General features: G+C 47.1%; 108 protein-coding genes, 1 tRNA gene, 3 rRNA genes and 2 riboswitches (1 of these 114 running past the window's edge). Of the genes, 96 read left to right on the forward strand and 16 right to left on the reverse strand.

The features are described from left to right. Nucleotides 1–172 precede the first annotated feature (172 nt). On the forward strand, nt 173–613 hold the full coding sequence (locus tag MHI14_RS27070; protein WP_289390800.1) for a hypothetical protein: 441 nt from the start codon (nt 173–175) through the stop codon (nt 611–613). A 642-nt stretch (nt 614–1,255) separates the two neighbouring features. On the opposite strand, the gene MHI14_RS27075 is transcribed toward MHI14_RS27070, so the two are convergent. Next, on the reverse strand, nt 1,256–1,780 hold the full coding sequence (locus tag MHI14_RS27075; RefSeq protein WP_036606136.1) for a hypothetical protein: 525 nt from the start codon (nt 1,778–1,780) through the stop codon (nt 1,256–1,258). A 208-nt stretch (nt 1,781–1,988) separates the two neighbouring features. On the opposite strand from MHI14_RS27075, the gene MHI14_RS27080 reads away from it, so the two are divergent. From MHI14_RS27080 to rsmI, 13 genes are all read left to right on the forward strand, one after another. Continuing rightward, nucleotides 1,989–2,225 (forward strand): hypothetical protein, encoded by a 237-nt coding sequence (locus MHI14_RS27080; protein WP_091039087.1) that lies wholly within the window; start codon nt 1,989–1,991, stop codon nt 2,223–2,225. A gap of 55 nt (nt 2,226–2,280) precedes the next feature. Further along, on the forward strand, nt 2,281–2,466 hold the full coding sequence (locus MHI14_RS27085) for a sigma factor G inhibitor Gin (RefSeq protein WP_017691396.1): 186 nt from the start codon (nt 2,281–2,283) through the stop codon (nt 2,464–2,466). 257 nt (nt 2,467–2,723) lie between these two features. Then, on the forward strand, nt 2,724–4,550 hold the full coding sequence (locus MHI14_RS27090) for an aminotransferase class I/II-fold pyridoxal phosphate-dependent enzyme (RefSeq protein WP_341131769.1): 1,827 nt from the start codon (nt 2,724–2,726) through the stop codon (nt 4,548–4,550). A 586-nt stretch (nt 4,551–5,136) separates the two neighbouring features. Continuing rightward, on the forward strand, nt 5,137–5,487 hold the full coding sequence (locus MHI14_RS27095) for a CidA/LrgA family protein (RefSeq protein ID WP_249913807.1): 351 nt from the start codon (nt 5,137–5,139) through the stop codon (nt 5,485–5,487). Continuing rightward, nucleotides 5,457–6,149, forward strand: coding sequence for an LrgB family protein (locus MHI14_RS27100; protein WP_051449580.1), 693 nt, complete (start codon nt 5,457–5,459; stop codon nt 6,147–6,149). The genes MHI14_RS27095 and MHI14_RS27100 overlap by 31 nt, the downstream gene beginning before the upstream one ends. Nucleotides 6,150–6,365: 216 nt before the next feature. Beyond that, complete coding sequence (gene tmk, locus MHI14_RS27105) at nt 6,366–7,013, forward strand: dTMP kinase (RefSeq protein WP_017691392.1); 648 nt, start codon at nt 6,366–6,368, stop codon at nt 7,011–7,013. A gap of 61 nt (nt 7,014–7,074) precedes the next feature. Then, complete coding sequence (locus tag MHI14_RS27110) at nt 7,075–7,404, forward strand: cyclic-di-AMP receptor (protein ID WP_017691391.1); 330 nt, start codon at nt 7,075–7,077, stop codon at nt 7,402–7,404. 342 nt (nt 7,405–7,746) lie between these two features. Then, the gene (locus tag MHI14_RS27115) at nt 7,747–8,190 is read left to right on the forward strand and encodes a YaaR family protein (protein WP_017691389.1); all 444 of its coding nucleotides are present in this window, start codon (nt 7,747–7,749) and stop codon (nt 8,188–8,190) included. A gap of 9 nt (nt 8,191–8,199) precedes the next feature. Next, on the forward strand, nt 8,200–9,171 hold the full coding sequence (holB, locus tag MHI14_RS27120; protein ID WP_076216771.1) for a DNA polymerase III subunit delta': 972 nt from the start codon (nt 8,200–8,202) through the stop codon (nt 9,169–9,171). Between the two features lie 117 nt (nt 9,172–9,288). Next, nucleotides 9,289–10,089, forward strand: coding sequence for a PSP1 domain-containing protein (locus MHI14_RS27125; protein ID WP_053778939.1), 801 nt, complete (start codon nt 9,289–9,291; stop codon nt 10,087–10,089). A gap of 28 nt (nt 10,090–10,117) precedes the next feature. Beyond that, on the forward strand, nt 10,118–10,486 hold the full coding sequence (gene yabA, locus MHI14_RS27130) for a DNA replication initiation control protein YabA (RefSeq protein WP_017691386.1): 369 nt from the start codon (nt 10,118–10,120) through the stop codon (nt 10,484–10,486). 95 nt (nt 10,487–10,581) lie between these two features. Then, nucleotides 10,582–11,361: a tRNA1(Val) (adenine(37)-N6)-methyltransferase gene (locus MHI14_RS27135; RefSeq protein ID WP_091039093.1), complete on the forward strand. Its 780-nt coding sequence runs from the start codon at nt 10,582–10,584 to the stop codon at nt 11,359–11,361. Next, nucleotides 11,362–12,249: a 16S rRNA (cytidine(1402)-2'-O)-methyltransferase gene (gene rsmI, locus MHI14_RS27140; protein WP_091039095.1), complete on the forward strand. Its 888-nt coding sequence runs from the start codon at nt 11,362–11,364 to the stop codon at nt 12,247–12,249. It abuts the gene before it with no gap. 281 nt (nt 12,250–12,530) lie between these two features. Here the strand turns inward: rsmI and MHI14_RS27145 are convergent, their stop codons facing one another. Beyond that, on the reverse strand, nt 12,531–12,785 hold the full coding sequence (locus MHI14_RS27145) for an AbrB/MazE/SpoVT family DNA-binding domain-containing protein (RefSeq protein WP_024633700.1): 255 nt from the start codon (nt 12,783–12,785) through the stop codon (nt 12,531–12,533). 317 nt (nt 12,786–13,102) lie between these two features. Between MHI14_RS27145 and MHI14_RS27150 the strand changes: the two genes are divergently transcribed. From MHI14_RS27150 to MHI14_RS27215, 14 genes are all read left to right on the forward strand, one after another. Beyond that, complete coding sequence (locus MHI14_RS27150) at nt 13,103–14,380, forward strand: HD domain-containing protein (protein ID WP_091039097.1); 1,278 nt, start codon at nt 13,103–13,105, stop codon at nt 14,378–14,380. Nucleotides 14,381–14,712: 332 nt separating this feature from the next. Further along, nucleotides 14,713–15,483, forward strand: a complete 771-nt coding sequence (locus MHI14_RS27155; RefSeq protein ID WP_179087975.1) for a TatD family hydrolase — start codon at nt 14,713–14,715, stop codon at nt 15,481–15,483. A gap of 241 nt (nt 15,484–15,724) precedes the next feature. After that, a riboswitch (cyclic di-AMP (ydaO/yuaA leader) is annotated at nt 15,725–15,978 on the forward strand. A 273-nt stretch (nt 15,979–16,251) separates the two neighbouring features. Beyond that, complete coding sequence (locus MHI14_RS27160; protein ID WP_091039099.1) at nt 16,252–17,436, forward strand: 3D domain-containing protein; 1,185 nt, start codon at nt 16,252–16,254, stop codon at nt 17,434–17,436. Between the two features lie 155 nt (nt 17,437–17,591). After that, on the forward strand, nt 17,592–18,137 hold the full coding sequence (gene rnmV / locus MHI14_RS27165) for a ribonuclease M5 (RefSeq protein ID WP_017691379.1): 546 nt from the start codon (nt 17,592–17,594) through the stop codon (nt 18,135–18,137). A 4-nt stretch (nt 18,138–18,141) separates the two neighbouring features. Beyond that, nucleotides 18,142–19,044 (forward strand): 16S rRNA (adenine(1518)-N(6)/adenine(1519)-N(6))-dimethyltransferase RsmA, encoded by a 903-nt coding sequence (rsmA, locus tag MHI14_RS27170; RefSeq protein ID WP_341131770.1) that lies wholly within the window; start codon nt 18,142–18,144, stop codon nt 19,042–19,044. A gap of 59 nt (nt 19,045–19,103) precedes the next feature. Beyond that, complete coding sequence (gene yabG / locus MHI14_RS27175; RefSeq protein WP_017691377.1) at nt 19,104–20,000, forward strand: sporulation peptidase YabG; 897 nt, start codon at nt 19,104–19,106, stop codon at nt 19,998–20,000. A 153-nt stretch (nt 20,001–20,153) separates the two neighbouring features. After that, a complete protein-coding gene (gene veg, locus MHI14_RS27180) occupies nt 20,154–20,429 on the forward strand; it encodes a biofilm formation stimulator Veg (protein ID WP_017691376.1) in 276 nt (91 codons plus the stop codon). 260 nt (nt 20,430–20,689) lie between these two features. Continuing rightward, nucleotides 20,690–20,866: a small, acid-soluble spore protein, alpha/beta type gene (locus MHI14_RS27185; protein WP_017691375.1), complete on the forward strand. Its 177-nt coding sequence runs from the start codon at nt 20,690–20,692 to the stop codon at nt 20,864–20,866. Nucleotides 20,867–21,015: 149 nt separating this feature from the next. Beyond that, nucleotides 21,016–21,870 carry a 4-(cytidine 5'-diphospho)-2-C-methyl-D-erythritol kinase gene (gene ispE, locus MHI14_RS27190; protein ID WP_133387510.1) on the forward strand — a complete coding sequence of 285 codons (855 nt, stop codon included), beginning with the start codon at nt 21,016–21,018 and terminating at the stop codon, nt 21,868–21,870. 97 nt (nt 21,871–21,967) lie between these two features. Continuing rightward, nucleotides 21,968–22,795 (forward strand): pur operon repressor, encoded by an 828-nt coding sequence (purR, locus tag MHI14_RS27195; protein WP_017691373.1) that lies wholly within the window; start codon nt 21,968–21,970, stop codon nt 22,793–22,795. 188 nt (nt 22,796–22,983) lie between these two features. Next, nucleotides 22,984–23,268, forward strand: a complete 285-nt coding sequence (gene spoVG, locus MHI14_RS27200; RefSeq protein ID WP_017691372.1) for a septation regulator SpoVG — start codon at nt 22,984–22,986, stop codon at nt 23,266–23,268. An 83-nt stretch (nt 23,269–23,351) separates the two neighbouring features. After that, a complete protein-coding gene (locus MHI14_RS27205) occupies nt 23,352–23,546 on the forward strand; it encodes a hypothetical protein (RefSeq protein WP_133387509.1) in 195 nt (64 codons plus the stop codon). A 77-nt stretch (nt 23,547–23,623) separates the two neighbouring features. Continuing rightward, nucleotides 23,624–25,015, forward strand: a complete 1,392-nt coding sequence (glmU, locus tag MHI14_RS27210; protein WP_445670385.1) for a bifunctional UDP-N-acetylglucosamine diphosphorylase/glucosamine-1-phosphate N-acetyltransferase GlmU — start codon at nt 23,624–23,626, stop codon at nt 25,013–25,015. A gap of 101 nt (nt 25,016–25,116) precedes the next feature. After that, nucleotides 25,117–26,070, forward strand: coding sequence for a ribose-phosphate diphosphokinase (locus MHI14_RS27215; RefSeq protein ID WP_017691370.1), 954 nt, complete (start codon nt 25,117–25,119; stop codon nt 26,068–26,070). A gap of 300 nt (nt 26,071–26,370) precedes the next feature. On the opposite strand, the gene MHI14_RS27220 is transcribed toward MHI14_RS27215, so the two are convergent. Then, the gene (locus tag MHI14_RS27220; protein ID WP_024633712.1) at nt 26,371–26,571 is read right to left on the reverse strand and encodes a hypothetical protein; all 201 of its coding nucleotides are present in this window, start codon (nt 26,569–26,571) and stop codon (nt 26,371–26,373) included. Nucleotides 26,572–26,710: 139 nt separating this feature from the next. Between MHI14_RS27220 and pth the strand changes: the two genes are divergently transcribed. The 37 genes from pth to MHI14_RS27405 all read left to right on the forward strand — a co-directional run bounded on the left by pth (nt 26,711) and on the right by MHI14_RS27405 (nt 67,041). After that, a complete protein-coding gene (gene pth / locus MHI14_RS27225; protein WP_341131772.1) occupies nt 26,711–27,271 on the forward strand; it encodes an aminoacyl-tRNA hydrolase in 561 nt (186 codons plus the stop codon). A gap of 98 nt (nt 27,272–27,369) precedes the next feature. Beyond that, nucleotides 27,370–27,600, forward strand: a complete 231-nt coding sequence (locus MHI14_RS27230) for an anti-sigma-F factor Fin family protein (protein ID WP_017691368.1) — start codon at nt 27,370–27,372, stop codon at nt 27,598–27,600. Nucleotides 27,601–27,872: 272 nt separating this feature from the next. Beyond that, complete coding sequence (mfd, locus tag MHI14_RS27235; protein WP_091039106.1) at nt 27,873–31,400, forward strand: transcription-repair coupling factor; 3,528 nt, start codon at nt 27,873–27,875, stop codon at nt 31,398–31,400. Next, entirely contained in the window at nt 31,384–32,532 is a 1,149-nt protein-coding gene (locus MHI14_RS27240; RefSeq protein WP_091039108.1) for a peptidylprolyl isomerase, read from the forward strand. Before mfd ends, MHI14_RS27240 begins: the two co-directional genes overlap by 17 nt. 330 nt (nt 32,533–32,862) lie before the next feature. Beyond that, nucleotides 32,863–33,405, forward strand: coding sequence for a stage V sporulation protein T (gene spoVT / locus MHI14_RS27245; RefSeq protein ID WP_036606123.1), 543 nt, complete (start codon nt 32,863–32,865; stop codon nt 33,403–33,405). A gap of 166 nt (nt 33,406–33,571) precedes the next feature. Beyond that, a complete protein-coding gene (locus tag MHI14_RS27250; RefSeq protein WP_341131773.1) occupies nt 33,572–35,329 on the forward strand; it encodes a putative polysaccharide biosynthesis protein in 1,758 nt (585 codons plus the stop codon). Between the two features lie 150 nt (nt 35,330–35,479). Continuing rightward, entirely contained in the window at nt 35,480–36,973 is a 1,494-nt protein-coding gene (mazG, locus tag MHI14_RS27255) for a nucleoside triphosphate pyrophosphohydrolase (protein WP_341131774.1), read from the forward strand. A gap of 309 nt (nt 36,974–37,282) precedes the next feature. Beyond that, nucleotides 37,283–37,555, forward strand: coding sequence for an HU family DNA-binding protein (locus tag MHI14_RS27260; RefSeq protein WP_017691362.1), 273 nt, complete (start codon nt 37,283–37,285; stop codon nt 37,553–37,555). Beyond that, entirely contained in the window at nt 37,555–37,833 is a 279-nt protein-coding gene (locus MHI14_RS27265; protein ID WP_017691361.1) for an RNA-binding S4 domain-containing protein, read from the forward strand. The genes MHI14_RS27260 and MHI14_RS27265 overlap by 1 nt, the downstream gene beginning before the upstream one ends. Before the next feature lie 173 nt (nt 37,834–38,006). Further along, a complete protein-coding gene (yabP, locus tag MHI14_RS27270; RefSeq protein WP_036606119.1) occupies nt 38,007–38,291 on the forward strand; it encodes a sporulation protein YabP in 285 nt (94 codons plus the stop codon). Next, a complete protein-coding gene (gene yabQ, locus MHI14_RS27275) occupies nt 38,288–38,857 on the forward strand; it encodes a spore cortex biosynthesis protein YabQ (RefSeq protein WP_341131775.1) in 570 nt (189 codons plus the stop codon). Before yabP ends, yabQ begins: the two co-directional genes overlap by 4 nt. Before the next feature lie 11 nt (nt 38,858–38,868). After that, nucleotides 38,869–39,204, forward strand: coding sequence for an FtsB family cell division protein (locus MHI14_RS27280; protein ID WP_017691358.1), 336 nt, complete (start codon nt 38,869–38,871; stop codon nt 39,202–39,204). Between the two features lie 198 nt (nt 39,205–39,402). Continuing rightward, nucleotides 39,403–39,933: a S1 domain-containing RNA-binding protein gene (locus tag MHI14_RS27285; protein WP_017691357.1), complete on the forward strand. Its 531-nt coding sequence runs from the start codon at nt 39,403–39,405 to the stop codon at nt 39,931–39,933. A 473-nt stretch (nt 39,934–40,406) separates the two neighbouring features. Beyond that, nucleotides 40,407–42,914, forward strand: coding sequence for a stage II sporulation protein E (gene spoIIE, locus MHI14_RS27290; protein ID WP_289390810.1), 2,508 nt, complete (start codon nt 40,407–40,409; stop codon nt 42,912–42,914). Nucleotides 42,915–42,999: 85 nt separating this feature from the next. Beyond that, nucleotides 43,000–43,752 (forward strand): VWA domain-containing protein, encoded by a 753-nt coding sequence (locus MHI14_RS27295; RefSeq protein ID WP_091018321.1) that lies wholly within the window; start codon nt 43,000–43,002, stop codon nt 43,750–43,752. Further along, nucleotides 43,736–44,683: a serine/threonine protein kinase gene (locus MHI14_RS27300; RefSeq protein WP_091018319.1), complete on the forward strand. Its 948-nt coding sequence runs from the start codon at nt 43,736–43,738 to the stop codon at nt 44,681–44,683. The genes MHI14_RS27295 and MHI14_RS27300 overlap by 17 nt, the downstream gene beginning before the upstream one ends. A 44-nt stretch (nt 44,684–44,727) precedes the next feature. Beyond that, a complete protein-coding gene (tilS, locus tag MHI14_RS27305; protein ID WP_091039118.1) occupies nt 44,728–46,167 on the forward strand; it encodes a tRNA lysidine(34) synthetase TilS in 1,440 nt (479 codons plus the stop codon). A gap of 52 nt (nt 46,168–46,219) precedes the next feature. Further along, the gene (gene hpt, locus MHI14_RS27310) at nt 46,220–46,759 is read left to right on the forward strand and encodes a hypoxanthine phosphoribosyltransferase (protein WP_017691352.1); all 540 of its coding nucleotides are present in this window, start codon (nt 46,220–46,222) and stop codon (nt 46,757–46,759) included. Nucleotides 46,760–46,859: 100 nt separating this feature from the next. Next, nucleotides 46,860–48,905, forward strand: a complete 2,046-nt coding sequence (ftsH, locus tag MHI14_RS27315; RefSeq protein WP_091039119.1) for an ATP-dependent zinc metalloprotease FtsH — start codon at nt 46,860–46,862, stop codon at nt 48,903–48,905. Between the two features lie 299 nt (nt 48,906–49,204). Beyond that, a complete protein-coding gene (gene nadA, locus MHI14_RS27320) occupies nt 49,205–50,143 on the forward strand; it encodes a quinolinate synthase NadA (protein ID WP_091039121.1) in 939 nt (312 codons plus the stop codon). Between the two features lie 35 nt (nt 50,144–50,178). Next, complete coding sequence (gene nadB, locus MHI14_RS27325) at nt 50,179–51,813, forward strand: L-aspartate oxidase (protein ID WP_341132032.1); 1,635 nt, start codon at nt 50,179–50,181, stop codon at nt 51,811–51,813. Next, the gene (gene nadC / locus MHI14_RS27330; RefSeq protein ID WP_091039124.1) at nt 51,810–52,676 is read left to right on the forward strand and encodes a carboxylating nicotinate-nucleotide diphosphorylase; all 867 of its coding nucleotides are present in this window, start codon (nt 51,810–51,812) and stop codon (nt 52,674–52,676) included. The genes nadB and nadC overlap by 4 nt, the downstream gene beginning before the upstream one ends. A 6-nt stretch (nt 52,677–52,682) precedes the next feature. After that, nucleotides 52,683–53,453 (forward strand): type III pantothenate kinase, encoded by a 771-nt coding sequence (locus MHI14_RS27335; protein WP_026081372.1) that lies wholly within the window; start codon nt 52,683–52,685, stop codon nt 53,451–53,453. Nucleotides 53,454–53,526: 73 nt separating this feature from the next. Further along, nucleotides 53,527–54,447, forward strand: coding sequence for an Hsp33 family molecular chaperone HslO (gene hslO / locus MHI14_RS27340; RefSeq protein ID WP_091039125.1), 921 nt, complete (start codon nt 53,527–53,529; stop codon nt 54,445–54,447). A 23-nt stretch (nt 54,448–54,470) separates the two neighbouring features. Continuing rightward, nucleotides 54,471–55,421: a peptidyl-prolyl cis-trans isomerase gene (locus MHI14_RS27345; RefSeq protein WP_133387505.1), complete on the forward strand. Its 951-nt coding sequence runs from the start codon at nt 54,471–54,473 to the stop codon at nt 55,419–55,421. Nucleotides 55,422–55,765: 344 nt separating this feature from the next. Continuing rightward, on the forward strand, nt 55,766–56,704 hold the full coding sequence (gene cysK / locus MHI14_RS27350; protein ID WP_036668448.1) for a cysteine synthase A: 939 nt from the start codon (nt 55,766–55,768) through the stop codon (nt 56,702–56,704). A gap of 140 nt (nt 56,705–56,844) precedes the next feature. Further along, entirely contained in the window at nt 56,845–58,458 is a 1,614-nt protein-coding gene (locus MHI14_RS27355) for an anthranilate synthase component I family protein (RefSeq protein ID WP_341131776.1), read from the forward strand. Between the two features lie 55 nt (nt 58,459–58,513). Next, nucleotides 58,514–59,089: an aminodeoxychorismate/anthranilate synthase component II gene (gene pabA, locus MHI14_RS27360; RefSeq protein WP_124118817.1), complete on the forward strand. Its 576-nt coding sequence runs from the start codon at nt 58,514–58,516 to the stop codon at nt 59,087–59,089. A gap of 1 nt (nt 59,090) precedes the next feature. Continuing rightward, entirely contained in the window at nt 59,091–59,975 is an 885-nt protein-coding gene (locus tag MHI14_RS27365; protein WP_341131777.1) for an aminotransferase class IV, read from the forward strand. After that, complete coding sequence (gene folP, locus MHI14_RS27370; protein WP_341131778.1) at nt 59,972–60,835, forward strand: dihydropteroate synthase; 864 nt, start codon at nt 59,972–59,974, stop codon at nt 60,833–60,835. The genes MHI14_RS27365 and folP overlap by 4 nt, the downstream gene beginning before the upstream one ends. 118 nt (nt 60,836–60,953) lie before the next feature. Next, nucleotides 60,954–61,316 carry a dihydroneopterin aldolase gene (gene folB, locus MHI14_RS27375; protein WP_062838071.1) on the forward strand — a complete coding sequence of 121 codons (363 nt, stop codon included), beginning with the start codon at nt 60,954–60,956 and terminating at the stop codon, nt 61,314–61,316. 9 nt (nt 61,317–61,325) lie between these two features. Continuing rightward, nucleotides 61,326–61,874: a 2-amino-4-hydroxy-6-hydroxymethyldihydropteridine diphosphokinase gene (folK, locus tag MHI14_RS27380; RefSeq protein WP_091039135.1), complete on the forward strand. Its 549-nt coding sequence runs from the start codon at nt 61,326–61,328 to the stop codon at nt 61,872–61,874. Continuing rightward, nucleotides 61,835–62,029 carry a helix-turn-helix domain-containing protein gene (locus MHI14_RS27385; RefSeq protein ID WP_036668438.1) on the forward strand — a complete coding sequence of 65 codons (195 nt, stop codon included), beginning with the start codon at nt 61,835–61,837 and terminating at the stop codon, nt 62,027–62,029. The genes folK and MHI14_RS27385 overlap by 40 nt, the downstream gene beginning before the upstream one ends. Nucleotides 62,030–62,125: 96 nt before the next feature. Beyond that, a complete protein-coding gene (gene dusB / locus MHI14_RS27390) occupies nt 62,126–63,145 on the forward strand; it encodes a tRNA dihydrouridine synthase DusB (protein ID WP_091039137.1) in 1,020 nt (339 codons plus the stop codon). Between the two features lie 246 nt (nt 63,146–63,391). Beyond that, a complete protein-coding gene (greA, locus tag MHI14_RS27395; RefSeq protein WP_076216743.1) occupies nt 63,392–63,871 on the forward strand; it encodes a transcription elongation factor GreA in 480 nt (159 codons plus the stop codon). A gap of 116 nt (nt 63,872–63,987) precedes the next feature. Further along, nucleotides 63,988–65,499: a lysine--tRNA ligase gene (gene lysS / locus MHI14_RS27400; RefSeq protein WP_047844500.1), complete on the forward strand. Its 1,512-nt coding sequence runs from the start codon at nt 63,988–63,990 to the stop codon at nt 65,497–65,499. A gap of 204 nt (nt 65,500–65,703) precedes the next feature. Further along, complete coding sequence (locus tag MHI14_RS27405; protein ID WP_091039139.1) at nt 65,704–67,041, forward strand: TrkH family potassium uptake protein; 1,338 nt, start codon at nt 65,704–65,706, stop codon at nt 67,039–67,041. A gap of 85 nt (nt 67,042–67,126) precedes the next feature. Here MHI14_RS27405 and MHI14_RS27410 read toward each other — a convergent pair whose 3' ends face one another. Then, on the reverse strand, nt 67,127–67,717 hold the full coding sequence (locus MHI14_RS27410; protein ID WP_341131779.1) for a TetR/AcrR family transcriptional regulator: 591 nt from the start codon (nt 67,715–67,717) through the stop codon (nt 67,127–67,129). 87 nt (nt 67,718–67,804) lie between these two features. Here MHI14_RS27410 and MHI14_RS27415 point away from each other — a divergent pair, with 87 nt between their 5' ends. From MHI14_RS27415 to MHI14_RS27475, 13 genes are all read left to right on the forward strand, one after another. Continuing rightward, the gene (locus MHI14_RS27415; RefSeq protein WP_091039144.1) at nt 67,805–68,356 is read left to right on the forward strand and encodes a hypothetical protein; all 552 of its coding nucleotides are present in this window, start codon (nt 67,805–67,807) and stop codon (nt 68,354–68,356) included. Nucleotides 68,357–68,794: 438 nt separating this feature from the next. Continuing rightward, a 16S ribosomal RNA gene (locus MHI14_RS27420) occupies nt 68,795–70,347 on the forward strand. Between the two features lie 308 nt (nt 70,348–70,655). Continuing rightward, nucleotides 70,656–73,584 (forward strand): 23S ribosomal RNA (locus MHI14_RS27425). A gap of 77 nt (nt 73,585–73,661) precedes the next feature. After that, nucleotides 73,662–73,778 (forward strand): 5S ribosomal RNA (rrf, locus tag MHI14_RS27430). The 16S, 23S and 5S rRNA genes sit together here, the layout of an rRNA operon. 372 nt (nt 73,779–74,150) lie before the next feature. Beyond that, nucleotides 74,151–75,608, forward strand: a complete 1,458-nt coding sequence (gene guaB, locus MHI14_RS27435) for an IMP dehydrogenase (protein WP_017691330.1) — start codon at nt 74,151–74,153, stop codon at nt 75,606–75,608. Between the two features lie 387 nt (nt 75,609–75,995). Next, on the forward strand, nt 75,996–77,414 hold the full coding sequence (locus MHI14_RS27440) for a D-alanyl-D-alanine carboxypeptidase family protein (RefSeq protein ID WP_445670380.1): 1,419 nt from the start codon (nt 75,996–75,998) through the stop codon (nt 77,412–77,414). A gap of 218 nt (nt 77,415–77,632) precedes the next feature. Further along, entirely contained in the window at nt 77,633–78,223 is a 591-nt protein-coding gene (pdxT, locus tag MHI14_RS27445; protein WP_091039250.1) for a pyridoxal 5'-phosphate synthase glutaminase subunit PdxT, read from the forward strand. Nucleotides 78,224–78,497: 274 nt separating this feature from the next. Then, nucleotides 78,498–79,781 carry a serine--tRNA ligase gene (serS, locus tag MHI14_RS27450; protein WP_341131781.1) on the forward strand — a complete coding sequence of 428 codons (1,284 nt, stop codon included), beginning with the start codon at nt 78,498–78,500 and terminating at the stop codon, nt 79,779–79,781. Nucleotides 79,782–79,975: 194 nt separating this feature from the next. Next, a tRNA-Ser gene (locus MHI14_RS27455) sits at nt 79,976–80,064 on the forward strand. Nucleotides 80,065–80,259: 195 nt separating this feature from the next. After that, complete coding sequence (locus tag MHI14_RS27460) at nt 80,260–80,601, forward strand: hypothetical protein (protein ID WP_341131782.1); 342 nt, start codon at nt 80,260–80,262, stop codon at nt 80,599–80,601. A 25-nt stretch (nt 80,602–80,626) separates the two neighbouring features. Continuing rightward, nucleotides 80,627–80,803: a hypothetical protein gene (locus MHI14_RS27465; RefSeq protein WP_017691325.1), complete on the forward strand. Its 177-nt coding sequence runs from the start codon at nt 80,627–80,629 to the stop codon at nt 80,801–80,803. 21 nt (nt 80,804–80,824) lie between these two features. After that, complete coding sequence (locus MHI14_RS27470) at nt 80,825–80,977, forward strand: small acid-soluble spore protein P (RefSeq protein WP_036607296.1); 153 nt, start codon at nt 80,825–80,827, stop codon at nt 80,975–80,977. 234 nt (nt 80,978–81,211) lie between these two features. Further along, entirely contained in the window at nt 81,212–82,306 is a 1,095-nt protein-coding gene (locus MHI14_RS27475; RefSeq protein ID WP_133387537.1) for a hypothetical protein, read from the forward strand. Between the two features lie 264 nt (nt 82,307–82,570). On the opposite strand, the gene MHI14_RS27480 is transcribed toward MHI14_RS27475, so the two are convergent. Further along, nucleotides 82,571–83,140, reverse strand: coding sequence for a GNAT family N-acetyltransferase (locus MHI14_RS27480; protein ID WP_133387536.1), 570 nt, complete (start codon nt 83,138–83,140; stop codon nt 82,571–82,573). Between the two features lie 43 nt (nt 83,141–83,183). After that, the gene (gene tadA / locus MHI14_RS27485) at nt 83,184–83,690 is read right to left on the reverse strand and encodes a tRNA adenosine(34) deaminase TadA (protein ID WP_339311614.1); all 507 of its coding nucleotides are present in this window, start codon (nt 83,688–83,690) and stop codon (nt 83,184–83,186) included. A gap of 332 nt (nt 83,691–84,022) precedes the next feature. Here tadA and MHI14_RS27490 point away from each other — a divergent pair, with 332 nt between their 5' ends. Both MHI14_RS27490 and rluF read left to right on the forward strand, forming a co-directional pair. Then, nucleotides 84,023–86,362, forward strand: coding sequence for an ATP-binding protein (locus tag MHI14_RS27490; protein WP_091039255.1), 2,340 nt, complete (start codon nt 84,023–84,025; stop codon nt 86,360–86,362). 18 nt (nt 86,363–86,380) lie between these two features. Beyond that, on the forward strand, nt 86,381–87,082 hold the full coding sequence (gene rluF / locus MHI14_RS27495) for a 23S rRNA pseudouridine(2604) synthase RluF (RefSeq protein ID WP_091039225.1): 702 nt from the start codon (nt 86,381–86,383) through the stop codon (nt 87,080–87,082). A gap of 213 nt (nt 87,083–87,295) precedes the next feature. Here the strand turns inward: rluF and motB are convergent, their stop codons facing one another. Both motB and motA read right to left on the reverse strand, forming a co-directional pair. Continuing rightward, nucleotides 87,296–88,114, reverse strand: coding sequence for a flagellar motor protein MotB (gene motB / locus MHI14_RS27500; protein WP_249913818.1), 819 nt, complete (start codon nt 88,112–88,114; stop codon nt 87,296–87,298). Next, nucleotides 88,101–88,901 (reverse strand): flagellar motor stator protein MotA, encoded by an 801-nt coding sequence (motA, locus tag MHI14_RS27505; protein WP_017691317.1) that lies wholly within the window; start codon nt 88,899–88,901, stop codon nt 88,101–88,103. Before motA ends, motB begins: the two co-directional genes overlap by 14 nt. A gap of 233 nt (nt 88,902–89,134) precedes the next feature. On the opposite strand from motA, the gene MHI14_RS27510 reads away from it, so the two are divergent. The 3 genes from MHI14_RS27510 (at nt 89,135) to rbsK (ending at nt 91,001) form a co-directional block, all read left to right on the forward strand. Then, nucleotides 89,135–89,428, forward strand: a complete 294-nt coding sequence (locus MHI14_RS27510; protein ID WP_074092938.1) for a hypothetical protein — start codon at nt 89,135–89,137, stop codon at nt 89,426–89,428. 248 nt (nt 89,429–89,676) lie between these two features. After that, nucleotides 89,677–89,973 carry a 4a-hydroxytetrahydrobiopterin dehydratase gene (locus tag MHI14_RS27515; RefSeq protein WP_062838136.1) on the forward strand — a complete coding sequence of 99 codons (297 nt, stop codon included), beginning with the start codon at nt 89,677–89,679 and terminating at the stop codon, nt 89,971–89,973. 44 nt (nt 89,974–90,017) lie between these two features. After that, entirely contained in the window at nt 90,018–91,001 is a 984-nt protein-coding gene (rbsK, locus tag MHI14_RS27520; RefSeq protein WP_341131783.1) for a ribokinase, read from the forward strand. 74 nt (nt 91,002–91,075) lie between these two features. Here rbsK and MHI14_RS27525 read toward each other — a convergent pair whose 3' ends face one another. From MHI14_RS27525 to MHI14_RS27545, 5 genes are all read right to left on the reverse strand, one after another. Next, entirely contained in the window at nt 91,076–91,432 is a 357-nt protein-coding gene (locus tag MHI14_RS27525; RefSeq protein ID WP_036607288.1) for a c-type cytochrome, read from the reverse strand. Between the two features lie 150 nt (nt 91,433–91,582). Further along, nucleotides 91,583–92,077 (reverse strand): GNAT family N-acetyltransferase, encoded by a 495-nt coding sequence (locus MHI14_RS27530; RefSeq protein ID WP_091039216.1) that lies wholly within the window; start codon nt 92,075–92,077, stop codon nt 91,583–91,585. Between the two features lie 355 nt (nt 92,078–92,432). After that, nucleotides 92,433–92,903, reverse strand: a complete 471-nt coding sequence (locus MHI14_RS27535; protein WP_091039214.1) for a C40 family peptidase — start codon at nt 92,901–92,903, stop codon at nt 92,433–92,435. Nucleotides 92,904–92,906: 3 nt separating this feature from the next. Beyond that, a riboswitch (cyclic di-AMP (ydaO/yuaA leader) is annotated at nt 92,907–93,044 on the reverse strand. Between the two features lie 245 nt (nt 93,045–93,289). Continuing rightward, nucleotides 93,290–94,141, reverse strand: coding sequence for a hypothetical protein (locus MHI14_RS27540; RefSeq protein ID WP_249913820.1), 852 nt, complete (start codon nt 94,139–94,141; stop codon nt 93,290–93,292). 10 nt (nt 94,142–94,151) lie between these two features. Continuing rightward, nucleotides 94,152–96,143 (reverse strand): M1 family metallopeptidase, encoded by a 1,992-nt coding sequence (locus MHI14_RS27545; RefSeq protein ID WP_341131784.1) that lies wholly within the window; start codon nt 96,141–96,143, stop codon nt 94,152–94,154. A gap of 101 nt (nt 96,144–96,244) precedes the next feature. Between MHI14_RS27545 and MHI14_RS27550 the strand changes: the two genes are divergently transcribed. Further along, nucleotides 96,245–96,748 carry a YwhD family protein gene (locus tag MHI14_RS27550; RefSeq protein WP_091039209.1) on the forward strand — a complete coding sequence of 168 codons (504 nt, stop codon included), beginning with the start codon at nt 96,245–96,247 and terminating at the stop codon, nt 96,746–96,748. 198 nt (nt 96,749–96,946) lie between these two features. Here the strand turns inward: MHI14_RS27550 and MHI14_RS27555 are convergent, their stop codons facing one another. Beyond that, nucleotides 96,947–99,025, reverse strand: coding sequence for a transglycosylase domain-containing protein (locus tag MHI14_RS27555; protein ID WP_341131785.1), 2,079 nt, complete (start codon nt 99,023–99,025; stop codon nt 96,947–96,949). 412 nt (nt 99,026–99,437) lie between these two features. Here MHI14_RS27555 and speE point away from each other — a divergent pair, with 412 nt between their 5' ends. Both speE and speB read left to right on the forward strand, forming a co-directional pair. Further along, nucleotides 99,438–100,265 (forward strand): polyamine aminopropyltransferase, encoded by an 828-nt coding sequence (speE, locus tag MHI14_RS27560; RefSeq protein ID WP_341131786.1) that lies wholly within the window; start codon nt 99,438–99,440, stop codon nt 100,263–100,265. Between the two features lie 15 nt (nt 100,266–100,280). Continuing rightward, nucleotides 100,281–101,150 carry an agmatinase gene (speB, locus tag MHI14_RS27565; protein WP_341131787.1) on the forward strand — a complete coding sequence of 290 codons (870 nt, stop codon included), beginning with the start codon at nt 100,281–100,283 and terminating at the stop codon, nt 101,148–101,150. A gap of 429 nt (nt 101,151–101,579) precedes the next feature. Here the strand turns inward: speB and MHI14_RS27570 are convergent, their stop codons facing one another. Beyond that, nucleotides 101,580–101,711 (reverse strand): hypothetical protein, encoded by a 132-nt coding sequence (locus tag MHI14_RS27570; protein ID WP_256332466.1) that lies wholly within the window; start codon nt 101,709–101,711, stop codon nt 101,580–101,582. Nucleotides 101,712–102,339: 628 nt separating this feature from the next. On the opposite strand from MHI14_RS27570, the gene MHI14_RS27575 reads away from it, so the two are divergent. From MHI14_RS27575 to argS, 5 genes are all read left to right on the forward strand, one after another. Next, nucleotides 102,340–103,527 carry a WD40/YVTN/BNR-like repeat-containing protein gene (locus MHI14_RS27575; RefSeq protein ID WP_341131788.1) on the forward strand — a complete coding sequence of 396 codons (1,188 nt, stop codon included), beginning with the start codon at nt 102,340–102,342 and terminating at the stop codon, nt 103,525–103,527. Between the two features lie 218 nt (nt 103,528–103,745). Then, nucleotides 103,746–105,227 (forward strand): alpha-N-arabinofuranosidase, encoded by a 1,482-nt coding sequence (locus MHI14_RS27580; RefSeq protein ID WP_341131789.1) that lies wholly within the window; start codon nt 103,746–103,748, stop codon nt 105,225–105,227. Between the two features lie 2 nt (nt 105,228–105,229). Then, on the forward strand, nt 105,230–105,496 hold the full coding sequence (locus MHI14_RS27585) for a DUF6171 family protein (protein WP_091039201.1): 267 nt from the start codon (nt 105,230–105,232) through the stop codon (nt 105,494–105,496). Between the two features lie 264 nt (nt 105,497–105,760). Further along, on the forward strand, nt 105,761–106,186 hold the full coding sequence (locus MHI14_RS27590; RefSeq protein WP_017691299.1) for a DUF1934 domain-containing protein: 426 nt from the start codon (nt 105,761–105,763) through the stop codon (nt 106,184–106,186). Continuing rightward, entirely contained in the window at nt 106,183–107,862 is a 1,680-nt protein-coding gene (argS, locus tag MHI14_RS27595; protein WP_091039200.1) for an arginine--tRNA ligase, read from the forward strand. Before MHI14_RS27590 ends, argS begins: the two co-directional genes overlap by 4 nt. A 285-nt stretch (nt 107,863–108,147) precedes the next feature. Here the strand turns inward: argS and MHI14_RS27600 are convergent, their stop codons facing one another. Beyond that, entirely contained in the window at nt 108,148–109,302 is a 1,155-nt protein-coding gene (locus MHI14_RS27600; RefSeq protein WP_017691297.1) for a S8 family peptidase, read from the reverse strand. A 462-nt stretch (nt 109,303–109,764) separates the two neighbouring features. Here MHI14_RS27600 and rpoE point away from each other — a divergent pair, with 462 nt between their 5' ends. The 5 genes from rpoE to MHI14_RS27625 form a co-directional block, all read left to right on the forward strand. Continuing rightward, nucleotides 109,765–110,334, forward strand: a complete 570-nt coding sequence (gene rpoE, locus MHI14_RS27605) for a DNA-directed RNA polymerase subunit delta (RefSeq protein ID WP_091039194.1) — start codon at nt 109,765–109,767, stop codon at nt 110,332–110,334. A 453-nt stretch (nt 110,335–110,787) separates the two neighbouring features. After that, entirely contained in the window at nt 110,788–112,392 is a 1,605-nt protein-coding gene (locus MHI14_RS27610; protein WP_076217010.1) for a CTP synthase, read from the forward strand. Between the two features lie 229 nt (nt 112,393–112,621). Continuing rightward, nucleotides 112,622–113,008, forward strand: coding sequence for a response regulator (locus MHI14_RS27615; protein ID WP_017691292.1), 387 nt, complete (start codon nt 112,622–112,624; stop codon nt 113,006–113,008). 260 nt (nt 113,009–113,268) lie between these two features. Continuing rightward, nucleotides 113,269–114,123, forward strand: a complete 855-nt coding sequence (gene fba, locus MHI14_RS27620) for a class II fructose-1,6-bisphosphate aldolase (RefSeq protein ID WP_249913828.1) — start codon at nt 113,269–113,271, stop codon at nt 114,121–114,123. Between the two features lie 147 nt (nt 114,124–114,270). Continuing rightward, nucleotides 114,271–115,343, forward strand: partial view of a UDP-N-acetylglucosamine 1-carboxyvinyltransferase gene (locus MHI14_RS27625; protein WP_017691290.1) — the 5' portion only. Its footprint extends 181 nt past the window's final position; the window shows 1,073 of its 1,254 coding nt (coding positions 1–1,073); the start codon lies at nt 114,271–114,273; its stop codon lies beyond the right edge, outside the window.

Here is a 115,343-nt window from a genome sequence, read left to right on the forward strand (position 1 = left end):
TGTTTATAAGGATTAGATACGATGAGCGGAAGCTCTGACATGATCGATACTGGAAGGTAACATTTTTGTTACGGATAACAGCGGCAAAACCAGTATAATAGGACTATGTTAAATATGCTAAAAGTACCTGACCACAGAGCTGGAATGTGCAGCTGTGAAAAGGAGGGTGTGTGTGTTAAGTTGGCGGAGACTTGGACTACAATCATTTCTGTTGCTTTGTTTGACCGTTATTCTGGCAGGATGCGGTGAAGCATCAGGATCTGTATGGACTTCATATGAAGGTGCGGTGAACGAGAAGAGTTTTCCGGTGCCTAAAGTAGCGAATAAATCTGACCAGTCTGAAAATAATTCGGATATGGATTATGTTCGATATACGCTGTCTGGTATTAGTGAGAGTACTAGCTTGCCTGAGGTATATCTAGACGAGATTAAAAGCTGGGGTTGGACAGAGAGGCAAGCCAAGGGTACATCCAATGAATCCAGTACCTTGCGTGTATTTGCAAAGGAAGGACATACTGTGCATTTAGCAGTACATGATGGTTCCTTTACACTAATGGTTCCTAGAAATGATGCTACTCAAACGACAGTTAAATCATTGGCTGAAGACGATTGAGCTGTTGCGGGTAAGGTTGTATATGATTAATTAACGTTGTGATGTTCCTTATAATATAGTAAAGCTCCCGTGTACTTGATCGGGGGCTTTTTGTTATTTAGCAAAGTAGTTTAGTAAGATGGGAGAACCTATGACGTATGGTGGGTCAGAGGTCATAAGGAATGGAATAGTTTCTTTCGTACATGTATAGGTGGTGTGTGTGCTTGAAGCATAGGGGAGTGTAGAGCGTTAAAAATAGAAGGAGAGTGATATAAGTTGTATAAAGGTATTGAAGTAATGAACGGCTGATGGAAATCAGCTAGAAGGCAGATAGAGCTGAGACTGAGCAAGAGATTGCTCAAAGATGTACGATCTACGAGATATCTGGGGCTATGAGGATATCGAGCAGCCGCAGGCAAAGAGGAGAAGAACGGAGTCTCGAGTGGGGATAACTTATTTTACTATACCCATACTGTGGATAAGGGATAAGAAGGGGACGACAAATAAAGGTTATCCACTGTGGATAACCTTTATTTGAGCATGTGAGGCTGAGTCAACTGAACGATACACGATCATGATTTTGCACCAGATTATTCGAAGGGCTCAGCGATTATGTATTACAGGTAAGTGAGGTACATTCAGTATTGCATAAACGAGGGAGTGTTATTGCAGATAGTATGAAACATCTTGTTCATTCAATTTGATGAGTCCATCTTTGCGCTCACGGGAGAGTACCATTACAACATACAAGCGAGGACCCAGCAACCACAAATGCCAGAAGATCAGCGAGAGGGTGAAGGATAACGGCGACCATATCAAACATACTGTAATGATACATAATCCAATCCAGCTCATGTTAAGGTGTACCCGGACAAACATACGGAAGCTGAAATGCTGATCAGGGATATAACCTAACCAGGGCATACGCATATTCCAGCGCCAGCGTTTGGCGTAAGAGGTACGGACCAGCAGTAATATCGTTCTGGCGATGACATAATGAATCCAAATGGTGATTGGACCTGCCAGTACAAAAAAGAAGAGGCCAGTCCAGGAGAATGCAAGTAGATTGAATAAGAGCATGATGACCGGCAGACACAGATAGCTGTAAATGACACTGCGGGCGATAGCCTTTTTTTTCAGAAGCCGGTATTGATAAAATGTTGCTTTATTCTCCGGTTCGGCGATCATACGATTATATATCCTCCTTCGGATTCACGTTTGTGTGGGAGTGGGTATTCATTTTTCTTACACGAGTAAAAGGGAATGAACCATGCATGTATGTATATATGAACCTTGTATCTCACGCCATGACGTATGTACAAGATATTGAGATTCGACGGAGCTTATCTCAGTATACTCCCGAATACACGGACTGTCAGGCTTTGATATCGTTATCATGTATTATATATCGGCTGAGATTCCAAGTTTTTTTAAGGAAATTGAATATAAGTTTGAGTCAGGCCAAGGGATGCGTGATGTAGAGGTAAATGCGGTGGAATGTAGGATAACTGTATTACATAAGCAAGTGAATGTTCTTGTAGGGAGAATGAATGTATTTTTCGGTACAGACACCCAAGAGGGGGTGGGCGAATATATATATTTTATAGAAAGAAAGCACTATGAAAATGTTTAAAATAATAGAAACTGTGCAATACTGATAGTAAACGTAAAACAAGGTGGGATGGTTCATGGAAGAACATGCCGAACACACATGTATTATCTGCGAGCAAAGAAAAAGAGAAGGCATTTTTATTGTATCTGAATTCATATGTGACACTTGTGAAGCAGAAATGGTTCATACCGACGCGCAGGATGCCAAGTACAATTATTTTATTCATCAAATGAAGCAAATTTGGGTACAAAAAAACGCATAATGAATGTTGCTCATAGAAGTAGAAGCGAAACATCACATTGTAACGATGCTGATGTGCATAGAGGCCCAATGGGCCTTTTTCTGTTTTTAAGAGGAGAGATTGTCTTGTTTGCCATCTTGGGAAGGCGTATGCTGATATAATGGTATAGATCATTTGCAGTAGAGCGTGTGGAGATGGGGAAGAAGTGCGTTCCTTGGATTAGGAAGCATTTTGAAGCGCATAGGGCGCACATTATATATGTACAGGATGGTTATTTCATGGATCATAAAAATAAATCAAGTAGTGCCCCTCTATATGAAGCGTTGCTTGCGTATCGTGATTCGAAGCAGCGTTCTTTTCATGTGCCTGGGCATAAGAATGGACAAGCTTATCGACATTTGGTAGAACAAGCAGAAGCAGGGCAACCTCCAGTTAAGGATATCGTTAATGAGGAACACCAGCACAACGGTGAGATTCAGAATGATGGAGGAAAGAATGTTAACCAGAAGTTAGAGCGTTTCAGTTCGGTGGATGAACATGGGGCTGATCTGGAGAGTGTGGAACGACTCAGCGTTGAAGGGGCTCACTCGGAATTAGAACTGGTACCGGATCGTTCATTCCTGGAGATGATGGAGATGGATGTTACGGAGATTACGGGCACCGATGATTTGCATCATCCGGAAAGTGTGATTCAGGAAGCACAGGAGTTTGCGGCAGATTGTTTTGGGGCAGAGGAGAGTTTCTTCCTTGTGGGAGGCAGTACGGCAGGTAATCTGTCCTTATTGCTGACCGTGTGTGATGAGCCAAACAGTATTGTGCTGGTGCAACGGAATGTGCACAAATCTGTTATTCACGGTTTAATGCTGGCGGGCGCAAGAGCTGTATTTCTGGAGCCATGGGTCGATCCTGCGTCTGGACTTGCGGTCATGCCGTCGGTGGAGACGGTGCAGGCTGCTGTCCAGTCCTATCCTGAGGCAAAGGGCGTACTTGTCACTTTGCCCAATTATTACGGCATGGGCGCTGATCTGACGCCCATAGCCGAGGTATGCCACGCCGCTGGCATGCCACTGCTCGTGGATGAAGCGCATGGCGCGCATTATGGGCAGCATCCGGAGCTGCCTGTCTCTGCACTGTCATGCGGAGCAGACGGTGTCGTGCAGTCAACGCATAAGATGCTGACGGCTTTCACCATGGGTGCCATGCTGCACATTCAGGGACCACGGTTAAACCGGTCCCTGTTAAGGCAGCGCCTGGCCATGGTGCAAAGCTCAAGCCCATCATACCCGGTGATGGCTTCGCTTGATCTGGCGCGCCGCCTGCTGCACGTGCAGGGCGCGAACACATTCACGGCGGGACTCGCCGCCGTGGATGCCTTTAAGCGCGGCCTCGCAGAGCTGCCGCGCTTTCAGTTGCTGCAGCCTGCACAGCAGCTGCAGCCAGAAACGCCAGCCGGAATAGCGAAGCCGGCTGGCATGTCCGTGTCCGCTGCGCAGCAGACACGGGAGGGTCTGACCGCGGCGGCGATGCCGTCTGCCGCGGGGTATACCGCTCAGGACCCATTCAAGGCCGTCATTTATGACGGCGCAGGGGTGCTGAGCGGTTATGGGCTACAGCAGCAGCTGGAAGCATGCGGCTGTGTGCCCGAGATGAGCGACGAACGGTACGTCGTCTTGCTCTTCAGCCTGGGCTCAACGGTGCAAGATGCTCAGCACCTGTTGCAGGCTTTACACCATATCAGCTCTGCCGATGGGCATGAGCAGGTCCAATCTAATGCAGAGTCATCACATCAGCTTGCGAAAGGTTCAGCGCATTATATTTCCACGTGGAACAATTTACAAGAAAACACTTGCTACTCGGAACCGATCTCCTTTACACTGCAACCGATTGTGGAGACGGATACGATCAATGTGCCGATAAAAGAAAGTGCGGGCTGTCGATCAGCCGAGATGGTTATTCCATACCCTCCAGGGATTCCGCTTGTGTATCCGGGTGAACGACTAAGTCCATCGATGGTGGCACGTATACAACTCCTGCGCGATGAAGGAGCAAAGTTTCATGGGGTATCCGATGCATCTCTACAGGTATTGAAGGTCATGAAGAATTGACGATACACATGAAAAACTGAATTGCATTCACCAATAGGTAGTCTATATGACCAATACGGATAGCGATACTGGACCCTACATATGTGAGGGTCTCTTGGTCATTAATTTAGTTGCTAGGGTGTGTCTTCAAACTCAGGCATGCAATACGTTGAAGGAAGTCAGGGTCAAACATCTTGAAGTCAAGGATTGCTGATCCTGGCGAATTGTCCAGACGATTTTCTAAGGAACTGAGGACGTCTTATTTAGCCTTCGAGTCCTCCTTTTATTTTGTAAGGAATCTGAGACGCGTTATTAACCAAAATCACCCAACAAACACGCTGTAAACGGCTGGTTATTCCAATATAGCGTGTTTCAGATTCCTTAGATTGCTGCGGGCGCTTCAAATTGCTGAATAAGACGTCACAGGGTCGTTAGCGCTCCCGCTCCGTGCCCTGCTCCAGACACGTTCAGTTCGAAGACGCGCTCTATTTCAACTTACAAAGATAGACATAAGAAAGAAGGGAACACTTTGGGTATTCCGCTAAAAAAATATACAGGAATAGTCCTGCAAGTTTTGTTGATGTACGGTTTTTATTGGATTGGAAACTTGATTCAAGCTATATTACATCTGCCGTTAACAGGCAGTATTGTGGGCATGCTGGTATTGTTTATCACCATTCAACTGGGATGGATCAAAATGAGTTGGGGAGAAGAAGGGTCGACGTGGCTTCAATCTCATCTTCAATTGTTGTTTATCCCCCCAACTGTGGGCATTATTAATCATTTTGATTTTTTTAGAGCCAACACATTATTATTGGTTCTTGGTTTGATCATTAGCACATTAATCACATGTCTGATATCTGCCAAATTAAGTGAGTGGCTTATGACATGGAGATCGTCTCATTCAGGCAAAAAGGAGGCGATCACTTGTCAGCATTCATCCTCGGAATTGGAATGATCGCGCTAACCATCGCTGTATATATTCCAGCCACTCGTCTATATAAAAGGCTGAAATGGCCGATACTTATGCCTGTACTCACAACGACTGCCATACTGATCCTGATTTTGGTGATTTCCGGTATAAAGCTGGATACGTACATGCTGGGTGGCAAATGGATACAGGAGCTCTTGGGTCCAGCAGTTGTATCTCTTGCTTTTCCCTTGTCCAGACATCTGCATGTGCTGAAGCAAAATATCATTCCAATTGTGGGTGGAACAATCGGAGGCAGTATTACAGGTGTCTCTACAGGTGCTTTAATCGCCATTCTGCTTGGCTATCCTCAAGAGATGGTCATCGCTTTATTGCCAAAATCCGTGACCACTCCTGTCGCTATCCAACTTGCTAATCAGGTTGGAGGGAATGCCTCATTCACATCGCTGTTTGTGATGATTGCAGGATTCTCAGGGATATTATTGGGGCCGATGCTCTTGAAATGGGCCAAAGTCCGCAGTAAACATGCCTATGGAATTGGACTGGGTTCAGCATCTCATGCCCTCGGCATGGCAAGGTCTTTTGAATATGGAGAGAATGCAGTAGCCCTTAGTTCAGTATCCATGATTGTCAGTGCCATTGCCGGATCAATTATGCTTCCATTATGGGTATGGATCATCTACGGTTGAACGCTTTACTTTGTTGTTCATGTTGGAGTAACCGCTGACCTATAGTATTATAGAAAGAAACAAGCTTGTATGATCTTGGTTTTATTATTACGTACCGATATAGCTGTAGCTATACACCTCTGGGCGGGGGATATCATATCCTGTAGCAAGAGGGTCTAAGCATATTCATTACAGCAGCAATAGATGCAATTATCGACATAGAAAGCAGGGAAGCATATGCAGGGCAGAGGTAAATTCATTACGCTGGAAGGGGGAGAGGGTTCCGGTAAAACAACGATGATCGGTAGAATAGGTTCTTATTTTGAAGAACGGGGTATACCTTACGTAGTTACGCGAGAGCCTGGCGGAATTGAGATTGCGGAGAAAATACGTTCAATTATTCTGGACCCTCTTCATACGGCAATGGATGCTCGAACCGAAGCGCTATTGTATGCAGCTGCACGCAGCCAGCATCTGGCGGAGAAAGTAGAGCCTGCTCTGAGAGCTGGAAAAGCAGTCATCTGTGACCGATTTGTTGATAGCAGTCTGGTCTATCAAGGATACGCCCGTGGACTCGGGATAGAGAATGTATGGGCCATTAATCGTTTTGCGATTGGTGATCTCATGCCGGATGTGACCTTATATCTGGACATTGAGCCTGAAGTGGGGCTTGCCCGGATTGATGCTCATGATGGCCGGGAAGTGAACCGTCTGGATCTGGAAAATCTGGAGTTTCACCGTAAAGTGCGAGAGGGTTACTTCCTATTAAAAGAGCAGTTCCCGGAACGGATCAGAGTTATCGATGCTTCCATGAAGCAGGAGGATGTCTTGGCAGCAATGATTTTGTCGCTGGAGACAGGGATTTTGAAGGATTTTGACGAGTAATTGTCTAATATATAGACAGGGCATTTGATAAAGGTGCTTATTCTAAAGGAGGTTATGCAGGATGAAACTGATTGTTGCGATTATACAGGATAAAGACAGCAACCGATTATCCAGCGCATTGGTCAAAGCAAACTTTCGGGCAACGAAGCTTGCCAGTACGGGCGGATTTTTGAAGGCAGGCAACACGACGTTTATGATCGGTGTCGATGATGGTCAAGTCGAATCCGTAATGAACGTCATTCGCAGCAGCTGTAAGGTTCGTGAACAGCTCGTGACTCCGGTCACACCGATGAGTGGAACAACCGACTCTTACCTGCCGCTACCTGTTGAAGTTCAAGTAGGTGGAGCTACTGTATTTGTTCTCCCGGTAGATCGCTTCGAACATTTCTAATTAAACCTATTGCATGGATCCCATGAGGGTCCTTCATGATCGATAGCATGTTGGAAACGATGGATGCAAGAAGAGTTAACAGAGTTCGTGCGTGCCACTTACGGAACGCCTTTCTTGACGAGAAGAATCAGCATACTCTTTCCGGATGAGCATTTCCCAGCTGGGGAATGGTTCCTTTCGGAAAGAGGTTGACTACAAAGAAAAAATCCTTGATGGTAGATGTGTATCTACCATTATATATAGTGTGATCAGCATATATAAAAGCCTCATTCTCACGCACAGGCGCAACGCGCACTGTGCTGATGGGCGATTGGCTATCTATGATAGAAAGCGGGCGTATCCATGAAAATCAATCCTGGATTCAGACCGATTCAGAGCGGGATCAGTTCTACTGATTCAGGTTCCAAACCGGTCCAATCCAAAAATTTCTCTGATATGATGAATCACCAGGGGGAACGGGCCTCACAAGCTGAACTGAATCGCCGGTTTAGTGAAATCCAGCTTCAGGGCGATCGCTTGGCACGTTCCATGACGATTCGTGAACTGAAGGCGTATAAGCAACTTGTTAAAAGGTTCCTGGAAGAGACCGTTCGTCGCGGTGTATCCATGAAAGAGACAAGGGGTTGGGATCGTCGTGGCAGAGGCAAGCGTTATAAGCTGATTGATGAAATCGACTCCGCTCTGTTATCCATGGCTGATGAACTGCTGGATACAGAAGAAGGAAAAATCTCTCTATTACAACAAGTAGGCGAAATTCGGGGGATGCTTATTAATTTAAGCTTCTGAGGAGGAAGTATGTCCTTTCAACAGATTATGGGTCAACAAGCGGCCAAGCAAATGTTACAAAGCAGTTTGAGACGTCATGCAATAAGCCATGCGTATTTGTTTAGCGGTCCAGCTGGTAGTGGGCAACGGAAGACGGCAATTACCTTTGCCAAGGCAATATTCTGTACAGAGCTTGAAGATGACGCTTGTGGGCAGTGTCTTGAATGCCGTAAGGTGGATCATGGTAACCATCCGGATCTAACCATGCTTGCACCAGATGGAAACAACATTAAAATAGATCAAATCCGGGATCTGCAGCGTATCTTTTCATATCGATCAGAGGCAGGTCATCCCAAAGTATATATTATAGAACAAGCCGAGAAAATGACGGTTCAGGCAGCAAACAGTTTGCTCAAATTTCTGGAGGAACCGCAGGTACCAGCAGTCGGCATCCTGATTACAGATAATGGACAGGCCATGTTGCCAACGATCCGCTCACGCTCCCAATTGGTGCCGTTCAGCGCACTGAATCCGGAAGAGATGCTGCAATCTCTGATCGAGGAAGGGCACCCTGCCAATCTGGCTCGCTCTGCCGTCCATTTAGCGTCAGGATTGGAAGCATGTAGAGAAATTCTCCAGCAGAATTGGTTTGCAGAAATTAGAAACGTAATGTTACAATTAGGGAAGGAGTCCCTGGGTAGAGGAAGTACATCATTGATCTCTGCACAGCAGAAGCTTTTTAAAACCGGACTCTCTGAACATCTGGACATGTTGCTTAGTTTGTTCCATCTATGGTTTAGGGACATGCTGTATGTTCAGTACGATAGGCATGAACATATCGTTTTTATAGATCAGTTAGACATGTTATCTCAGTTGGCACATACCCGCAGCACAGAGCAGTGGGTCTCCTATATGGATATGGCCGCAGCATGCAGAAAAAAATTGCGTTTCAACGTCAATGGCCAGCTTTGTCTGGAGCAATTTTTGATCGGTTTGGCATAAGACTGGGAGAGGGCAGAGTTAGCTCCAATCATATGCAAACGGTTATAACTTCGGCCGGTTCCCTAAGAAGACGGGGCTTCAGACGAAGTGGGGTTGGCTTACAAGGGGGTTAATTTTTTGTACAGTGTAGTGGGTGTCCGTTTCAAAAAAGCGGGCAAAATTTATTACTTCGATCCCCTGGACCTTCCCATTGAGAAAGAAAACTGCGTTATCGTGGAGACAGCGCGGGGGGTAGAGTACGGTAAGGTTGTTGTTGGTAAGAAGGAAGTGGGCGAGTCCGATGTGGTGTTGCCGCTGAAGAAAGTCATCCGCGTTGCGGGCGAGACAGATGCCCGTGTGGTTGATGAGAACAAGCGTGCAGCGAAGGAAGCATTCGGTACTTGTTTAAATAAAATTAAAGACCATGGCCTCAAAATGAAGCTGGTCGATGTGGAATTTACGTTTGATCGCAATAAAATTATATTTTATTTTACAGCTGAAGGAAGAGTTGATTTCCGGGAGCTGGTCAAGGATCTGGCAAGCATATTCCGGACACGAATCGAGCTGAGACAGATTGGTGTACGTGATGAAGCGAAGATGCTTGGCGGAATCGGACCTTGCGGCCGTGTGTTGTGTTGTTCTTCCTGGCTGGGAGACTTTGAGCCGGTATCAATCAAGATGGCTAAAGATCAGAGCCTGTCACTGAATCCGACGAAAATTTCAGGGTTGTGCGGAAGACTCATGTGCTGTCTGAAATTTGAGCATGATAACTATGAAAGTGTGAGAGAAGAACTGCCAGCTGTAGGCAAATTGGTCGTCACCTCATTGGGTGAAGGAAAAGTTGTCGGAATTAATGCCGGTAGCCGCACAGTCCATGTTCAACTGTTCGACATCAGTAAAGTCAAAGAACTTCCGCTGGATGACGTCGTTATCAAGTAAACCATAAAGGTTGCTTCGGGGTGGAAACTTGGAAAAGAAAAATCTGTTTACGCACATTCATGAAATGGAAACCCAACTGGGTCAGTTGCACGGTGATTTAGGAGAGTTAAAAATGATTGTGAAGGAGCTGCTTGAGGATAATCAGCGGCTTACCATCGAGAACGAGCAGTTACGCAAACTGCTCAAACGTGAGGCTCCGGCAGATCTGCCGATCTCCTCAGCACTCGCTCCCGTAGCAAGACCAGCAGGTCCGGCTACAGGTGAAGATGTTGTGGGTGAAGGGTATGATAATCTGGCCCGGTTGTATCACGAAGGCTTCCATATCTGCAACGTCTATTATGGACATCTGCGGACGGAAGGCGATTGTCTGTTCTGCCTGTCTTTTTTGAATAAATGAAGTGACCGTAGGGATCCCCTACGGTTTTTTTTCAAGGTTATAAACCTAAACTAAACGAACATGAGATATAGAGTACCGGAGGATGAGCGTAACATATGAAAGCAAATGAAGTTGTGTTACATGAGTCAGAGCGGATTGATGATCTGCTCTCTCATGATCTGAGAATCATTCAAAGTGATGAAGTGTTTAGTTTTTCGATGGATGCCGTATTATTAGCCCGGTTTGCTTCCGTACCTAAACGGGGTCGTGTACTTGATTTGTGTACGGGTAACGGGGTGGTTCCCATTCTGCTTACAACGCGTACGCAGGCTAGTCTGGAAGGGATCGAGATTCAGCCACGTTTGGCTGATATGGCACGTCGCAGTGTGCAATTAAATGCATTGAATGAGTCGATTATGGTTCGTGAAGGTGATTTGCGAGAACTGGTAAAAGAAACAGGACATGCTGTATACGATGCAATAACGGTTAATCCTCCATACATGCCCCTGAATGGCAGTGATCTCAAGATGAACACACATCAGGCAATGGCACGTCATGAGATCGGATGTACCCTGGAAGAAGTGATCCAGGCTTGCAGTCGACTTGTACGTAATGGCGGAAAAGTATCGATGGTTCATCGTCCGCAGCGACTTGCAGAGATTATCTCGCTCATGCGCGAGTATAAGCTGGAGCCAAAGCGGATTCGGATGGTACATCCCCGTGCTCATCTGGAAGCCAACATGGTATTAATTGAAGGAATGAAAGATGGTAAACCAGAAGTAAGAATGCTTCCTCCACTCATTGTCTACAATGAAGAGGGGAAATACTGCGAAGAGATTATGGATATTTACTATGGTCAGCAACATGCTGAACGTACTACGAAAGGAGGGCTTTAGATGACTTTGCATATTCAGAAAAGCTATGCGGAGCAACCTGAAGGGTCAGGCAAGCTATATCTGGTTGGAACACCCATTGGTAATCTGGAGGATATGACCTTCCGGGCCATCAAGACCTTGCAGAGTTGTGACATCATTGCAGCAGAAGATACACGCCAGACCCGAAAGCTGCTTACCCATTTTGAAATTACACCTTCGATGCTGTTTAGTTATCATGAGCATAATAAGGGGGCGAGTGGACCTGAACTGATACGCTATATAATAGAAGGAAAAAATTTGGCACTTGTCAGCGATGCCGGTTTGCCAGCCATTTCGGACCCTGGTTCTGACCTTGTACAGCTTGCACTGGAGGCAGGAATAACGGTCATTCCCATCCCTGGACCAAACGCTGCGTTGTCTGCTCTGATCGTGTCCGGATTACCGACGGAGCGTTTTACATTCGGCGGTTTTTTGCCGCGGGAGAAAAAGGACATGCGAAAAGTGTTGGAGGCTTTTGACGAATCCAACGGGACTTTGTTATTTTATGAATCGCCTCACCGTATTCGGAAAACATTAGTCCACCTCGAAGAAATTCTGGGTGATCGCTCGATTGTCCTGGCTCGTGAACTAACCAAGCGTCATGAGGAATTCGCAAGGGGCACTGTGAAGGAATGTATAGATTGGCTTGAAGAACATCCGCCTCTTGGCGAGTACTGTTTGCTGGTAGAAGGCATTAAGGAAGAGGAGCGTAAGGCTGAGCGCGAAGCATGGTGGCAGCTCATGTCACTCGCGGATCATGTCAGCCATTATGAGGGTGAAGGACATAACCGCAAAGATGCAATGAAAAAAACGGCTACCGATCGCGGCCTGACGAAGCGTGATGTATATAATGCATTAATCGAGCAGTAATCTAACCCAATATCTTCTGTTGTGGGGAACATAACTTGAAAAGAAGCTTATATCCAACCTTAGTGGAATATTAAAAAGAGCAGAGTGGCTCAAAAAAAATCCAAACAAATTTCATCGTTCTCTTCCGCGGTTCGCGTGTGACAGAATTATTTTGGGTAATGGAACCCATAACAAGGCAAAAAAATACCTTCCGCGGTGGGGTTCACACCGGGAAGGTCATTAAGGAATATTAAAAAGGTTAGAAATAACAATTTAGATAAGTCCAGTATACCTGGTTTTTCTTATTTTGTCACAGGTGCAGGGATTTCGGAAATACATTCGTTACAAACAATTTTACCTTTGAAGTAAGTAACGTTCTCTGCATTACCACAGAAGATACAAGCAGGCTCATATTTTTTCAACATGATGCGCTCGCCGTCAACATAGATTTCCAGAGCATCTTTTTCACCAATACCGAGCGTACGGCGCAATTCAATTGGAATAACTACCCGTCCCAGTTCGTCCACTTTTCTTACAATACCTGTTGATTTCATCATTATAATCAGTGCTCCTCTCAGCTAACTATCATTGTCATTATTCGACATTATTTTATGTTTTATGATACTCATCATACCAACGATTCCCAAATCAGTCAACCTTAAAATTAGCTTAAAATTAAGGCTGTTTTTCACAAGGTTACTGGTGGTAAGGGATTGGAAGCTGTTTTTCGCATTTAAACCTCAATGTCAGCTTTGTCGATTTGGAAAACGACAAAACTACTTCATTCGACAAAGTTCGTCATAACGTGTCGAATCTTAGGTGAATCGTAGAGTTCAAAGCGTTAATATAAAAGAAATTAAAGGAGTGAGTCGACATGGAACAACGTTTAACGGAAGAGAAAGTATTCAAAGATCCGGTACATAATTATATCCACGTGCAAGATCCGGTTATATGGCAGTTAATTAACACCCCGGAATTTCAGCGTTTACGCCGGATTCGTCAACTGGGTACTTCTTACCTTACATTTCACGGAGCAGAGCATAGTCGGTTCTCACATTCACTAGGTGTTTATGAGATCACACGCAAGATCATCTCTCAATTTGAAAGAAGTCATTATTCGGATTGGCCGAAGGAAGAAAAGATTGTAGCTCTTTGTGCAGCTCTACTTCATGATCTCGGGCATGGGCCATTCTCTCATTCCATTGAGGAAGCTTTTGACATGAATCACGAAGATTGGACTTGTCGCATTATTACAGGTGATACCGAAGTAGGGGCGATCTTAAGACGGTATGCTCCTGATTTTCCTGACAAAGTAGCGTCTGTCATTCAAAAAACGTATGAAAAGCCGATTGTGGTGAACTTGGTGACCAGTCCGCTTGATGCAGACCGAATGGATTATTTGCTCAGGGATGCCTATTTTACAGGTGTAAATTACGGCACGATTGACCTTGATCGTATCCTTCGGATGCTGCGTCCTTATCATGGGCGGATTGTAGTCAAGGAGTCAGGCATGCATGCTGTGGAGGATTACCTAATGTCTCGGTATCAGATGTATTGGCAGATTTACTTCCATCCGGTGACTCGTAGTTCTGAAATTATATTGCGGCAAATATTCAAGCGAGCGAAAACACTCATACAACATGGTTTTCAATTCCGCTTCATGATTGATCCACTCCCTCAACTATTTGAAGGAGAATTATCCGTAGATGAATATTTGCAGTTGGATGAAGCATTAATTCAGACGGCATTTACGCAGTGGCGCAAGGAGGACGATACTGTTCTGAGTGAGTTATGCGAACGTTTTATGGATCGCAAGTTATATAAGTATGTAGAGCTTGAACAGGTCGACTTGACAATGATGGAAGAGATTCGGGAAGCTTTTGTACAGGCTGGTCTCGATCCCGAATATGATCTTGAAATTGATTTTCCTTCGGATAATCCGTATGATGTGTTTCGTCCGGATGAATCCACAGATAAGCAGATTCTTCTTCTGGATCGACAGGACAATTTACGTGAGTTGTCAGAAGTATCTGACATTGTCCGTTCCATCAGTGGGCTTCACCGAGGGAAACATCATTTGTATTACCCGCAAAACAAGGTGGATGCGATTATTCACGAATTACCGTCACATATACGCCCCTATTTCTTGTAATCGTGTGGGTATAATCCGATGAAGAATTTCGATATCAAAACACTTTCTAAAAGAGCTATTTTTCATGATACAGTAATCTGCTTTAATGGGGAGTATATGTAGATCGACATAATTTTGTAAATGCAAGCAGGTAGAATGGGTACAATCAGCAATATATAGATCAGAATATCCGTATATCTTCTATATATTGTAGTTGTGAAGAAACAAACGTAATGATGTAATACACAGATACCCAAAATGTTTTATGTATGAGTCATTGAATTATTGAATTTTACAAATTGAATTTTGAAAAAGAAGATAGTCGTTATTTCGACATGAAGGGAGATACAAACATGATGCTGTTCGACACACATACACATCTGGATGCACCACAATTCGACGAGGACCGCGAGGACATGATTCAGCGTGCTGTGGATGCAGGAGTTGGTCGCATGATCAACATTGGCTTTAACCGGGAGACGATTCCAACTACGATGAAACTCGCTGAAACATATGACTTTATCTATGCAGCTGTAGGGTGGCATCCAGTAGATGCGATCACTATGCAGGAGGGTGATTTGGAGTGGATTGCATCTTTATGCAAGCATGAAAAAGTGGTTGCGATCGGTGAGATTGGATTGGATTATCACTGGGATACTTCACCGAAGGAAATACAGCATCGCGTATTACGACAACAAATTGCTTTGGCTCGTGAAGTGAACATGCCAATTGTCATTCATAATCGGGATGCACATGAGGATATCATAAGAATTTTGCGTGAAGAGAAAGCGGGTGAAGTTGGTGGTGTGATGCACTCGTTCTCGGGCAGCTGGGAAACAGCGAAAAGTTGTCTCGATATGGGCTTCCATCTCTCCTTCGGAGGACCGATCACATTCAAAAATGCAAAGCAGCCCAAAGAGGTACTGGAGAAGGTTCCTATGGACCGGTTTTTCATTGAAACAGATGCTCCATATTTGACACCTCACCCTTATCGTGGGAAACGAAATGAGACAGCGCATGTACGTCTGGTTGCAGAGGCAGCTGCGGAAATTAAAGGCATTTCGGTGGAGGAAATTGCTGCAATAACAACCAAAAATGCCATGGAACGATTTGGAATTCGTTAAAAAAACGAGCAAATGAGGTGAAAAAGGCAGGTAAGCGGAGTTAATTTGCCCTTTGATTCAAATAAATCAAGAATATTACAATATTTTAACCAAATATTCAGAAAAACGTACTTGATCAACGCTTTACAACATGCATCAAAACAGGATATCATCTTTTCAGTGAATTGTTGTGCGGAAAATTGGACAGATGTTCGGGGGATGAACAAAGGGACACTTTCCGATGAAACAACATTACTTTCATGAATCAGTCTCGCTGAGTCTCCGTTAACGGAGAGCGGGGGAACCAATAGGGCTTAAACATCGGTGTATTTGGCCGATGCGCAACGTTCGCTGACCCAAAAGCAGCGAAGGGAACTGCGAAGCCGTATTTGATTTCTTCTTTGGGTCTCGGGGTGAATTCAAGGGCGTCCGCCATGAGCGGGTGACCCAAGATAGGGCGGCTCTCTTTCGCCCGAACCCGACAGCTAACCTCGCAAGCGGAAAAAGAGAGGCAACCTCGTGCATGAATTTCCGATATTCAAAATCATTCGGAAGCCACGAAAGAGTTCCTCTTACACTCTTTCTTTGGCTTTTTTGTTTTTGAATAAAAGAAATATTGTCATCATACGGTAGGTATTCAGGAGGATGACATCATGTTGCGAAGATTGATTCATGGTGCAGAACCGGATTATGTTGGTCCGATCTGTGTTCTGTAGAAAATTTGGTATAGTCACGTCAAAGACATCATGCATTACTTTAGACGGCGAGGCTATGAAGGAGGACGGAGAAGTGGGCACATTCCAACCAGAAGAGACCCATGAGTCACGATCATCCAGTAAGTCTTTCGCGTTGCGGTGGAAGCATGAGAACATGCGTCAAATGGCATTGATCGCGATTTTCTCAATTGCGCTTACAATCATGATCTTGTTAGTCGTTTACGGTCAGGCCGGGAAACAAATTTCACTGGTTATTGATGGCAAGGCTCAGGTGGTAGAGACTCGTACAGGAATGCTTCAGGAAATGCTGGAGGAGCAGTCGATCACAGTCAGCCCTCACGATAAGGTATCCATGTCCATGAATGGGGCGATTACAGATGGAGACCGAATCGTTATTGAGCGGGCCGTTCCAGTTAACATTACGGCAGACGGAGACACCAAGACTCTGTATACAACCGATTCATCGGTAGAAGATGCAATTCAAAAATCAGGTATTCAAGTTGAGAGTAATGATAAAGTGTATCCGGCGCTTGGCACTGCGATCAAAGCGGAGATGAAGATCCGTGTAGTGCGCGTAACAAAGCGTACAGTGGATGTAGAGCAACCGATCGCTTACAAAGTCATTAAAACGGCTGACCCTAGCTTGTACAAAGGGGATAACCGTGTCGTTGTGAACGGCAAAGAAGGCACAATTGTGCAGCATATCGAAAAGGTATTTCAGGATGGAGAATTGGTCTCCAAAAAAATGGTCGGCAAATCTGTCGCGAATAATCGTGTAGATAAAGTGATCGCTGTCGGCACCAAAGCAAAACCGGTCGTGAAAGAACCTGAGATTCAGACCGTATCGGCTCAAACTTCAACAACCAAAAAGGCTACAACAACGAACTCGAAGAAAACATCTGCCTCGGGCAGCAAAGTGATTACCGTATCCGGGACTTCTTTTAAATACTCTAAAGTACTTAAAAATGTATCCATGACTGCCTACTCTTCCGAAGAGCCGGGCATTGGTACTAAAACAGCTTCCGGTACTCGTGTAACGGAAGGGCGCACCATTGCGGTTGATCCCAAAGTCATTCCAATTGGCTGGTGGGTATATATCGAAGGTCTGGGATTCCGTCGTGCGGAAGATACAGGCGGTGCCATCAAAGGCAATAAAATTGATGTATATTATGACAGTGTGAAGCATGCCCTGAATTTTGGACGTAAAAAAGGCAAGACGGTCTACGTGATCGGTCCGGTGAAGCCGGAAGCGAACTAAAATCGTTTTACTTTGAAATGGGAATGCTATAAAATAGTTGCATGAATGATTCATGCGGAATATGCGGCGGAGGAGTCTGAATTCAGTCTCCCCCGCCGTTTGGCAGAGAAGAGGATATTCCTCTTCTTTTTGCGTTAGAAAGGAAGAAATGGAACATGATAAAAGAAGTCATTGTGGTGGAAGGCCGTGACGATACGGTAGCTATCCGTCGGGCCGTTGAAGCCGATACAATAGAAACAGGTGGATCAGCCATCAACCAACGCATTCTGAAGCGGATTGCGCTTGCTCAGGAGAGACGGGGAGTCATTGTACTGACAGATCCGGATCATGCTGGCGAACGCATTCGTAAAATTATTGCGAATAAGGTCCCTGGCTGTAAACATGCCTTCATTCCGGAGGCCGATGCAACACGCAAAGGTGACATTGGGGTGGAGAATGCCTCACCGGAGGCGATCCGTCATGCTCTGGCGCGTGTACATACTTCATACGAAGGTGCTCCGAGCCTGATCGATTGGGAGGACCTGATCGCGGCAGGACTTATTGTGCATCCGCAGGCTGCTGCACGTCGCATGGAGATGGGCAATCTGCTGGGCATCGGTTATTGTAACGGGAAGCAGTTCCACAAACGTCTCAGTGTATTTCAGATTACACGGGAAGAGTTCTCTACAGCATTAGCGCAAATTGAACGTGAAGGATTGTGAGCATATGAAGGATATGGAAGAGACGATAGAAATTGCAACGCCCAAGCGAACGAAAGAGATTATTCAAAGACACGGATTCTCATTTAAGAAAAGTCTGGGTCAGAACTTTCTGATCGATCAAAATATACTGAACAAAATTGTTAATGCAGCCGATTTGGACGAGTCCAAGGGCGCGTTAGAGATCGGGCCGGGTATTGGAGCCCTTACGGAGCGACTGGCTCGGGTAGCCGGTCCTGTCACAGCCGTAGAGATTGATCAGCGCTTGCTCCCAATCCTAGGAGAAGTGATGCAGCCTTATTCGAATGTACGTGTTCATCATGGGGATGTGCTGAAGCTTGATCTGGCTGAGCTGTTTAATACGGATTTTGCATCCGTGGACAAAGTCAGTGTTGTGGCTAACCTGCCTTATTATGTAACGACTCCAATCATGATGAAACTGCTGGAAGAGAAGCTGCCGGTAGACAGCATTGTTGTCATGATCCAAAAAGAAGTGGCTGAACGGATGGCTGCTGCACCGGGATCAAAAGACTACGGCAGTCTGAGCATCGCAGTTCAGTACTACAGTATGCCGGAGCTTGTGTGCATTGTGCCTCCTACGGTCTTCATTCCGCAACCTAATGTGGAATCAGCTGTCATTAAGCTAAAAGTGCGTGAGCAACCACCAGTGGAGATTCCGGATGAAGCACACTACTTCGAAGTGGTACAGGCTTCTTTTGCCCAGCGGAGAAAAACAATCTCAAACAACCTGAAGGCACGCTTCTTCACAAAAGAGAACCGGGAACAGGCAGATATTCTGCTGGAGCGGGCAGGTATTCAACCGTCCCGACGTGGAGAGACGTTGAGTCTGCAAGAGTATGCTACACTCAGCACCGTAATGTGGGAAGCAGGGGTACGTGCAGCGCTGTAAAATTTGAATGAACCAAACCGGGTCTTTGCCCATACGATGGGGTAGAGGTGATTACGTTGATGAATATCGGAGACTTGGTCGTTCGGAAGTCATACGGCGGCGATGTGACTTTTCGGGTGGAAGGCCTCCAGTTGGATGCTGCGGTCATTAAAGGGACTGAGTTCCGGCTGATTGCCGATTCCCCGGTGGACGATTTGATACAGGTTCCCTACGAACCACAAAGCGCCAAGACCAGACAGGCGCATATTAAAGCACATCAGACCCTGTCCCGTCTGCAGCAGAATCGTATGGAACAGGCTGAGCGGAATCGGGAAGGTCTGGTACAAGATTGGTCTGCTCAGCAGGAACCGGCTTATTTTGAAATGCCTGGAAAGGTGCTTCATCTGGATGGAGATCCGAACTATTTGAAAAAAAGTATGGATCTCTATGAGCAACTTCGTGTGCCCGCAGAGGGACAATATGTCCATGAATCGGCAATGGCAGATACCTTATACCGTTTATTACCCAAAGTACGTCCGGATATCGTGGTCATTACGGGTCATGATGGGGTGCTAAAGACACGTCAGCCCTATGACTTATATAGTCTTGGTAGCTATAAGAACTCGCAAAATTTTGTGTCGGCCATTCAGGTGGCCAGACAATATGAACGTCATCTGGACGCCCTCACTATTGTGGCAGGGGCCTGTCAGTCCCATTTTGAGGCACTGCTGCGCGCTGGAGCGAACTTTGCCAGTTCTCCAGGCAGAATTCTCATTCATGCACTTGACCCGGTCTATGTGGCAGCCAAGGCCTCCTTCACCTCTGTGCGGGATACGGTCAATATGAGTGATGTTCTGCACAATACCATCAGTGGTAGCCAGGGTGTGGGTGGTGTCGAGACACGGGGGAGTTACCGGGTAGGTCTGCCTGGGCTGAATGATTTATCTACGCTAAAAGTGAACCCGTCGGCAGTCTGATGTAGGCCATTTAAAGTCCCAATTTGGGGCTTTTTTTGTTTGCAAAAAAATTCATTGACAACAACTTTTTGATGCTGATATAATAATTAGTTTTGATTTGACAATGACTGTAAAATCCGGTATAATGGACAAGAAAAGAGGTGGTCGTCGACAATGGCTAAAAACACGCTGTTGGATATCAAACGCAATCTCGATGCACATATTGGTCAGAAAATTATGTTGCGGGCTAATGGTGGCCGCCGTAAGACCATTGAGCGTACGGGTGTATTGGAAGAAACGTACCCTTCTGTTTTTATTGTTAAGCTTGATGAGGAGCAAGAAACCTTCAAGCGAGTATCTTATAGTTATGCGGATATACTTACGGAGTCGGTGGAAGTCATGGTTTATGACCCGGGCAGCCAGACGCATAGCTCCTATATGGAGACGTAAGTATCGATTTACAGGCGATTCGCCCCACAAGGCGGATCGCTTTTTTATATTTTCTTTTTCTATAAAATCACCCGTCCATCTTCTAAACTAACCCATACATACTCAGGAATGAGCGAGGAACGGTCGCGGCATACTACATGGACAGGTGAAGGGACAGTTTCTTAAGCAATGCAGGAAACTGAATTTGGCCTGATGGCAAGATGTCCAAAACGTGAACGAACTCATCACATTATGAAAGATACATTGGAGGAGGATGGTTCATGAGTCGCAGAAGAAGAAGTGTCATGTCAGAGGATCTGAAGAATGAGCTTGCGAAAGACCTGGGCTTCTATGATACGGTCCAACAGGAAGGTTGGGGTGGAATCAAAGCCAAGGATGCAGGAAACATGGTGAAAAGAGCCATTCAACTTGCTGAGCAGGCTGCCCGCAAATCTTAATCCGGTTCAAGCAGACTGAAAAGCGGGGAAATCCGTCAGGAACAACCCCGCTTTTTCCCCTTAGATGCGGAATAGAAATGACTTGACAGCCCCATTTTGATATAATATGTTAAGTTGTCTTAGGGAAAAGGTGAGGACGGGTGAACGCCTTGAAAATTTACGAAAAAGCGCCTGCTAAAATTAATTTGATGCTGGACGTTTTACATAAAAGAAGCGATGGATTCCATGAAGTTGAAATGATCATGACCATGGTCGATCTGGCTGATCGACTGGAAATGTCGGAGCTGCCGCGAGATACTATTTTCATCTCCAGTCAGGCGGGTTATATTCCGCTGGACGAGAAGAATCTGGCTTTCCAGGCAGCCAGACTCATTAAGGAGCGCTATAACGTGCGTACGGGCGTCCATATTCATCTGGATAAAAAGATTCCAGTTGCAGCCGGACTTGCCGGGGGCAGCAGTGATGCAGCAGCAGCGCTGCGTGGATTGAACCGTCTATGGCGGTTGAATATACCGGATCACGAACTGCAGGAGCTTGGAGCTGAACTCGGGTCGGATGTTCCATTCTGTATCACAGGAGGGACTGCACTCGCTACGGGCCGTGGTGAGAAGTTAACTCCCATTCCTAATCCGCCGCAATGCTGGGTGATTCTGGCCAAGCCTCCGATCAATGTGTCTACAGCCGATGTCTACGGACGTTTCCGCAGTGACAAGATTGTTCGTCATCCGAGTGCGGCTAAAATGGAGCAGGCTATTCGCAGCCAATCATTTACGGAAGTATGTAACCAGATGGGCAATGTACTTGAAGATGTAACGTTGAAACTGTATCCGGAAGTTCAGCATCTGAAGGATGCCATGATTCGATTGGGTGCAGACGGCGTGTTAATGTCCGGTAGCGGTCCAACGGTATTTGGGCTGGTCTCCAAAGAATCGAAGGTTGCCCGGGTATACAATGGTCTGCGTGGTTTCTGTAAAGAAGTGTACGCTGTACGTATGTTGACGTAAAATTCGCTTTTATAATGTACAAACACGTATAAAGGTGGTATATTTTTAAATAATTATTCGGATTTGGATGTTTCCGTGATCGTGAGGATGGATCTCTGTGAAGAAGTTAAAACGAAGCGCAAGGCTGGTTGAAATGACGCAATACTTATTGTCCAGACCGCATACGGTTATTCCGTTGACCACATTTGCCGAACGTTATGGTGCCGCAAAGTCTTCAATTAGTGAAGATTTGGCGATTATCAAGGAAGTGTTCGAAGAAGGTGGGTCAGGAGAACTGCATACACTGGCTGGAGCAGCCGGGGGAGTAAGATGGATTCCGAAGGTATCCCGAGAACTGGCACTGGCATTTGCGGAGCGGCTCTCGACCCAGCTCGCGCAACCTGATCGGATCTTGCCTGGAGAATACCTGTACATGTCCGACTTGCTTGGTCAGCCCGCATTGATGAATGAAGCCGGCAAGATCTTTGCAACGGCCTTTGGCAATATGAATATTGATGTGGTTATGACGGTAGAAACCAAAGGAATTCCACTGGCTTATGCGACTGGAGCCCAGCTCAACCTGCCTGTCGTGCTCGTACGCAGGGACCATCAGGCTACAGAAGGATCGGCCGTAAGTATCAATTATGTATCCGGGTCCCATAAAAGTCTGCATACCATGTCCCTCTCTCGTAGGGCGATGCGTGAGCATTCCAGAGTACTTATTGTGGATGACTTCATGAAGGCCGGGGGTACGGTACAAGGAATGATCGATCTTTTGGCCGAGTTTAATGCTACAGTTGCCGGGGTAGGGGTACTGGTGGAATCTGGTTCTGTAGATTCAGAAGAACGCCTGCTAACAGATTACGTATCTCTGGCGAAACTGACAGCGGTTGATGCCAAGAGCAGACAGATTTCCGTCAAGCCTGGCAACTATTTTGACCTGTAGAAAGATGACGAATGTTATGTCGTTAAAAGGTCTTTTCCATCGACCTGGCATGAACGTTGTCGAATTGTGTATTAAATAAAAAAATTCCTGAAATTAGGAAATTTTTGTGGTTATAAAAAGAAGGAGTTCGTATATGCTGTGTGGAATTATACACCAAGTTCTGATGGAAAAAGGTGGTGAACACACACATGCAAATTACGGATGTCAGACTCCGCCGTGTTAACTCGGAGGGGAGAATGAAGGCTATCGCATCCATTACCATCGATAACGAATTCGTCGTTCATGACATTCGTGTCATTGATGGTAACAACGGAATGTTTGTTGCTATGCCGAGCAAGCGTACTCCTGATGGAGAGTTCCGTGATATCGCCCACCCGATCTCTTCCGGTACGCGTGAGAAGATTCAGGCAGCAGTTTTGACTGAATACGATCGTGCGGCAACTGAGGAAGAAGTCATTGAAGAAGGTGCCTGAGAACATTATTGGGGTTCGAAGGAAAAGAGAGCCATGTCTTATGGCTCTCTTTTCTTTTTGACCGGAATAAGATATATTCAGTATTGAGTTTATTAGCAGAGAACAAAAAGCGCATCGTGCGCTTGGTGGCAGGGCGGCATCTTAGGAATCATCGGGATTCGGTTAAGCTCGCAGGTACACGGCGTATACATATAGGTCACGATTCGTTGGTGTCCGCGTTGTTACGTGTGATTACAGAGACAGCAGGCGATGAACAGGACCGGCTTGAAGCCGGCTGAACGATACTCATTGGATATAGATCAGCAATGCATTTCAATGGGATTTTCAGAACAGGAGGTCGTTAATTTTGAAACGAATGGCAATCGTTCTTGCCGCAGGGCAAGGAAAACGAATGAAATCAAAATTGTACAAAGTACTGCATCCCGTATGCGGTAAACCTATGGTTGGACATGTGCTGGATGCAGCACTCAGCGCAGGCGTTGAACGCAGTGTAGTTGTAGTCGGTCATGGTGCCGAAGCGGTGCAGTCATTTTTGGGTTCCAGAGCAGAGTATGCACTCCAGGCAGAACAACTGGGTACAGGTCATGCAGTGAAGCAGGTTCAATCTTTGCTTGGCGGCGAGACAGGTTCTACAATTGTGGTCTGTGGAGATACACCGCTTGTGACCAGTGAGACGTTGGAAGGTCTGATGAAGCTGCATGAGAGCAGCGGAGCAGCAGCCACAGTTCTTACGGCTCAGTTGGACAATCCCAAAGGTTATGGCCGCGTCATTCGCGGAGAAGATGGATCTGTACAACGGATTGTGGAACAAAAGGATTGCACAGAGCAGGAAGATGCTGTGAATGAGATTAACACAGGCACATACTGTTTTGATAATGCAAAATTGTTCGCTGCCTTGGAAAAAGTGACGAACCAGAACGCTCAGGGAGAGTATTATCTCACAGACGTAGTTGGCATTTTCCGCAATGATGGAGAAGTGGTTGAAGCTTACATGTCGGATGACATCGCAGAATCCATCGGGGTTAATGACCGACTTGCACTTTCGCAAGCCGAAGCCTTCATGCGTGAACGTCTTGCCGTACGCCATATGTTGAACGGTGTTACAATCATTGATCCGTCATCGACATATATCGGAGCGGATGTTACGATTGGATCAGATACAGTTTTGTATCCGGGGACGATTCTCAAAGGCACAACTTCCATCGGTGAAGCATGTCATATTGGTCCTCAGGCAGATGTGGAAGACAGCATTATTCAGGACGGAGTTACGATTAAACATTCGGTAGTATCCAATGCCGAGGTTGGTTCTGATGCAACGGTAGGTCCATTTGCTAATTTGCGTCCAGGGACTAAACTGGGTCGCAACGTAAAAATTGGTGACTTTGTTGAAGTGAAAAATGCTACAATTGATGAAGGTTCCAAAGTATCTCATCTCAGCTATATCGGAGATGCCAAAGTAGGGAAAAACGTAAATGTTGGATGCGGGGCAATAACTGTCAATTATGATGGTTATAATAAAGCTGTGACAACGATTGAAGATGATGCTTTTGTAGGCAGCAACGTCAATCTGATTGCACCGATTACGGTAGGAAAAGGCGCTTATGTGGTTGCTGGCTCCACCGTTACCCATTCCGTTCCCGAGAATGATCTGGCTATTGCTCGTCCACGTCAGGAGAATAAACCTGGTTATGCGGAGAAGATTCGCGGACGTGCCAAAGCCAAGAAACAAAATGCCAAACCCCAATAAGGGGTTTTGATAACAAGATTGCCTCCCGAAGATCGGGGAGGTGCCGACATGTCGCAGACGCTTATTGATTCCAATGAACCAGCACGGAGGGTTTTTATTTTATGACTTATTTTGATTCGAAATTAAAAATATTTACTTGCAATTCTAACCCCAAGCTTGCCCATCAAATTGCTGATTATATCGGGATCCCTATGGGTGAATCTCACACAACCAGCTTTAGTGATGGCGAGATTCAAGTGAAACTCTCCGAGAGTGTTCGGGGTTGTCACGTTTATATCGTGCAGTCCACTTGCTTGCCGGTTAATGATAACCTGATGGAAATGCTCGTTATGATTGATGCACTCAAACGGGCATCTGCCAAGACGATTAACGTCGTTATTCCTTACTATGGCTATGCAAGACAGGATCGCAAGGCACGTTCACGTGACCCGATTACAGCGAAACTGGTTGCTAACCTTATTGAAAAAGCGGGTGCAACCCGTGTCATCGCGATGGACTTGCATGCAATGCAAATTCAGGGATTCTTCGACATTCCGGTTGACCATTTGCTCGGCGTGCCAATTCTGGCTCAATATTTCCGGTCGAAACAGATCGAAAATCCAGTTGTCGTGTCGCCTGACCACGGTGGCGTAGTGCGTGCACGTAAATTGGCTGATTTCCTGAATGCACCCCTGGCGATTATCGATAAACGTCGTCCTGAGCCAAATGTGAGCGAAGTGATGAACATTATCGGTAACATCGAGGGTAAAACAGCCATCCTGATCGATGACATTATTGACACGGCGGGAACGATTGTACTGGGAGCGAATGCTCTGATGGAAGGCGGCGTAAAAGAAGTATACGCGTGCTGTACTCACCCGGTATTGTCCGGACCTGCGATGGAACGTTTGGAGAATGCACCATTGAAGGAAGTTATCGTAACGGATACCATTCCAATTACGCATGCTAATCCGACAAGCAAACTCAAAGTGTTGTCTGTAGCGCCTTTGCTCGGAGAAGCGATTATCCGGGTTCATGAGGAATTGTCAATCAGCAAGCTGTTTGAAATTGAATAAGGATGTCTGCATAAAGTAGTAGAGGGGTTACGTTTTCCGGTTCAATGGAAAATGTAACCCCTGTCGGCGTGCCGTTTTTATTAATAGTGAAACAGACGCTGGTCAGTCCATATAATTTGAACTACTACTTTACACAATAACGGAGAGGGCAGAAAAGATCTGAAGAAGTGAAGCGTTCGCCTTTATCACCGGATTTTCCCTTTGAAAAGTGAATCAAAAAAATCTGGGGATAACAGCGATCGGAAGATGTTTCTGCACGCGCAGTGATCCAGTGTAAAATGGTTCGTTCATCTTATATGGTTAATACCCGGGGCGGGAGATAAATCGGAAACGACGCCGATGAAAAAGCGTGTCGGCAATTTCGACGAATTGATTATCGAAACGTGTGATTAGACCAATCTCAATATGGGTGTCGCGGTCGTATACCTGTACAGGTACGTGATATTCGAGATGATAGATAAAATCGCTATGTTGAGTCAGTTGTCCATTGTCTTCGCGCAAAACCCGCTCACCTTCCTGGGTCGATAAAATATGAACTGTAAATACTACAGTAAATCGATCTTTACTTTCCTGATATTATATGAAATATAAGATTCGAAGTCTATGCCTCACCTCAGGCTAATCCGAAGGAGGGAACAAGATGAAGTGGATTGTCGGACTTGGAAATCCAGGCTCGAACTATGCCAAAACCCGTCATAATATCGGTTTTATGGCACTGGATCGGTTGGCTGATCGTCATAATATCTCCATCACACAGAGTAAATGTAAGGCGCTGATTGGAGAAGGTAATTTTGGCGGTGTGAAAACCGTACTGATCAAACCAATGACCTATATGAACTTGTCTGGTGAATCGGTTCGAGCATATATGGATTTTTATAAAGTTAGTCTTGAAGATCTGATTGTTGTGTACGACGACATGGATACAGAGATTGGCAAAGTCAGATTGCGTTACCAAGGTAGTGCAGGCGGACATAATGGGATCAAGTCCATTATTCAGCATACCGGTACACAGCAGTTTAACCGGGTACGCATGGGAATATCCCGGCCTGAACCAGGACATGCCATTGTTGATTATGTACTGTCGACATTCATGAAGAAAGAAAAGGAAGCCCTGGATCAGACCATTGAGCAAACATGTGATGCTCTGGAGCATAGCTTGACTCATACGTTTGAACAAACAATGGCGAAGTTTAACGGTTAATTTTGTAAGACATACTGGTAAAATGATCATAAAAGACGGGTTCGATTCAGCCATACTGGACATACTGGATGTATAAACCATGTTCAGGAGGCATAAACATGTCAGTGAATTACGTATGTAGGCATTGCCGTACCTTTATTGGACGAATCGATTCTGCCCGGATAACGGAAGTAGAGCTTGGCTTTCATTTCTTGACCCCCGACGAGCGGAGGGATATAATAGCGTATAATTCCGGTGGTGACATTACCGTTCGGATTACATGTGATTACTGTAAGGAAGCCCTGGAGCACAATCCGGAGCTTAGCCTGCTCGCGAGTCCGCTTCAGTAGACATCGCCCGTACAGGATCGAATGACAGTTGAGGGCGGTTGCGTAATAACGCTCCACCTTTTATAGCCTTGGCAGCCTGCTGAGGCTTCTTTTCAGTTGGCATGAAAGCCATGACTAGCTCGAAATCAGGCTCAGCCGCATCAACAGATGTGGCAATGTTGCGAGTAATCCGATATGATGAAACAGGACAAAAAGGAATTTGTATCCATTTTAATAGTGATGCTACGCGTATGCGTGAGATAATCAAGTAAGTTATAAGAGAGGTGCCCCTTTTGTTACAAGCACTTATACAGGCTTTTTCCAAAGATCCGGACTTCGGGTCCATTACAGCCGGAATCAAGTCCGGCATGAAGGAACAATTGGTTTCGGGTCTATCCGGCTCGGCGCGTCAGATTATGCTGGCTGCTCTGCATCAGGAAATGAACCGACCATTGCTCGTAGTAACACATAATATGTTTTCAGCTCAAAAAATTGCAGAAGATTTACAGGAAGCGCTTTCACCTGATCAGGTGTTAATCTATCCTGCCAACGAACTTGTCGCTGCGGAAGCTGCTGTTTCCAGCCCGGAAACATTGGGTCAGCGTATTGATGTGTTGGTCCGCTGCGCCCAGGGATTCAGGGGCGTTGTTGTTATTCCTTTTTCCGGGGTAAGACGTTATGTTCCGCTTCCGGAAGTGATGGCCAATGCTCGAATTTTGATTAAACAGGGCAACACACTTCAACTGGACTCCTTCCTGCTGGAGATGGTAAAGCTCGGATATGAGCGTGTGGAGCGCGTAGAATCTCGTGGTGAGATGAGTGTACGCGGAGGTATCATCGATTTCTATCCGGTTACTTCATCGATCGCATATCGGGTGGAGTTATTTGATGATGAGATCGACTCCATTCGAACATTTGATCCAGCGGATCAGCGTTCGATTGAACGGATTGAAGAGATTACGGTTTTGCCATGCAAGGAATTAATTGCAGATCGTGAGCGGATGGAAAAGGCTGCCGATGCGGCTGCTCTTTTGCTCGAACAACAGCTGGAGAAAATGACGGACCGGCAGGCGAAGCTGCGTCTTCGTGAAGAAATTCACCGGGAGATTGAGCTTTTGCGGGAGCACGTGTATTTCTCCGAAATGTATAAATATATCTCTCCGCTCTATCCGGAGAATAAAACGATTTACGACTATATGCCAGAAGATACCCTGCTGGTCCTTGATGAACCTGCCAGACTATCGGAGACATCCAAACAGCTGGACCGTGATGAATCGGAGTGGAATCTGCATCTGATGCAAAACGGAAAAACACTTCCGGATCTTCCATTATCCGCCGACGGTGATGAACTGTTGTATGAGCGTCCATTCCAGACGCTGTTTATGTCGATCTTTTTGCGTCAGGTTCCACATACCCAACCACAGAACATTCTGAACTTCATCAGTCGTGGCATGCAGGATTTCCATGGACAGATGAATGTTCTGAAGGCAGAGATGGAGCGCTGGCAGAAGGCCGGAGTTCAAGTGCTCATGCTGGCGAACGGTGAGGAGCGACTCGAGCGGATGCGCCGGGTACTGATGGACTATGATATTCCAGAGCCAGAGATGATGATTGGTAACTTGCAAACGGGATTTGAAATGCCGTCCATTCATTTGGCTGTCGTGACCGAGGGCGAGATGTTCTCGCAAAAACAGCGTAAAGTACGCAAACCGATTCGGAATGTAGACAATGCTGAACGGATCAAATCCTATAGCGAGCTAAAAGTGGGCGATTATGTCGTTCACCAGAACCACGGGATTGGTAAGTACCTGGGAATTGGCACCCTCGAGGTTGGCGGTATTCATAAGGACTACATGCATATTCTCTATGCGGGTGGAGACAAACTGTCTGTACCTATTGAGCAGATCGATCTGATTCAGAAATATGTTGGTTCCGAAGAAAAAGAACCGAAAATATACAAGCTGGGCGGCAATGAGTGGACACGGGTTAAAAATAAAGTCCGCACATCCGTACAGGATATTGCTGATGATCTGATTAAGCTGTATGCAGAGCGTCAGACCTCCAAAGGGTTTGGATTCGACAAGGATTCTGCGGAGCAGCAAGAGTTTGAGGACATGTTCCCTTATGATGAGACACGTGATCAGGTGCGTGCGATCGAAGAAATCAAGAAGGACATGGAACAAAACCGTCCAATGGATCGTTTATTGTGTGGGGATGTTGGTTACGGCAAAACCGAGGTGGCTATTCGGGCTGCATTTAAAGCAGCTATTGAAGGCAAACAGGTGGCTGTACTCGTGCCAACAACCATTTTGGCACAGCAGCATTTTGAGACGTTCCGTGAGCGCTTCTCCGGTTATCCGTTCAACATTCATGTGCTTAGCCGGTTCCGCTCCCGTAAAGAGCAGAATGAAACGGCCAAAGGCATCAAGGCAGGCACAGTGGATATTGTCATCGGGACGCATCGATTGCTGTCGCAGGATCTGGTGTTCAAGGACCTGGGACTGCTCATTGTTGATGAAGAACAGCGCTTCGGTGTAACCCATAAGGAAAAACTGAAGAAGCTGAAAACCAATGTGGACGTGCTGACACTGACGGCAACGCCGATTCCACGTACGCTTCATATGTCCATGCTGGGTGTGCGTGATCTGTCCGTTATCGAGACTCCACCAGAGAATCGTTTCCCGGTGCAGACCTATGTGGTTGAACACAGCCAAGCGCTTGTTCGTGAAGCGATTGAGCGTGAGCTTGCCCGTGGTGGGCAAGTGTATTACCTCTACAACCGTGTTCAGGGAATTCAGGAGATGGCTGCCGAAATTTCTGAGCTTGTGCCTGAAGCCAAAGTTGGTGTGGGACATGGTCAGATGTCGGAAACAGAGCTGGAGAAAACGATTCTGGACTTCCTGGATGGTGAATATGACGTGCTTGTGAGCACAAGTATCATCGAGACCGGGGTAGATATTCCGAACGTAAATACATTGATCGTACATGATGCGGATAAAATGGGACTCTCCCAGCTGTATCAGCTGCGCGGACGTGTGGGTCGTTCCAACCGTATTGCGTATGCCTATTTTACGTACCAACGGGATAAAGTCCTTACTGAAGTTGCTGAGAAACGTCTGCAATCAATTAAAGAATTCACCGAACTGGGTTCAGGATTCAAAATCGCCATGCGTGACTTGTCGATTCGTGGTGCGGGAAATCTGCTAGGAGCGGAGCAGCATGGTTTCATCGCTTCCGTCGGGTTTGATCTGTATTCCCAGATGCTCGCGGAGGAGATCAACAAACGCAAAGTTACGATGCTTGGCGAGGAGCCGGTACCTTCCGACCAGTGGAACACAACGCTGGATCTCAGTATCGATGCCTACTTGCCGTCCGATTATATCTATGACAGTATTCAGAAGATTGAGATCTACAAAAAAGTGGCGGTCATTGCATCCTTCGACGATGCGATGGAGTTGGAAGACGAATTGGTTGACCGGTTCGGTGATCTTCCGGAAGCCGTCATTAACTTGCTGGCTGTTGCGCGGATGAAAGTATACGGCAAAATCTACGGTATTGAGTCCATTTCCCAACGTGGTGAAGACATTACCGTGAAGTTCTATGAAGGGCGTGAACATGCCTTTGAACTCTCGAAAATCGCGCACATTGGAAATCAGTTCGAAAGACGTGTACAATTTGAACAAGGACCCCATATGCTGATTCACGCTAAAGGCAAGGGGCTTGGGGATAAGCAACTGATGGAGCTGGTAGAGAAAATTCTGGAGTCCATGAAAACTGCTTTTAAATCAAAGGGGGAACTAAAGGATGTTACCAAAGTATAAAAAAGTAGGAAAAGTACTGTCTGTGAGCATGGTCGCAGTACTATCCTTATCACTGCTTGCTGCATGTGGCAAGAAGGAAGAAGCAAAAACACCGGAATCGACGGATACAAGTGCTGTAGTCGCTACGTATGATGGTGGTACCATTACAGCCAATGAATTCGACATGGAGCAACGTGTCATGAAATTCCTCTATCCGGAGTATGCACAAATGATGGATATGGACGATTTCAAAGAGTATCTGGTGAAACAGGAAGTTGCTTATGAATATCTGAGTGGCAAAGCAAGCGAAGATGCCAAAACAGCCGGTACAAAAGCGGCAACTGAGCAATTCGATAAAATGAAAGCTTCTGTTCAGGCAGATCAATGGACAGAAATGCTCAAAGCTCAGAACCTGACAGACGATAACATTAAAAACTACATGACTCGGATCATGACAGTAATCAAAGATAAAGAAACAGGCGTTACGGACGATGCAATCAAGGCAGAGTTTGAGAAAAACAAAGATCAGTTCACAACGGCTTCCGTTCGTCACGTGCTGATTAACTTCACAGATCCAAAAACGCAAAAAGAGCGTAAAAAAGAAGATGCACTTAAAATTGCAAAAGAAGTAAAAACCAAGTTGGATGGCGGAGCTGATTTTGCTGAAATTGCAAAAAAATATTCCGAAGATCCAGGTTCTGCTGAAAAGGGTGGATTGTATGAAAATACACCTGTAGGTAGCTGGGTAGAGGCATTTAAGGAAGCTGCAAAAACGTTGCCACTGAACAAAATCAGTGATCCAGTAGAGACAGAGTACGGTTACCACGTCATGAAAGTGGAAGCTCGTACAGAAGCTGACTTTGCCAAATTGACGGCTGAACAAAAAGAAAGTCTGAAGAGCCAATTGGCTGCAGCTGAAATCGATACGTTCATGCAAAATGAATTGGATAAAATCGTAAAAGAAGTTAAACTGCCAAAAACAGAAAAAGCTGAAGAAGGTACAACTGAAGGTACTACGGGTACAGGAACTGAAGGAGAGAAAACAACCGAACCAAAAACGGATGACTCCACAGGTACGGATACCAAGACTGACCAAGGTACGACTGGAACAGACAAAGATGCAACTACAGATGAAGGTACAAGCAGCAAGTAAGTTGGTAAAATTGCTGTGTTAGCATACGTTTAGGGTTAAATTCGCCCGAATGAATGCCTTGTACTACGTAAATATGGACAACCATACAGAGAAGCAAGGGGAGGACTTAGGACCTCCTTCTTGCTTCTTCTTTTATATATTCAAGTCGTATGGGTACATGGTCGCCTTCTTCGAAAGTTACACAACTATATTCTCCGAAGCATGTATAAGGAAATGGGAACAGATGAATACTATGGTCAAGATATCACACTAAACGTTCTGGGACTTTCCTCTACCCATTAAGGAACAGTAGTTGAAAAATCTTCTCGAGAAAGTGGGGCAACATGTGAAATGAAAGCTACTGGTATTGTCCGCCGTATAGATGACCTTGGTCGTGTGGTCATTCCAAAAGAAATCCGCCGTACGTTACGTATTCGTGAAGGTGATCCACTGGAAATTTTCGTGGATCGTGATGGAGAAGTTATCCTTAAAAAATATTCGCCAATTGGCGAACTTGGTGATTTTGCCAAAGAATATGCAGAATCCCTGTATGAGAGTACAGGACATGTAACGATGATTTCTGACCGGGATACCATTATCACGGTGGCAGGTGGTTCGAAAAAAGAGTATTTGGACAAGCAGGTTGGTCAACTGTTAGAGGGATGTATGGAAAACAGAAAGACCATTTTGGAAACAAACAACGGTTCTTATGAGCTTAGCAAAGATCATGACGAGACGTTATCCTCTTTTGTTATTGCGCCGATTATTTCAGGTGGTGACCCCATCGGAACGGTTATTCTGTTCAATAAGGATGAATCCGTGAAGATGTCTCAGATGGAAGTGAAAATGTCCGAGACAGCTGCTGGTTTCCTTGGCAAGCAAATGGAACAATAGTTAGCAGATCAACTCCTGGTGCCCTGTCTTGGGCATACGGGAGTTTTTGCATTTTAAAGGACAACGAAGTTAATCCGGAAGATTGTGATGGGGGAGGGTTAGTCTGTGTGCCTTCAGGCAGTTATAATAGCAAGGTATGCTTAAAAGGATTACGCGGGAGGGACTTATGAAACAGCCGTCTACAGGCTCAAGGCTGCTACAGGGTGCATTTGTACTTGGGCTTGCTGCCATTATCTCTAAAATTATTGGTGCTTTTCAGAAGATTCCGCTGCAGAATCTGGGGGGAGACGGTGTATTTGGCATTTACAATACGGTGTATCCGTTATATATGCTCATTATCACGCTTGCTGCTGCAGGACTGCCTCTGGCCGTATCCAAATTCGTAGCAGAACAGAACGCACTCGGAAGACCAGACGAGAGCAGAAGAATTATTCGACTATCTTCCCTACTGCTCGGGGGAATTGGAATGATAATGGCGCTCTTGATGTATGCAGGTGCGCCGCTGATCGCTGACATGATTGGCAACCGCCATGTGGCTCCATCGATTCGTGCAGCTTCATGGGCTTTGTTGTTCGTTCCGGTGATGACAGGGCTGCGTGGATATTTTCAGGGATTACAGCAGATGGTTCCAACAGCGGTATCACAAGTGGTGGAGCAGACGATACGTGTCACCGTCATGATTGTTCTGCTTCTGTGGTTGATGAGACGGGACGCTTCGCTTGAGACTATTGCCGCTGGTGCCATGATGGGCTCCGTTGCCGGCGGAATGGTTGGGCTGCTTGCCATGTTAGGGTACATGGTCCGTCATCGGCGGAAAGGCAAGGAAGAGCGAACCGGGCAATTGGATTCGGAATGGAGCAGTAAAGGTGGGGAGGTTGGATCAGAACGTCAGGAGCATCAAGAGCATCGGGAGCATAGGCCGGTTACGCCACAGAAGAAAACGGTGAGTGCTGTTAACCCCGCTATGGCAGAACGATCACGATCCAATGGTGAATGGATCAAGATGCTGCTCATGTATGCCATTCCCGTTTGTCTCGGGTCACTGGCCGTACCACTGATGAATCTGGTGGATACCTTCACCGTGCCCCGATTGCTGCGTGGAGAAGGACTGGATGAGCTTCAGTCGATGGTTTCCTTCGGCATCTACAACCGTGGATTGCCGCTGGTTCAACTGGTGACGATGCTGGCCACGTCACTATCTGTGCTGTTTATTCCGGCGATGGCGGAAGCCCGGTTAAAGGGCGGGCCAGAAGCCGTCCGGCAGCAAGCAGGCCTCGCGCTGCGCTGGTTCTGGTTGATCGGCCTGGCGGCATCCGCGGGTCTCGCGGTGCTGGCGGAGCCGATTAACCGCATGCTGTACGGAGATGCCGCAGGCACCGAAGCACTGCGGTACATGGCGCTGACGGCTGCGGGCAGCACCGTCAGCATAATTGGGGCGGCGCTGCTGCAAGGCCTCGGCGCCGTGCGCGCACCCGCGTTCAGCATGCTGGCCGCTGCAGGCGTCAAGGCGCTGCTGAACGTCATGCTTGTGCCGGCGCTGGGCATCAGCGGCGCGGCCCTGGCAGGCGCAGTCGCCTACATGCTGGCGGCTGGCCTGAATGTGGTGCTGCTGGCGCGACTTGTCGCCCTGCGCCCTGCCCCTGGCGCCGTCCTGGCGAAGCCGGCGCTAGTGATCGCCGCCATGAGTCTGGCGGCGGTAGGCACGGCCTGGGCCGTCGAAGCGGTACTCGGCGGCATGGGTATCGCGGCCGATCGCAGGCTGGCCGCGATGGGCGTGAGCCTGCTGGGCATTGCCGCAGGCTCGGCCGTGTTCTTGCTGGCGGCGGCCCGGACAGGGCTACTGACCGCCGCGGAGCTGGCGGCTGTGCCCAAGTTGGGGCCTCGCCTTGCCAAGCTGCTGCGCAGACTGCGTGTGCTGCGCTAGCTTCATGCTCACGTTGCTTCTGCATCCAGCACCACTAATATGCAATTATAGGATATCGAATGATTCTGGTATAATACGTGTAATTAGTCCTGTTCAGGCACGATGAATCAGTGAGCTTGCAACAGGATAGTCCGGATGGAGGTTTACGTAATGAGTGCAGCTTTAACAGTAGTGGGTCTTGGATCTGGAGATGCAGACCAACTGACCGTAGGTATTATCAAAAAAATGAAACATGCAGCTACGCTGTATGTACGCACCCTGGATCATCCCGTATTGAATGATCTGAAGCAAGAGGGACTAGAGATGACATCATTTGATGGCATCTATGAGGCGAAGTCCTCCTTCCCCGAGGTGTATGATGAGATCGCGAATCAACTGATAGAGGCCGCTCGCAATGGTGAGGCCGGAACGGAGATTGTGTATGCCGTACCCGGTCATCCCATGGTGGCAGAAGCAAGTGTACGCCTGCTCAAAGAACGTTGTCCGCAGATGGGTATCTCATTGCGTGTCATGGGCGGGGAGAGCTTCCTGGATGAAGCTTTCATACGACTTGGATTCGATCCAATCGAAGGGTTTCAACTCCTGGATGCCAGCAGCCTGAACACGGAACTGGTACAACCACAGTTACATACGTTGATCGGACAAGTCTACGATGTGTTCACTGCTTCGGATGTGAAGCTATGCCTGATGGAGGTTTACCCGGATGATTATCCGGTATTTGTTGGTCACGCGTTGGGTGTACAGGGCCAGGAGGTCATTCACAAGATTCCATTGCACGAACTGGACCGGATCGAAGGGTATGGCAATCTGTCACTAATCTATGTACCGAAGAACACCGATGATGCCTTGCGTCGTCGATCCTTTGCGCGTTTGCATGAGATCGTCAATATTCTTCGCAGTCCTGGCGGCTGTCCATGGGATCAGGAGCAGACGCATCAATCCATTCGCAAAAACCTGATTGAAGAGACCTATGAGGTCATTGAGACAATCGATGAGGATGACCCCGACCATATGAAAGAAGAGCTGGGTGATCTGCTGCTGCAGATTTTATTGCACTCCCAGATGGAAGAAGAAGTGGGCACATTTAATGTGTATGATGTCATCGAAGGTTTGAATGATAAGCTGATCTTCCGCCATCCACATGTGTTTGGCGATAATCAAGCAGAAGATGCGAATGAAGCTCTTCAGAACTGGGAACAGATGAAAGCAGAGGAGAAGAAGCGCAAAGGCCAGGATCAGGAGAAAGTTTCCGTGCTGGATGGTATACCGCGTGACTTGCCTGCATTGATGAAGGGATACAAGCTACAGAAGAAAGCAGCCAAGGTGGGCTTTGACTGGGATGATGTTGAAGGTGTGTTTGCCAAGATCGAGGAAGAATTGGCGGAGTTGAAAGAAGCGGTGCAACAAGGCCAGTCTGCGGAAGAACGGAAGCTTGAACTGGGGGATTTATTATTCGCAGCCGCGAACGTTGCAAGATTCATCGATACGGACCCGGAAGAGGCACTCGCTGCGACCAACCGGAAGTTCGTTGGGCGGTTCCAGTATATCGAGGAGCGTTTGCGTGAACTGGGAAGAACACCAGCAGATAGCAATGTAGAAGAGATGGAGCAATTCTGGCAGGATGCGAAGAAGGCAGGATTATAAAGGGTTCAATTTTCTGGGAAAAGCCAGATAACTTTATTCCATTCATGCTATGCAGTGTGTTATGATAATACGAACATGTGTTCATCTGTGTAAACTGGAGTTGGTGTTTAGCGACGAATGGTTTCGGGTACTGGTCTTAGACTGTTGCCTGCGGACCATCGACAAAAAGCTAAAAAAAGTCGCGGACCAAGGCAGGATTTCAGATACCAAGCCAGAATACATGTGTAGTGACCTAACGCGAATCAGCGGCAATCGATGTATTGTCAGGAATCGCAGATACTTTTTTTTCAATTTGGGAGGCTTTTAAAAATGAACAAAACAGATCTGATTAACAACATTTCAACCAAAAGTGGTTTGACTAAAAAAGACGTTGAGTCCGTATTGAACGGCTTTTTGGGAGAAATTACAGATGCACTTGCCAGCGGAGACAAAGTACAATTGATCGGCTTTGGCACTTTTGAGACCCGCAAACGTTCCGGTCGTACCGGACGTAACCCACAAACAGGGAATGAAATCGTGATTCCTGAGTCCACTGTTCCTGCATTCAAAGCAGGCAACAAACTTAAAGAAGCCGTAAAATAATGCGTCTTGATAAATTCCTGAAGGTCTCCCGGCTAATCAAACGCCGCACTGTGGCCAAGGACGTCTCTGAACAGGGACGTGTTCTGGTGAACGGACGTGAAGCAAAGCCCAGCGCCGCTGTCAAAGTGGGCGATGAGCTGACGGTTCAGTTCGGTCAGAAACTGGTCACCGTGAGGGTGGAACGAATTGCTGAGAGTACCAAGAAGGATGAGGCGAGCAGCCTCTACACCTTGGTGAAGGAAGAGCCGATCGCCAAGGATAACGGGATGAACTGGTAACAGTACATCTGGTATTAAATATTCATTCAATGCAAGTTGAATCGAAACGTCCTTCTGTAACAGGGAAGGGCGTTTTTGTTTTTTACTGGATGCCGGGTTATTTGTTCAACAACGCTGGTTCTATTCCAACCTCCTCATCCATAAGCTAGGTGTAAGAAGGAGGGGTACATGCCATGGTTGAGCACGGTAAGGCCAAACAGCATCATCTGAGCATGCAGAATCGGAAACTGCTGGATCTGACGGGTGTCTCCAACGTGGAGAGCTTCGACAGTGAGGAATTTTTGCTGCAGACTGAACTTGGGCATCTGACCATCCGGGGGCACAATTTACATATCAAAAACCTGAGCCTGGAGGAAGGTCTGTTATCCATTGAAGGCACAGTCAGTTCGCTCCAATATCTGGACCCCGGTTCCCAGTCCAAAAATGGTAAAGGCCTGTTTGGCAAGATGTTCCGATGAGTCCGGATACTCAATGGATCACATTGATGTGGATGCTTACCTCGGGGATCGTGATGGGAATGGCCTACGACAGTTACCGGGTACTGTCCGGACAGCTGCGGTTTCCGAGATGGAGTATACACACGCTCGATCTGTTGTACTGGGTTGCTTCCGCGCTGTTCGTTTTTCGGATGCTATACGCCGGAAACCACGGACAGTTGCGGTTTTATGTCTTTTTGGGGCTGATTATAGGGGTTTGCTTCTATTTTTGGCTTTTAAGTGTTACAACCCAGCGTTTTGTGGTAATGTTAATTAAACTCGCAAGAACGCTGATTCATTGGTGTGGACATATCCTTAACATCCTGATCGTTATGCCGGTTAAAGGAATTTATAAGTTAATTCGCGTATTATTCGGTTTTGTAATTGCGATACTATTATTCCTGGGCAGGCTGGTGCTGCAGTGTTTGGTACCTTTCGGCAAGTTGTTCCGCTGGATGTTTAGGCCGCTCCTGAAACATTGGGTAACGCCACGCTTCATGATCCGTGTGGGTACAAGAATTGCAGCGATGTGGAAACGCTGGTTTTAAGGAGGTCCGTAATGGGTAAAACACCTGTGGGCAGATCAAAGGCTCCAACTAACCAAGGAAAATCTGCCGGTGCAAAAAGGCGCCTCATGCTTTGGATGACGTTTATGATTGTATTTGTAATATGGGCAGGATATACATTCCTTGTGCAGACTGCACAAATTTCGGACAAGAGTTCTCATCTGGCCACTCAGCAAGCTTCAAAGGAAGATACGTTGAAGAAGCTGGAACAGTTGAAGTACGAAGTCAGCCGGTTGAATGACCCTGAATACATAGGACAGCTGGCACGGAAAAAAGGATATTATCTTCCTGAGGAAACGCCGATCCAGGTTGAAGAGTCAGGGAACTGATGGAATTCGGTCCATTACCGAGCTAGGTTTGTTATCCGTGTGTCTGAAGCCGTTAAACCGGAAAAAATAGGCTCTCTGATGGGGTAGTGTTCAGTTGACCTTGGTTTACGGCATAAGGTATAATTACATTAGCGCAGCATTGATTTTGGCATTCAAAAAATCGGGTTGTATATTTTTAAGGGAGGATCATTTTATTCTATGGCAATTGAAGTGGGCACCAAGTTAGAGGGCAAGGTGACAGGAATCACGCATTTTGGAGCATTTGTGGATCTGTCAGGAGGTGTCACGGGTCTCGTTCACATCTCGGAAATCGCCGACAATTACGTCAAAGATGTCAACGACCACCTGAAGCTGAATGACCTCGTTACAGTGAAGGTTATCAACGTTGACAAGGATGGCAAGATCGGACTTTCCATTAAGCAAGCTGTTGACAAACCGGTTGAGCAACAAACCCAATCTAGACCCCCGAGAGCTCCTAGACCGGAACGCAGTGGAGGAGATCGCGAACGATTCAGCGGCGGAGGCCCAAGTGGTGGCCAAGGTCGTGGTGGTGGCGGCGGTGGATTTAACCGTGGTGACCGCGGAGGCCGTTCTTTCAAGCCCGCAGCAGGCAAACCTTCATTTGAGGATAAAATGTCACGCTTCCTGAAAGATAGTGAAGAGCGGATCTCTTCGCTTAAGAAGAACACAGAAGGCAAACGCGGAGGCCGTGGAGCCAAGCGTGTGTAATCTGTCACAACCTGATCTAAACATATAAGTAAAACCGTTAGCCTATGGGCTAACGGTTTTTTTGCGTTTCTTTCACAGATAAGTAGGTGAATAGCTTTTTTTGTAAGGTGAAGCTCCATATCCCCAGTTTTTCTGCACGGCAAAATGGAACCATAAGAACATTTGTCGTCTACCATTTTTTACCGACAGGTTTCCGTGGCATTCCACAGTTATCCTGCTCAAATGATGGCGAGACCAAACCATCGCCGGTTCAAAATCAGACATTCCGATTGTCGGAATCAAGTAGGAGAATGAATGAAACCACAATAAGGCCGGGGGTTTCGCTCCACCGCGCCAGGCTCGTTTCTTTTGTCGTAAACTTTTTGGATCCTGCCCACCTATTCTGACAAACTACGTCTTCTAATCTATCTATAATCAGAACCATCGAGAACGAAACACGAAAATTCAAATTAATCGAATGGGGTGCCTTGAGGATGATGGAAAAGTGGAATGTCATTCAATTTCCGGGAATGAAAGCAGGTAAAGGAGGTACGGAAGCTCGGGAGGAGCTGTCGGTACGTCTGAAACAATGGCTTGGCTCCCGCAAGGCTGTCCAAATGGTTGCTTCCCGCAAATGGGTACTGCTGCTCACGTTTATGGGGTTTTTGCTCGGAAAGGCAATGATCCTGAATGAGTTATCTCCCTTTGCCATTGCTTACTTCGCCGTAATTGCTTTCATGCGCAGGGATTACATCATTCCGGTAGGTGCTGCTCTACTCGCAGGTAGTCTCTTTGCACCGTTTCCGGTACCCCTTATTGTTGCATCGGAAATCGCCATCTTTTATCTGCTCTTCCGTGGACTGGAGTCATATGATCGTGCTGAATTATCTTATGCGCCAACGATGGTGTTTACCACTACATTTATGGTGAAATTATTCGCGGTTGTGATCGGGCCATCCTTCAGCTGGTACGCCATGCTGATGCTCACGATGGATTCCGTATTAAGTTTCGTGCTCACCCTTGTTTTTATACAAGCCATACCAATCTTCACTTACCGCAAAAAAAAGTTCAGCCTAAAGAACGAGGAGATCCTCTGCCTGATCATATTGCTCGCTTCCGTTATGACGGGAGCCGTAGGGTGGACCATTCAGTCCTTATCCGTCGAGCATATGCTCTCCCGTTATCTCATATTAATCTTTGCGCTGGTGGGCGGAGCCCCCCTCGGAGCCTCAGTTGGGGTCATTACCGGCTTGATTCTGAGTCTGGCTGACATGTCAGCGGTGTATCAGATGAGCCTGCTTGCTTTTGCCGGGATGCTGGCGGGTATGCTTCGAGAGGGCAAACGTGCGGCGGTTGCACTGGGCATGCTGCTGGGTTCGTCCATTCTATCCATATATCTGGGCGGACCGGGCGATGTTATGAACTCATTATGGGAGACGTGTGCAGCTATCGTACTGTTCATGTTGACACCTAAAAGCCTGATGACGGCCATATCCAAATATGTACCGGGTACGCAGGATCATACGAAATCCCAGCATGAGTATGCCAAACGAATACGGGATATCACGGCAGAACGGGTAACCCGGTTCTCGCAGGTATTCCGTCAATTGTCACGCAGCTTTGATCAGATGTCCGGTGCAGGGGAGCAGGTACAGAAAGAAGGTGGAATGGACCATTTCATGAATGCGGTTGCCGAGGGCACATGTGCCAGCTGCTTCAAGCGTACACAATGCTGGGATGCGAAGTTTATTCAAACCTACAAATATATGACGGACGTGATGAGTACGATTGAGGGAAACCCGGAGATCTCAGGCAAGCAGATTCCAGTGGACTGGAACAGGGTGTGTGCGAAACCGGAAGAGGTCCTTGAAGTCATGCGTGCCCAGTATGGACTGCATCAACATAACATGCAATGGAAGCGCCAAATTATCGATAGCCGGCAGCTGGTTGCAGAGCAATTGTCCGGTGTATCTCAGGTCATGGAGGACCTGGCCAAAGAAATTCAGCGGGAAAGTGAGGAGATGGTACAGCAGGAGGAGCAGATTCGGGACGCATTGGAGTCACTGGGCTTGTCCATTCACTCCATTGAGATCATCAATCTGGAAGCGGGCAACGTAGAGATTGAGATTGTACATGCATATACACGTGGATTCGATGAGTGCCGAAAAATGATAGCTCCGCTGATCTCGGATGTACTGGACGAGCATATTGCCGTCTTGCATGAGACCATGACCGATCCTCGTCAGGGACTGGCAACCGTCACGTTTGGTTCGGCCAAAACTTTCGAGGTGACCACGGGTGTTGCTGCCGCCGCAAAAGGGGGAGATGTGATGTCAGGCGACAGCTTCAGTACGGTTGAGTTAGGCAACGGCACATTCGCGGTGGCGCTCAGTGATGGAATGGGCAATGGAGAACGGGCACGGATGGAGAGCAGCGCGGCGCTGAACATATTGGAACAGTTGCTACAGTCCGGCATGGACGAGAAACTGGCGATCAAATCTGTGAACTCCGTTCTGATGCTGCGCTCCCCTGAAGAGATGTATGCCACAGTAGATATGGCGCTGATTGATGAATATACGGCAGAGACAACGTTTATGAAAATTGGCTCAACGCCAAGTTTTATCAAAAGAGGACAGGAGGTTATTCAGGTTTCAGCCAGCAATTTGCCAATCGGTATTATTAAGGATATTGAAGTGGATCTGGTGACGGTACAGCTTCAGCCGGGTGATATCCTCATTATGATGACAGATGGCATCTATGATGCACCGGGGTATGCGGTGAACAAAGAGTTATGGATGAAACGGCTCATTCAAGAGATTGATACAGATGACCCGCAAGATTTGGCCGATTGCCTGCTTGAAAGTGTCATAAGATATCAGCAGCATGAAATTTTGGATGATATGACCGTCGTTGTTGGAAAAGTAGAGCATTTCCGCCCTGAATGGGCCACACTGCGTGTGCCTGGCATCAACCGGATGGAGCGTCCACGGACCGTCAGCTAATTGCATATTCTTCTGTTTGAAGTCTCTTCATTCTGGCAATGCTAGTCATAGAGTTGGAGAGTAACGAATAACGGAGGGATATCGGATGAAGCAAATCTTATTGATCACCGACGGTTGTTCCAATGTAGGACCAAGTCCGGTGCTGGCAGCGGCCGAAGCACAGGAAGAGGGGATTACGGTTAATGTGGTTGGCGTGATTGATTATGGAACCATTGGTGAGCTGGGCAGCCGGGAGATTGAGGATATTGCCAGAGCCGGAGGTGGAATCAGCCAAATTGTAGGTACACGGCAGCTTGCCCATACCATGCAGATGATGACAAGGAAAACGGTGGTTCAGACCATTCAGCAGGCGGTTAATAGAGAGTTAACACAAATTCTGGGAGAGAAGGAGCCCAAAACGGTAACCGATCTGGAGCCTGCACAACGCGCCCGGGTCGTGGAAGTTATGGATGATATGGCTGAAACTACAGCGTTACAGGTGATATTGCTAATAGACGTCAGTGCCAGCATGAAGCCCAAACTGGCTGCGGTAGAAGAAGGCATTCGCGATTTAATGTTGAGTTTGCAGGCGCGTATAGGTCAGAGCAAGCTTTCCGTATTTCATTTTCCGGGACGACACAGTGGAGAAGATGCGGTAATGGATATTGACTGGACAACGGATCCAGGCCGTGTTCGGTCCTTGTTTGGAAGGTTGCAGATGAAGGGTGCAACGCCGACAGGTCCTGCAATTCAGAAGGTGATTGATTTTTACCGTTATGGTACACTGGAGAAACAGCAGGAAATAGAAGGGAACTATCGCATTGAAAGAGAAGGGATGCTCGGTGACAACGTTGTCTGACGCCTCTTTCCCGCCAGGAACAGTGGTTACAGGGAAATGGAATCGCAGTCGTTACACGATTCGGAAGCTACTGGGCAAAGGAGCTAATGGCATCGTTTTTCTTGTCCAACGGGGTGAAAATGGCAAACACTACGCGCTAAAAATGGGATTTGATCCGGTTGATCTGCAATCGGAAGTCAATGTGCTCAAATCTTTTCAACTACAGCGTAATCATGAGGCCCTTCGGCAGAGCGGCATTCCTTCCTATCTTAAAGATGTGGATGATTATGCCGTTCGTGGCCGGGATATTCCCTTTTATGTGATGCGTTACGTTAGAGGTGAGGCACTTCATCACTTCATTCGGCGTCAGGGGACAGACTGGACACTTCTGGTGGGACTTAGACTCTTGCAGAAGCTGGCACAATTGCATCAGGCGGGATGGGTGTTTGGTGATCTCAAACCTCAGAATGTGTTGGTATCCGACTATGGGCAGGTGGAATTGATCGACTACGGCGGAGTTACGTCTATTGGTCGAAGCGTCAAACAGTTCACTGAATGGTATGATCGGGGCTTCTGGAATGCAGGCAGCCGTACGGCAGATGGTACCTATGATGTATTTGCATTTGCATTATTGTTGATTCATGTACTTGAAGCAGACGCGCTCAAGGCACTGGCAGCCGAAGGATTACCGCAACTGCGAAGTGTGAATCAGCTCGTAGCGCTGGTGGAGCGCAGTGAACGACTGGGTCCTTTTCGCAATTGGACGAATCAGGCTTTACGAGGTCAGTTTCGTGATGCAGGTCATGCGGCACAAGGGTGGAAGGAAATGATGGCACGCCCCACGCCTCTCCGCCGTCGTTCCAAAAGTACAACACCGCGCTGGCTCAAGAACGCATTTGCTGTATCTGTGATATTACTTATTGGAGTGCTCATCTATGCACTACTTTTTTGATCTGTGAGAGTGCATATACATAACGCAAGGAATGAGGAACAGGTATGGAGGCTTTACGCTGGAACATGCTGGTGAAGAACGTGCTGGATGCAGCGGAAGAGCATCAGTTATGGGTTCCCGGGGATCGGATTGTCGTCGCAGTATCGGGCGGGCCGGACTCGGTAGCTTTTTTGCATATCATGCACGAGATCAGCATGCGGCATGTCCCGCTTGAATTAATCTGTGCCCATGTACATCATGGTTTCCGGACCGAATCTGATGACGAAGCGGAGAAAATGATGGAACTGGCACAGCAGCTTGGTATTACATTTGAATGGACCAAGGCCGATGTACCTTCATATATGGAGCTGACGGGTCAAGGACCGCAGGAAGCAGCCCGCAACAAGCGATATGCCTTTTTGCACGAAGTGGCTTCCAAATATAATGCGGCAAGCATCGCTCTGGCACATCATGCGGATGATCAGGCGGAGACGGTCATGCTTCATTTGCTTCGTGGAACCGGCTTGTCGGGACTCTCAGGAATGAAGTTTAAAAGACGAGAAAAAAATGTGGAACTTATTCGTCCATGCCTTCGTATAAACAAGACAGACCTTGTAGAAGCTTGTAATACCCAAGGTTTTATGTATTTCAATGATGAGAGCAACGCCCTGCGTAAATATCGGCGTAATGCCATTCGCTTGGATGTGCTTCCTTTTTTGGGGCAGTATAATGGACAACTCACGCCGTCATTGAATCGGCTTGCCGAAATTGTGGGTGATGAAGACGATTTCATGGAGCAGAGTGCATATGACACATACAGGTGTCTAGTGCAGGTGAACGGCGGAAGGCAAACCTTTGAGGTGCCTTCCTTCTTGAAGTTACATGTCGCTTTACAACGAAGGTTGATTAAACTAATATTGAATTATCTGCCTTTGGACAGTGATTTTGTCGACTTTACCCGTATAGAAACCATTCGACGCAAGGTCATGGAGACCCATGTGACGACCTGGAGCCTGGATATAGGACAGACACTCGCCTGCACTCGGGAGTATAATCTGATTTCTTTTGGCATACGGACGGACGTACAGGATCAATCTTACGAGTATCGTCTTGCGCAATGGAGTGGAACTTATGAGCTTTCACTCACCCCAATTAACCGGCATATTCGGTTGATGACGGTGAGTCCCGAGGACTATCATGTACCGGAATCGGCGGATCAAGCCGCGTTTGATGCGGATCAACTGCTTATGCCGCTGGTTGTGCGTTCACGGTTACCTGGAGATACCATGAAAGTGATGGGATTAAACGGAAGCAAAAAGGTGAAAAATATTTTCATCGATGAGAAAATCCCCCCATCTGTCCGTCCACGTATTCCTGTGGTATGTGATGGAGCAGGTCATATCATCTGGTTACCGGGTGTTCGACGGTCCAATGTGGCTCCTGTCAGGGAGGGCACTTCCGCAATCCTGTACATGACTGTAGGCGATTCAGCGATTCAGGGGTAGTGGTTATGGTTCAGGTAAGGCTTTCATAGTATAACTTAGGAGGTTCGCACAGTTGCAGAACGACATTCAGGAAGTATTGATCAGTGAAGAAGAAATTCAGAGTAAAGTCAAGGAATTAGGCGCAACACTAAGTGCCGAATATGCAAATCGCAATCCTTTGGTCATTTGTGTGCTCAAGGGTGCGTTTATATTTATGGCTGATTTGGTTAAAAACATAACGGTACCTGTTGAAATGGATTTTATGGCGGTATCCAGTTACGGCGCTTCCACCAAGTCATCAGGTGTTGTCAAAATCATTAAGGATCTGGATGTATCCGTTGAAGGACGGGAAGTTCTGATTGTCGAAGATATTATCGACAGCGGACTTACACTCAGCTATCTGATTGAACTGCTAGAAAACCGCGGTGCCGAGTCGGTGCGTGTGGTTACGCTGTTCGACAAGCCTTCAGGTCGTAAAGTTGAGTTGGAAGCTCATTACACAGGCTTTGACATTCCTGACGCGTTCATCGTTGGTTACGGTTTGGATTTTGCGGAGAAGTACCGGAACCTGCCCTATATCGGGATTTTGAAGCCGGAAGTCTATAGTAGCTAATATCCTGCCCGACCCAAGCCTTGAGCTGTTCTTGGCTTCTGTTGAGAAGCCATGTCGGGCTATGTTAAAATAATTAAAGTGTCTCGAGAGGAGGTAGGGGATGAATCGGTTCATCCGGAATTCTGGTTTTTATTTGATTCTTTTTTTAGTTGTGGTGGGGATAGTCCAGTTCGTCAGCAATGGCGGCGAAGCCACCGATAATCCTAGATATGATCAGTTGCGTGCAGCGATCAAAGCCAACAATGTCTCTGAATTGACGGTTCAATTCAACGGTCAAACGTATCTCGTGACCGGTCAATACAAGAAGGCACCTGATGGCGCCAAATCAGAAAATTTCTCAACGTATATTCCTCCTACGGATGAGGCAATTAGTGAGCTTGTAGCTGCAAGTGAAACTAACAATTTCCAATATCATCAGGAGCCAATGAAAGGTGACAGCATCTGGTTGACGTTGCTGACTTCCTTTATTCCTTTGATCATTATGTTCCTGCTGTTCTTCTTCCTGTTTAATCAGGCTCAAGGCGGCGGCGGTAAAGTAATGAACTTTGGTAAAAGCCGTGCTCGTCTCTACAATGAAGAGAAGAAGCGGGTTACATTTGAAGATGTTGCGGGTGCTGACGAAGAGAAACAGGAACTTGTTGAGGTTGTAGACTTCCTCAAGGACCCTCGTAAATTCGCAGCAGTAGGTGCACGGATTCCTAAGGGCGTATTGCTCGTAGGTCCTCCAGGTACCGGTAAAACGTTGCTCGCTCGTGCCGTAGCCGGTGAAGCGGGTGTACCATTCTTCAGTATTTCAGGTTCCGACTTCGTTGAGATGTTTGTCGGTGTCGGTGCATCACGTGTACGTGATTTGTTTGAAAATGCGAAGAAAAATGCGCCATGTATCATCTTTATCGATGAGATTGATGCTGTAGGACGTCAGCGTGGTGCTGGTCTTGGTGGTGGTCACGATGAGCGTGAGCAAACACTCAACCAGTTGCTCGTTGAAATGGACGGTTTCGGAGCTAACGAAGGTATTATCATCGTAGCTGCAACGAACCGTGCAGATATTTTGGACCCTGCCTTGCTGCGTCCAGGACGTTTTGACCGTCAAATTACGGTTGACCGCCCTGATGTAAGAGGTCGTGAAGCTGTCCTGAAAGTACATTCCCGTAATAAACCACTGACCAAAGATGTGAAAATGGATATTATCGCGAAGCGTACAACAGGTTTCTCTGGTGCGGATTTGGAGAATCTCTTGAACGAAGCGGCATTGCTTGCAGCGCGTCGTAACCGTAAAGATATTTCCATGAAGGAAGTTGACGAAGCGATTGACCGTGTCATCGTTGGTACGGAGAAGAAAAGCCGTGTCATCAGTGATCGCGAGAAACGAATCGTTGCTTATCACGAAGCAGGTCATACCATTGTAGGATATTTCCTCGAACATGCTGATATGGTACATAAAGTGACCATTATTCCGCGCGGACGTGCGGGTGGATATGTAATCATGTTGCCAAAAGAAGACCGTATGCTGGTTACCAAGCAGGAACTGTTGGATAAAGTAACCGGACTTCTCGGGGGTCGTGTAGCTGAAGAATTGTTCATCGGAGAAATTGGTACTGGTGCATACAGTGACTTCCAGCAAGCGACAGGTATTGTTCGCAGCATGGTTATGGAATACGGTATGAGTGAGAAATTGGGACCTATGCAATTCGGAAGTTCACAAGGACAGGTATTCCTTGGTCGGGATATCGGTCATGAACAGAATTACTCGGATTCCATTGCTTATGAGATTGATCAGGAAATGCAACGCTTTATCAATGATTGTTATGAGAAGTGTAAAGACTTGCTTGTTAAACATTCAAAAGAGATGCACCTGATCGCTCAAACTTTGCTTGAGGTAGAGACTTTGGAAATGGATCAGATCAAGCAATTGATCGAAACAGGTTCTTTGACTCCAAAAGCAGAGAATGACAATGATGGTGAAGGCACACCAACTGAAGGCGGAGAGCCAATCATCGACAACATCGGTGATGTGCGTGTCCGTATTCAAGGTAAAGATGAAACGCCTGAGCCACCAGCCGGAGATATTCCAAACGAAGCTCCGAATCTGGAAAAGGGTAATAACAATAACCCGGATGATGGCGGAACAAAGCCAACGTCTTAATGCATAATACATCTGGCTAGGATAGCAGGTAAAATCAAGAGAGCCCTCGGGGCTCTCTTTTTTTATCCATTATTTTAAAAGAGGATAGATAAAGATAAACGGGAGTTAGATGGCGAACCAGTTAGCAAACAGGTGGTTACAGCGCTGTTCCGGGCCTTTTTCATTTATTGACAGAGTCGTGAACGTTGTGTAAATTAGTTGTTAAACCGCTTGTGATTCGTTTCTCAAGCGAAGATAACGACTTAGGTTAGCCCACGAAACAGCGCATGACGCTGTCCCGATAAAGGAGAGGATCACAGGTGGAAGCTCTGGCTTTAGAGCGCAAGGCTGAGATGAACCGCGAGTTGCGTGCGCGGCTTATGGAGTTGAAGAAGGAACGTAATGCCATTATTCTTGCCCATTATTATCAACGTGACGAAGTACAGGAGGTTGCTGACTTCCGTGGAGATTCGTTTCTGTTAGCCCAGAAGGCAGCACAAACAGATGCGGATGTGATTGTTTTCTGTGGTGTTCATTTTATGGGTGAAAGCGCTAAAATTCTAGCGCCAAATAAAACAGTTATTATCCCGGACGAACGTGCGGGCTGCCCAATGGCAGATATGGTGAATGTGGATGGACTACGCAAATTGAAAGCACAACATCCTAATGCCAAGGTGGTTACGTATATCAATTCCTCGGCTGAGATCAAAGCAGAGACTGACATCTGTTGTACATCGGCGAACGCAGTCCGGGTTATTCAATCGGTGGATTCCGACGAAATTATCTGGGTACCGGATAAAAACCTGGGACATTATGTGCAGCAGCATACAGACAAGAAAATGATTATCTGGGAAGGTTATTGCAACACTCACGATATGCTTACAGTCAAAGATGTGGTGGAGATGAGAGCCAAGCATCCGAATGCAGAGTTTGTTGTCCATCCAGAGTGTCGCCCTGAGGTTGTAGAAATGGGTGATTTTGTAGGCAGCACAACAGCTATTCTGGAGTATTGCAAAAATTCATCAGCGAAGGAATTTATCGTAGGTACCGAAGATGGTACAGGATATCAGCTTCGTCTGGATAGTCCGGATAAACAGTTCCACTTTGCTACCAAGTTCCTCGTATGTCCCAACATGAAGGTGAACAACTTGAAGAAACTGGTGAAATGCCTGGAAACGATGAAGCCGCAAATCTACGTGCCACCGGCCGTTGCCGACAAAGCCAGAGAATCACTAGAGCGCATGTTGTTGGTAAAGTAGGATGCGCTACTCTTGCTCCAAGACAGGTGAATAACATGATACCGCAATATTTAGTTGATTTTGATCTGTCTGCGCTACCCATGGTAGAGACGGATGTACTGGTTATAGGCTCAGGGATTGCTGGTTTGTTTACTGCCATTAAGGCAAGTGAACAACAACGTGTGTTAATGATCACGAAGAAGTCATTACTTGAAAGTAACACCAGATATGCGCAGGGAGGCATCGCTGCGGTTATTGCTGAGGATGATTCACCTGCTTACCACTTGCAGGATACACTTGTAGCAGGAGCGGGCTTATGCCGCTCCGAAGCGGTAGAGGTATTGGTGAATGAGGGTCCGGACGGAGTGAAGGAACTGATTCGTTTGGGTACTTTATTTGATCTGGAGAACGGCGAGTTGGCGTTGACGCAGGAAGGTGCGCATAGCCACCGCCGTATTTTGCATGCCAACGGAGATGCAACAGGATATGAGATTGTACGTGCGCTTGCGGTCGAAGTGAATGAACATCCCGGAATTGAAGTATGGGATGAGCATTTTGTTATTGACCTGATTACAGATCGAGGGGAATGCATTGGCGCTCTGGTTCAGAAGGATGACGGATCGCAAGTGTTCGTGAAGGCACAGGCCACTGTGCTCTGCTCTGGTGGGGCAGGACAACTGTACCGATACACGACGAATCCGGATGTAGCTACTGCCGATGGTGTAGCCATGGCCTATCGGGCTGGGGCTATTGTTCGTGACATGGAATTTATCCAATTCCACCCCACCTCTCTTTGTTACCCGGGGGCCCCGCGTTTCCTTGTGTCAGAAGCCGTACGCGGCGAAGGGGCATATTTGCGCAATGTGAAGGGCGAGCGCTTTATGGATCGTTATCATGCCCAGCTTGAACTGGCCCCACGCGATATCGTGGCACGAGCGATTGTTAGTGAGATGGAGTCCACCAACAGTACCTTTGTGTACTTGGACATTACGCATGAACAACCAGAGATGATCAAGCATCGGTTCCCTACCATATATGAGACTTGTATGCGTTATGGATTGGACATGACAACGGACTGGATTCCCGTTGCACCTGCTGCCCATTACATGATGGGTGGAGTGAAAACGGATCTTAGTGGAGAGAGCAACATCTCCCGGTTATTTGCTTGTGGTGAGGTGTCTTCTACAGGAGTGCACGGAGCTAATCGCCTGGCAAGTAACTCTTTATCAGAAGCGATTGTATTTGGGCGGAGAATTGTTGATCGTATTCAATCTCTTCCTCCGCTTGGTTTATTACAAGTAAGAGGGGCTGCGCCTTCATCTGTAGAGATGAATAACAAGATCAATAAGATCACGGAAGAGCAAAAGCCGGTATCCGAAAGACGTTTACGACTACAGAAAATGATGGTTCGTCAGGTAGGCTTGCGCCGGAATGGTGAGGATCTGCAGAAGGCCATGGACAAGCTGCAACAGGAATTGCAATTTTTTGATCAGACTCTCACCCATAAGGAAGAGCTGGAGTATGCCAACCTTCTGACCTGTGCCTGGTTAGTTACCAGCGGAGCATTACACCGCGAGGAGAGTCGGGGGGCTCACTATCGTGAGGATTTCCCGGCGCGTGATGATATCGTGTGGCAGAAGCATAGTCTGCAGCAGCGAGAACAAGCGATTGTGGAGGAATTGATGTCATGATACTGAATGGATATAATGAAGGGCTTATCGAATCAATCAAAAACTGGCTTCGTGAAGATGTTGGTGCAGGTGACGTTACAACAAGTGTGACGATCCCAGCAGGCAACCAATCCAAGGCCATTATACACGCCAAAGACAATGGTGTTATTGCAGGCATGACCGTAGCTGAACTTGTATTTCAGGTCGTTGATCCTGATCTTGTATTTACACCGAAGGTAACAGACGGAGACAAGGTTACCCATGGCACGATTTTGGCCGAGGTAGAGGGAAGTACACATTCTCTGCTTACGGGGGAACGACTGGCACTTAACTTGCTGCAACGTATGTCCGGAATAGCTACGCGTACGCGTGCCTACGTGGATGTGCTGGATGGTCTTGAGACCAGGCTTGTGGATACACGTAAGACAACGCCTGGCCACCGATTACTTGAGAAATATGCAGTGCGCGTGGGTGGCGGAGCGAATCATCGATTTGGACTGTACGATGCCGTTATGATTAAGGATAACCACATCAAGGGTGCAGGCGGAATCACCGAGGCGGTACAGCGTGCACGAACCGTTATCCCACATACGATGACGATTGAAGTGGAGACTGAAAATCTAGAGCAGGTGAGAGAAGCCTTGCAAGCCGGGGCAGATATCATTATGCTGGATAACATGCATCCAGAGCGGATGCGTGAAGCAGTTGAGCTTATTCGTGAACAGGCTCCTCATGTGAAGGTTGAAGCATCCGGTAACGTGTCCCTCCAGACCATTCGTGGTATTGCAGAGAGTGGTGTGGATGTAATTTCGGTTGGCAGGTTAACCTATTCCTTTGAGAGCCTGGATATTAGTCTGGATTTAAATGAAAAGAAAGAGGGGTGAACCTCTTTGATTCTAGTTGTAGACGTGGGGAACAGCAATATGGTGCTCGGCGTATATCAAGGCCGGGAATTGCTGCACCACTTTCGTCTGAGTACATCACGTCAGTCAACAGTGGATGAATACGGCGTATTGATTTATAATTTATTTCATATGTCCGGCATCAGGGCAAGTGACATCGAAGGTGTCATCATCTCATCTGTGGTTCCGCCACTGGTGAATGTAATCGAAGCGATGTGTGAGAAGTATGTAGGCAAAAAAGCTTTGCTTGTCGGGCCTGGTATCAAAACTGGCTTGAACCTGCGATATGAGAACCCTCGTGAAGTGGGTGCAGATCGTATTGTTAATGCAGTGGCAGCCGTTGAGAAGTATGGCGGCCCTCTCGTCGTGGTCGATTTTGGTACCGCAACGACCTTTGACTGTATTGACGAGAAAGGCCACTACCTGGGGGGCGCTATTGTACCTGGCATTCAGATCGCCACTGAAGCGCTCTATGAGCGGGCATCCAAGTTGCCTCGTATAGAGTTGGAGAAACCTAAAAAGGTCATTGGCCGTAATACTATTCATGCCATGCAAGCGGGTATTATATTTGGCTATGCAGGCCAGGTTGATGGTATTGTAGAACGTATTCGCGAGGAGATGGGAGCGAAGCCCCGAGTTATCGCGACGGGTGGTCTCGCTACACTTATCGCAGAAGAAACCCGTAGTATAGAGGAAGTTGATCCGCTGCTTACGCTTGAAGGGCTGCGTATTATATATGAGCGGAACCGGGAAAGGTGAGCATAGAGACGGCATACAGCGGGCTGAGATTACAGCTTAAGTGTTGTGCCGTTTTTTCTGTGTTACTACTATTATGGCGATACGCCAAAGGAGGCTGAATGACTTGGAAAACAACAACAAGCATGACCGGTTAATTCGTGGTACAGCAATGAATGGAAAGGTAAGAGCCTTTGCTATCCAGACTACGGAACTGGTTGAGGAACTACGCAGAAGACACGATACGTTTCCCACGGCTACAGCTGCCATGGGGCGTACGGTTACAACAGCAGCCATTATGGGTGCAATGCTCAAAGGTGAAGAGAAGTTAACGGTACAAGTCAACGGTGATGGCCCTATTGGACAGATTGTAGCTGATGCCAATGCCAAAGGCGAAGTACGAGGATATGTTTCTAATCCGCATGTACATTTGCCAAGCAATAGTGTGGGAAAACTGGACGTTGCAGGCGCGGTTGGAACGGAAGGCTTCATCAATATAACGAAGGATCTGGGACTGAAAGAACCATATCGTGGCAGTGTGCCTATTATTTCAGGAGAACTGGGCGAAGACTTTACGTACTACTTTGCTCAATCGGAGCAAACACCTTCTGCTGTAGGCGTTGGTGTGCTCGTTGATACGGATAATTCCGTTATTGTCGCAGGCGGATTCATTATGCAGCTGTTGCCGGGATTGACAGATCCAGAGATCACGGCGATCGAAAACGCCATTAGTACGTTGCCGCCAGTGACCACGTTGCTGGAGCAGGGGCTTGAATTGGAAGAGTTGCTTCGCCGATTGTTGCCAGATGTACAAGTGATGGAAGGATTGGATATTCATTTTAGCTGTGAGTGTTCACGTGAGCGGGTAGAGAAGACACTAATCAGCCTGGGCCAAACGGAGATGGAGCAATTAATTGAAGAAGAGGGCCGAGCTGAAGTGGTCTGCCAATTCTGTAATGAAGCCTATGACTTTAACAAAGAACAACTTGAGACCATCCTAGAGCAAGCCAAGAACTGATCTATGCGGGGACGGGATGCGGAATGACAAGACAGGAAAAAGGGTTGTGGACGGCTGTAATTGTCTTGACGCTAGGCATGCTGGTCATGGGTACAGTGATGGCTATGCATGGTCTCAGACAGGGCAAAGACGAGGCAGATGCATCCCATGATGCCAATACGGAAGAAGGAAGCACCGTAGCCACGATCAACGGAGAAGTTATCACGGACAAAGAGTGGACCGATGCGCTGAAACGACGTTACGGCAGTGAGTTATTACTCCAGATGTTAAACCGCAAAGCAGTATATGCCGAAGCTATTGAACGCAAGCTGATCGTCACCCCCCAAGAGATTGCAAGAGAACTAGCGGCCGCGATGGATGGGTACGATTCAGAGAAATCATATTATGACGAAATGAAGTCCCAGTTGGGTCTGTCCAAACAGGAACTTGAATTGGAAGCCGGCTACAGGCTGTTGCTTGAGAAAATCGCAACGATTGGCATACAGATCAAGGATGCAGATATTGAGCATTACTGGACTGAACACCGTGAGGATTACGTTTCCCCCGAGAAATATGACCTGTCCATCATCGTAGTGAAGGAAGAAGAGGAAGCCGATTCCTTACTGGATGCGTTGGAGAAGGGGGAAGACTTTGAAGAAGCTGCTCGCAAGCAATCGACAGACAGCTTCTCTCGTGATGCTGGTGGGAGGCTGGGATGGATTGAGCGTAATGATCCATTCCAGTCAGAAGAAATCCTTCAACTTGCTGCCGGGCTGGATGTAGGCGATATTGCCGGACCGGTTCGAGTGGAAGAAGGTTATGTTATTATCAGACTTAATGATAAAGAAGAACGCCAGGTGCAGTCGGCCGAAGAGGTCCGTGAGGAGATTCGTATGCAACTGGCTCTGAGTCAGGCTGATCCGTTGCCGCAGGTAGAGCAAATGCTGCGTAACAAGTATGAAGCCGTAATCCTGTCCGAGATTCCTGCCTCCTGAATTCAATGGAGAAGATTGTCTCGTACTGCTGCATCTTGATAAAAATACTCTGTCTGCGGTCTTAGGGCCAAAGGCAGAGTATTTTTTTTGAGTACTCATATTGACAATAAGGGTTAACGTTGATAAGATGAAAATAATAAATACCTACTCGTTTACTCGGATATAAATGATTAACTTATGAACAAAGAAACTTTCGGAAACCTCCGCCCTGTCTAGAAATCTTAGCAGTAAGGGATGGATCAACAGGATTTCCGCAGTTCTTCTATAACAGCTAGAGGCTACCGGCCGCACAGTATAGGTTAACAGGACTCAAGTTTTATTCATCCACTAAGGAGGGCATTCATATGGCTAAAGTAGTTAATAACGTAACAGAACTCATCGGAGGTACTCCGCTTGTTCGTCTGAACCGTATCGTACCAGAAGGCAGTGCTGAAGTATTCGTGAAGCTGGAGTACCAGAATCCAGGTTCAAGCGTGAAAGACCGTATCGCAATTAGCATTGTGGAAGAAGCGGAAAAAGAAGGCAAGCTGAAACCGGGTGATACCATTATCGAAGCAACAAGTGGTAACACGGGAATTGGACTCGCGATGGTGGCTGCAGCCAAAGGCTACAAGTCCGTTATTGTAATGCCTGAGACGATGAGCTTGGAGCGTCGTAACTTGCTTCGTGCGTATGGTGCCGAGCTTGTGCTTACACCTGGAGCTGAAGGTATGAATGGTGCTGTTAAAAAAGCCGAAGAACTGCTCAAGGAAAATCCATCTTATTTCATGGCTGAGCAATTTAAAAATAAAGCCAACGTGAAGATCCACCGTGAAACGACTGGCCCTGAGATTGTTGAAGCAATTCAATCTGTGGGTGGTACGTTGGATGCTTTCGTTGCGGGAATTGGTACAGGCGGAACAATTACAGGTACAGGCGAAGTGCTGAAAGAAGCTTTCGCTGGTATTAAAATTGTTGCGGTTGAGCCAGCAGCTTCGCCAATTCTGGCGGGCGGCAAACCAGGACCACATAAGATCCAGGGGATTGGTGCCAACTTTATCCCTGAGATTCTGGATCAGGAAATCTATGATGAGATCATTCACATTGAGAATGATGATGCATTCGAGACGGCTCGTCAGGTAGCGAAGGAAGAGGGCATTCTGTCCGGTATTTCTTCCGGTGCGGCGATCCGTGCAGGTCTTCAGGTTGCGAAACAGTTGGGTGAAGGCAAGCGCGTTGTCGTAATCGTGCCAAGTAACGGCGAACGTTACCTCAGCACACCTCTTTACAACTTCGAAGGCTAAGTCTACAAATAACCAAACCAATCCTCCTTGCCCGTATGACGGGTATGGAGGATTTTTGGCGTAATGCTTTTAAAAGGGGCGGCGCTTTAGTATACTATCAGACAATAGAACTAGCGACAGATGGAGGGCGGCACACCGCAATGACACACCTGATGACAACATACGCCGACTGGATGGAGTGGGCTGAACAAGGCTGGACCATGATGCCCTATATCACGAAGTCGGATGAGGGACCGTATCATGGCGGGTTACCGTTATCGTGGGAGGCAGCTTGGGAGCAGGCGTCACCATACGCAATTGTGCTGGAGAATGGCAAAGGCGGGAGATATACATTTCTGGGACTAGACCCCGTATCCGTTATTTCCGGTAAGGGTCAAGAAGCGGTTATTTATAATGTGACGCAAGGAACCACCTCGACGGACAGCGGCAAGCCGCTTGATGTATTGAAGAGATGGACTGCCCCATATAGTGCACCCAAGGTTAATGGGGCTCCAGACTTTGGGGGTGGGTACGCAGGTTATCTCAGCTACGATGTAGCAAGATCATTGGAGAAGCTTCCAGTGTTGGCTGAAGATAACCCGGCTCTGCCGGATTATTGGTGGATGCGTTTTGAAGAAATATGGGCGTATGACCATGAGCAGCAGGCACTTTTCTGCATGGTTCATCTGGCTATAGAGCCTAACCGGAATGAAACTGATATCCGTAGCCTATATTTAGCGGCAGAAACACGAGCGACAGCGATGCAGCAAAGATGGCTTCATATTATGGGGGCTGCACAGGCCGAGGAACAACAACAGGCACTGGAACGCCGCAACAAGCAGGTCAATCGTACACCGCAGCCTGAAGATGCGGAAAGGGAATCGGAAGGATGGGAAACCTCCTTTCCCCAAGAGGACTTTGAACAGGCTGTACGCACAGTACAGGAATATATCAGGCAGGGCGATGTGTTCCAGGTGAATCTGTCCTTGAGACAGGAAAAGCGGCTTCATTCAAGCGCTGAGCATATTTATGAATGGCTGCGTCTCGTGAATCCATCACCGTATATGGGTATGCTGCGTAGTCCAGACTTTCAACTGGTAAGCGGATCTCCCGAACTTCTGGTCAAAGTGGAGAATGGCAGAGTCAGTGCACGTCCCATCGCAGGGACTCGAAGAAGGGGCCGTGATGAGGCAGAGGATAAGGCTATGGCGGATGAACTGCTGGGTAGTGAGAAGGAACGGGCGGAGCATATTATGCTCGTTGATCTGGAACGTAACGATATCGGACGGATTGCGGCCTACGGTTCAGTTCATGTGCCCGAATTGATGACCATCGAGAAGTATTCCCATGTCATGCATCTGGTTTCCCAAGTGGAAGGCAGGCTGGCAGAAGGGTTATCCGTATTTGATGTGATCGCTGCTACATTCCCGGGTGGAACGATTACAGGAGCGCCCAAGGTCCGCACCATGGAGATTATCGAGGAACTTGAGCCTGTGCGGCGTGGGCCTTATACGGGTTCCATCGGCTGGATGGATTACAGTGGAAATATGGAATTGAACATCGTCATTCGTACACTTGCCATTAAGGACGGCATTGGTTATGTACAGGCTGGGGCAGGGATTGTTATTGATTCCGATCCATATCGGGAATACAAGGAATGCCGCAACAAGGCAAGGGCCATGATGAGAGCTGTGAACTACAGCGAGGAAGCGGAAGCGAACAGAGCTGTCGAACAAGAACAAGCGAAACGAACAGAAGCTGTTAAATTAAAGTAAAATAAAACGAAGCAACCGTCATTAGCATTGACGGAAGATGAGGAGGAGCAGGCATATGATACTGGTTATCGATAATTACGATTCCTTCACGTACAACCTGGTTCAATATCTGGGTGAACTGGGTGAGACGGTGGAAGTTCGCCGCAACGATGAGATTGATCTGGCAGGCATAGAGGCACTGGCACCTGATCATATTCTGATCTCTCCGGGTCCTTGTACACCAAATGAAGCCGGCATTAGCCTGGCAGTCATCGAGCATTTCAAGGGAAGCATTCCGATCTTTGGTGTTTGCCTGGGGCATCAGTCCATTGGACAAGCGTTTGGTGGCAATGTCATTCGTGCGGAGCGCATGATGCATGGTAAAACATCCGAGATGCATCACAATGGGACATCGGTATTTGCCGGATTGCCATCCCCATTTACAGCTACCCGTTATCACTCCCTGATTGTCGAGCGCAGCAGCTTGCCTGACTGTCTTGAGATTACAGCGGAGACAGCTGAAGGTGAGATTATGGGTCTGCGCCACAAAGAATATGCGATTGAAGGCGTTCAGTTCCACCCGGAATCCATTATTACAGACCACGGACATCAGATGCTTCGTAACTTTTTGTCCCAACAAGTGAAGGTTTAACATGCTATATGCCGCGATAAACGGAGAGTTGGTCAATATGGCGGCGGCCGTGGTTCCTGTAACGGATCACGGCTTTTTGTACGGACTGGGACTGTTTGAGACGTTCCGGACGTATCAAGGTGTCCCATATCTTTTGGAACGGCATTTGGAGCGAATGTCTTCGGGGTGTAAGGAACTTGGCATTCCTTTTACAACGACCGTGGCAGAGGTGACAGATTGGATTGAACGTCTGATGCATGCGAACGGACTTCAGGATGCGTATGTACGTTATACGGTATCAGCCGGTGAAGCACCGCTAGGCTTACCTTCTGGTGACTATTCGAAGCCAAATCATATTATACTGGCAAAAGCATTACCTGAACCTTCTCCCTCTTTATATGAGTGCGGCAAAATGCTTCAACGGTTGTCTACGCCACGCAACACACCCGAAGGAGAAGTGCGGTTCAAGTCACTGCATTACATGAACAGCATTCTGGCGAAACGTGAGCTGAACGGGTACGGGCAGTATGTGCAGGGTGCAGAAGGGCTACAATTAACCCGTGATGGTCATATAGCGGAAGGGATCGTCAGCAATATATTTTGGGTACGGGAAAATGTACTCTACACGCCAGCACTCTCAACCGGCATTCTGCCGGGTATCACGAGAGCTGTGGTACTTGAGATCGCCACGCAGCAAGGAATTCCCTGCATAGAAACGTTAGCGGCTTGGGAGGATCTCCTGCAAGCCGATGAAATATTTCTAACAGGCTCGGTTGCCGAACTGGTTCCGGTTACGACTCTGCGGGATCAGGAGGGAGCCGAAACGATAATCAGTAACGGACATATAGGCCCAGTTACAGCAGTCCTTCTGGGTATGTACCGGCAGAAAGCGGGGTATACTTCATGACACTTACACCTGTCATCTATGAACGGAACTATGCATGGGGGCCAGCTGAGTTGAAGCTGGGGGCAAGAACACAGATTATGGGCATTCTTAACGTCACACCTGACTCGTTCTCGGATGGTGGGCGTTACACCAACGTGGAGCGGGCAGTTGCCCATGCCAAACAGATGATGGAGGACGGGGCGGACCTGATTGATATCGGCGGAGAGTCCACACGTCCAGGTTCAGATGCCGTGGACGCCGATGAAGAGCTGAGCCGGATCATTCCCGTTATTAAAGCATTGCATCAGCAAGCCCCGCATATTCCAATATCGGTAGACACGTATAAGGCCGATGTTGCACGTCAGGCTATTCTGGCAGGTGCCCATATCATTAATGATGTGTGGGGTGCCAAGGCAGATCCAGATATGGCCCGCACGGTAGCAGAGCTAGGGTGTCCCATCATTCTGATGCATAATCGGCAGGAGAGAAACTATCCCGATTATCTGAGTGATGTCGTCAGTGATTTGCAGGAGAGCATACAGATTACGCTGGGAGCCGGCGTGAAAGCAGAGCAAATTATCCTGGACCCGGGTATTGGTTTTGTGAAGGATATCGGAGAAAATCTGAAGCTCATGTCATCGCTCGGTTTGCTCAATGAAATGGGGTATCCCGTTCTGCTAGCCACCTCACGTAAAAGATTCATCCAGAACACCCTGGATGTTGGTGCGGATGATGCGCTGGAAGGAACGGCTGCGACCGTTGCATTTGGCATTGCCCAAGGCTGCCAGATGGTTCGGGTTCATGATGTGAAGCCGATTCGGCGGACGGCAGACATGTGTGATGCCATGTTATATGCTTCTCCGGGTCTACGGAAGAAATAATGCTGGCGGGTCCGAGTGACCCGACTAGTGAAAGCGCAGCATTTTTTCAAAGGCAAAGCAAAAAGATATCTTCAAAATAGAGAATTATTTCAATATATATAGAGGGCAGGCGGATCGTATGGATAGAATGGTATTGCATCGTATGGAGTATTACGGATATCATGGCGTTTTTGCAGAAGAACGGAAGCTTGGGCAGCGGTACTATATTGATCTGGAGATTGATATGGATCTGAGTGAAGCTGGACGTAACGATGATCTAACCAAAACAATCAATTATGCAGAGATCCATGAGTTGGTAAAGCAGATTGTTGAAAATAAATCATTCCAGTTAATTGAAGCCTTGGGCGAACATATTGCATCTTCTTTACTAGACACTTATACTATTATCAATGCATTGACAGTCAAGGTGACGAAGCCACATCCGCCATTCGATATTCATTTTGAGGGCGTAACGGTAGAGCTTCGCCGCACAAGAAAGTGAGAACCGATCATGATTGCACATTCGACCTCTGAATCTTCAGAGGCTTATATTGCTTTAGGGGCCAATTTGGGTGACCGGGAACAGACGCTGTTTGAAGCATTGTCTTTGCTGGATGAACACCCTCATATATCCGTTCTGCGTTGTTCTGCACTATATGAGACGGAGCCTGTAGGATATGTAGATCAGCCTGCGTTTCTGAATATGGCAGTCGCTGTACAGGTGATGCTGACACCGGAGCAGTTGCTCACGGAATTACTGGATATCGAGAACCGACTTGGACGTGTTCGTGATATTCGCTGGGGACCGCGCACCGTTGATTTGGATCTGCTCTGGATGCACGGTGAGACGCGAGATACCGAATTACTTCAATTGCCTCATCCTCGTATGGGAGAACGGGCTTTTGTGCTGGTCCCACTGTCGGATATCGTACCGGAGGGCGAGATTTCAGGTTTGTATACCTTTGTACACTCATCGTTGTCTGTACTGGATGGAAAGGATGGAATACAGCTTTGGAAAACATGCAATTGGCCAATCGAATCCGGGCATTCCGGAAGCTGAAAGGTTTAACACAACATGAACTTGCGGCCGAGACCGGCATCTCGCTGGCCATTCTGGGAACCATTGAACGGGGAAACCGTAAGGTATCACAGCAAGAGCTCGATCGAATTGCTGGTGTGCTGGCAATCAGTATCGAGGAGTTGCGGGGCAACTAGAACCCTTTCGGTTTCGTCATGTTACAACAACCAAGACACCGATCGAACTTTATATCGTGATATATACAGAATTAAAAAAGGAGTGGAACGACTACCGTGCTTAACATTGGTGGCATTGAAATGAAAAACCAGGTCGTACTTGCTCCGATGGCTGGCGTATGTAATCCGGCTTTTCGTTTGATCGCAAAAGAATTCGGAACAGGCCTCGTATGCGCGGAGATGGTGAGTGGCAAAGCCATTGTCCATGGCAACCAGCGTACACGTGAGATGTTGTTTGTAGATGAGCGTGAGAAACCGCTGAGCCTTCAGATTTTTGGGGGAGATCGTGATTCCCTTGTAGAAGCAGCCAAAATCGTGGACCAAGAAACCAATGCAGACATTATCGACATTAACATGGGATGCCCTGTGCCAAAGGTAACGAAATGTGATGCAGGTGCACGTTGGTTGCTTGATCCGAACAAAATCTATGAGATGGTATCCGCTGTTGTGGACGCGGTTGAGAAGCCGGTGACGGTCAAGATGCGTATCGGCTGGGACAACGAGCATATCTTCGCGGTTGAGAATGCGCTCGCGGTTGAACGTGCGGGTGGACAGGCGGTAAGTGTACACGGCCGTACGCGTGAGCAACTCTATACAGGCACGGCTGACTGGTCACACATCAAAGATGTAAAAGAGGCTGTCTCTATTCCAGTGATCGGCAATGGCGATGTCCATACACCAGAGGATGCACGCCGTATGCTGGATGAAACGGGTTGTGACGGAGTTATGATCGGTCGTGCTGCCCTGGGTAACCCCTGGATGCTGTATCGTACCATTCAATACTTAAGCACGGGGGAATTGCTTCCTGACCCGAATGGCGAAGAGAAGATCCGTGTTGCCATTCTGCACATGGATCGCCTGATCGCACTGAAGAATGAGACGGTTGCTGTACGCGAGATGCGTAAACACCTGGCTTGGTATCTGAAAGGCTTGAAAGGATCTGCTCGCATCAAGGACGTTATTATGGAAGGTACCAAGCGTGATGAGATGGTACAGATTCTGGAGAACTTTGTGAGTCAGCTGAAAAGCGAAGGCAATTTGGAGTCAGAACCGGTAATCGCCGGAAGTGCATCGTAATTAAGACTGTAAAACGTTTACAGCTATAGAGGACGTAACATTGACTTTTCGAGATCGTTCCCCTATACTTTCACAGTATAAATTCGCCATGTGCGTTAATTAAAGGCTAGTCATCAGGAGGAATATTCTATTTCTCTGGAGAACTTCATATAGTTTTGAAGATGTATGCGGGCGGAGCTATGTAATTGGCACTGATTCCGTTGCCGTACAATCCAAATTATTCCCATGACAGGAGAATCGGTTGAGATGAGCGACAAGGAAGTTATCCTTACACCAGAGGGACTTAAGAAGCTGGAAGAAGAACTGGAAACATTGAAATCAGTGAAGCGCCGCGAAGTGGCTGAACGGATTAAGGTAGCCATCGGGTATGGAGATATCAGTGAGAACTCTGAATACGAAGATGCCAAGAACGAACAGGCTTTCATTGAAGGTCGTATTATTACTTTGGAGAAAATGCTTCGGAACGCACGCATTATTAACAGTGATGAGATTGACACCGATGTCGTGAGTGTAGGTGCAACAGTTACTGTGGAAGATTTGGAATTCGGTGATATCACAGAATATACAATTGTAGGTTCTGCTGAATCTAACCCGCTTCAGAACAAGATTTCAAACGAAAGCCCTGTTGGTAAAGCGATCCTGGGCAAGAAAAATGGTACAGTTGTTGATGTAAGTGTGCCTGCTGGCGTAATTCAATATAAAATTGTAGATATTAAAAAGCTATAGTAACGAAGCAGTTGGGCACGGTAAACAAAAGCTTCCCTAGGGAAGCTTTTTCAACATTTGAGGAAGAGTGTCCTCACGGGATGCCTGCAATGTAAATAAGGAGATGAATACAGATCATGACGGATGAAGTCTTGAATCAGGAAACCGAACTTAGCGAGCTTTTACAAATTCGCCGTGACAAATTGGACGAGCTCCGCAAATTGGGAATCGACCCTTTTGGCCAAAAATACGTACGTACCGAAGAAGCCGGCTCCATTCTGAAGAAGTATGAAGAACTGACCAAGGAAGAGCTGGAAGAGAAGCACATCGAAGTCAGTATTGCCGGACGGATTATGGCGAAGCGGGGAATGGGTAAAGCAAGCTTCGCACATATTCAGGACCTGAGCGGCAGAATCCAGATCTATGTTCGTCAGGATAGCGTGCCTGAAGACAAGTATGCGGCATTTAGCCTGCTGGACCTTGGCGATATCGTTGGGGTAACAGGCGTGATCTTTAAGACCAAAACAGGTGAAACTTCTGTCAAAGTGAAAGATCTTGAAGTGCTGTCCAAATCGCTCTATCCGCTTCCGGATAAATTCCATGGTCTCACCGACGTAGAGCTGCGTTACCGCCAGCGTTATGTTGACCTGATTATGAGCCCGGATGTACAACAAACCTTTATCGCACGTTCCAAAATCATTCAATCGATGCGCCGTTACCTGGATTCCCTTGGATATCTGGAAGTGGAAACACCTACGTTGCATACGATCGCAGGAGGAGCTGCAGCACGTCCGTTTATTACGCATCACAATGCGCTGGATATGGAACTGTACATGCGAATCGCGATTGAACTTCACCTGAAACGTCTGATTGTTGGCGGACTGGAGAAGGTATATGAGATCGGCCGTGTATATCGGAATGAAGGTATGTCCACACGTCACAATCCGGAGTTCACAATGATTGAATTGTATGAGGCATATGCCGACTACAAAGATATTATGCAATTGACAGAGAACCTGGTTGCTCATATTGCACAGGAAGTACTGGGTACGCAAGTGATCCAGTATGGAGATTATGAAGTAGATCTTACACCGCAGTGGCGCCGTGTTACGATGGTGGATGCAGTTAAGGAAGTTGTGGGCGTAGACTTCTCCGTACACATGACGGATGAGGAAGCACACAACTTGGCGAAGGAACATAAGGTTCCGGTTGAAAAACATATGACATTTGGTCATATTCTGAACGCGTTCTTTGAAGAGTTTGTGGAAGAGACGTTGATTCAGCCGACATTCATTATGGGACATCCTCTTGAAATCTCACCACTGGCGAAGAAAAATGATGTAGATCCGCGCTTCACGGATCGCTTCGAATTGTTCATCGTTGGACGCGAACATGCCAATGCCTTCACAGAGCTGAATGATCCAATCGATCAGCGTCAGCGCTTTGAAGCACAGATGCTGGAGAAAGAACATGGGAACGACGAAGCTCATGAGATGGATGACGACTTCATCCGTGCGCTCGAATATGGTATGCCACCAACAGGCGGATTGGGAATCGGGGTTGATCGTCTGATCATGCTGCTTACCAACTCCCCGTCGATTCGTGACGTACTGCTCTTCCCGCACATGCGTCCTCGTACGCAAGATTAAATAAGGAACGTAGGATACGTTCATAATAGAAGAGGAACCTGCCGTTCAGTATGATGCTGGGGCAAGTTCCTCTTTAGGTTTACATAGACGCGAAAAATAAAGTTTGTCAGAAGGCCCTTGCTCACAGCACACCATTAGGGTAATACCGCGTCTTGAATTTGTTAGATTAACCTGTTCGTATTTTTGTTAAAAGAGGTGCCCTTCATGAAGTTCAGGCTTCACTTTGCCAAATTCTTATCTCCTCCGTTAATTCTGGTCGGTGGTTTTCTGCTTATTATTGCGATTGGAACGGTGCTTCTCATGTTGCCAATCTCCAACCAAAGCGGTAAGCATTTGGCGTTTATTGACGCGCTTTTTACATCAACCTCTGCCGCATGTGTGACTGGACTTGTCGTTGTGGATGTAGGGACGACCTTTAATTTGTTTGGTCAGATCGTCATTATGGTATTAATGCAGCTTGGTGGACTCGGCTTCATGACCATGGCTACCCTCTTTGCGCTTGTATTGGGCAAGCGAATCTCACTCAAGGACAGATTGTTACTCAAAGAAGCCATTAATGCAGACAGTATGGAAGGGATAGTACGCATTATCCGCAAGGTGTTGATTTTCTCCTTTACCATTGAAGGGGTGGCTGCTGTCATACTAGCGCTGCGCTGGGCAACGGAGATGCCATTGGGTCAGGCCGTATACTATGGAATATTCCACTCTGTTTCATTATTTAATAATGGCGGATTTGATCTGTTCGGCAATAGCTTTCAATACTACACCGGAGACTGGATATTCAACCTGACTGCTTCCGTGCTCGTTATCTCTGGTGGACTAGGTTTTGTTGTATTAAATGATCTGTTTGAGTATCGCAAACGCCGTCGTCTATCCCTACAGTCGAAACTGGTGCTGTCTGTGTCGGGAGCGCTGATTGGTATAGGGGCGATTGTGTTATTTGTTTTCGAATTTACCAACGGACATACGCTGGCTTCACTCACCTGGAGCGAGAAAATCTATGCGTCTTTCTTCCAGTCTGTCTCTACACGTTCGTCTGGGACAAGCACCATCGATATTACGGAGATGAGGCAGGCTACCCAGTTTTTCTTTATCTTGCTGATGTTTATCGGGGCATCCCCGGGATCGACCGGGGGCGGGATCAAGACAACTACATTCCTGATCATGATTGGTGCAGTGTATGCCATGATTCGGGGAAATAAGGATATCGTGTTTTTCCGCCAACGTGTTCCGAAAGAATTGCTGATGAGGGCGCTGACCATTATTATGGTTTCTCTGATCATATTCATGATCGTGGTGATGCTTCTGCTTACGACAGAGGATGCGCCATTCCTTTCACTGATGTTTGAAGCTGCATCCGCAATTGGTACCGTGGGTCTTTCCGTGGGAGTGACTGATGAGTTGACCAATTGGGGAAAAATTATTATTACCTTTACCATGTTTGTAGGTCGGATTGGGCCATTAACCATCGCGTATGCCCTTCGTCCGCGCAAAGAGAAGAAACTGTATCGTCATCCGGAAGGCCGGATCATTATCGGATAAAAAGAAAAACCGTCAGACATTCAGAACTAACTCCTGTTATCGTAACGGGCCTTAGTCACAACGAATGTGCTGCGGTTTTTTTGGTTTAACGGCACAAGGCGGCAAGATGCAAAGTGAGAACATCGTCCATGAGCTGGGCATTCATCTGATCCGGTCTAAGCACGGTATGTATGCCTAAGCCATCCACCAGTGCATACAATCTCTCGATCTCCAGTTCTTTGTCCAGATCGGGTCTGGAGAGGTCGAGCTTTATCAGGTAGTTGATAACAGAACCTACAGCTTGTCTGAGTTCATCATATACGGTATTAGCAAGTTCTTTGAGTGTAGGATCGGTTTTGGATCTGGCTGTAAAAGCGTACCACACCTCCATATCGGCCAGTTTTTCTTCTGTGTTTGGTAAGAATTCGAGCAATAGGCATTTCATATTGTCCATGGGAGAGCCGGTAAAGGACATTTTTTGGACTCGATGGGACACCCGTTCAGATACCAAATTCATGGCATATAGTAGTAGTTCCGATTGAGTAGAAAAGTAGTGACGCATTGAGCCAACCGAAACTCCAGCTTCTTCAGCGATATTTCGAACAGAGGCCTGTTCCATGCCATCTTTTCGTATAATACGCCAAGCCGCCTCTGCTACGAGCACGCGCTGTTTATCATGATCAACAATTTTAGGCATAGGTGTATTATATCACTATTGATTATTATAATACAAACGTGCTAAATTATATTTAATACATTTGTATCAAAAAAAGGAGAGGCTGAAATGATTGGTTATTTCATTATAGGTTGTGAGATTGCCTTTTGGGTGTTTGTGTTCACGGGTCTGAGTGTCAGGTATCTCCTTGGCATGAAGCGGTTAGGCATCGGTTTGTTAATGGCGACGCCGATTATCGATCTGTTATTGCTTGTTGCTACAGTTATGGATCTACAGCGAGGAGCTACAGCAAGTATAATTCATGGTATAGCTGCGGTGTATATAGGAGTAAGCATTGCTTATGGTCACCAGATGATCGCTTGGGCGGATCGATATTTCCTATATTGGTTCAAGAGTGGGGAGAACCCTCGCAGCAACAAGTTATATGGTAGAGAACATGCGAGTCGTGAGCGTAGTGGATGGTTTAGACATCTATTGGCTTGGGCAATAGGCAGTGCTTTTCTATTAGCCATGATATGGTGGGTTGGAGATGCTGAACGTACAGCTGTCTTCAATAATCTGATCAAAGTGTGGGGAATGATACTCGGAATCGATTTTGTGATAAGCTTTAGTTACAGTTTATGGCCAAGAAAGGTTCCTGCTAGGAATGTTAAACATTAAAGTGAAAATGGACGTGCGTATGAACTTGCTAAGTTGGGAGAGTACCATATGTACGTCTGTATTAGATCAAACCGATTGTTAATATAGTTTCAAAAAAAGACTTGCATTCAAAATCTGTACATGGTATATTCTAATTCCGGCCAATAAAACACGGTTTACACGGTGCGGCAAGCAAACGAAATAAGCTTCGAAAGAAACTTAAAAAAAGAGCTTGCAAAGTTGGTTCGGATGTGATAAGATATAAAAGTTGCTGAAGAGAATGACATTCGGTAGCGAAACAAGTTTGATCTTTGAAAACTGAACAACGAGTGAGTAAACATTCTGCTTGCAGAATGAACGCGAAAGTTTGAGACAAGCCTTGGCTTGAATCGACCGGAGCACAAATGAGATTTTTAATCTCGTCAGATTCAAAATGAGCTTATCGCTCTTTTCAATACTTTATTGGAGAGTTTGATCCTGGCTCAGGACGAACGCTGGCGGCATGCCTAATACATGCAAGTCGAGCGGACTTGAAGAGAAGCTTGCTTCTCTGATAGTTAGCGGCGGACGGGTGAGTAACACGTAGGCAACCTGCCCTCAAGTTTGGGACAACTACCGGAAACGGTAGCTAATACCGAATAGTTGTTTTCTTCGCCTGAAGGAAACTGGAAAGACGGAGCAATCTGTCACTTGGGGATGGGCCTGCGGCGCATTAGCTAGTTGGTGGGGTAACGGCTCACCAAGGCGACGATGCGTAGCCGACCTGAGAGGGTGATCGGCCACACTGGGACTGAGACACGGCCCAGACTCCTACGGGAGGCAGCAGTAGGGAATCTTCCGCAATGGGCGAAAGCCTGACGGAGCAATGCCGCGTGAGTGATGAAGGTTTTCGGATCGTAAAGCTCTGTTGCCAGGGAAGAACGCTTGGGAGAGTAACTGCTCTCAAGGTGACGGTACCTGAGAAGAAAGCCCCGGCTAACTACGTGCCAGCAGCCGCGGTAATACGTAGGGGGCAAGCGTTGTCCGGAATTATTGGGCGTAAAGCGCGCGCAGGCGGTCATTTAAGTCTGGTGTTTAATCCCGGGGCTCAACCCCGGATCGCACTGGAAACTGGGTGACTTGAGTGCAGAAGAGGAGAGTGGAATTCCACGTGTAGCGGTGAAATGCGTAGATATGTGGAGGAACACCAGTGGCGAAGGCGACTCTCTGGGCTGTAACTGACGCTGAGGCGCGAAAGCGTGGGGAGCAAACAGGATTAGATACCCTGGTAGTCCACGCCGTAAACGATGAGTGCTAGGTGTTAGGGGTTTCGATACCCTTGGTGCCGAAGTTAACACATTAAGCACTCCGCCTGGGGAGTACGGTCGCAAGACTGAAACTCAAAGGAATTGACGGGGACCCGCACAAGCAGTGGAGTATGTGGTTTAATTCGAAGCAACGCGAAGAACCTTACCAGGTCTTGACATCCCTCTGACCGGTACAGAGATGTACCTTTCCTTCGGGACAGAGGAGACAGGTGGTGCATGGTTGTCGTCAGCTCGTGTCGTGAGATGTTGGGTTAAGTCCCGCAACGAGCGCAACCCTTATATTTAGTTGCCAGCACTTCGGGTGGGCACTCTAGATAGACTGCCGGTGACAAACCGGAGGAAGGTGGGGATGACGTCAAATCATCATGCCCCTTATGACCTGGGCTACACACGTACTACAATGGCCGGTACAACGGGCTGCGAAATCGCGAGATGGAGCCAATCCCAACAAAGCCGGTCTCAGTTCGGATTGCAGGCTGCAACTCGCCTGCATGAAGTCGGAATTGCTAGTAATCGCGGATCAGCATGCCGCGGTGAATACGTTCCCGGGTCTTGTACACACCGCCCGTCACACCACGAGAGTTTATAACACCCGAAGTCGGTGGGGTAACCGCAAGGAGCCAGCCGCCGAAGGTGGGATAGATGATTGGGGTGAAGTCGTAACAAGGTAGCCGTATCGGAAGGTGCGGCTGGATCACCTCCTTTCTATGGAGAATCGTTTCCTGCAACGGAAACATTCAAATAGCAGACTAGATCTGCACAAACTACTCACTCGTTGTTCGGTTTTGAGAGCTCAAACTCTCAAAACAGCTTGCTTTTGCATGGAGCTTGTTCTTTGAAAACTAGATATCGAAACGAAACAAACGCGAATTAGAACATTCCTTTAAGCTGATCTTGTGTAAACAAGTGAAGTGTTTATAAGGTAGATTGCATGAGCGAGTGATCGAAATGGAACGACTTTTGGATTTGCGCAAGCAAACCAAGCGGAGTGACAGCTCGAACACGAGCGATATGGTTAAGCTACTAAGAGCACACGGAGGATGCCTAGGCGCTAGGAGCCGATGAAGGACGTGGCGAACAACGAAACTGCCTCGGGGAGCTGTAAGCAAGCTTTGATCCGGGGGTGTCCGAATGGGGAAACCCAGCTGGGGTAATTTCCAGTTACTCATAACTGAATACATAGGTTATGTAGAGGCATACCAGGGGAACTGAAACATCTAAGTACCCTGAGGAAGAGAAAACAATAGTGATTCCGTCAGTAGCGGCGAGCGAACGCGGAGAAGCCCAAACCAGAGAGCTTGCTCTTTGGGGTTGTGGGACGTCTCACATGGAGTTACAAAGGAACCGGTTAAGCGAAGAGGTCTGGAAAGGCCCGCCAAAGAAGGTAAAAGCCCTGTAGTTGAAAGTCTGTTCCCTCCGAGACGGATCCCGAGTAGTGCGGGGCACGTGAAACCCCGTATGAATCCGGCAGGACCATCTGCCAAGGCTAAATACTTCCTAGCGACCGATAGTGAAGCAGTACCGTGAGGGAAAGGTGAAAAGCACCCCGGAAGGGGAGTGAAATAGAACCTGAAACCGTGTGCTTACAAAAAGTCAGAGCCCGTTTTAGGGGTGATGGCGTGCCTTTTGTAGAATGAACCGGCGAGTTACGTTCCCGTGCAAGGTTAAGGTGAAGAGCCGGAGCCGCAGCGAAAGCGAGTCTGAATAGGGCGACTTAGTACGTGGACGTAGACCCGAAACCGGGTGATCTACCCCTGTCCAGGGTGAAGGTGCGGTAACACGCACTGGAGGCCCGAACCCACGCATGTTGAAAAATGCGGGGATGAGGTGGGGGTAGCGGAGAAATTCCAATCGAACTCGGAGATAGCTGGTTCTCCCCGAAATAGCTTTAGGGCTAGCCTCGGAAAACAGAGTCGTGGAGGTAGAGCACTGATTGGGTGCGGGGCCCGCAAGGGTTACCAAGCTCAGTCAAACTCCGAATGCCATAGACTTACTTCCGGGAGTCAGACAGTGAGTGCTAAGATCCATTGTCAAAAGGGAAACAGCCCAGACCATCAGCTAAGGTCCCCAAGTGTGTGTTAAGTGGGAAAGGATGTGGAGTTGCACAGACAACCAGGATGTTGGCTTAGAAGCAGCCACCATTGAAAGAGTGCGTAATAGCTCACTGGTCGAGTGACTCTGCGCCGAAAATGTAACGGGGCTAAACACACCACCGAAGCTATGGCTTGATGCTTTGCATCAGGGGTAGGGGAGCGTTGTATAAGGGTTGAAGGTGTACCGTAAGGAGCGCTGGACATTATACAAGTGAGAATGCCGGTATGAGTAACGAAAAGATCAGTGAGAATCTGATCCGCCGAAAGCCTAAGGGTTCCTGAGGAAGGCTCGTCCGCTCAGGGTAAGTCGGGACCTAAGGCGAGGCCGAAAGGCGTAGTCGAAGGACAACAGGTCGAAATTCCTGTACCACCGTAAGCCGTTATGAGCAATGGGGGGACGCAGTAGGGTAGTGACGCGGACTGATGGATGTCCGTCTAAGCAGTGAGGCTGATGTGTAGGCAAATCCGCACATCATTAAGGCTGAGCTGTGATGGGGAGCGAAAATTATAGTAGCGAAGGTCATGATCTCACACTGCCAAGAAAAGCCTCTAGCCAGGTGAAGGTGCCCGTACCGCAAACCGACACAGGTAGGCGAGAAGAGTATTCTAAGGCGCGCGGAAGAACTCTCGTTAAGGAACTCGGCAAAATGACCCCGTAACTTCGGGAGAAGGGGTGCCCCGGTAGTGTGAATAGCACGAGGGGGCCGCAGTGAAAAGGCCCAAGCGACTGTTTAGCAAAAACACAGGTCTGTGCGAAGCCGTAAGGCGAAGTATACGGGCTGACGCCTGCCCGGTGCTGGAAGGTTAAGGGGAGTGGTTAGGGAGCAATCCCGAAGCTGTGAACCGAAGCCCCAGTAAACGGCGGCCGTAACTATAACGGTCCTAAGGTAGCGAAATTCCTTGTCAGGTAAATTCTGACCCGCACGAATGGCGTAACGACTTGGGCGCTGTCTCAACGAGAGATCCGGTGAAATTTTAATACCTGTGAAGATGCAGGTTACCCGCGACAAGACGGAAAGACCCCATGGAGCTTTACTGCAGCTTGATATTGAATTTGGGTACGATCTGTACAGGATAGGTGGGAGCCTTTGAAACGTGAGCGCCAGCTTGCGTGGAGGCAACGTTGGGATACCACCCTGATCGTATCTAGGTTCTAACCTGGTACCGTAATCCGGTGCGGGGACAGTGTCAGGTGGGCAGTTTGACTGGGGCGGTCGCCTCCTAAAGAGTAACGGAGGCGCCCAAAGGTTCCCTCAGAATGGTTGGAAATCATTCGAAGAGTGCAAAGGCATAAGGGAGCTTGACTGCGAGACCTACAAGTCGAGCAGGGACGAAAGTCGGGCTTAGTGATCCGGTGGTACCGCATGGAAGGGCCATCGCTCAACGGATAAAAGCTACCCTGGGGATAACAGGCTTATCTCCCCCAAGAGTCCACATCGACGGGGAGGTTTGGCACCTCGATGTCGGCTCATCGCATCCTGGGGCTGAAGTAGGTCCCAAGGGTTGGGCTGTTCGCCCATTAAAGCGGTACGCGAGCTGGGTTCAGAACGTCGTGAGACAGTTCGGTCCCTATCTGTCGTGGGCGTAGGAAATTTGAGAGGAGCTGTCCTTAGTACGAGAGGACCGGGATGGACGTACCGCTGGTGTACCAGTTGTTCCGCCAGGAGCACCGCTGGGTAGCTATGTACGGACGGGATAAACGCTGAAAGCATCTAAGCGTGAAGCCCCCCTCAAGATGAGATTTCCCAGTATGTAAGACCCCTTGAAGACGACGAGGTAGATAGGCTGGGGGTGGAAGTGCAGCAATGCATGGAGCTGACCAGTACTAATCGGTCGAGGGCTTATCCAAATATGCAAGTTCTAAATCGCGTGTTTCGTTTCGAATCTAGTTTTCAGAGAACAACACTCTGAAATGTAAGCTACGCGTTTGGTGGCGATGGCGGAGGGGTTCCACACGTACCCATCCCGAACACGACCGTTAAGCCCTCTAGCGCCGATGGTACTTGGACCGCAGGGTCCTGGGAGAGTAGGACGCCGCCAAGCAAAGAACCACTGCCGATGTTATTCGGTGGTGGTTTTTATTATATAGTTATATTATGCAGTGCAGTATGGGATTAAAATACAGATTGAATTTGGTAATTTTTCAGCACAATAGGGTGTATACATGTAACGTTATTCGATACGAATTGACGTTTTTTTGTGTAATAACTAGACTTGTCCGCTCTGGAAAAACAGTTGTGTTCATCAGGCAATACACCTGATATAACCAAGTACTTTTCCTTGACAGTCTAAATATCGCTTTGCTAAGATGGCAATAATAAATTTTTCAGAAAACGTATTTTCGGCGTAAAATACAGCCTGGAATCTTCGGGTTTTGGACCGTAAAGCTGAGCAAACATAAGGAGGAACACTTGCGTGTGGGAAGATAAATTTGGTAAGGAAGGCCTCACCTTTGATGATGTATTGCTAGTGCCACGGAAATCCGAGACACTGCCTAAAGAAGTAGATGTATCTATTCGTTTGAGCGATACTGTAAAGCTAAATATTCCTTTAATCAGTGCGGGTATGGATACGGTAACTGAAGCGACATTGGCTATTGCCATTGCACGTGAAGGCGGTATCGGTATTATCCATAAAAATATGTCCGTTGAACAACAGGCAGAAGAAGTAGATCGTGTTAAACGTTCGGAGAGTGGTGTTATTACGAATCCATTCTCACTGACGGCAGATCATCTGGTATCTGATGCAGAAGCAGTAATGGCGAAATATCGGATCTCCGGTGTACCTATTATTGAAGGAGATCAGAAGTTGGTTGGTATTTTGACCAACCGCGATTTGCGTTTTATCCATGATTACGGCATCAAAATTAGCGAAGTCATGACTCGTGAGAATCTGGTTACCGCTCCTGTAGGTACTACACTGCAAGAAGCTGAAGGTATTCTTCAGAAGCACAAGATTGAGAAACTTCCATTAGTTGATGAGACAAACACTTTGAAAGGTCTTATCACGATTAAAGATATTGAGAAAGCCATTCAATTCCCTCATGCAGCCAAAGACGCTCAAGGCCGTTTGTTGGTTGGTGCAGCGATTGGTATTTCCAAAGATACATTTGAACGTGCAGATGCTTTGGTACAAGCTGGTGTTGACCTGATTACGGTAGACTCGGCTCACGGGCACCACATCAATATCATTGAAGCTGTACGTCAGCTTCGTGAACGTTTCCCTAGTCTGACCATCGTTGCAGGTAACGTCGCTACTGGCGCAGCCACTCGTGACCTGATCGAAGCAGGGGCTTCGGTAGTCAAAGTGGGTATTGGTCCAGGTTCGATTTGTACAACACGTGTTATCGCTGGTATTGGTGTACCTCAAGTAACTGCAGTCTATGATTGTGCAACGGTGGCACGCGAATACGGAGTTCCGATTATCGCGGACGGCGGAATTAAATATTCTGGTGAAATTACGAAGGCACTGGCTGCAGGCGCACACGCGGTGATGCTGGGAAGTTTGTTTGCCGGCACAGCGGAAAGCCCGGGAGAAACTGAAATCTTCCAAGGACGTAGCTACAAAGTATACCGCGGTATGGGTTCAATGGCTGCAATGAAACAAGGTAGTAAAGATCGTTACTTCCAAGATGATGACAAGAAACTGGTTCCGGAAGGAATCGAAGGTCGTGTCGCTTACAAAGGACCATTGTCTGATACGATCCACCAACTGATTGGTGGTCTGCGTTCGGGTATGGGATACTGTGGTACAAGTAACTTGGAGCAACTTCGTAACGATACAGGCTTTATCCGAATTACAGGTGCGGGACTGCGCGAAAGTCATCCCCATGATGTACAGATTACCAAAGAAGCACCTAACTACTCGTTGTAATCTGAAGAGAGTTAATCATTTCCAGGACAGGCTCGGTGATTTTCACCGGGTCTGTCTTTTTTTGCAGATACCCCTGTGATAGAATAGAACAAGCGGTGACGATCCATGGGTGGATTAAGGCGTTGCGGCGGCTATTTGACGTGAATCTATGAATATGGTTTTGAAAAGCAAATGCAGTGCCAGAAAAGGCTGCCAGTTAAACAGAAGCGCGGACGTCCTTTTACATAAGCATTTGGATAATGCGGACTAAGTGACAATCGATAACGAACTTTGGGAGCAATAATATTGCTCGTTCGATACAGCGCATATAGCACACATCTCATACATCAACCACGCAGGTTAGGGAACAAGAAAATCGCAGTATAAGCTGCACTGAAGCAATTTACAATGCTTTGGATCGAAGGGAGTATTCATCAATTGAAAGCCAAACACATAAATAAAAAGAAACGCCAAATGCTCAAAAAGAGCGTAGCCTCGGTAATGCTAATTAACATGCTTTGTATGTCTGCAGTAATGCCGGTCATGGCTGCTGCGGATAACTCTGGTCAGGTTCTGACTGCTGCGGCAACAACAACGAAGACGGAGAAAGCCGTACAGGTGCCTGGGGTAGACTCACTTGGGCTTGAAGTTAGATCTGCAGTGCTTATGGAAGCCTCAACGGGACAGATTCTACTAAATGTTGATGCGGATAAAGCGATGCCACCTGCAAGTATGACCAAAATGATGACAGAGTACATTGTCGCCGAACAAGTCAAACAAGGTAAATTCGGTTGGGACGATATTGTAACTGTTAAAAAGAATGCTGCACAAAGTATCGGGTCGCGAATTTTCCTCGCGGAAGGTGACCAGCACACAGTTAAGGATCTCTATATTGCTATGGCTGTTGGCTCTGCCAATGATGCTACGGTTGCTTTGGCTGAACATGTTGCCGGTTCGGAAGAAGCTTTCGTGAAAATGATGAATGATGAAGCGAAGCGTATGGGCATGAAGGATACGTTCTTCATCAACTCTTCCGGTCTCGATCGAGCAGATATGCCTGCCGACTTCCGTCCAGCTGAAGACAAGGAAACAGTAATGTCCGCAATGGATGCTGCGATTCTTTGCAGATATATCATCATGGATCACCCAGACTACAAAGATTTTACAACCATTCAATCCTATAAGTTCCGTCCAAATGATAAAGCTCCAATTATCAACTACAACTGGATGCTGGAAGCGAATAAAAATATAACCAACTTCAAAAGCTATGCCTATGAAGGTCTGGACGGAATGAAAACAGGCCATACCACGAACGCAGGTAATAACTTTACAGGTACAGCTGAACGTAACGGTATGCGTCTCATCAGTGTTGTTATGGGCACAGATTCGGAATCTGCACGTTTCAGAGAAACCAAAAAGGTACTGGACTTTGGATTTAACAACTTTGAAGTAAAACAGGCTGTCGCAGGAAAGACCAAAGTGACGGGCTGGGAAGCGGTACCTTTGAAAAAAGGTAAAGAAACAACTGTTCCTGTCGTAACAGATAATGCGGTAAGTTTCGTTGTTCCTAAAGGTACTCAGAACCTGGATGTGACGTTCAAAGCAAACGTAACTGAGGCTGACAAGCTGGTAGCACCAATCAAGGCAGGTACAAAGGTTGGTACAGTAACGTACACGTATAAAGCAGATGGAATTGAGCCACAGGAAAAAACAGTGAACTTGATCACTGCGGAAGAGGCGGAAAAAGGCGGATGGTTCCGTTTGTTCTTCCGTGCCGTGAAGGATTTCTTCGTGGATCTCTTTGACGGGATCAAAAACCTGTTCTAACCCTTAGCAAACTTCATGAAAAGAGTATGATCATGATTTTGATGTATATGTGATCATATCATTGACAAAATACAAGTTATTCCGACCGGATGGATTGTATATTTACAATTTTTCCGGTAAAATATCAAGTTAGAATTCACGTATGATGAAGTAAAAAAGTACAATGTTCGTTTACCAATATGCAAGATCGTGGCTGGTAAGAGAAGGGGAATGAGCGTATGAAGATCGGCGTTTTAGCACTTCAAGGAGCTGTCACAGAGCATATTCGAAGTATTGAACGTGCTGGAGCAGAAGGTGTGGCTATCAAACAGGTTCAGCAATTGGAGGACTTGGATGGTCTTATCCTTCCTGGCGGGGAAAGCACAACGATCGGTAAACTGATGCGCAAGTATGGGTTTATGGATGCCATTCGCGCGTTTGCTGCTGAAGGCAAACCTGTGTTTGGTACCTGTGCTGGCTTGATCGTTATGGCTAAACACATTGCAGGGCAAGAGGAAGCTCATTTGGAGCTAATGGATATGACTGTATCCCGAAATGCATTTGGACGGCAGAGAGAAAGTTTTGAGACGGATTTGCCAGTCAAAGGCATTGAGGAAACGGTAAGGGCTGTGTTTATACGGGCGCCCTTGATCGAGAGTGTCGGAGACCAGGTCGAAGTTCTCTCCACATACAAGGATGAGATTGTTACCGCTCGTCAGGGGCATTTGCTGGCTTGCTCCTACCATCCGGAGTTGACGGATGACTATCGTCTGCATACTTATTTTGTAGACATGGCCAGATCCTACAAACACACGGTAGACTCTAAATAATGCATGATGTACAACCTATGATCTCCCGGTCATCGGATCACTTCCCCAGAAGCCGTGTAAGGCCGCTGGATGGCAGTTGCATCTGAACGGATGCCTGATGTTGCCTGTATCTGCTTCATAGCGGGAATCGCAGCGGAGGGTAACACCGGGGATATAGGTTGTTTTTTGGGTTACAGGTTCCGATAAGTATATAGTAAGGTATATACAGTAGAGTTTTGAGAATGGATTTTAACATAAGGCTTCACGTTGTGAGGTTATTTAGGAGGGGTATATCGTGCTTGATGTGAAAATATTGCGGAATGAGTATGCGCGTGTAGAAGAAGCATTGAATAAACGTGGCAAATCGCTGGATCTTATCGCTGGATTTACCGAGATGGATGCCAAGCGTCGGGAATTGCTTCAAGAGAGTGAAACACTGAAGAGCCGTCGGAATACGGTCTCTGCGGAAGTTGCTAGACTGAAGAAGAATCGTGAGAATGCTGATGATCTGATTGTGGAGATGCGCGAAGTCTCTGATCGAATCAAAGCCATGGACGAAGAAGTTCGGGAACTGGAAGTGAAGATCAATGATCTCACAATGGCGATTCCGAACATTCCTAACGAAAGTGTACCGATTGGAGCTTCTGAAGACGACAATGTTGAGATTCGTCGTTGGGAAGAGCCGAAGTCATTTACTTTTGTACCAAAAGCACACTGGGAAATTGCGCAGGATCTCGATATTCTTGATTTTGAAGCGGCTGCCAAAGTAACAGGTTCCCGTTTTACCTTTTATAAAGGTCTGGGTGCGCGTCTGGAACGTGCATTGATCAACTTCATGATGGATCTGCACAGCGATCAACATGGATATGAAGAGATTCTGCCTCCATACATCGTGAATCGGGACAGCTTGTTTGGAACAGGTCAACTGCCTAAGTTCGAAGAAGATCTGTTTAAGTTGAAAGATACTGAATATTATCTAATCCCTACTGCTGAAGTTCCGGTAACGAACTACCATCGCGAAGAGATTCTGAATGTAGATCAATTGCCTAAACACTTTGTGGCATACAGCTCTTGTTTCCGCTCTGAAGCCGGTTCGGCTGGACGGGATACACGCGGCTTGATTCGTCAGCATCAATTCAACAAAGTAGAGCTGCTCAAGCTCTCTACTCCAGAGACTTCGTATGAAGAGTTGGAGCAAATGACTCAAAATGCGGAGCGTGTGCTTCAATTGTTGGGCTTACCGTATCGCGTTCTGACATTGTGCACGGCAGATATGGGCTTCACTTCAGCTAAAACGTATGATATTGAAGTATGGTTGCCTGAGAGTAATACCTATCGTGAGATTTCTTCTTGCTCCAACTGTGAGGACTTCCAGGCACGTCGTGCCAATATCCGTTTCCGCAGAGAGCCAAAAGCTAAACCGGAATTTGTGCACACATTGAACGGGTCAGGATTGGCCGTTGGACGGACGGTAGCCGCTATCCTGGAGAACTATCAACAGGAAGATGGTACGGTTGTTATTCCTGAAGCATTGCGTCCTTATATGGGCGGCGCCAGTGTGATTGCACATCGCTCTTAAGAGTTAGTTAACCATCCTCATCAAGAGGAATACAAATTCAATCCGTCATTTTGGAATGGCGGATTGGAGTGTTTTGTAAAGCCGAGGCAGTTGTCTGACACGGGATTATCAATTTTGATATAAAAAAGGTTGCATTATAATGTCGAGATGTGGTATGATACTTTTCGTGGCAAGTTTATAAAACTTAATTCCCTGGAGAGGTACCGAAGCGGTCATAACGGGGCGGTCTTGAAAACCGTTAGGGGGCAACTCCACGTGGGTTCGAATCCCACCCTCTCCGCCATACTACACTTATAACAAGGACTCGAGCGATCTCGCTCGGGTCCTTTTTTGCATTGTGAGTTTGTTAAACGTAATGAGCATACAGGGTTGGTGACCGATGTATACGTTGCACAGTACAACGTTATATTTTGATTAAGGTTAATATGTATAAAAACATCTTCATCGCCGCACTTTATATAGGAGTGGAGGTGGTAAGATGAACCGCGAGTTAAACATCAATCAGACAGAGCTTGTAGGGGCTTGGCAAGAACGTTTGCCTCAAGTCCTGAATGTTGGAGACCAGGCTCAGGTAATGGCCGATGAAGCCGATCAGCAGGCGATTCGGATACACATTGCTACAGCAGGGCACGAGATGTACTCTTTTGATTTCAAATGTGCATATGTCGATTCGCGTGAAGTCAGCGTACAGCTGATTGATGTGGAACGGGATGGACGAACGACAGATGAGCGTACAGAACCGATTCAGGAACTGGCTCACGATTATACACGGCACATTCATGAATGCGCCCAGTCGTTACAATCCCAAACGAGACAATAGCCTGATTCTGAAGGAGTGAACTCAATTGACTAAAGCCAAAGCGGGAGTAGACAAAAACCTGCAAAATGTAGTCGATGATCTGGAGCAGCCTGCCGTAAACAGTCATCATGCCCAGCAAATTCAGCAAGATATTAATGATCGCCGTCATCAGGATGCACTGAATCATGACAAAACGGAAGACAGGGACCCATCCCATTCCTAACAATGATGAGGGGGCAATAATATGAGCAAACCAAAAACAATTCCCGTACCGGAAGCGCAAGCATCCGAACAGCATCGTCATTCATCCAAACGCTCTTCCATGCAGGAGCCATTATCCGGTTCCAAAAAAGTAAAAAATCAAAATCATGTGGATCATTTGAACCCCCAAGGTTAATAGAAGAAACAGATTCACGCAAAAGTCCCTTGTTACCTAACAGGGGGCTTTTGCGTATTCATACATATATAAAGACAGGCACACGCATATTCCCAAAGCTGACATAGGTCTTTGTAGCCATTTTAAAGAGGAAAGATCACATTTTTCCCAAATTAGGTTTCGGTATCTGGCGATATGGTATATCATTGATATTGAATTACTTTTTTTGGGGTTATCACGAGAGGAGAGAAACAAATGACTAAACGTATGGGGGCGCTTCTTCTTACGTTGCTGTTGACCGTATCTATGGCATTGACAGCATGTAGCAGCAAGCAGGAGCCAAAAGAGGCATTGAAGACGGCTGCGGCCAATGCTTCCAAATTAACTTCGTATGAGATGAGTTCCAACTTTACAATTAATGAATTGAGCTATAAACCTGGGGATGCGTCACAAACTGATCCTACTATGACTCAGTTTATGAGCATGCTGAAGGATGCTCAGTTGAATGTAACAGGTGTATACCAAAGTGAGCCAATGCAGACAGAGATGACTCTAGGCATCGAGCTTAAAGGCGATATGGGTATGACCTTTACCATTCCAATGGTGATGACAGCTGAGAAACTCTATGTGAAAGTGCCGAATATTCCGTTCTTCCCAATTCCGGAGAACGTTGTTGGCAAATTCCTGGAACTTGATCTGAAAGAACTGGCTGAGCAAGAGGGTACGGAATGGAACCCGGATGCTATGGACGCAGCCAAAACGCAAAAGCTGAGCAACGAAGTCATGGACGCAGTGCTGAGCGAGTACGATCAAGCTAAATTCTTCAAAAATCTAGACACCAAAGATGCACAACTTCCTGAAGGCGTAGATGCGAAGCAGGTTGTACAATTCTCGGTGAATAATGACAATGTTAAAGAAGCAGTTACTGTACTGGTAACAAAAGCTATGCCTAAAGTATTGGATATTCTGTCCAAAGAGGAATATCGTGAAATGCTGCAAATGGATCAGGCTGATATCGACAAAGCTAAAGAAGATCTGAAGATCACTGAAGCAGATCAGGCTGAAATGGCTAAAGACTTGGATAAATTGAAAGATGTTCTGACAATCAACCAATTCAACATTGATTTCGCATTGGACAAAAACGACTTCCCTGTATATCAAAAGATGGTCGCTGATGTGCTGATCAAGCCAGAAGGTACAAAAGACGAAGTGAAATTGGCATTTACCGGTTCCAATACGTACACCAAGATTAACGAAAAAGCAGCATTCAAAATCAACATCCCTACTGGCGATGACGTAATTACTATGCAAGAGTTCGAAGAACTGATGAACGCTTCATACGGATACTAAGCTCGTCGAGTTCAAATCAAACCGTTTGTTATTCAAGTGAGGGATAATTCCCTTCCGCTTGGATACAGGCGGTTTTTTTGTTACACAGCGTATGAGGGGGATTCGCAAAATAATTGATCTTTGATTTTAAATCGTGGCTGGTGATACATACAAATAAAACCGCACTCTCTCCTACATAACTAGGGTAGTGCGGTTTGGAATATTAAATTTGTATATTGTTAAATTGGAAATACAGACAGTTTTGTGTGGGAACTTCTAAATTAATTAATTCGCAAGTTCGCCCAAGTCTTCAGCAAGTACAGCATAGATCTGATGATCCTGATATTTGCCGTTGATCTTGAGGTATTTGCGAGCAGTACCTTCAAACTGGAATCCGTTCTTCTCCAGTACGCGCTGTGAACCTTTGTTGGAGGGCAATACTGCAGCCTGAACCCGATTTAACTTTAGCGCACGGAAGCCATAAGCTACGGCCAGTTTAACCGCTGCTGTCATTCGTCCGCCGCCCTGATAATCTGGATGGATAAAGTAACCCATATCTGCATAATTGGCAACGCCTAATACGACATTGTTGATACTTACTTGTCCAATCAACAGGCTGTCTTTAATGGTATAGATTCCAAATTGATATCCTGTACCTTCTTCTGCTGCCTTGACCCGATCCTCAATCCGCCGAGTCTGAGCATCCAGTGTATAGAATTCATCGTCTCGCACGGGTTCTACAGACTGGTAGGGGACGCGTGTGACCTGAATCAGGTCCAGATAGGACTGTGTATCCTGGGGTGTGAGCAACCGAAGGCTTATGCCATTGGCTGTATCATAGAGTGTTAGTGCCATTACAGCACACTTCCTTTCTAATTGGGATGTTTGTAGTCGGTGACTACTTTAACTTTTGGCGCAGACTTCTGAAAAATTGAGTTAGCATCGTGGAGCATTCAGGCTGAAGGATATCCGGAATCACCTCGGTGCGATGGTTAAAACGAGGCTCCTGTAGCAGGTTCATCAGTGTACCTGCACAGCCTGCCTTGGGATCAGCAGTACCATAGATTACGCGGGGGACCCTGGATTGTACAATTGCACCTGCACACATCGGACAAGGTTCCAACGTGACGTACAGAGAACAATCCAACAAACGCCAAGCTCCGATGGTCTCGCTGGCCTGACGAATAGCCACCATCTCTGCATGAGCGGTGGAATCCAGCGTAGTTTCACGCAGATTGTATCCCCGACCAATAATTTGGTTATTTTGTACGATTACAGCTCCAATCGGCACTTCCCCAAGAGCCTCAGCTTTGTAGGCCTCGGCAATGGCCTCCCGCATCCAGTGCTCATGCTGAGCTTCCTCAGAGAAATGCGCAAGATCGGTCTGAAGAAAATGGTCAGTCATTACTATATAACTCCTTCCAAAATCGTTTATTCAGCGAACAAGTATTCGGGTTGTTAACATGTTGTGTATAGAAATGTGGATAACCGTATAGTTGCTCACATAGTTATAAACAAACTATCCACAAGCCTGTGGGTATGTGGATAAAAGTAGTGATTAATTTCATTGTAGAGTTCGAAAATGCAAAAAACAACGAATTTCGAGCTTTTCAGTCATTCGGTAACTTTTGGACACAGGTCAATTATCCTTTTCAAAAAGACATACAAGCGTTATGATGGAGATAGGTTTTGCCATATATCGCCAGAGGGTACAAGCCGAGAGGTGAACAAAAAAACTTGTCTATTAAAACGAAATTATCCATGATTATGTCGTGCTCAGTGCTCGTTATTTTAGTGTTGAATATCGCACTGAGTTATTATACTACAGAAGAGAATCTGAGGCAGGACAGTGAAACCAAGATGGTGCTCACTGCAAAGCAGATTGCAATTGCTGTCGAACAGAATCAATACAGTTCGGATTATGTAAAACGGCAGATTGGAAACAATCTGTGGCTTGCTGCTGTCATGGCAGCGGAAGAATTGGACCCGGATATTAATAATATCACAAATGAAGAACTTGTACGCTTGAGCCAAAAGGTCGGCGTTTCGCATATTTCGTTAATGGAGCAGACGGATGATGACATCGTTGTTAGCCGCTCTTCGGATCCGAGAGAAATTGGGCTGTCCACCAAATCCATGACCTATTGGTATCAGGCCTTTAAGCAGTTGTTTGAAAAACAACAGGTGACGATTCCCCAAGGGCAGAAGTTGGAACATTTCTGGTCAGATGGATTCGAATATTCTACATCCAGTCCTTCGGATATTGATATCTGGGGTTACTACCATGATGGAAAGAGAAACTACATAATCAATCCTTTCTATAATAATACGGAAGTTGATGACTATGTGAAAATCTCTAGTCCGGATGAGATTTTAAATAAAATTCGTGAGGTCAATCCCTCCATTCTGGAGATTACAGGCATCAATCCGTTGACTTTTGGCAGCCCGAACATGGGTGATGACGGAAGAGATTCGAACTTTAGCAAATTGAATAACAGACCGATTCGTTTTGGTACATACCAGTATGGTTCTACGGATGAGGATCATCGTGCTGTGGTGCGCGCCATTCGAACAGGGCAAAATGTATCTTTTGTCAGTGAAACCCACGAACAGAAGGTACTGAAGAGTTTTATTCCCATTTTCACACCTAACCAGTCTTCCTATGTGATCAGTATTGTCATGGACTATAAGCAAATATCCTCCATGGTATCTGAGCAGTTGGTGAGCCATGCCTCCATATCGTTGGTTTTGCTGGAGATCGTAATCTTTGGCAGTTATCTGCTCGCAGGGTATATTACACGTCCGATCCAATCCATATTGGGAAAAGTGAATGATGTAGCGGATGGGCACTTTGATTTCCGTCTGAAGGTCCGGAGGAAGGATGAACTAGGCCAACTGGCCAATCGTATTAATGCCATGATTCGTAATCTGGGACATTATACGAGCCGTCTGAAACAAATGTATGAAGAGAATCGGGCCGTGAAAGAACATCTGGAGTCCATTATCAATCAGACAGCGGATGCCATTCACATTACAGATCTTGAAGGAAAAGTGCTGCGGGTTAATCGCGCATTTGAACAATTATATGGCTTTCGAAGTCGTGAGGTGGAAGGTCGTAATCTGAAGATCATCCCGCCAGAGGCAGAAGAAGAAATGAAACGTCAGCATGCCCAACTCGTTGAGGGGATGTCCATTACGTCCAACGAAACCACCTGGATGAAGAAAGACGGGACCCGAGTAGAGGTCAGTGTCAGTACGGCTCCGGTACGAGACGAGGCTGGAGAGATTACCGCGCTCATTAGTGTCTCCAGGGACATTACAAGCCGTAATCGGATGGAAGAGCTGCTCAGACGTTCTGAGAAGCTAACAACTGTAGGCCAGCTTGCAGCAGGTGTGGCACATGAGATTCGTAATCCACTGACTACGTTGCGCGGGTTCCTACAGTTACAGCAAGAGAGCAACAAGCTGAATCATCGTCATCTGGATCTGATGTTATCGGAGCTGGATCGCATCAACCTTATTGTTGGTGAATTTCTGATTTTGGCCAAACCGCAGGCGGTTCATTTTCAGAATCGGGATATTCGTTTTATTCTCGGCGATGTCATCTCGTTACTGGATAGTCAGGCGCATCTGCATGGTGTAGAATTTGTACTGCGTGCCTCATCCGATTCGGCTATGGTACACTGTGAAGAGAACCAGTTGAAGCAGGTATTCATCAATTTGCTGAAAAATGGTATGGAGGCCATGCCAAATGGAGGAAGCATTCATATCAAGCTCAAGCATGACGAGCAGTCGAAACGCGTCAGAATTGAGATCAGGGATGAAGGCATTGGTATCCCGGAAGAGATGATGCCCAAGCTTGGGGAGCCTTTCTTTACGAATAAAGAGTCTGGGACAGGGCTTGGTCTGATGGTCAGTCAGCGAATTATTCAATCACATAAGGGCATGATGGATATTAAAAGCGTCATGAACAAGGGAACAACGGTTATCATTGAACTGCCTGCATCCGAGCAACAACCGGAGGTTATTGAGGCAGATCAGGTAACGGATGAACCAATTACAGATGAAGAGAACTAGATGAGGTGAGATTACCTTTTGCGTATTAATAAATTTATTAGTGAAACAGGTTATTGCTCCCGGCGTGAAGCCGACAAGTTGGTGGATAGTGGTCAGGTAACCATTAATGGAGTTAAGGCTGAGCTGGGCAGTCAGGCAGAAGAAGGCGACGATGTACGAATTAATGGCAAACCGATCAAGGAAAAGAGAAAACACGTATATATCGCGCTGAATAAACCAATCGGGATCACAAGCACAACCGAGCAGCATATTCAGGGCAATATCGTTGATTTTGTCGGGCACGATGAACGTATTTTCCCTATTGGACGTCTGGATAAGGACTCGGAAGGTTTGATCTTGATGACCAATGATGGTGATATCGTTAACCGGATTCTTAGAGCAGAAGGACGGCATGAGAAAGAGTATATCGTTACTGTTGATCGATCTGTAACCCCGAGTTTCCTTAGAGGTATGAGCACTGGGGTGAAGATATTGGGTGAAATGACCCTCCCTTGTACCGTGACCCGGATGACGGATCGAGTATTCCGTATCATCCTGACTGAAGGAAAGAACCGTCAGATTCGGCGGATGTGTAGTGCCTTTGGCTACGAGGTTCGTAAGTTGAAGCGTATTCGGATCATGAACATTCATCTTGGAGAAATGGCGACAGGTTCTTGGAGAGAGCTTACTGCTGCTGAAAAAGCGGAGCTGGGCGGTCTGTTGGACTATTCACTGGAATAGTTGATTCGACTTTGACTAATTAACTGATTGAAGCCCTGCTTTCCGAAAAGGAGAGCAGGGCTTTTTGGTATAAGGTCAATGACGACAGGTGAATCTTCGCAAATAGTGTGAAAAAATGTAGAGATAAACCAAGCATAAGCTTTATATAAACCAAAAAGACCGTTCTCCTTGTACCTAGAGAACGGTCTTTGGTTAATGAATCGCTGCAGGCCTCTAGTTTCCTCCGCCAACGGCTTTTACATTTGTATTGTTACTTTGATACTTCCGAATGATAGATACCTCTACACGGCGATTCTGTGCCCGCCCGGTATTGGTGTCATTACTGGCAATCGGGTGATACTCTCCATAACCACTTGGTGTGAATTTGGAAGGGTCCAATTGCGAGTTCAGCAACAGGATTTTCAGGAAGTTGAGCGCACGATCTGCACTCAGATCCCAGTTATCCTTATATTGGTTGTTCGAAATGGGAATATTATCGGTATGACCGGATACAACCACTTCATATTCAGGGAACTCCTGCAGCATGCTTGAGATTGCTTTGGCCAAGGATCGTGATTCAGGCTTTACATCTGCTCGGCCTGAGGAGAACAGGGCGTTATCACTGATGGTGATCTTCAATTCAGACTGATTCAGCTTGGTGTTCAGTTGGTCCGAAAGTCCGTTCTTCGAGATATACTGGTCAAGTCGTTTCTTGAGCTTCTCCAGATCTTCCTGCTCTTTTTGAGCCATCTGTGCATCCGTTATCTGAGCTGGTGTTTTCTTGGTGATTTCTGTAGGTTCCTGTTTGTTCTTACCCAGATCGGCACCTGGCGTATCCGGATTCATGGACGTATGATCCAGAACACCGGAGCCTCCATTCAATGCACTGCTTAGTGCGGAAGCCATCTGCTCGAACTTGGCTGCATCGAGTGAACTCATGGAGAACAACGTGATAAACAGGGCAAGCAACAAGGTCATCAAGTCAGAATATGGAAGCAACCAGCTCTCGTCTATATGTTCTTCATGTGGTTCGTGCTTTTTAGCCTTTTTCACCTGATGATCCCTCCTTCTCTTCCAGTTGTTTACGTTCGGAAGGTGTCAGGAATACGGATAACTTTTGGTTGATGGCAATGGTGGATACACCAGACTGTATGGATAACAATCCTTCAACCATCATCAGCTTGATCTCCATTTCTTGCTTGGACATCCGCTTCAGCTTGTTAGACATCGGGTGCCATAACACGTAACCACTAAATATACCAAGGAGTGTTGCGATAAATGCTGCCGCAATCGCATGGGAGAGTTTCTCCATGTCACTGAGATCGGCAAGTGCTGCGATGAGACCTACAACGGCCCCGAGAACCCCGAGCGTTGGTGCGTACATCCCCGCCTGGGCGAAGATCAAGGCACCGCCGCGGTGGCGCTCCTCTGTAGCATGAATATCTTCCATTAGTACATCACTTACAAATTCCTGATCGTTGCCGTCGATAATCATACGCATACCGCCACGAAGGAACTGATCGTCAATCTCTTCTACTTTTGATTCCAGTGCAAGCAAACCTTCACGACGGGTAGTGGAAGCCCAATCCATAAACGTGCCGATCAGAGACACTCGATCAATAAGTACTTGATTTTTGAAAATAATTCCGAAAAGCTTAGGGATTTTCTTAACTTCAGACATTGGAAATGCGATAAAGATAGTTCCTGCTGTACCAACAAAGATAATAACGTAAGCTGCCGGATTGTTAACCAGGTTGATTAAGGGCGCACCCTTCAGGAACATACCGAGTACAAGGGAGACCAGTCCAAAAACTAGTCCAATAATCGTTGAAATGTTCATCATACACCTCATCCATGAGATAAAATTGAATCCTTTCAAGCGGCTGTATTCGGGCTTCCGGACGAATTTTTGGCCGCAATCCGTTCAATGTTAGGCATTCCTTACGGTTGCTAAAACAGTTAAAACGGTCATATATGTATTTATCGACCAGAAGGCCTTTTTTTTTAAGGGCTATTTTCAGGTATAATAAGATCAAATCCGCTCCTTAGGGGCCGAATAGGAGTGAAAAGCCAATGGGCGTAAAGCATGGACGGGATTATGAAGGAATTTTGACAGATCTGACAACGGCAATCGGACGCATACCGGATCGGTATGTTTTCTTTGAAATGGACGCGGAAGAGTGGGAGAGACTGGCTGCATCTGACCAACTTGAAGTGGATGAGGCGTTGGCGGAGGATTTGTTCTATGCGCTGGGCGAGGAGTCTGTTATTCCGGTTGGAAGTGGCGTGGTCATCCATGATAAGGAACAGCACCGCATTCATATTTTGATCGGGGAAGAAGAGTTGACGTTTGTACCTTTAATTTAGTGTGTTTACATGCATTTTCAGGGGTATGAATTCAACTGGAATTGCCCTCAAAGCCTTATGGTTAGGGGTTCTATGCCATGTAGTTGATTGGATTTTGAAGCTTGTCCGTGGTAAGATGTTAGTCGTGAAATGGGCCAACCGCATGGCGGTGAGCCTGGCCTTTGAGGTTGCTGTTGATAGCGTGAAGGTGTCGGTGGTATACGGACGCATGTCTGTAATATACCATCCTATGGGGAGGAAGATAACGCATGGTTTTTTCGCAAGAGGAAGTCGAAGCTCATCTGGGAAGGCTGGAAGGCTGGGAACTGGAAGAGGGACGGTGGATTGTACGTAAATTCGTGTTCTCCAACTACATGAAAGGGATTGCATTTGTGGATGAGGTCGCTGCGATCTCGGAAGCATTCAATCATCATCCTTTTATTACGATTGATTATACAACGGTTACGCTGCGTCTCACGTCATGGGATGCGGGTGGTATCACATCTGTAGATATCAAGGAAGCAGGGCAATATAACGAAGCTTATGACAAAATGAGGTCGGAATAACGAGGTCAGTTATTATCGCGCGGCCAGAAGTGAGTGAACCGTACATGTCAGACTATAATCAGAAACAACCTCTTATTGCTGTCGTAGGCAGTCTCAATATGGATCTCGTGGTGAAGACAGACACGATTCCGGAAGAGGGAGAGACGGTGAGTGGTGAGGAGCTGCATTATCTCGCTGGTGGCAAAGGGGCCAACCAGGCTGTTGCCGCTGCGCGTCTGGGTGGACAGACGACGATGATTGGTGCGGTGGGATCGGACGGTTTTGGCGAACGTCTGCTGCACAGCCTGACGGAAAGTGGTGCAGATACCTCGCAGGTTAGCATATTGGAAGACACGGTTACAGGGACGGCTTCCATTTGGCTCTCTCGGGGAGACAACCGGATTATCGTTATTCCTGGTGCGAATGGGCAAGTGGTGCCTGAGATGCTGGAAGAGGCGGATACGGTAAAAAGCCTGACTGCAGCCGCAGCGGTGCTGCTGCAGCTGGAGATCCCGCTGCCAGCGGTTACCCGCGCCGCCCAACTGGCGGCTGAAGGCAGCGCATTGGTGGTGCTCAACCCGGCCCCCGCGGTGCCGGGTCTGCCGCAGGAGCTCCTGCGGTGCGTCGACGTTGTCACGCCGAACCGCAGTGAGCTTGCCGTGCTTACCGGCCGGGATCATCTCCGGCCGGAAGACCTGGATGCGGCGGTCGCAGAGCTCGCCGCATCCCTCGGGGCCGCTGTCGTCACGACGCTCGGCCCCGAGGGGGCTGTGTACGCGGCGGCGCCTGGCGGCCGCGTACAAGCAGGGCGTGCCGGCGCTTGCCGTGCGCCCGGCTACGCCGTAAGCGCCGTCGATACGACCGGCGCTGGCGATTGCTTCAACGGCGCGCTGGCAGTAGCCCTCGCGCGCGGTGAGACTTTGGACGCGGCCGTAGGCTTTGCCATGGGTGCGGCCGCGTTATCCGTGACAAAGCTCGGCGCCCAGTCCGGGATGCCGTACGCACGTGAAGTTGAGGCCTTTCTGGCTGAGCATGCGGCAGAGGCCTAATAATTGGTATAACAAAGAGGCTCTTATTCTCCCAAAAGGGGATTAAGGGCCTCTTCATTATGTGCGTGCAGAGATTATTTCTTCTCTGACAGCCACATGGCGATATTTGCAATCTCTTCATCCTGCAGTTTGCCCTTGAAGGAAGGCATACCACCTTTACCTTTGACAATCGTAGAATAGATCTTCTCCAGATCATCCTGGCTGCCGATATTGGCCAGAGCAGGTCCTACGCCACCTTGAAGCTGATCCCCGTGACAGGAGATACAATTGGCTTTGACCAGTGCTTCAGCCTGTCCGGCATCCAATGTTACTTCCGGCATGGTTGGCTTGGCTTCTTCAGCCACTTCTTCTTTCCCTGGAAGCGTAAACATTAAAACAATAGCTAAAGCGCATGCTGCAAAAAATACTCCGCTCATGATCCATTTGTGCATCCCTTATGTCCCCTCCAGAATGAAAGATCATCTAACCTGAAACTATCCATATCATTATAACGGAACCTGTACTGACATCATAGCATTTTGTGGGAATTTTTTGAACTAATCACATAACAAGGGGCAAATTTAGTTGTTTTGCAATGGATTCTAACCGCGAGGCCCTTCATAAACCATACAGTGAAAGGGCTTCAAGCCGCTTGGGGTCTGTCGTTCGTATGTATCTTGGGTGACAAATCCACTCTTCAGATAGACTTGAATGGCACGAGCATTCCAAGTGAGTACTTCCAGATCAATCTCGTTCGTGGGATTTCGGCGAATGGCTTCCTGTACAATGGCAGTGACAAAAGCTGTCCCTTGACCCTGACCACACAGCTCTGGATGCATGCCAAGGCCAATCCGGGTTACCCCTTCAAGTGGGAAGTATTGAGCAAACCCACATATACGATCGTTCTGATCCAGGACGATCGCATATTGCTCCTGCCGCAGCTGTGCATCTCCGAATTCCACTTCCAGAGCTTTCATCTGGTCCCAGGGGAGCCAGCTGTAGATATTGTAAGGCGGGTCATACTGCCAACTGCAGATAAGCTCCGCATGTTCTTCTCGCATGGGTACAACGTGAAACGTCACAGGGGTTTCCTTCATACACCTGCATGCTCCTTTCCTTGAAACAGAACTCTTTGTCCACTCTACAAAAGAGCTGTTCATTTAGCAAGTCTTCCTTCTCAAGAAAAAAAATGAAACAAAAGTTCCGGTAATTCCGTTTATATTATAACGGGATGGGTAAAAACATCATAAGGGCACGGACGAACGAACGCAAAACGAACCTGTTGATGTCGCAGGATATGCCCTGAGTATAACTTGCAACATGAATAAGGATTGAAGCACAAAAAAACCGCCGGATACATTCCTGCGGAGAATGTACCGGGCGGTTCTGTTATGCTTCTTGCTTCGTTCCAGTATGGTTAATGGTTACAGCATCATGTTGCTCAGCTTGTCCCTAGTCAAGGGCCAGTGATTCATATGCGTCCGTGCTCATAATCCGTTTCGCGCCAACATAACGATTGGCCCAATAGCTTTCACTCAATGCACTGATCGTAACGCCTTTGGAAGAAGAGGAGTGTGCGAACTTTCCATCCCCTACAAAGATTCCTACATGTGATACGCCTTTACCTGTTGTATTAAAGAACACCAGATCGCCAGCTCTCATTTCCATGCGTGATACGGAATCGCCCATGTCGAATTGGGAACTGGATTGGCGTGCCAAATCAATACCCAACTTGTCGAATACATACCGTGTAAATCCGGAGCAGTCAAAGCCGTTAAGCGTTGTTCCCCCACTTTTGTATGTAGTTCCCATTGCTGAATCAATTACTGTGTCCATCTTTGAATCTGCGAATGCGCTACCTGCACCAAGCGATAAAGCGAATGTGATGCTAAGTACAGCTGCGGTTAATTTCTTCTTGAACAAGAGATATTCCCCTTCCAACGCCTGCGAGGTTAGCTTAAGGATTCGGTTGAAGGTCCCCTATGATCCCTCTGTAGCAAGATCAATTCACCCATAACTGGTTCCCCCGCTTCCCAGGTGCCAGGAATTTGGCTATGCTAGTTATGCACCTGCGAAATCAAGAAATGACGATTTAATTTTAAGTAGTTACAAATATGAATGTAAAGATTACAAAGTTGTTACTAAAAACTCACTGCGATTATTGTAACAGAGGAGTACGGCTTTGGCAACGTTTAGCAACAAATTTAGCAAAAAAAACCTCGACCTTTGACGGGGAAAGGTTGAGGTTTGCCTATTTATAAGTACATATTAGGCCGTGAGTTTAACATACGATGGTAACAATTTTTAAACTATCTGCTCTCACCTTTGGATATTTTGGACTGCCATAATCGGAAATGGCTGCATATTTTCCACAGACTTAATAGACATCTAGCAAGTGGATACGTCTGTTGTAGTATAAGTCCGGTAAGTCCCGTTAATAACCATGAGGCTGAAGTGAATGACCCAAAGACGAGCAGGTGTACTCCGCCCAGCAGGAGTGCAATGCCGATTACAGCGATGAGATGACGCAGTGCAATCCAGAGTGCTTTGAGAATACCGTGAGCCCCGCCTTCTCCTTCTGGTGCCGACACACCGAACTGCATGTAGAGTATGGCATGGTGGATGATCCAACCATATACAATCCAGGCAGCAACATAAGGTATACCAGGCAAAAGTAATTGAAGGGAATGAAATCCGTCCATGAGAATCGAGTAGAGCTTCGGTAAGAGCCAGTAGGCGGGCAGAAGTATCAATAAAGTACGTATGGTGTGGAGCAGCAGCATCGGTTTCCACAGATTTTTGATTCCGCGGACAAAGGGGATGCGCTCTTCTGTAGAATTAAAGTGCTGAAGTGAGTAGAGCAGTCCTGCCTGAATGAGGGGGCTGATCAACATGCGAACCAGCAGCATGCCCCCTAGAATCCACAGATAACGATGAACCTCCGGATGAGTAGACAGGTTAAGTTGACTTTCCATTTTAAACAAAAGTGTACTCAGCTCCCCGGCATCAGAATCTGGATAGCGCAGGAGTAGGGGGATGACCGCCGATTGTACCATTCGATAGAAGAAATATCCCCAAATGAGCTGATAGAGAAATAAGAGTGCGGCAATGAACATATGCTGACGGACGAGAAACCAGCCTTCACGTATTTTTGCTTTCACCGTTTCCACCTCACCATGACAGACCTCCGAATATGGCTTCTATTAGTTTGGTTACACTCATGTTCCAGCGGGACTTCGTCCGCTCATCCAGTCCGGATTTCAGGAAATTGTTCATATGGCGGTTCTCCAGCACGATCGAGTACAGGGGATCGGTCATGGCCCAGGATACGGGGGATGTGTGAGTTAATTTATAGGTGATGCGATCTTCTTTGCCATTCCATTGCTTGGTGAGGATATGTCCGTCTTCAAAAGCAATGCGAACAGGAACGGCGTTGTAATCACTCCCTTTTTTTGCGATCGTCAAGGATGACTCGTACAATGTTTGACCGTCTTTCTGTACGGGCGTAACACGAATCTTCTCTACAGCAAAGTCAGCCATCCCGTTACCATAGACATATTGATCAAAATAATCAGACCAGGAAGTGCGGGTCACTTGTTCCACAACGTTCTGAAAATCAGCCGAAGTGGGATGTTTGAAGCGGTACTTCTTCACATAGGTAGAGAGAATGCGTTCCATCGTTTTCGCCCCGACTTGATGTTCGATCCCAAGCAATACAAGCTTGCCACGTGTATAGACATTGGCTGCATACTCATTCTGTGAATCAAACTTCCAAGATTCTTGTGTTAAGGATGACGGAGACGTAACCAGTCCCGATTGTACCGGCAGATTCGGAATCAATCCGTATTCCTGCTCCATCAGTTTGTCTTCTGCATAAGAGGTGAACCCCTCATCCAGCCAGGCTTCCTCGAATTCGTTGCTGGCAACCATGCCGTAGAAGTACTGGTGTCCGATCTCGTGGACTACGGTACGTTCCAGGTCATAACCTGGGGTAGTATCATCGGCTCCAAAGGCCGTAACTAGCGTAGGGTATTCCATACCTCCAGCACCGTTCCCCGCTTTGGGTGGAACTACGATGGATAAGGTTGCGTAAGGATATGGACCAAACCATTTGCTATAATTGGCTAGTGCGGCCTTCGCGGCGTAGAAATAACGTTCTTTCAGATCCTGATGAGCAGGGTCCAAATATAACTTGATTCGTACACCAGGCACATTGGGTGCAGAGAAGGGTTCCTCGGCGTAGACAAAATCCGGTGAAGCTGCCCAGGCGAAATCATGCACATCATCGGCATAGAATTGATAGACCTTTTCTCCGTTCTTCACCACGGCTTGTTGCGTCGGAAATCCGGTAGCAGCAACTTTGTATGTTTCAGGCACCCGAATACGCACACTATATATACCGAAGTCGGCGTAAAACTCTGAATTGCCATGGTATTGGTGCAGATTCCAGCCTTCCGTTGTTCGTCCACGCCTGCCCACAGGTTCATAGGCACTTAATTTGGGAAACCATTGACCAGCCATGACAAAATCATCAGCAGTTCCCATCCGGGCAAAAATCTTTGGCAGATTCACTTCGAATCGGGTGTGGAGTGTAATACTTTCCCCGCCTTTGACCGGTTTGGGTAAACGTACTTTAATGAGGGTGGTGTCCTTGATATTTCCGTCATCTGGTTGCACATACTGCATCCGGTGCAGCAGAGAGAGCCCGTCCTCCGTTTTCATTTCGGTAATGTTCATGGAGCCATAACCATTGGTAGGCATAACATCACCCCGAAGCTTTCCACCGGATTCCTTCATAAAGGTGGTGTCAGCAGAAGAGAAGGCGTTGGGGTACATATGAAAGTAAAGCTCGCTGACGGTTTTTTTGCCTGGATGAGTCCAGGTGATCGTCTGAGTCCCTTCCAATACGTTTCCTTCGACCAGCTTCACATCCATGTGATATTCCACAACAAGGTTGCTGTACACTTCGGCTGTAGGGGTCTGTACACTTTCTGGAGGTGCTGGGGTTGGAGCTATTGCCTTGGGCTTGCCCGATTCGGGGGCGAGTACTGGCAATTCTGAATGAGTTGAGCGATTATAACCCAGAGTGATCCATATCCCTCCGGCAAGTACACACAGGGCCAGGGATGCAGTGAGCCAGCTCTTGGCGCGTCGTGGAATCATCGTTAAATACCTCCCGTTGACAAGCATCTACAGCATGTATATGTTTGCAATGGGACAATTATTAGTTAAAATATTTGTATCAACCCTTGGAGGCTATAAACATGGACCAAAACGAGCAAAACGGCAAAAAACAGATTGCCTTGAATATCGTTAGTGCAAAAAGCAAGCATAAAGGCTTCGGTGCAGGCTCCATTGATCTGAATAACCTTTCCCCGGTCATTATTGATAATGGCGAAGCCAAAATCGATATCGGTGCGATGCATGCGAAAAGCAAAGTGGAACGCAATATCAAGTTCTCTACCAATCGTGAAGATGTGCCCAACGGACGCCAGGTATGGCTGGTGTGGGTAGCTGTCGATCGCACGGAGGAAGGCCAACTGTATGGTGGAGCAACGGCATGTGAGATGTGGATTGATACGGAAGCAAGACGTGGATGGAAACTGCTGGCGGAACATGTGAATCGCATGGATTATGCCTTGAAGCGTCGCTTCATGCTGGATGAGCTTGGACCTGAAGCTCGAGCTGCACTTAAGACACTGCTGATCTCACACAACGAAGACTGGTGGAATGCTTCTCCAGATGTATTGAAGGAAGCACTCGCCTAAGTCAGATCTTTCAACAAAGTATAAAAGCAAAAAAGCAAAAGGCCCCTTGACCGGAAAGTTCGGTTGGGGGTCTTTTGCTTGTGCATTAATCGTATTCATTGATCTGAATAATTATGAGTTTTCATCCGAAGTGAATTTCCAATTGTTCAATATAACCAGAGGTTATAGGTGACGCAACTAAGTCATCGCGCATTTGCGTCATTCTACCCACCAACGTTTGAAATCTCCCCACCAGGAATGTTTCTCTTCCTGTATGCCTTGCTGATTCTGTACCTGACGGGTCTTCTCATCTTCTCCAGAATCCGAATCATCCGTCGTGCCATGGCATACCTCTGTCGGTTCAGTACCATCAATAAAAACTTCCAGCCGTTTCTCTTCACAACCGTTGCCTGCCAGCTTGCCGGATTCCGGGTCAATATAGACACTGACGACATGATCAGGCACGGTGAAAATTTTGGGTGGTACGCTCGCAAGTGCCTGCTCTGTGAACTGGGCAAAGATCGGAGCCGCCCGGCGGCCATCCGAAGTTGAGATGGCTTTGCCTTGGTCGTACCCAACCCATACCGCGGTGGAGAGCTCCGGTGTGAATCCAACGAGCCAGGCATCCGTATTGGTCGTTCCCGTCTTTCCGGCAACCGGACGTTTGATCGCGGCAGATACCCGGTTACCCGTTCCCCCATTTTCGAAGACGCTTTCCATCAAACGAGTCAGGACATAAGCTGCCGCAGGTTCCACCACGGTCTCAGCTTTCGTCTGTGGCGATTCATAGAGTACACGTCCTGCGGCATCTGTTACTTGCAGAATGGCGACAGGTGGCGTCCGTTGTCCACCAGCAGCAATGACGGAAAAGGCCGACGCCATCTCCAGCGGGCTGACAGGTGACGTTCCCAGTGCAAGAGAAGGTACGGCGCTCAGGTTGCTTGTAATGCCAAGGTTTTTTGCCATACTCACAACCTGCTCAGGACCGATCTGCATAATGGTGTTCACCGCATAGATATTGTCTGAAGCGGCGATCGCCTGTCTTAGATCAATCTCACCCAGATACTTGTCTCCAAAGTTGCCGGGTTTATAGGTTTTGCGGTCATTGTCATAGTGAAAAAGGGTAGGTTCACTGTTAAATATGGATGCACTGGTGAGCTGCTTGGATTCCAGGGCTGCCAGATACATAATGGGTTTAAACGCCGAACCTGGCTGGCGCGTTGTCGCCAGTACATGGTTAATCTGATTGGTGCGATAATTCTTGCCGCCTACCATGGCTTTGATGTAGCCTGTACGAGGGTCGATGGACACGAGGGCCGTCTCCAGCTCGCTTTTGGCATCCATACCCTTCGCTATGGCGTCTTCAGCTGCTTTTTGTACACGCAGATCCAGGGTGGTGTAGATATTCAATCCCCCGTGATCCAGCATCGCTTCACTGATTCCCAGCTCTTTGATGGCCAGATTTCGGATATAGTCACGGAAATACGGGGCACTTTCCACCGTTTTACGCTCACTTTCCGGTTTAAAAGAAAGCATTTTTTCATAGGCCTTATCCGCTTCGGCCTGGGTGATCTTACCGATATCAGCCATGGCATTCAGCACAATCTTCTGTCGGTCTTTGGCATTCTTCATATGGTTATAGGGTGAATAGTAGGTAGGTCCTTTCGGAATTCCTGCCAGCATGGCACTCTCTGCAAGATCTAGCTGTTTGGCTGATTTGCCAAAATACATTCGCGAAGCCGCTTCGATTCCGTACGCACCATGCCCATAATAGATTTCGTTCAGATACATCTGCAAAATTTCATCCTTGCTGTATTTCATCTCCAATTGCGCCGTGTACATGGCTTCCTTGGCTTTGCGAGTCCATGTTTTCTCATGAGATAGATATAGGTTACGCGCCAGCTGTTGAGTCAATGTACTCGCACCCTGCGACATCTGCATATGTTCGAGGTTAACGAGCACAGCCCGTCCCATCCCTTGCACGTCGAACCCGTAGTGATTATAGAATTTGCGGTCCTCTACAGCGAGAGTGGCATTGACCAGATCTGGAGCGATATCCTCCAGTTGAACGGGTACAGAGTCTTTGCCACCTGCGGAGAAGGTAGCGATGACTTCACCCTGACTGTCCAGTAATCTGGAATTCCGATCAGAGTCTGCTAGGGGCAGGCTGGTTGCGTATAGATAGACCAATCCTGCAGCGGTAGCAAGTATGGCGAGCACGGCGAGCAGAGACAGGTTTTTAAACAATTTTCGTACACGGAACCCGCGTTTGCGGGTCTTTTGATTTGGCTTGGTCATGGAACGGGCTCCTCTCTTTTCTTCCAGTATGGGACTTGATTGGCAGGGATATTCAATCGGGTGCATAAGCAAACAAAATGTAGCATTTTCGCCTTGAAAACCGTTTTGCAGTATAAACGTCAATCGCGTATAATGCAAAAGGGTAATGAAAAGGTAAGATTCGGCACAAGATACTAAAGCGCGTAAGGACGAACAGACGAATGGTCATTGATTCATTGATTAGTCAGACGCTCTGCACGCTCTGGTCAATTTAATCTATATAATGAAGTGAACCGCGGACCTTTCCCGCAGGCCAGCAATTATAACGCGATATGGCGCCGAACGCTGGACGTGCTTGGGCGAACCGATTATAGTGCACAGCACTTGGTCGGGTATGGCTGATCATTAACTTTACGGAAAGAAGGTAGAGATTATGGAATTGTGGTTTACGGAGAAACAGACCCCGGTATTCGGGATCACCGCGAAGATTAAGCAGACCTATGTTACAGAGAAAACGGATTTTCAAGATTTGGCCATGGTAGAGACCGAAGAATTCGGTAACATGTTGCTTCTTGATGGCATGGTGATGACGACTGTAAAAGACGAATTCGTATATCACGAAATGGCGGCACACCCTGCGCTGAACACTCACCCGAATCCGAAAAAAGTTCTGGTTGTCGGTGGCGGCGATGGCGGAGTCATTCGTGAAGTCATTAAACATGCTGCTGTAGAAAAAGCAGTTCTCGTCGAAATTGACGGTAAAGTCATTGAATACTCTAAAAAATATTTGCCTAAAATTGCCGGCAAGTTGGACGAGCCTAATGTTGAAGTGCTCGTAAACGACGGCTACATGCATATTATTGAACATAAAAATGAATACGATGTGATTATCGTAGACTCCACGGAGCCTGTAGGCCCGGCTGCTCCATTGTTTGAGCGTGGTTTCTACCAAGGCATCTACGAAGCATTGAAAGAAGACGGAATCTTCGTTGCCCAAACGGACAACCCTTGGTTCAAGGCAGATCTGATCCAGAAGGTGAACAAAGACGTCAAAGAAATCTTCCCGATCGTACATGTGTACGGCTGTAATATTCCAACCTATCCAAGTGGTTTGTGGACATTCACCATGGGTAGCAAGAAACATGACCCGCTCGAAGTGGATGAGACTCAAATCCCGGAGATGGATACCAAGTATTACTCTCCGCGTCTGCACAAAGCAGCATTTGTACTTCCTAAATTCGTGGAAGATTTAACGAAATAAAAGGGGAAATCATTAATGAAACTGGATCAAGCTTATTCAGGAAACGTATTTATTTGCAGCTCTGAGGATTATGAGAACTCCAAAGCGGTTATCTATGGCATGCCGATGGATTACACCGTCAGCTTCCGTCCGGGTTCCCGTTTCGGCCCATCTCATATCCGTCAGGCATCGGTTGGACTTGAAGAGTACAGCCCATATCTCGACAAAAGTATTGTAGACATGACATACTTTGACGCTGGAGACCTGCTCTTGCCTTTCGGTAACGCGGGACGCAGCCTTGAGGTAATCCATGAATACATCGGCAGTCTGCTCGCTGACGACAAATTCCCAGTTGGTCTCGGTGGAGAGCATCTGGTTACTTGGCCAGTCATCCAACAGGTGTACAAGAAATACCCGGATCTTATCCTGATTCATATTGATGCACACGCTGACCTTCGTGAAAACTATGAAGGCGAGCCATTGTCCCACTCCACACCAGTGCGTAAAGCAGCTGAGTTGATGGGTGGCCAAAACATCTATCAGTTCGGTATCCGTTCCGGTTCCCGTGAGGAGTTCCAGTACGGTCGCGAGAACATCAACTTCTATCCATTTGAAGTGGCGGCTCCGATGAAGGAAGCTCTTCCCAAGATGGGAAACCGTCCGGTGTATGTGACCATCGACATCGATGTGCTTGATCCGTCAGCAGCACCAGGAACAGGTACAGCAGAAGCGGGCGGCATTACGTCCAAGGAACTGCTGGAAGCCATTCATATGATTGCAGGATCTGATGTAAATGTAGTTGGTTGTGACTTGGTTGAAGTTGCACCAATCTATGATCCAACACAACAGACACAGATTGTAGCTGCGAAGCTGATCCGTGAAATGCTGCTTGGATTCGTGAAATAATCACAGAATAATCGATAAGTATAACGCTCTCTGTCTGCGCGGGTTCAACTTTGCGCAGGGGAGGGCGTTTTTTATTACTAACGTTTATCCCTGTGTCCTCAACTATTCCAGCTTAAGGAACGGACTGGATGATAGAGCCAAAATTATGCTGCCAAACAAATAACGAAGTTAAATTTAGTTGAGCTAAATTAACTTAATTTAACTTTTATGCAGAGCTGTGCTATACTGACTACATAAGTATTCAGTAGTATATTAATTGATATATTACATTCGTGAAGTATATGGTGATCGGGTTCGGTCATATACTAAAAAAGAGTCTTCACCGCGTCAACGGTAAAGACTCTTAGGACCCGAAAGGCTGTGGATTGCCACGGCGCGCATGAACTAAATAATGCTATTCAAGCGAAACCCACCGTCAGGCGTCCAACCTTATGAGGTGGGTTTTCGCTTGCTACGAAACTTTTTGCGCAACCAACGGTAAAGCTTTCGCCCACTCAGTACAATACTGAGGGTCGCAGCAATCCATCGGATTACATCAAGCAACGCCACAAGTTTGACCATCGACGTCACCCCCTTTCGGGAAGCTGCGCCGTGGTCTGGAAAACATCCACCGATATTCAAAAGTCCATAACATGAATTATAGCACGTATGTTCCCCTGTCTCTACCATTTATTTCATGTGTTTGTATGGACTCTCCTCTTACGCAGATATCGTGCCTTGGTATGACTCTATCTTAATATTTGTGTATAATATGGAAATAGAGGAAGGGAAAGGTGAATGTGAATGCGTGTGATTCGGACTCAATTGAGTATGTATCCCAGATGGCTAACTGCAGTTTTTATATTGTTTGTCATCAATTTTGTATTAGCAGTGACGATATTTCTCAACTTCACTTTGATGGTGGCTGATCTGGCCATGCTTTTTGCTGCATATAGTATTCGAGAATATAAATACAACAAAATATATTTTAGTTTATGCCTTTTCTTAAGTATCAGTTTTGTTATCCTTGCTGTTGTGACGTATCCCATTTAACTTAAAGTACACAATGTTTGGTGATGAACCACCCTTGCCTACATGATCCAATCATGGGTAAAGGTGGTTTTTATCTTGCGGAATTGTCATCGGGGTTAATCGGATTGTTACGTTAGAACCATCATATTTGGGTAAAACCATAGAAGGAGGTGTTACGATGACAGCCAAGAGTACAATGACATGGAAACGGATTGGTGCACTCGCATTATCGTTAACGCTGGCTTGGGGGATGGGTCCGGTACATACGCTATCAGGTGCTAACGCCGCATCCTCACAGGCATGTGGAAAGGGAGATCATGGACTATCTGCTACATTGAAAAAGGGCAGCGGTGTGGAAGAGCAACACCTGCAATTTACGGACATTGATTTTCTTAATGATACGACTGGACGAGCTGGGGGTGAAGGCTTCCTGATCGGCACCTCAAATGCAGGATGTACGTGGCAGCCCATATATACCGGGCAGTGGCAATTCACTCAGCTTGATTTTCCGAATAATGTGAACGGATATGCGCTGGCGCGAGTCAAGGATTCACCTGCTACCTATCTGATCCGTACCAAAGATGGGGGATCGCACTGGACGCGGCTTGATACGCCGGGCATTCAATTCAAGCGAATCGATTTTCGCAATAAAGATGTAGGTTATGGTTACACCTATAATGGTGCATATCAGACGAAGGATGGCGGGGTAACCTGGAGTAAAATGAATACACCTGCCAACACGCGTGCAGCTGCCTTTGCAACAGAGAAACAAGGGTATGCCGTCGTGGTTGTACCTGGATCGGGATACCATCTGAAGCAAACGAGTGATGGCGGCAAAAACTGGACCACCTCTCTTCGAGTTGTCTCAGACACATGGAGCGGAGCAGATCTGTATGCACATGGCCAGCAAGTATGGGCCCTTCTGTATGGTGATGCAGGCATGTCCCAACAATCCTACTCCCTCTATGCGAGCGGTAATCAAGGCAAGAACTGGACTCAAGTATTTGCGCAATCCACAGCAGGGGGAGGTCCTGCACCAGGTACAAATAGTACAGGCAAAGGAAACGGACCAGCCAACCCGGGTGGACATCCCGGCAACATGGCGTTGATTGGCAATCAGACGGCGTATCTGTCTGCAGGTTCACCCGCAGCTGGCAAAGTGGGTATTGGACGTTCTTATGATACAGGTTCCACGTGGAAAAATATTGACCTGAAAGATCCGGGGTACAGTTCCCGTATCTCGTTCCCATCGGCCAAGACGGGTTGGCTCGTAGTAACAAGTGATAACTCTCCTGCGATCTATCAGACTACAGATGGTGGAACGACGTGGACACAAAAAATGTTGTTGCCTTCAGAGCAGGATTAAATAGCCTGTTATTCTGAAATAACAATGGAGCAAATCCAAATTAGAAATGAATAAAAATCAATTTGGTATGCCTCTGCATGAATTTCTATAACAAACAAGCCTCTTCCTAATCAATTACACAGGAAGAGGCTTGTTTGTGTAGAAATAAAAACGGTTGAAACCTACTCTAAAACGAGTTATTGTAAGCGATAACAATACATTATATGGAGGTTGAAATCATGGTTGATGTTATTTTAAAGGCGGATTCAGATCAAGGATTAATAAATCGCAATATATATGGTCACTTTTCCGAACACTTGGGACGTTGTATTTATGAGGGGCTGTGGGTAGGGGAAGATTCACCTATTCCGAATACGGATGGGATTCGAAATGATGTATTAACGGCCTTGCAGAAGCTTAATATTCCAGTACTTCGCTGGCCAGGCGGTTGTTTTGCCGATGAATATCACTGGAAAGATGGTGTAGGTCCGAAGAGTGAGCGTGCTCGTATGATCAATACACACTGGGGCGGTGTGGAAGAAAACAATCACTTTGGTACACATGAATTCTTGAGATTATGTGAGTTACTCGGCACGGAGCCATATATAAGTGGCAACCTGGGTAGCGGTACAGTGCAGGAGATGCAGGAATGGGTGGAGTACATCACGTTTGACGGCGAATCCCCGATGGCGAACTGGCGTAAGAGTAACGGTAGGGAAGAACCGTGGAAACTGAAATATTTTGGCGTGGGAAATGAGAATTGGGGATGCGGCGGAAATATGCGTCCTGAATATTATGCGGATGAGTATCGCCGGTATGCTACATATGTACGTAACTATTCCGGGAACGAGATTTATAAAATTGCTTGTGGACCCAACGAAGGCAACTATGAATGGATGGAAGTCCTGATGCGGGAGGCTGCTCGCTTTATGGATGGAATCAGTCTTCATTATTACACTATCCCTACAGGAGAGTGGAATGATAAAGGCGCAGCTACAGGATTTGGTGAGGCTGAATGGTTCACCACCTTGAAAAAGACGCTCCATATGGATGAATTACTGGTGAAGCACTCCGAGATTATGGACAAATATGATCCAGAGGGCAGAGTCGGCATTATTGTGGATGAATGGGGTACGTGGTATAACGTTGAGCCGGGAACCAATCCAGGGTTCCTGTATCAACAAAATACGATGCGGGACGCTGTGCTTGCAGGTGTTAACCTGAATATTTTCAACCAACATAATAAACGGGTACACATGGCAAATCTTGCGCAGATCGTCAATGTACTTCAATCGCTTGTGCTCACGGAAGGGGATAAAATGCTCCTAACCCCTACGTATCATGTATTTAATATGTATCAGGTTCATATGGATGCGCAGCGACTGGATTTGAATTATGAAAGCCCTGGGTATACCTTCGGAGAAGAAACCATTCCTCAGCTCAGCTTGTCAGCCTCCCGCAACAAGGATGGGGTCATTCATGTGACAGCTTGTAATCTGAGTCATACCGATGAGTTGGAAGTTGTGTGTCAACTGGACGCAGCTCAAGCGGCTAAAGTAACCGGGCAGATTCTGCACCATACTGATTTTGGTGCATTCAATACCTTTGAACAGCCGGATCATGTTCAGCCTGTGGCGTGGGAAGGACTCACACTGGAGAATAACACCTTGCGTTTTGTTCTTCCTCCAGCATCGGTTGGGGTCATCGCTGTTGAGGGTTAATGATGAAAAGGCAGGAACCTTGCAAGGGCTGTAATGATCAGTACGATGTGAAGATTAGCGATACCAAAATGGCCAGACTTGTGGAGATTGCCTCGCGTTCGCGTCCGACGGTACAGGATGAGGAATATGAACGTCGGCTATCCATCTGCTCTGCTTGTCCGGGATTGCAATATGGTACAACTTGTCGGCATTGTGGTTGTCTCGTACAGGTGCGAGCGAAGCTGAGTGAGTCGACATGTCCTTTTCCTTATGAATCGCAATGGGCCTGATCGGATGAACGAATCTTATTATAATGAAGCAAAAGGGAGTTGCACTTTACAGGTGCGGCTCTTCTTTTTGGCTTGATGAGGAAAAAACTCTGAATTTGGATTTGAATTGAGCGAGGGAACTGGATATAGTTATACAGTAGAGTGTAGGATAGCGAGCTATCCGGGAATATGAGCGCGTATAGCGACACAACAATACGGGAAGGGCTGTTCTCACCAGCCGTGCCTGATTTTGCGTCGCCTCGAATATAATGGAGGTTAACATTCATGTCGAACATGCGACCGGTACACATCCGGCTGCACAGCCGTTATGAAGGTGAAGATGTGCTGCAGGAAATGCAGGGTGAAGCTGTGTTAAAAGGGTCCGTTCTTTATGTTCGTTATGAAGAACCGCAGGTTGGACCTGAGGGAGGTACAACCCGTACAACATTGAAGCTGGGCGGACAATCCATCAAGATTATACGTCATGGTGAGGTGGAATCGGAGCAGACTTTTGAGTTGAATCGGAAGCTTCCTGGTTTCTACCGATCACCATACATGTCGTTTGCCCTGTCCACGCATACACAGAAGCTGGAACTTTCCATTCAGGGATTGAGCGCACGCGCAGCGTGGAGCTACGACTTTTACCGCTTTGATGAAGAATCCGGACATTTCGCGATTAGTTTGCATATACAGGAGGAACCAATTTCATGACACGTAATCCACTAGATACGATTAACGAACGGGTAAGTACGGCCATCGGCAACGCCATTGTGACGGCCGGAATTGTTACGCAGGACGAATTGCCAGCCATCACATTGGAAGTGCCGCGTGAGAAGTCACACGGGGACTTGGCGACCAATGCTGCCATGCAGCTGACCAAGATTGCCAAGCGCAATCCGCGTCAGATTGCTGAAGAGATCATTGCCAATCTGAATCTGGCTGAAGCCGGAATCGAGAAGGCTGAGATTGCGGGCCCAGGATTCATTAACTTCAAATTGGACAAGAGTTACCTTTATCCAGTACTTGCGCTTGTGCAGGAGCAGGGTAAAGATTACGGAAGAATTAACATCGGAGAAGGACGCAAAGTCGAGATGGAGTTTGTCAGTGCCAACCCGACAGGCAGCCTGCATCTGGGCCATGCCCGTGGAGCAGCTGTAGGTGATGCACTATGTAACATCCTTGATTACGCAGGATATGATGTAACCCGTGAATACTACATTAATGATGCAGGTAATCAGGTGTTTAATCTGGCTCGTTCCATTGAAGCTCGTTATCTGCAAGAGCTGGGTCAGGATGCTGAGATGCCTGAAGACGGTTATCACGGTGAAGATATTAAAGGATTCGCCAAGCAGCTTGTTGCTGAAAAGGGTGACGAATTGCTGTCCATGCATCCGGGTGACCGTGCGGCTTATTTCCGTGACTTTGGCCTGGAGAAGGAACTGGACAAGATCAAACGTGACTTGAATCGCTTCCGTGTTAACTTTGACATCTGGTTCAGCGAAACTTCCCTGTATGACAACGGAGAAGTGCTACGAGTACTTGATGAATTGCGTGACCGCAATGAGATCTATGAGCAAGATGGAGCAACTTGGTTGAAAACGATGCAGTATGGTGACGACAAAGAACGTGTGTTGATCAAGAATGATGGCACGTATACTTACCTTACGCCAGATATTGCTTATCACCGCGACAAATATGCTCGTGGATACGACACGATGATCAACATCTGGGGTGCCGATCACCATGGATATATTCCACGGATGAAAGCCGCGATGCAAGCACTGGGTAATGATCCTGAGAAACTGGTGGTCTTGATTGCACAGATGGTGAGCTTGTTCCAGAACGGTGAAAAAGTGAAGATGTCCAAGCGTACAGGTAAAGCTGTAACGATGGAAGACCTGATGGATGAAGTCGGCATTGATGCCATCCGTTACTTCTTCACAATGCGCAGCATGGACTCCCATCTGGACTTTGACATGGACCTTGCTATTTCGACATCCAATGAGAATCCGGTATTCTACGTACAATACGCGCATGCACGTGTATGCAGCGTATACCGTCAGGCTGAAGAACAAGGTATTGAACTGCTGCCACTGGCACAGATTGACCTGTCCAAGCTGACAACAGAGCACGAGTATGACCTTCTCCGCAAAATGGGAGAGCTGCCTGAAGAAATCTCGGCAGCAGCAACAGGATATGCGCCACATCGTATCATCCGTTATGTATACGAGCTGGCATCCCTGTTCCACAGCTACTACCGTGCAGAACGTGTTATTACGGAAGACGCGCAGCAAACTCAAGCACGTCTGGCACTGATCGGTGCTGTGCGTACCGTTATCGCAACGGCACTTCGTCTGGTAGGCGTAACAGCTCCTGACAAAATGTAAATTCCAGGCTCGCGGCCTGTCGCCGCTCTGCCTAATGCAAAAAGTCTCCATGTCCACGTTGAGTATCTTCAACGTGGTACATGGAGACTTTTTTTGTTGTGTACCCGGAGCTGAAGAAAACGAAATGCCTGGTCCAAGGTACACCAGCCTGCCCTTACATCACAGCGGGCGTAACCTAGTGTCTCAGCCGCTACGTAATACTCCCTCATGCGTACTGCCTGGGTCGGGCTATTGCGTTTCGCCACGAGCCTCAATCATGTTCTGCTGTCCGCTTGCAGAGCTGGCTCACTCCCCGCCCTCCTGCATTAGCTTTAGGGCATCAATCTCACCACCGCGCACCTTGCTTTTTGCGGTGGTGGTCTTGCGGGCGCGCAGCGGGATCGTAGCACGTTTGACGAGTGTCTTGATTTCGCTGGGGGATAACCCCGGATGTTTTGAAAGCAGCAAGGCGATAGCACCACTCACATGGGACGTCGCCATGGATGTGCCGCTCATCTCGTGATGCTTGCCTTGTACCCAAGAGGAGACGATTTTATCACCGGGTGCATAGACATCCACATATGCGCCTCGATTGCTGAAGGACGCAATACGTCTGTTTTTGTCGGTTGCCCCAACGGATATGGTCTGCGGATACCTTGCCGGATAATCAATACTGCGGCGTTTGCCGTCATTTCCTGACGAAGCAACAATGACGATTCCGGCATGGTACGCACGGTTGACAACGTCAAGAAGCGCCTTGCTGCGTGTTTTCATGCCAAAGCTCATATTGATGATATCGACCTTGTTACGTACACACCAGTCGATGCCAAGTACAATGTCGGACACATAAGCCGATCCGTTGTGGTCAAATGCTTTCACCGGATAGATCAGGGAGCGTGGAGCAACACCAATCATGCCTGCGGTGCTGTTGGCTGCGGCGATGGTCCCTGCAATGTGGGTACCGTGTCCGTTATCATCATGAGGAAGCAGGCTACGGTTTAACAGATTGATTCCGCGTGCCAGGGAATAACGAAGATCAGGATGGTGATAATCAGCACCTGTATCAATCACACCGATTTTAATCCGGTGTCCGGTAGACACAGACCATACTTTGGGCGCCCGAATCTGCTTCACTCCCCAAGGTATGCCTTGAGCATTGCTCGGTTTGCTGTGGAGTGCGGTGGCATGAAGGGAGATAGGTACGTCTGCTTCAATCGTAATTTCATCCCCATAGCGGTATAGGTCCTCCGGGCGTTGGACTGGAGCGATAATGGAACGAGCCAGTCGCGAGGAACGGACAGCCCCAAGGTCGGTGAATTCATTCCGCATTCGAGACAATTCTACGAGACAGGCCTCGTACTGCTGCGGTTTGGCAAATCGGATCAAGTATCGCCCTCCCTGTTCTGGTTCAGGGCGTCGCATTCCGTCAATCAATTGATGCAATAAACCAGTATAGTCCATAATGGGCAGCCCCCTTCGGGATGAACATGCTGAGGTATTCTATGAATGCGCTCATCCCGCCGCATGGGGAACTTGCCCTTTTTTTACAAAAACACATTCTCTTCGTGTCAAAACGGGCGCAGGGACATATGATGGATGGAGAGCTAGAGGGCTCTTGCGGGGAACCTGGTGAGGAGTAATCCTCCAAGGGTATACAGTCAGAAGGCGGAGGGGACTCCGTCTTTTTTATTATGGAGTTGTCTCTTTGGCAAAAGAGGATATTCTTGTGGGTTCGATGCCATGTCACGTTGAATATATGGACATATTGTTGCTGCTCTCCGCATTTGCGTCGCATCCGTACATAAAAACTTGCTTTTTAACGCTAAATAGGTTTTACTTAGGTTTGTTAATGGATATGTTATACGTAACAGTCCAGTTCGTAGGGGTTAAAAAGTGAATTTTGTGTGAGAGGAAGTGTCTGCAGTGAGTACCTCGCTCAATTTGAAAATTGATAAAGAAAAGGTAAAAGAGATCCCTTTGGTGGACCTTGCCTTTATGGTGCTGAAAGCGGCTAATACGCCGTATTACTATCGTGACTTGATGAATGAGGTAGCGAAGCAGCGCGGAATGACTGATGAAGAAATCAACGAGTTTATCGCCCAGCTATATACCGAGATTAATATCGATGGCCGTTTTGCTTGCGTCGGTACAAGTCTGTGGGGCTTGAAGCGCTGGTATCCGGTAGCTGGAACAGAAGATTCCATGACGGGTGCGAAGCGTCCGCGTATCATCAACGATGAAGACGATGATCTGGAAGATGAAGACTTCGGTGAAGAAGAAGACAGCTATAACAGCGACGAAGACTTCGACAGCCCGGATAAAGACGAAGATGAAGACGAAGAAGATGAAGACGAAGACGACATCTTTGACGAAGAAGACAGCGAAGAAGAAGTGCTGGTTGAAGATGACGATCTGGAAGATGAAGACCTCGAAGAAGACGAAGAAGAGTCCGAAAACGAGGATGAATTTGACGACGATTCTGATAATCGGTAGTCATTTTTGACGTCTATAATTTACCCGTTTCCCCGGAATAGTCAGCCTTGACAGCAGACGGGGTAACGGGTAAACTATTGCATGGGCTTATGAATGAGCGACAATATATTTATGTTTTTTATAGAAGGTGCCCCGTCCTGCGGGAGTACTTTTTTTTGTATTTTTAGAGGCATAATTTTGCAAAATGATTTCTTTTCCGTATGCTCCCGGCCAACATTTCGTGGCCCGTTTTTGTATATCAAAAACACCAAATGGAATGAAGGCTACCGGAATATTTGCACCATTTTTTGCTGTAGAACAACGTGTATTTAAACCGTCTTCGCAGAAAGAGCAGTTCGCAGATGCAGGGAATTTCTGCCATTGCTCTTTTTAACGATGATTACCTGGGAAACAGGTTACGATAACACCATATATCGCCTGAATTTCTGTACTTATATTAGGAGGGTAATAACAGTGACAAAGTATATTTTCGTGACGGGCGGAGTTGTGTCCTCCCTGGGCAAAGGGATTACGGCTGCTTCTCTGGGCAGATTGCTGAAAAACAGAGGGCTTAAGGTAACGATCCAGAAATTTGATCCATATATTAACATCGACCCGGGAACAATGAGTCCTTATCAGCACGGCGAGGTTTTTGTAACGGATGATGGCGCGGAAACGGATCTGGACCTTGGCCACTATGAACGTTTTATTGATATCAATCTCTCCAAAAACAGCAACGTCACGACTGGTAAAGTATACTCTTCCGTCATCAGCAAAGAGCGGCGCGGGGAATATCTGGGCGGAACGGTACAAGTTATTCCACACATTACGAACGAGATCAAAGAGCGTGTATTCCGCGCTGGACGTGAAGCGGGTTCGGATGTGGTTATTACGGAAATTGGTGGAACAGTGGGCGACATTGAGAGTTTGCCTTTCCTGGAAGCTATCCGTCAGATCAAGAGTGATGTAGGTCGCGACAATGTGATGTACATCCACGTAACACTTATTCCTTATATCAAAGCAGCTGGTGAAGTGAAAACAAAACCAACGCAACATAGTGTTAAGGAATTACGCAGCATTGGTATTCAACCGAATGTGATTGTATGCCGTACGGAGTATGAATTGTCTAAAGACATGAAAGCCAAGATCGCTCTCTTCTGCGACATTGATGAGAATGCCGTGGTTGAATGTCGTGATGCAGACACCTTGTATCAGGTACCTCTGAACCTGCGTGAAGAAGGCTTGGATGAGATCGTGGTAAATCACCTGAAACTGACTACTCCTGCACCGGATATGAGCGAGTGGGAAGGGCTGGTTGACCGGATCAACAAGTTGGAGCATACAGTTGAGATCGCTATTGTTGGTAAATATGTAGCGTTGCATGATGCATACCTGAGTGTTGTTGAGTCGTTGTCTCATGCAGGATTTGCATCCAATGCTGATGTGAAAATCCGCTGGGTTCCTTCTGAAGATATTACGGATGAGAATGTAGGCGACCTGTTACATGGTATTGGCGGTATCCTTGTTCCTGGTGGATTCGGAGATCGTGGTATTGAAGGTAAAGTATCGGCAATCCGTTATGCTCGTGAGAAACAAATTCCGTTCTTCGGTATTTGCCTGGGCATGCAGGTTTCCGTTATTGAATATGCACGTTCCATCGTTGGTTTGAATGGTGCGAACAGCTCCGAGATTAATCCAGCTACCGAATTCCCTGTGATCGATCTGTTGCCTGAGCAAAAAGATATCGAGAATCTGGGTGGCACGATGCGTCTGGGTCTGTATCCTTGTAAGCTTCAGGAAGGTTCTTTGGCGATGGCTTGTTATGATGACGAGCTGGTGTATGAGAGACACCGTCACCGGTATGAGTTCAACAATGAATACCGTGAAACGATCGAAAAAGCAGGACTGGTTATCTCGGGTACATCCCCGGATGGACGTCTGGTTGAGATCGTGGAACTTCCAGGACACCCATGGTTCCTGGCGGTACAATTCCATCCGGAATTCACTTCCCGTCCGAACCGTCCGCAACCATTGTTCCGTGAGTTTGTAAAAGCTTCTCTGGAGAATGCGCAGAAGTAATACATGGTTTTAGTGTTAACGTAATAGATATTCGGGATGTTCCTGGCAACCATAGCGGATGCCAGAACATCCCTTTTTTTTGTGTAAAAAGCAGATGAAAATGCTTTTAGTCATTTTGTGAAGGTAGCAGGATTTTAATGGAAGAGGTAGAATACTTATCATGACGACTATGGGATAGTTATCCAGATTCGATGATGTGCATGCTTTCCTAATTCTAGGAGGTTACAGAGTGGAAGATAAAAAAGTTTTGATTGTTGATGACCAGAATGGTATTCGAATCCTGTTAATGGAAGTGTTCAGCAGTGAGGGGTATAACACGTTTCAAGCACCCAACGGCAAGGTTGCTCTGGAGATTGTGAATAATGACAAGCCTGACCTGGTATTGCTCGATATGAAGATTCCTGGGATGGACGGTCTGGAAATCCTGAAGCATATTAAAGAAATTGATCCGGGTATCAAAGTGATCATGATGACCGCTTATGGTGAACTGGACATGATTAAGGAAGCCACGGATCTCGGAGCGCTCATGCACTTTACGAAACCGTTTGATATCGACGAGATGCGAGTGGCTGTGAATATGCAACTTCGCAATGGTACCGCCAATAAATGCAGCTGAATCCTGTTGATACAGGATTTTTTTGCGTGTGGAGAACATAGAAGGTACTTGGTGGGAGAATGGGGTATTTCACTCCTTCATCCGGGGAATATTGGAAATGGGGAAGTTATAAAGCGGTGTCTATGAAAACTGTGCTGCAAAGCACAGCATTTTTGCAAATGCTTGTTTAGTATTTGACATGGGATGTGGTATAATAAGCCCGTATGTGATTTCGGCTAAAAACCATAGACACAACCCAAACCCCTAGGAGGATTGAAACCATGCCATTAGTATCTATGACAGACATGTTGAACAAAGCACTTGAAGGAAAATATGCAGTTGGTCAATACAACATCAATAACCTTGAGTGGACTCAAGCGATTCTTGGTGCTGCTGAAGAAGAGAAATCCCCAGTAATCCTGGGTGTATCCGAAGGCGCAGCACGTCACATTGGTGGCTTCTACACTGTAGTTAAAATGGTAGAAGGACTCATTCACGACATGAAAATCACCGTTCCAGTTGCAATTCACCTGGACCACGGTTCAAGCTTCGACAAGTGTAAAGAAGCGATCGATGCTGGATTCACATCCGTTATGATCGACGGTTCCCACCACTCTATCGATGAGAACATTGAAATGACTAAAAAAGTTGTTGAATATGCACACGCTAAAGGCGTTTCTGTAGAAGCTGAAGTAGGTACTGTAGGCGGACAAGAAGACGACGTTATCGGCGGCATCATGTACGCTGACCTGAACGAGTGTATCCGTATCGTTAAAGAAACAGGTATCGATACATTGGCACCAGCTCTTGGTTCCGTACACGGTCCTTACCATGGCGAGCCTAACCTGGGCTTCAAAGAAATGGAAGAAGTTCGTGACGCGGTACAAGTTCCACTCGTATTGCACGGTGGTACAGGTATTCCTAAACACGACATCGACAAAGCCATTTCCCTGGGTACGTCCAAAATCAACGTAAACACAGAGAACCAAATTGCTTTCTCAAAAGTGGTTCGTGAAGTGCTTGCAGCTAAACCAGATGCTTACGATCCACGTACATTCATCGTACCAGGCCGTGAAGCAATCAAAGAAACCGTTAAAGGTAAAATCCGCGAGTTTGGTTCTAACAACAAAGCGTAATTTAACTTTACCAGTTCCATACTGTGAAATGGAAAAACACCGCCTAGCCGGTGTCTTTCCATTTTCACACCTTATTTCTACATCGGAAGCCAACAGCACGTATTGCCGTTCATCGGCTGCAAAACACGTAGGGGGACATTAAGCTTTATGGAAAAATTGATGATTAGTGGCGGACGTCCGTTACAGGGAACTGTAACTATAAGCGGCGCCAAGAACAGCGCCATTGCGCTTATTCCTGCAGCATTGCTTGCCGAGTCAGAAGTCGTGTTGGACAACCTGCCGCTTTTGAGTGACGTGGCGGTTTATGCAGAAATTTTGGAGGAACTCGGAGCACGTGTGACTTGGGAAGGCAGTCAGATGAAGATTGACCCTTCTGACATCAAATCCATTCCTATGCCGAATGGTCCCGTGAAGAAGCTTCGCGCTTCGTATTATATGATGGGTGCATTGCTAGGGCGTTTCAAAGAAGCGACCATAGGTTTACCAGGGGGCTGTAATTTTGAGCCTCGTCCAATTGATCAACATATCAAAGGGTTTGAAGCGCTTGGCGCAACCGTAACAAACGAACATGGCTCCATTCATTTGCATGCCAAAGAGCTGCGCGGAGCAAAAATCTATCTTGATGTAAGCAGTGTCGGCGCAACCATTAATATCATGCTGGCGGCTACTCGTGCCAAAGGCTCTACAATTATCGAAAACGCGGCTAAAGAGCCTGAGATTATAGATGTAGCAACACTTCTGAATTCCATGGGTGCCAGCATCAAGGGTGCAGGTACCGAAACGATCCGTATTGAAGGAGTCTCGGAGCTTAAAGGCTGCCGTCATTCCATCATTCCGGACCGTATCCAAGCAGGTACGTATATGATCGCTGCAGCGGCGACGCGCGGAGATGTTCTGATTGACAATGTGATTCCCAAACATCTGGAGGCTTTAACGGCAAAGCTGCTGGAGATGGGGGTTGGCATTGAGGAGTTGGATGAAAGTATACGTGTCATTGGTAAACCAAGTTATAACCATGTGGACGTGAAGGCACTTGTATATCCTGGTTTCCCAACGGATCTACAGTCACCCATGACCAGTGTTTTAACACAGGCAACCGGTGTGAGTGTCCTGAGCGACTTTGTATACAGTAATCGATTCAAGCATGTGCCTGAGTTGGTGCGGATGGGTGCAAAGATTCGAGTAGAAGGACGGTCGGCGATTATTGAAGGCAGTGCATT

It is taken from the genome of Paenibacillus sp. FSL K6-2393, assembly GCF_038002545.1.
In the GTDB taxonomy this organism is placed as follows: domain Bacteria; phylum Bacillota; class Bacilli; order Paenibacillales; family Paenibacillaceae; genus Paenibacillus.

What these genes read in the sequence shown, in the direction of transcription:
- folB (WP_062838071.1), top strand. Translation starts at nt 60,954, where the DNA reads ATGGATAGAATGGTATTGCATCGTATGGAGTATTACGGATATCATGGC.
- MHI14_RS27585 (WP_091039201.1), top strand. Translation starts at nt 105,230, where the DNA reads ATGAAAAGGCAGGAACCTTGCAAGGGCTGTAATGATCAGTACGATGTG.
- ftsH (WP_091039119.1), top strand. Translation starts at nt 46,860, where the DNA reads ATGAATCGGTTCATCCGGAATTCTGGTTTTTATTTGATTCTTTTTTTA.
- holB (WP_076216771.1), top strand. Translation starts at nt 8,200, where the DNA reads ATGTCCTTTCAACAGATTATGGGTCAACAAGCGGCCAAGCAAATGTTA.
- yabP (WP_036606119.1), top strand. Translation starts at nt 38,007, where the DNA reads ATGGTTGAGCACGGTAAGGCCAAACAGCATCATCTGAGCATGCAGAAT.
- MHI14_RS27285 (WP_017691357.1), top strand. Translation starts at nt 39,403, where the DNA reads ATGGCAATTGAAGTGGGCACCAAGTTAGAGGGCAAGGTGACAGGAATC.
- lysS (WP_047844500.1), top strand. Translation starts at nt 63,988, where the DNA reads ATGACGGATGAAGTCTTGAATCAGGAAACCGAACTTAGCGAGCTTTTA.
- MHI14_RS27110 (WP_017691391.1), top strand. Translation starts at nt 7,075, where the DNA reads ATGAAACTGATTGTTGCGATTATACAGGATAAAGACAGCAACCGATTA.
- MHI14_RS27240 (WP_091039108.1), top strand. Translation starts at nt 31,384, where the DNA reads ATGTTACCAAAGTATAAAAAAGTAGGAAAAGTACTGTCTGTGAGCATG.
- MHI14_RS27250 (WP_341131773.1), top strand. Translation starts at nt 33,572, where the DNA reads ATGAAACAGCCGTCTACAGGCTCAAGGCTGCTACAGGGTGCATTTGTA.
- MHI14_RS27410 (WP_341131779.1), bottom strand. Translation starts at nt 67,717, where the DNA reads ATGCCTAAAATTGTTGATCATGATAAACAGCGCGTGCTCGTAGCAGAG.
- MHI14_RS27530 (WP_091039216.1), bottom strand. Translation starts at nt 92,077, where the DNA reads ATGAAGGAAACCCCTGTGACGTTTCACGTTGTACCCATGCGAGAAGAA.
- MHI14_RS27470 (WP_036607296.1), top strand. Translation starts at nt 80,825, where the DNA reads ATGAGCAAACCAAAAACAATTCCCGTACCGGAAGCGCAAGCATCCGAA.
- MHI14_RS27460 (WP_341131782.1), top strand. Translation starts at nt 80,260, where the DNA reads ATGAACCGCGAGTTAAACATCAATCAGACAGAGCTTGTAGGGGCTTGG.
- yabG (WP_017691377.1), top strand. Translation starts at nt 19,104, where the DNA reads ATGAATATCGGAGACTTGGTCGTTCGGAAGTCATACGGCGGCGATGTG.
- veg (WP_017691376.1), top strand. Translation starts at nt 20,154, where the DNA reads ATGGCTAAAAACACGCTGTTGGATATCAAACGCAATCTCGATGCACAT.
- MHI14_RS27085 (WP_017691396.1), top strand. Translation starts at nt 2,281, where the DNA reads ATGGAAGAACATGCCGAACACACATGTATTATCTGCGAGCAAAGAAAA.
- MHI14_RS27525 (WP_036607288.1), bottom strand. Translation starts at nt 91,432, where the DNA reads ATGCACAAATGGATCATGAGCGGAGTATTTTTTGCAGCATGCGCTTTA.
- MHI14_RS27600 (WP_017691297.1), bottom strand. Translation starts at nt 109,302, where the DNA reads ATGGACTATACTGGTTTATTGCATCAATTGATTGACGGAATGCGACGC.
- MHI14_RS27265 (WP_017691361.1), top strand. Translation starts at nt 37,555, where the DNA reads ATGCGTCTTGATAAATTCCTGAAGGTCTCCCGGCTAATCAAACGCCGC.
- speB (WP_341131787.1), top strand. Translation starts at nt 100,281, where the DNA reads ATGAAACTGGATCAAGCTTATTCAGGAAACGTATTTATTTGCAGCTCT.
- nadB (WP_341132032.1), top strand. Translation starts at nt 50,179, where the DNA reads ATGATACCGCAATATTTAGTTGATTTTGATCTGTCTGCGCTACCCATG.
- MHI14_RS27415 (WP_091039144.1), top strand. Translation starts at nt 67,805, where the DNA reads ATGATTGGTTATTTCATTATAGGTTGTGAGATTGCCTTTTGGGTGTTT.
- cysK (WP_036668448.1), top strand. Translation starts at nt 55,766, where the DNA reads ATGGCTAAAGTAGTTAATAACGTAACAGAACTCATCGGAGGTACTCCG.
- rsmI (WP_091039095.1), top strand. Translation starts at nt 11,362, where the DNA reads ATGACTTTGCATATTCAGAAAAGCTATGCGGAGCAACCTGAAGGGTCA.
- MHI14_RS27075 (WP_036606136.1), bottom strand. Translation starts at nt 1,780, where the DNA reads ATGATCGCCGAACCGGAGAATAAAGCAACATTTTATCAATACCGGCTT.
- MHI14_RS27580 (WP_341131789.1), top strand. Translation starts at nt 103,746, where the DNA reads ATGGTTGATGTTATTTTAAAGGCGGATTCAGATCAAGGATTAATAAAT.
- argS (WP_091039200.1), top strand. Translation starts at nt 106,183, where the DNA reads ATGACACGTAATCCACTAGATACGATTAACGAACGGGTAAGTACGGCC.
- hslO (WP_091039125.1), top strand. Translation starts at nt 53,527, where the DNA reads ATGGCGATACGCCAAAGGAGGCTGAATGACTTGGAAAACAACAACAAG.
- pabA (WP_124118817.1), top strand. Translation starts at nt 58,514, where the DNA reads ATGATACTGGTTATCGATAATTACGATTCCTTCACGTACAACCTGGTT.
- MHI14_RS27385 (WP_036668438.1), top strand. Translation starts at nt 61,835, where the DNA reads ATGCAATTGGCCAATCGAATCCGGGCATTCCGGAAGCTGAAAGGTTTA.
- fba (WP_249913828.1), top strand. Translation starts at nt 113,269, where the DNA reads ATGCCATTAGTATCTATGACAGACATGTTGAACAAAGCACTTGAAGGA.
- MHI14_RS27545 (WP_341131784.1), bottom strand. Translation starts at nt 96,143, where the DNA reads ATGATTCCACGACGCGCCAAGAGCTGGCTCACTGCATCCCTGGCCCTG.
- MHI14_RS27230 (WP_017691368.1), top strand. Translation starts at nt 27,370, where the DNA reads ATGTCAGTGAATTACGTATGTAGGCATTGCCGTACCTTTATTGGACGA.
- MHI14_RS27440 (WP_445670380.1), top strand. Translation starts at nt 75,996, where the DNA reads ATGCTTTGGATCGAAGGGAGTATTCATCAATTGAAAGCCAAACACATA.
- MHI14_RS27080 (WP_091039087.1), top strand. Translation starts at nt 1,989, where the DNA reads ATGTATTATATATCGGCTGAGATTCCAAGTTTTTTTAAGGAAATTGAA.
- spoIIE (WP_289390810.1), top strand. Translation starts at nt 40,407, where the DNA reads ATGATGGAAAAGTGGAATGTCATTCAATTTCCGGGAATGAAAGCAGGT.
- folP (WP_341131778.1), top strand. Translation starts at nt 59,972, where the DNA reads ATGACACTTACACCTGTCATCTATGAACGGAACTATGCATGGGGGCCA.
- MHI14_RS27295 (WP_091018321.1), top strand. Translation starts at nt 43,000, where the DNA reads ATGAAGCAAATCTTATTGATCACCGACGGTTGTTCCAATGTAGGACCA.
- speE (WP_341131786.1), top strand. Translation starts at nt 99,438, where the DNA reads ATGGAATTGTGGTTTACGGAGAAACAGACCCCGGTATTCGGGATCACC.
- MHI14_RS27555 (WP_341131785.1), bottom strand. Translation starts at nt 99,025, where the DNA reads ATGACCAAGCCAAATCAAAAGACCCGCAAACGCGGGTTCCGTGTACGA.
- MHI14_RS27355 (WP_341131776.1), top strand. Translation starts at nt 56,845, where the DNA reads ATGACACACCTGATGACAACATACGCCGACTGGATGGAGTGGGCTGAA.
- MHI14_RS27575 (WP_341131788.1), top strand. Translation starts at nt 102,340, where the DNA reads ATGACAGCCAAGAGTACAATGACATGGAAACGGATTGGTGCACTCGCA.
- tadA (WP_339311614.1), bottom strand. Translation starts at nt 83,690, where the DNA reads ATGACTGACCATTTTCTTCAGACCGATCTTGCGCATTTCTCTGAGGAA.
- yabQ (WP_341131775.1), top strand. Translation starts at nt 38,288, where the DNA reads ATGAGTCCGGATACTCAATGGATCACATTGATGTGGATGCTTACCTCG.
- nadC (WP_091039124.1), top strand. Translation starts at nt 51,810, where the DNA reads ATGATACTGAATGGATATAATGAAGGGCTTATCGAATCAATCAAAAAC.
- MHI14_RS27185 (WP_017691375.1), top strand. Translation starts at nt 20,690, where the DNA reads ATGAGTCGCAGAAGAAGAAGTGTCATGTCAGAGGATCTGAAGAATGAG.
- MHI14_RS27515 (WP_062838136.1), top strand. Translation starts at nt 89,677, where the DNA reads ATGGTTTTTTCGCAAGAGGAAGTCGAAGCTCATCTGGGAAGGCTGGAA.
- MHI14_RS27145 (WP_024633700.1), bottom strand. Translation starts at nt 12,785, where the DNA reads ATGATGAAATCAACAGGTATTGTAAGAAAAGTGGACGAACTGGGACGG.
- MHI14_RS27260 (WP_017691362.1), top strand. Translation starts at nt 37,283, where the DNA reads ATGAACAAAACAGATCTGATTAACAACATTTCAACCAAAAGTGGTTTG.
- MHI14_RS27365 (WP_341131777.1), top strand. Translation starts at nt 59,091, where the DNA reads ATGCTATATGCCGCGATAAACGGAGAGTTGGTCAATATGGCGGCGGCC.
- glmU (WP_445670385.1), top strand. Translation starts at nt 23,624, where the DNA reads ATGGCAATCGTTCTTGCCGCAGGGCAAGGAAAACGAATGAAATCAAAA.
- greA (WP_076216743.1), top strand. Translation starts at nt 63,392, where the DNA reads ATGAGCGACAAGGAAGTTATCCTTACACCAGAGGGACTTAAGAAGCTG.
- MHI14_RS27090 (WP_341131769.1), top strand. Translation starts at nt 2,724, where the DNA reads ATGGATCATAAAAATAAATCAAGTAGTGCCCCTCTATATGAAGCGTTG.
- MHI14_RS27215 (WP_017691370.1), top strand. Translation starts at nt 25,117, where the DNA reads ATGACTTATTTTGATTCGAAATTAAAAATATTTACTTGCAATTCTAAC.
- MHI14_RS27405 (WP_091039139.1), top strand. Translation starts at nt 65,704, where the DNA reads ATGAAGTTCAGGCTTCACTTTGCCAAATTCTTATCTCCTCCGTTAATT.
- MHI14_RS27570 (WP_256332466.1), bottom strand. Translation starts at nt 101,711, where the DNA reads ATGGTCAAACTTGTGGCGTTGCTTGATGTAATCCGATGGATTGCTGCG.
- mazG (WP_341131774.1), top strand. Translation starts at nt 35,480, where the DNA reads ATGAGTGCAGCTTTAACAGTAGTGGGTCTTGGATCTGGAGATGCAGAC.
- rsmA (WP_341131770.1), top strand. Translation starts at nt 18,142, where the DNA reads ATGAAGGATATGGAAGAGACGATAGAAATTGCAACGCCCAAGCGAACG.
- MHI14_RS27590 (WP_017691299.1), top strand. Translation starts at nt 105,761, where the DNA reads ATGTCGAACATGCGACCGGTACACATCCGGCTGCACAGCCGTTATGAA.
- MHI14_RS27550 (WP_091039209.1), top strand. Translation starts at nt 96,245, where the DNA reads ATGGACCAAAACGAGCAAAACGGCAAAAAACAGATTGCCTTGAATATC.
- pth (WP_341131772.1), top strand. Translation starts at nt 26,711, where the DNA reads ATGAAGTGGATTGTCGGACTTGGAAATCCAGGCTCGAACTATGCCAAA.
- pdxT (WP_091039250.1), top strand. Translation starts at nt 77,633, where the DNA reads ATGAAGATCGGCGTTTTAGCACTTCAAGGAGCTGTCACAGAGCATATT.
- MHI14_RS27480 (WP_133387536.1), bottom strand. Translation starts at nt 83,140, where the DNA reads ATGGCACTAACACTCTATGATACAGCCAATGGCATAAGCCTTCGGTTG.
- spoVT (WP_036606123.1), top strand. Translation starts at nt 32,863, where the DNA reads ATGAAAGCTACTGGTATTGTCCGCCGTATAGATGACCTTGGTCGTGTG.
- motA (WP_017691317.1), bottom strand. Translation starts at nt 88,901, where the DNA reads ATGAACATTTCAACGATTATTGGACTAGTTTTTGGACTGGTCTCCCTT.
- MHI14_RS27345 (WP_133387505.1), top strand. Translation starts at nt 54,471, where the DNA reads ATGACAAGACAGGAAAAAGGGTTGTGGACGGCTGTAATTGTCTTGACG.
- MHI14_RS27155 (WP_179087975.1), top strand. Translation starts at nt 14,713, where the DNA reads ATGATGCTGTTCGACACACATACACATCTGGATGCACCACAATTCGAC.
- MHI14_RS27115 (WP_017691389.1), top strand. Translation starts at nt 7,747, where the DNA reads ATGAAAATCAATCCTGGATTCAGACCGATTCAGAGCGGGATCAGTTCT.
- rbsK (WP_341131783.1), top strand. Translation starts at nt 90,018, where the DNA reads ATGTCAGACTATAATCAGAAACAACCTCTTATTGCTGTCGTAGGCAGT.
- rnmV (WP_017691379.1), top strand. Translation starts at nt 17,592, where the DNA reads ATGATAAAAGAAGTCATTGTGGTGGAAGGCCGTGACGATACGGTAGCT.
- MHI14_RS27135 (WP_091039093.1), top strand. Translation starts at nt 10,582, where the DNA reads ATGAAAGCAAATGAAGTTGTGTTACATGAGTCAGAGCGGATTGATGAT.
- tilS (WP_091039118.1), top strand. Translation starts at nt 44,728, where the DNA reads ATGGAGGCTTTACGCTGGAACATGCTGGTGAAGAACGTGCTGGATGCA.
- MHI14_RS27280 (WP_017691358.1), top strand. Translation starts at nt 38,869, where the DNA reads ATGGGTAAAACACCTGTGGGCAGATCAAAGGCTCCAACTAACCAAGGA.
- tmk (WP_017691392.1), top strand. Translation starts at nt 6,366, where the DNA reads ATGCAGGGCAGAGGTAAATTCATTACGCTGGAAGGGGGAGAGGGTTCC.
- folK (WP_091039135.1), top strand. Translation starts at nt 61,326, where the DNA reads ATGATTGCACATTCGACCTCTGAATCTTCAGAGGCTTATATTGCTTTA.
- MHI14_RS27510 (WP_074092938.1), top strand. Translation starts at nt 89,135, where the DNA reads ATGGGCGTAAAGCATGGACGGGATTATGAAGGAATTTTGACAGATCTG.
- MHI14_RS27475 (WP_133387537.1), top strand. Translation starts at nt 81,212, where the DNA reads ATGACTAAACGTATGGGGGCGCTTCTTCTTACGTTGCTGTTGACCGTA.
- spoVG (WP_017691372.1), top strand. Translation starts at nt 22,984, where the DNA reads ATGCAAATTACGGATGTCAGACTCCGCCGTGTTAACTCGGAGGGGAGA.
- MHI14_RS27150 (WP_091039097.1), top strand. Translation starts at nt 13,103, where the DNA reads ATGGAACAACGTTTAACGGAAGAGAAAGTATTCAAAGATCCGGTACAT.